Genomic DNA, 112,615 nt, shown 5'->3' with positions numbered 1-112,615 from the left:
CGTTCGGCCTGGTCGAGGATGCACTCGAGCCCGAAGTCGAAGTTGTTCTCATCCGCTGTGCCGAGGTGGTGGCCCTCCTGGACTGCCCTGGCGAGCAGTGGTGTGGTCGCGGCGTCGATGGTCATGGCGTCTTGGATATCGCCCGGCCCTTCGCCGTCGGCCTGGTTCTTGTCCCGAAGGCGTTGCAGCACAGCTGAACCACGGACGTGAACCGACACTGCCGAATAGATGTCGAATGCGTGCTCCGGCGACAGCCCGGCTTCCACCAGGCTCGCGATCGCCTTCTCGACGGCCTGTACGCCCAACCGGGCGGCCCGCGGGCTCAGTGCGGACCGGATGAGAATCAGGTCGCACAGAATCGGGTTGCCCACGAAAGTTTCACGCATCGTGCGGGCGTGGTTGCGCAGCGTCGAACGCCAATCTTTGGCTTCGACATACGGCGTGGCGAACACGTACTCGCGCAGCGCGCGGTCGGTCATCGCATTGAGCAGGTCGTCCTTCTTGCGGAAGTACCAGTAGATGCTCGTGACGCCGACGCCGAGGTGTTTGCCCAGCAGCGGCATGCTGAGGTTGTCGATCGAAACCTGTTCTGCGAGTTCGAATGCCCCGTTGATGATGTCGTCGGGATTGATCGAACCCCGCTCACGCCGCTGGCGCTTTTCGGCGGTTGCCACCTTTGCCACTGTGGGCACCTCCATCACGATCGATGCTGCGCAACTGTTGAATCTACCGTGTGCTGCCCTCTCGACTGGCACGTCCGTCTACTGTAAGACATATAGTAAGTGTTTCTGTGGCCTATGGAGGGCAAGCGGTGGCAGACGAAGTTCTCGTCGAGCGGCGGGGTCGCATTCTCGTCATCACGATCAATCGTCCGGATTCGCGTAACGCGGTGAACCGCGCGGTGAGTCAGGGCCTTGCCGACGCAGTCGACGAACTCGACTCCGACGCAAGCCTGTCGGTCGCCGTGATCACCGGAGCTGGTGGAAACTTCTGCGCCGGAATGGATCTGAAGGCGTTTGCGGCTGGTGAGCGCGTCGACATCCCGGGTCGCGGAATCGGCTTCACCGAACGCCCGCCGCGCAAGCCCCTGATCTCCGCGGTCGAGGGATATGCCCTGGCGGGTGGCACCGAGGTCGTGCTGGCCACCGACCTCGTAGTCGCCTCGCGCACTGCGAAGTTCGGTATCCCGGAGGTGAAACGTGGTCTGATCGCTGCCGGCGGCGGCTTGTTGCGACTGCCGCGCCGCATCCCGTTCCAGAAGGCGCTCGAGTTGGCCCTCACTGGCGACAGCTTCACCGCCGAGCAGGGGGAAGCGTGGGGTTTCGTCAACGTGCTGGCCGAACCGGGTGAGGCGCTGGCCGAGGCGATCAAGCTCGCGGAACGGATCACCGCCAACGGGCCACTGGCCGTCGCGGCGACCAAGGAGGTTCTGGTCAAGGGCGCCAACTGGACCGACGATGAAATGTGGTCCAAGCAGCTCGAACTCATCATCCCGGTGTTCACGTCCAACGACGCCAAAGAGGGGTCCATCGCGTTCGCCGAGAAGCGCGCCCCTAATTGGACCGGCACGTAGCGACTGATGGATCTGGGCGTTCGCGACGCGACCGCGGTGATCGTCGGTGGCGGCCGCGGCATGGGATTGGCCACCGCCCGGTGTCTGGCCGACGATGGCGCGCGCGTCGCCGTGGTCGGCCGTACTCGTGAGGTGCTCGACGCGGCCACGGCCGAACTCACCGGTCGGGGCAGTCCGGACGCGGTCGGATTGGTTGCGGACATGTGTGACGCAGCTCAGGTCGATGGCCTCTTCGCGCAGCTGAGCGAGCGGTGGGGCGGCGAGTTGAACATGCTCGTCAGCGCCGCCGGACCGACCACGGTGGGGAGCTTCGAGGACCTCACCGACGATCAGTGGCGCACCGCCGTCGATGACGGCGCGATGGGCATGGTGCGGTGTGTCCGAGCGGCACTTCCGTTGCTGCGCAAGGCATCGTGGGCCCGCATCGTCAACTTCTCGGCGCACTCGACGCAGCGGCAGAGTGTCATCCTGCCCGCCTACACCGCGGCCAAGGCGATGGTCACCAGCATCTCGAAAAACCTGTCACTACTGCTGGCCCCCGACGAAATCCTGGTCAACGTGGTCTCGCCCGGAAGCATCGCCTCCGACGCACTCATCGGCTGGGCCGAATCGGTCGGCGTCGACGGCGCCGATCCCTACGCGCTGATGGCTGCGGTCGGCGAGCATTTCGGGCATCCCGCGCATCTACCGCGCGCGGGACTTCCCGACGAAATAGGCGCTGTTGCTGCATTTTTGGTGTCACGACGCAATTCGTACATGACCGGAGCCAACATCAACGTCGACGGTGGCAGCGACTTCATCTGAGCCGTATCGCCGAGATACTGATAGGTGTACAGTATGGCCATACAAACGCCCGAGAGACGACGCCGAGGAGGCCCATCCGGTGACGGTTCCTGACCGCGTGGACACCGACATCCAGAGTGCCGTGGTGCTCTACGAGGTTCGGGATACCGGCGTTGCGGTGGTGACCCTGAACCGGCCCGAGCGGATGAATGCCTGGGGTGACGGCCTCGCTGCCGCCTTCTACGCCGCTCTCGACTCGGCCGAGGCCGACCCGGCGGTACGGGCGGTCGTGCTGACCGGCAGCGGGCGCGCGTTCTGCGCCGGTGCGGACATGGGTGATTTGTCGTCGATCAGCGGTACCGCCATCGGCGGCGACACGGATGTCGACAAGCTGGTGGGGGAGCGCCATCCGCTTTTTGTCACCACGTTGCGCAAGCCCGTCATCGCCGCCATCAACGGTGCGTGCGCGGGCATCGGAATGACTCAGGCGCTGATGTGCGACGTCCGATTCGTCGCCCGGAGCGCCAAGTTCACCACTGCGTTCGCGCGTCGGGGACTGATCGCCGAGTACGGCATCTCCTGGATCCTGCCGCGGCTGATCGGTGTCAGCGCCGCCCTGGATCTGCTGCTGAGCGGGCGGAAGGTGGGCGCCGAGGAAGCGGTCGAGCTCGGGTTGGCGAAAGAGGTTGTCGCCGACGACGACTTACTGCAGCGCGCGATCGCTTACGCCGAAGACATTGCGGCACAATGCTCGCCGAGCTCGCTGGCGGTGATCAAGCAGCAGGTCTATTCCGACATCATGCGCGACGTCGTCAGTGCCAGCGCTCGCGCGGAGACGCTCATGCACGAGTCACTGCAGCGTCCCGACGTGATCGAAGGAATCACCAGTTTCTTCGAGAAGCGTCCTCCCCAGTTTCCGCCGTTGAAGGGGCAGTGCTGATGGTTTTGGAGCGAGCAGCGGAGCGGATCGCGCATCCGACGTTGGACTACCAGGCGATTGACGTCGACAACCACTACTACGAACCCGTGGATTCCTGCACCCGCCATCTGCCGAAGGAGTTCAAGCGGCGCGGCGTCCAGATGGTGCAGGACGGGAAACGCACCTGGGCCGTGATGGGGGAGAAGGTCAATCACTTCATCCCGAATCCCACCTTCGACCCGATCATCGAACCAGGGTGCCTGGATCTGTTGTTCCGCGGTGAAATTCCGGAGGGTGTCGATCCCGCGTCGTTGATGAAGGTGGACCGGATGGCCAACCATCCCGAATACCAGAATCGCGATGCCCGGGTGCAGGTGCTCTACAAGCAGAACCTCGAAACCGTGTTCATGCTCCCCACATTCGCCTGCGGCGTCGAGGAGGCGCTCAAGGGCGACATCGAGGCGACGATGGCGACGGTGCACGCATTCAACCTCTGGCTCGACGAGGACTGGGGTTTCAATCGCCCCGACGGCCGGATCATCTCTGCGCCGATCATCTCGCTGGCGGATCCGGCTGCGGCGGTCGACGAGGTCGAGTTCGTGCTGAGCCGCGGCGCCAAGCTGGTGCTGGTGCGTCCGGCCCCGGTGCCCGGCGTCGCCAAGCCACGGTCCCTGGGCGACCCCCTGCACGACCCGGTGTGGGCCCGACTGGCCGAAGCCGGCGTACCCGTCGGATTCCACTTGAGCGACAGCGGCTACCTCGCCATCGCTGCCCTGTGGGGCGGCAAGGCGACATTCGAAGGATTCGGCAAGAAGGACCCGCTGGATCAGGTTCTGCTCGACGACCGTGCCATCCACGATTCGATGGCGTCGATGATCGTCCACCAGGTCTTCACCCGGCATCCGACGCTGAAGGTGGCCAGCATCGAAAACGGCTCGTATTTCGTCTACCGCCTGATGAAGCGGCTGAAGAAGGCCGCCAACAACGCGCCGTATCACTTCAGGGAGGACCCGGTCGAACAGCTGCGCAACAACGTCTGGATCGCCCCGTACTACGAGGACGACGTGAAGTTGCTCGCCGAAACCATCGGCGTCGACAAGATTCTGTTCGGCTCCGACTGGCCGCACGGTGAAGGGCTCGCCGACCCGATGTCGTTCACTGCCGACATTCCGCAGTTTCCCGAGTTCAGCGCCGAGGACACCCGGAAGGTGATGCGCGACAACGCCTTGGACCTGCTCGGCGTCAGTGTGGAGGCGACGGCCTAGCCGTCACCGCTGTGAGCGAATGGACCCTCGGCGCCGTACTCGACGCCATCGCGGACGCGGTACCGGATCGTCTGATGACGGTCTGCGGTGAGCGCCGCAGCACCTATGCGCAGGTTGCCGACCGCACCCGGCTGCTGGCGAACTTCCTGGCCGGCAAGGGTTTCGGGGTTCACCGAGAACGAGAGAGCCTGCAGCGCTGGGAGTGTGGCCAAGATCGAGTCGCGCTGATCATGCACAACGATCTGTACCCCGACATGCTGCTCGGCTGTCTGAAGGCGCGGGTTGTCCCGGTCAATGTCAATCACCAGTACACGCCCACAGAAGTCGACGAGCTGCTCGACTACCTGAAGCCACGCGGGGTCATCTATCACCGGTCATTGGGCGCCAAGTTCGCCGACGTCCTGCCCGCTGTCGGTGCGGATCTGCTGATCTCGGTCGACGACGGCAGCTCGGCGCCCGAACTGCCTGGCGCCATGACCTTGAATGACGCACTCGTGCAAGGGGTCCCGGATGCCGGCATCGAACCGAGTCCCGACGACGTACTGATGATCTGCACCGGCGGTACCACTGGACGCCCGAAAGGGGTGATGTGGCGGCAGGGCGACACGTACGTCGTGTCGATGAACGGCGCCGACCATTCGTTCGCCGCGGAGATCCACGAGAAGGTGCGCCACCGAGGTCCGCCGTGGTTCGCCGTGTCACCCCTGATGCACGCGGCGGGACTCTGGACCACACTTGCGGCGGTGCTCAGCGGCCAGACCGTGGTGCTCTACGACAATCGAGCCGCGTTCGACGCGCGCACCGTCTTGGAGACCGCCGAGCGGGAGCAGGTGGGCTTGATGACGATGGTCGGCGACGCGTACGCGGGACCCTTGGTAGCGGAGCTGCGACGGCGCCCCTACGACCTGTCGTCGCTGTCCGCGGTCGCGAGCGGCGGTGCGGCGACGAATCCGAAACACCAACGGGCGCTGCTGGAACTGCTGCCGAACATCACCATGGTCAATGGGTACGGATCGTCAGAGACGGGAAACGTCGGATTCGGCCGCAACCGGCACGGCGACCGCAAGGACACCTTCGAACTGCGAGCCGGCGCCTCGGTGGTGTCGGCCGACCTGCGCCGCTTCCTGCGCCCCGGTGACCCGGAGATCGGCTGGGTGGCCCGTGAGGGCCGCATCCCGCTCGGATACTTCGACGACCCGGAGGCCACCGGTAAGACCTTCCCCGAGATCGACGGTCGCCGCGTGGTGATCTCCGGCGACCGCGGCCGGCTCGCCGCCGATGGCACGCTCGAACTGTTCGGCCGGGATTCGTTGGTGGTCAACACCGGCGGGGAGAAGGTGTTCGTCGAAGAGGTCGAGGAGGTCCTGCGGGCGCACCCAGGCGTCGCCGACGCCCTGGTCGTCGGCAGGCCGAGCGAGCGGTGGGGCGAGGAAGTCGTCGCTCTGGTCGCCGTCCACGACCAGGCCGACGTGACCCGCGAGGAGTTGCACGCGTCCTGCGCGGCGCGCCTCGCCGGATTCAAAGTCCCGAAAGAGTTCCTCTTCATCGACCAGATACGCCGGCTGGGGAACGGCAAAGCCGACTACCGCTGGGCCAAAAGTGTTTCCGACGGGCGGGTGATGACATGACAAGAGCAATCGACTGCCTGGTCAACGTGCACTTCGGGGAGACCGAACGGCAGCCGTCGTGGATGGTCAAAGTGCGGGACGACTATTTCAAGGGCCCCGACTCGATGTTCGCGCCCGTCGAGCTGTCGGGGCTGCTCGACGAGATGGACGCTCAGGGGGTCTCCAAGGCCATCCTGATGGACAACCTGGCAAGTCCGTCGGTGACCGCACGCAAATTCGTTGAGGCACGGCCGGATCGGTTCGCCCTGGCGCTGGGTGGGGTCAACCTGCTGCGTCCGATCCCGTCATTGCGCGAACTGGCCGCAGCTGCGGCGAACCTCCCGGTCGCGTATGCGGTTGTCGGGCCCAGCTTTTGGGGTGACGGGCAGTACCCGCCGAGTGACGCCGTGTACTACCCGCTCTACACCAAGTGCGCCGAACTGGAGCTCCCGCTCTGCGTCAACACCGGCCTCCCCGGCCCGCCGATCCCCGGCGAGGTACAGAACCCCATCCATCTGGATCGGGTATGTGTGCGCTTCCCCGAACTGAAGTTGTGCATGATCCACGGTGCGGATCCATGGTGGGACATCGCGATTCGGCTGCTCATCAAATACGACAACCTCCGGCTGATGACGTCGGCCTGGTCACCGAAGCGCCTGCCCGACAGCTTGCTGCACTACATGCGCACCCGCGGCCGCGGCAAGGTGATCTACGCATCGGACTGGCCGGTGCTGAAGATGAGTCGTGTCGTCCCCGAGGCGCTGGCGCTCGACCTGCCGCCGGACGTGCTGGAGAACTACCTCTACGCCAACGCGAACGACTTCTTCTTCGGAACCCGGGAGAACTGAGGCCATGGACCGCTACGAGCTGCGCCGGCTGGACTACAGCCTGTCATCGGATCACCAAGCGCTGCAGGCGGCGTACCGCGAGTTTTTCACGGCACACTGCCCCATCGAGGTGGTGCGTGCTGCCGAAGAGTCGGGGTTCGACAAGAGTCTGTGGGAACGGCTGTGCGGCATGGGTGCGACGACCATGGCTTTGCCTGAGTCAGTGGGCGGCGACGGAGCGACCCTCGTCGACTTGACGCTGGTGGCCGAGGAGATCGGCCGGGTACTGGCGCCGGTGCCCTGGATCGATCATGTCTGCGCGGCGCGGCTGCTCGGGCGATTCGGCGCATTGGAAGCCGACATCGTCAGCGGCAGACAATTGGTCGGGTTCGACTCGGTGCAGGAAAACCTGCCTGGCTCACGGCTGATTCCGGCCGGTTCGGTCGCCGACCACATTCTGCTGCGGGACGGTGAGGACGTCGTGCGGCTCACCTACGCGATCCGGCCGGCGAGGGTCGACAACATCGGTCGGCTGCCCATGGCCTGGATCGACCCAGACGCCGCCGACGCCAGGACTGTGGTGGCGAGTGGCCCGGCTGCCTGCGCGGAATATCAACGGGCGCTCGATGAATGGCGGCTGCTGACCGCTGCGGCGCTCGTGGGACTGGTCGAGGCGACCATGACCATCGCGGCGGAGTTCGCGAAGACCCGCTTCACCTTGGGGGTGCCGATCGGTTCGTTGCAAGCGATTTCGCATCCATTGGCCAACATGGCAATCGTTGTGCAGAGTGGCCGGAACCTGGCGCGGCGGGCGGCGTGGTTCCTCGACAACGAACCGGACGCGAGGCCGGAGCTGGCACCGGCGGCGTTCGTGTTCATGGCCGATGAGGCGCCCCGCGCGGCGACGATGGCCGTGCACGTGCAAGGCGGGCTCGGGGTGTCCGAAGAAGCCGCTGCCACTGCCTATCTCGTGCGAGCGCGCGGGTGGGCGCTGGCAGCAGGCGATCCCGGGGCTACCGCAAAACGCATCGGCGCGATTCTCGCGGAACGCGAAGGGGTGAGCTGACGTGGATTTTTCGACGGTCGAATTGTCGGATGAGGAACGGGCGTTCCGCGACGAGGTTCGAAAGCTGTTGCGCACCATCGTCACGGACGAGGTGATCCGCCGCGACCGGGAAACCGGTGACAACTTCGATGAGGGCGTGCATCTCGCGTTGGGCGCCGCCGGATACCTCGAGGCCGAATGGAAGTCGGAGGCCGACGGCGGTTTCAGCCGGGTACGCCGGCGGATCTGGCAGCTGGAGAAGCGCCGTTTTCACGTGCCCTGGGTGACGTGGGGGACCACGGCCATGGTCGCCCATTCGGTGGCGACGTTCGGATCGCCCGAGCTGCGCGACGAGGTGCTGCCCGGGGTGTTCAGCGGTCAGGTCCGGCTTTGCTTGGGTTACACCGAGCCCGAAGGTGGCTCTGACGTGGCGACATGTAAGACCCGTGCCGTGCGCGATGGCGCTGGGTGGATCATCAATGGGTCCAAGATGTTCACCACCGGTGCGCACAACTGCCGCTACGTCTTCCTCATCACCAACACCGATCCGGACGCGCCGAAACACAAGAGCCTGACCATGTTTCTGGTGCCGCTCGATACGCCGGGTATCGAGATCCAGGGCATCCGGACCGTCGACGGTGACCGCACCAACATCGTGTACTACAGCGACGTACGCGTCGACGACCGCTACCGGCTCGGCGAGGTGAACGGTGGCTGGACGGTGCTGCGGGAACCGCTCAACACCGAGCACGGTGCCGTGGCAGCGGATCCCGACGGCCTGCAGGACGTGTCGATCATGATGCACCAGGCCGGTTTCATGGCCACCGCTGTCGACAAGGTCGCCGCTCGGACCGCGGCGGTGGGCGCCGACGGACATCGGCTCATCGATGACGCCTCGGTGGCATATCGGCTGGGCCGCAGCGCCGCTCGTATGGAGGCAGCGCTGAGTGCCCCGAGCATCTTCGGTCGGGTGGCGCTCGCGCAGACGATGCGGGACGTCTCCCCGGAGCTGATGGACATCCTCGGAGCGGCGGCGGCGTTGCCCGTCGGGACCGAGGGAGCAGCCGACGACGGAGCGGCTGAATACGTGTACCGGTTCGCACCGCTGGTCGGCATCTACGGCGGCACCCTCGAGGTGTTCCGCAACATGATCGCCCAGCACGTGCTCGGGCTCGGAAAACCCGCGTACGCACCACTGGGTGCACAGAAAGGATGATGTGAGCGACCAGATTGCCGATGTCGTACTGATCACCGGCGCCTTCGGGCAAGTCGGAAAGCGGTGTGCCGAGATCTTGCTCAGGCGAGGACGCACCGTCATCGCGATGGACCTGCAGAACGACAAGACCGCCGTCGTCGCAGACGAGCTCGCGACCAGAACAGACGGTGGAACGCTCATGGTCGCGTACGCCGATCTGCTCGACGCCGAAACCATCGCCGAGTGCGTGAGCCGGCACAAGCCGGCAGCCATCGTGCACCTGGCAGCGATGCTGGCCCCCGCGTCCTACCGAAACCCGTTGCTGGCACGCAAGATCAACGTGGACGGGACCCACAACCTGGTGGCAGCCGCGCGGTCCCTTCCCGAGCCTCCACTGTTCGTAGACGCGTCGAGCGCGTCGGTCTACGGATCCCGCAACCGGCACACCCATCCTGAACGCATCACCGCGCAGACGCCGGTGAACCCGATCGATCAATACGGCGAGGACAAGGTGCTCGCCGAAGAGGTGGTGCGGGCCAGTGGGCTGCCGTACGCGGTGTTGCGCCTGGGTGGAGTGATTTCGACCGATGTCTCGGCCAACTTCAACGCCGACTATCTGGTTCTGATGCGCGCGACACCGCGAGACAACCAACTGCACACGGTCGACGCCCGTGATGTCGCCCTCGCCTTCGCCAACGCCGTCGACCGTCGTGATGCGGTGAACGGCAAGACGTTGCTCATCGGCGGCGACGACACCCACATGCATGCATTCCGAGATGTCGAGGACGACATGATGGAGGCGGTCGGTGTCGGGCGGCTCGGTCCGTCGGCGAGCCTGCCCGGTGACCCGGACGACGAGCGGGGCTGGGGCTTCACCGGCTTCTTCGACACCACCGAAGCACAAGAGCTGCTGGAGTTCCAGGAACATTCGTGGTCCGCGACGCTGGGCTGGGTGGCAGATTCCCTGGGACGACTCCGCCCGGTCCTGCGCCTGCTGGGCCCGGTGATCCGCCCGGTGATCCGGACTGTGCTCGCGATCCAGCGAAAGGCCGAGCGCCGCGGCCGCTACGCCGACCCGTGGGCGCTGATCGAGAAGAACTATGGCCCAGGGGCGTTGGCCGGCGGACAGGCCAGATCAGGAGCCGGCGAACGTCGCTAGCTTCGGTGGCCGCACTGCCGCGGGATCGGGGTTGGCGATCGGCAGCCCCATGAACCGGCGGGCGTTGTCACCCATGAAGTCGTAGGTGCGCCGCTCGTCCATGCCTTCGGCGTAGTGCCAGTAGCCTTTTGGTTCGGCGAGGCCTTCGGGGTGCGGGTAGTCCGACCCGAACATCACCCGGTCCCATCCGACGGTGTTTACGACGTCCGCGACGCAGCCCTCCCAGAACGGGCTCACCCAGATGTTGCGCCGGAACACGTCGTGTGGATGTTCCGGAAAGTTCTGCGGCATCTTCTTGTACAAGTCGGCGAAATCGTGGAACAGCGGGTAAATCCACGAGCTGCCGTTCTCGACGCTGGCGACGCGCAGTTTCGGGAACCGGGTCAGTGTGCCGTGACAGATCAAGCTGGTGATCATGTCCGCGATCTCGCGGTGGCCCAAGACCATCCACCGAAAGGCGCTCTGCGCCATGAAGCTCTGGGTGTGCGGCGGTTCCCACTGGTTGACGTACGAATCCAGCGGCGGATAGCTCGCGTGCAGCACGACCGGCAGGCCCGCGGCCTCCAGGTCGCGCCAGAACGGGTCGAACTCCGGTAGGGCGGGGGAGCGCCAACCGCGAATCCCGTTGACCGGTCCCGGTTTGATGAGGGCGACCCGTACGCCATTGTCCAAGAGATACTCGAGTTCGCGCTGTGCACCGTCGACCTCGGACAGGTTGATGATCGGCGTCGAGTACACCCGCTCCTCGTAGTTGAACGTCCAGTGTTCGAGCATCCACTGGTTCAGCGCGTGGATCACCGCCAGCGACAGTTCGGGATCGTCGGCGGTGGCGTGCTCGATGAGGCTGGCCAGCGTCGGGTAGTTCAGGGCCTCGACCACACCCTGGCGGTCCAATTCCTTGACCCGGTCGGCGGGATTGCGGGTGGCCGCGGGAGCTTCGATTGCGGGGCCCTGCATTTCGCGCAGGGTCAGACCGTCGGTGTTCTCGCCGGCGAAGAACTTCTCGTGGGCGCCGGGTGCGGCCACGCGCTCGAACGTCGGGTTGGGGATGAAGTCGTTGACCCGGCCGTTGATCACGATGCGGGTCTGGTTCCCGAACTTCGCGAATTGCACTGCCCGTGAGAACTTTTCGGGCAGATGTTTGGTCAGTGCCTCGGCCGTCTCGTACATGTGCTGGTCGGCGTCGAAGACCGGCGCTGAACGGAATTGCGTCATGGCAGGGCCGCCGTTCCCTTGGCTGCGCCTCGGGCGATCACCTTCGGCATCGACGTCGACGAACTGGTGTTCAGGATGGTGTGCACCACGTTGACCAGATCTTCGACGGGCATCAATTTGCCGGGCAGACAGCCGCCGGACATCCACAGTGGCAACGCTTTTGCAGCGAGTTCCATGTCCCAGCCGGCGTTCATGCCGGTCTGGCCCTCGCCGGTGCCGCCACCGCATTCGCCGACGATCAGACACGTGAACCCGATGTCGGGATGTTCGGCCCGCCAGGCGTCGACGAGCCGCTCGAGTGCCGCCTTGCTCACCCCGTAGGCGCCGAGCCCTGGCCACGGCGGCCCGAAAGTGCCCGCGTCAGAGGACAGATACACGGCCTTACCCGCTGACGCCGTGAGGTAGGGGATGGCCGCGGCCGTCGCGAGCGATGCGCCGATCACGTTGGTATCGAAGATGCGCCGCCAAAGGTCGGCATCGGTGTCGACGAGTCGAATCACGGGGCCGATGGCGGGGGTGTAGATGAGGTTGTCGATGCCGCCCAGGGTGTCGGCGGCGGCGTCGATGGCCGATGTCACCGACGCTTCGTCCGTGACATCACATTCGAGCGCGACGGCCTGCGGCCCAGCTTCTTTCGCGGCATTCTCCAGCCGCGTCAGGCGCCGCGCCAGCAGCGCGACCTGCGCGCCGCGCTGGGCCAGGCCGACGCCGATGCAGCGGCCGAGGCCGCTCGAGGCCCCGATCACTACCGTTCTCGACATCGTTGTCACCTCGTGAGAATCGTGGCCGCGGCGGTGCCGGGTGCACCGTACAACTGCGCGAAGCCGACTTTCGGCTCGCCGGGCACCTGGTGGTCCCCGGCCTGCCCCCGCAGCTGTCGGACCAATTCGTGGATTTGCCGCAGGCCCGATGCGCCGATTGGTTCGCCGTTGGCGATGAGCCCGCCGTCGGTGTTGACCGGCATACTGCCGCCTATTTCGGTGGCGCCGTCGGCGAGGAGCTTCTCCTGGTCTCCGTGTCCGCAGAATCCGCACTCGGCCATGTGAATGATCTCCGCGCCGGCGTCGGTGTCCTGCAGCTGGATCACGTCGACGTCTTCCGGTGCGACATCTGCCTTTTCGAAGGCAGCCCGCGCCGCGTACACGGTCGGGGACACGTCTTCCTCGACGGGCGCGAAGGTGGTGTTCACCTCGTAGGCGCCGTACGACCGGGTGCGGATTTCGACGGCGCGCAGATAGACGGGCTTATCGGTGTACCGGTGGGCGATCTCGGCGCGGCACATCACCACCGCGGCGGCGCCCTCATCGGGTGCGCAGAACATGTACTGCGTCAGCGGGTAGTTCAGCATCGCCGAGCCCAGGATGTCTTCCTCCGAAATCGGCTTACGCCGGAAGGCATTCGGATTCAGCGCGCCGTTGCGGAAGTTCTTGGCCGCGGCCCTGGCCAGCGTCTGCTGCGAGATCCCGTGGTCGTACAGATACCGGTTGGCCTTCATACCGAAGAACTGGGTGGTGAGGTACTGCCCGTTCTCGGCGTACCAGCTGGGCATACCGACCAGGGCGGGGTCTTCGGTGAAGGCGCCGCGCGGATGCTTGTCCAATCCGACTGCGACGCCGATCTCGTAGTCGCCCAGACGGATTCCATCGGCACATGTCTTGACCGCGCTGGCCGCGGTAGCGCACGCGTTGAACACGTTGGTGAACGGAATGCCGCTCAAGCCCACCATGCCCACGATGGCATCGGGATTCGCGACGGTCCAGCTGCCGCCGGTCGCGGCGCCGATATCACTCCACTCGACGCCGGCGTCGGCAACAGCGGCGAAGATCGCGTCGACGCCCATCTGCATCGCCGACTTGCCCTCGAACCGCCCGAACGGGTGCAGGCCGACACCGATGATCGCTACGTCGTGCATCAGGCGATGGCTCCTGCCTTCTTGAGGGCTTCGATACGGTCCCAGTCGATCCCGAGTTCGGACAGGACGAGCTCGGTGTGCTCGGAGGCCTGCGGGGCGCGGGTCGTTTCCAGTGGCTCGTGGTTGAACTGCACCGGCCCGCGGACCACCCGGAACGGCTGCTCGCCAATCCCGGCCTCGACGTCGACGATCATGTCGTTGGCGATGGCCTGTTCGTCGGTGGCGAGGTCGAGGAAGCTCTGGAACGGCGCCCATTGACCTTTCATGGTCTTCAGGTGCGCTCGCCAGTAGTCGAACGGCTTGCCGCCGATCGCCGCACTGATGAGAGCTGCAGCCGCCGAAGCATTTTCGATCAGCGGTAGCACGTCGCTGAAGCGCGGGTCGTCGGCCAGCTCGGCGAGACCGAGGTGCTCGAAGGCATCGCGGATGTAGCCGGTCGGGCTGACGATGCACAGGTTGATCGTGCCGCCATCCGACGTCAGATAGTTGGCCATGAAGGGGTTGACGCTCGGACCCGTGTCATCCGGCAGGAGCGACCGCATCGTCTCGCCCGTCTCCATGCCCTGCGTCATGCTCGCACCGGCTGCCCACCACGCGGTGCTCAGCAGTGAGACGTCCAGCTCGACCGCTTCGCCGGTGCGCTCGCGGTGGAACAGCGCCGCCGAGATGCCGCCGGCGATGTTCGCCCCGCCGATCGAATCGCCGAACGCCGGAATGCCTTGCGACAACGCGCCACCCAGCCCTTCGGGCGTCAGTGAATGCCCAACCCCGCTGCGGGTCCAGAACGCGGTGCCGTCGAAGCCGCCGACATCGCGTTCAGGACCTTTATCGCCGTACGCGCTGCCGCGGGCGTAGATGATGTTGGGGTTCACCGCGCGGATGTGCTCGATGTCGAATTTGTGCTTCTGGCGGGCCGCGGGCAGGTAGTTGGTGAGGAAGACGTCGGCTGTCTTGGCGATCTCGTAGAGGACCTCCTGGCCGCCGGGGGTGGACACGTCGATGCCGACGCTGCGCTTGCCGCGGTTCGGGTGCTCGATGAGTGGGTGGCGGTCGGGGTCGAGCTGAAATCCGCCCACGTTGATGAAGCCGCGCTGGGTGTCGCCGCGCACGGGGTGCTCCACCTTGATGACGTCGGCGCCCCAGTCGGCAAGGAGGGCGCCGGCTGCCGGCACGAACGTGAATTGCGCGACCTCGAGGACGCGAACGCCTTGCATCACCTTGACCATGCCGTCACTCCGCCGCGCTGAACTTGACCGGCAGTGCCGTTGGTGAACGGAACGGCTGACCGTAGATGTGGGGGTCGTCGTCGGTGACGAGCTCGATGTCGGTCAGGCGCGTCAGCAGGCACTCGAGCGCCACCCGGGTTTCCATGCGTGCCAGGTGCAGGCCCATGCACGTGTGCTCGCCGGCGGCAAAGGAGATGTGCGGTAGATGCTTCCGGAAGATGTCGAATTCCTCTGCGCGGTCCCATCGGTGTTCGTCGCGGTTCGCCGAGCCGATGCACACGTCGATCACAGCGCCCGCCGGGATCTCGACACCCTCGAGTTCGGTGTCCTCGGTCGCGTACCGCTGCACCGTGGTCAGTGGTGTCTCATACCGCAGGCCCTCTTCGATGGCGTCGCCGATGAGCGCGGGATCGTCCCGAATCGCCTGGAACTGTTCTCGATGAGTCAGCAACAGGTACAACAGATTTCCCGACGAGCGGTAGGTGGTCTCGAGACCAGCGGGCAGTAGGAGTCGCAGGAACGAGTAGATCGCCTCGTCCGTGAGTTTTTCACCGTCGATCTCGGCGGCGACCAGGTCGCCGATGATGTCTTCGGTGGGATTGCTGCGCCGCTGCTCGATCTGCTGCAGGAAGTAGTCCTTGAGTGCGGCCGAGGCTTCGAACGCGCGCCGGTATTTGATGGCGTAGCTGATGAGTTCGACCGCGCGCTGCCGGAACCAGGGGAGGTCTTCCTCGGGCAATCCCAACAGCTTCGAGATGACGCGGGTCGGGAATTCCATCGTGAAGTCGGTGACCAGATCGGCGGTGCCGGCATCGATGAATTCGTCGACGAGTTCATTGACGACGGGGCGGACGATCTCGGGTTCCCACCGCGCCAGTGACTTCGACTTGAACGCCGCGGACACCAGATTGCGGTGCTGCCAGTGTGGCTTGCCCTCCATCGCCAGGATGGTGGGTCCGATGAACAGCCCGATGGTGCTGTCGTAGATGTGCGAATTGAAGACCCGGCCGTCGCGGAAGACCCGGTTGACCGCGTCGAACGACACGGCGGCGTACATGTGTGCGGGCTTGAACTCCTCGGGCGTGTTCGACCAGTCCATGACGCTGCCCCGAAAAGCGCCGCCTTCCTTGCGCTTCTGGGCGAATACGACGTACGGGTCACGGAGGAGGTCGACACCCTCGTCGACGTCGGCGTCCTGAACGAGACTCACCACCTCAAACTGACGGGCATCCGGCTATTGCTACCGTAAACCTTACAGTAGATACCGTTGCGACGTCAGGTGGTTTCCTGAAGTGCTACTGTCCGCCAATGGGTGACGGTGCGGAACCTGAGGAGTTGCGGGCGATTCTCGACCGGCAGCGGCAGGCCTTTCTGGCCGACGGATTCCCGGGAGTCGCAGTGCGGCGCAACCGCATCGACCGACTGGTCGCCCTCGTGCTGGACAACGCCGAAGCCTTCGCCGAGGCGATGGCGGCGGACTACGGCACCAGGGCCAAGGCCGGGTCGTTGTTCACCGAGGTTCTCGGCATGATGTCGGTGATCGAGCACACCAGATCGCATGTGCCGCAATGGATGCAATCGACGAAGCCGATCCGGGCCGCTCGGATGCTGGGCCTGCGCGCGGAGGTACTGCCCTGCCCGCTGGGGGTGGTCGGCGTCATCGGACCGTGGAACTTCCCGCTCAATCTGGTGGTGTTGCCCGCTGTGGCGGCGTTCGCCGCCGGCAATCGGGTGATGATCAAGATGTCGGAGATCACGGCGCAGACCGCGGCATTGATGACGACGCTCGTGCCGAGGTATTTCGACCAGGCGGAGCTCGCCGTCGTGACAGGCGGACCCGAGGTGGCGGCCGCCTTTTCCGAGTTGCCCTTCGACCACCTCTTTTTCACCGGTTCACCCGCGGTGGGAGCCAAGGTGGCGGAGGCCGCCGGACGCAGCCTGGTGCCCGTGACGCTCGAACTCGGGGGCAAGAACCCCGTGGTGGTGTCGCGGGCCGCCAATCTCACCCGTGCGGCGACCAGGATCGCGCAGGGCCGAATGATCAACGGGGGACAGGTATGTGTCAGCCCCGATCATGTCTTCGTGCCCGACGACCGGCTCGATGCCTTCGTCGATGCGGCGCGAAACACGTTGCGGTCCATGTTCGGATCGATCGTCGGCAACAGCGACTACTGCTCCTCGGTCAATGAGGCGAACTTCGACCGGGTGCTCGCGTTGATCGACGACGCACGAGAGAAGGGCGCCGTGGTCGAGGCCATCGCTCCGCCCGGCGAGGTGCTACCGAACCGGCGCACCCGCAAGATTGCTCCGACCATCGTCCGCGACGTCGACGACCGGATGCGCATCACCGCCGAGGAGGTCTTCGGTCCGGTGCTGGTGGTGCGGGCGTACTCGACTGTCAGCGACGTGGCCGACTACCTCAACGGGAAGCCCGCCCCGCTCGTTGCCTATTGGTTCGGGCCGGACGACGAGGAGTTCCGGGCCTTCGTGCGCGACACCCGAAGCGGCGGGGTGGCGCGCAATGACTTTGCGGCTCAGATGATCCCGTCGGCGGTGCCGTTCGGCGGCGTCGGCACCAGCGGCACAGGCGCGTACCACGGGAAGGCCGGCTTCGACACGTTCAGCCACTACCGGTCTGTGGTCGGCACCGATCTGCCGTTCAGCATCACCGGCCGCGCGGCGCCGCCGTTCACGAAGTCGATGCGGTCGAGTACCGAGCTGGCCCTCTGGCTGGCGCGCCGCAGGAACCGGCGCCGGCTCCGGCCGGGTCAGGCCGGCGCCTCGTAGAACTGCGTCGCCCACTTACGCATTGCCATATAGGGTTTCGCGTCTGCCTTCGACAGCGCTGGGTGCTCGATGTACTCCTGGTGGCGCCAGATGTCGAGGTCCTCCCACACCGTCTGCAGGAATCGCTTTTCGACGTGTTCGCGCACCTCGTCAGGTGGCACGTCGGACATGTCACCAGGGCGGCGCGGCCACCAGATCGAATAGAACATGTCCGAGTAACCGTCCTCGACCGGCGTGCAGGCGAAGATCAGCCGGTGGTTCGACGAGCCCTCGAACGCGCTGACCGCGAAGCCGAGGCCCGAGAAATGGCTGTGGATATACAGCGCCATCTTGTCCGGGTCGTCGCTGCGCGCGTCCGGCCACCCGGTGAGGAAGCGCCACTCTTCGTCGACGGCTTCCCAGTTCAGGCACACCGGCGTGACGGTGGCGCCGTGGACGTAGTGGAAGTGCGCGCTGTCCGGACCGTTCTCGGCGACGACCTGCGGGTGCACGGGCTCGCGTTCGGCGCGACGCGAAAACTCCGGATATGGACGGTAATACGCGTCGCGGTCGGTGGGGAACTGCGGGAATTTGCCGAACAGGTCGGGCAATTCCCATTGGGGTTCCGAGCCGGCGGGCTGATACCAGGCGAACACACATCCGTACTGTTCCCGAACCGGAAACACGCGGAGCCGCAGCGCTTTGTTCGGCCGGTCCGGCTGATAGGGGATGTAGCGGTTGGTGCCGTCCGGGCCCCACCGCCAGCCGTGGAACGGGCACTCAACACAGTCGCCAACGACCTTGCCGCCGTGGCCGATGTGCGCACCGAGATGCCTGCAGTGGGCCGAAAGCAGGTGCAGCTCACCCGACTCGTCGCGGTAGGCGACCAGGTCTTCACCGAAGTATCGCAGGGGACGTACCTCTCCCACGGCGAACTCCTGCGACCAGCCGATCATGAACCAGCCGGTGACCTTCCAGGTGAACGGGACTTTCACGGTGCCTCCGTCTGAAATCGTGGCTGCGCAATGATGGTTTCGCCGAATGCCTTGATGTAGTCGACCGCAGCGTCGAGGCTCGACCCGTCGGCGTGGACGACAGCCCAGGTGGCGCCGTAGCCGGCCAATTCGTCGAGCATGTCGCGGGTGCGCCGAACCGCGGGTTCGTCGTCGAGATCGACTTCGGGGCACAAGATCTGGATGTCCAGTTTGTTCGGGTCGCGTCCAGCAGCATCGAGTCGGCCGCGCAACGTGTCCACCGCTGAACCGAATTGGCGCGCGTCCGAAATAGCAACCGTTCGCATGCTCGCCGCGTATTCCGGCGGGGAGATCACGGGCATCCAGCCGGTCCCGTATTCGACGACGCGGCGTATCGCAGCGCGGCCATTGCCGCCGATCCACAGTGGCGGGTGTGGCCGTTGCACGGGGCGCTGCAGCCAGAGTTCATCGACGGCGCCGAACGCCCTGCCGGACACCGGAATTTCGGGATCCATCCAGATCGACCACAACGCGGCGAGGGCTTCGTCGAGAAGTTCGGCGCGCCGATCGAAATCCACCCCGAGCGCGGCGAATTCGGAGCGGAGGTACCCGGCCCCGACACCGGCGATGAGCCGGCCGCCCGAGACGAGGTCCAGCGAGGACAGTGCTTTGGCCGATAGGTATGGGTTGCGAAACGGCAGCACATACAAGTTGGTCAGCAGCCTGATCGTCGACGTCACACCCGCCATGAACCCGAGAGCCGCGATCGGGTCGAGGGTGTCGTGCCCACCGCGGCGGCGCCACTTCGCCGACGGCGCCGGGTGCTCGCTGAGGGCCAGGGCGGAGAACCACGATGCCTCGGCCTGCTGGCACACCTGGCGGATGGCCTCAGGGTGCAGGAAACCGTCTGCGGCGGTGGGTGATTCGACGGGATATTCGAGGGTGAACTTCACTGACGCCAGCTCCTGAAAGGTCCGTTACGGCATGATCGTGGTGCGCGAGACCGGCTCGGGCGCGGCCTGCCGAGCGCGCAACCCGCGCTCGAGCGAGTACAGGAGGGCGTCGCGTGTCTCTACCGGCGAGATGAGTTCGTCGAAGCCGAGGTGGCCCGCCGATCGGAACGACGCTTCCAGTTCCATCCGGCGCAGCTTGGCCTCGACGTCCTCGTCGGCGTGCGATGCCCGGCTCAGGGCGGCCGCGCTCATCGCGCCCATGGTCGCGCCGGGGTACGCGAACGTCGCGCCCTGATTGTCGAAACCCAACAGCGACATGACCATCGAGCCGAAGCCGTAGGCCTTGCGCAAGGTGACGTGCAGCTTCAACGTCGTCGCCGCGGTCTGTGCGGCGAACATCCGGGCGCCGCTGCGCAGTACCCCGGTGCGCTCGGAGCGGCTGCCGGGCAGCATTCCGGGATTGTCGGCCAGGAAGATGATCGGCAGGTGGAACGAGTCCGCCACTGTGATGAAATGCGCTGCCTTGTCGGCGGCGTCGGCGTCGATGGCACCGGCCAGCACGTTCGGCTGATTGGCCACGACGGCCACCGGATGGCCGCCGAGGTGGGCCAGTGCGCAGATGATGGCCGGCCCGAACTTGGGCTGCACCTCGAACCAGTCCGGGGTGTCGAAGACGACGTCGAGGACGCCGCGCATGTTGTAGGCGCGGCGGTTGTCGCGCGGCACGACGTCGAGCAGCTCGGGTGTCGGCCGTGGGGCACTCGCGTCGTTCGTCGTCACGGCGGCCGGATATGACCAGGCGCTGGGCGGAAAGTACGACAGGTAGCGGCGGATATCGAACAGGGTCGAGGCGTCATCCAGTGCGCCGTTGTGGATGACGCCACTGGCCAGCGCGACGCCGGGGCCGCCGAGGTCCTCTTTCGAAATCTCTTCGCCCGTGGACTCTTTCACGACGGGTGGGCCGGCGGTGAAGATGGCGCCCTGCTGACTCATGATGGTCCAGTCGCAGACCGGGGCGACGAGTGCGCCGTGCCCGGCGGACGGCCCCAGCACCGCCGCGACCGTCGGTACCCGGCCCGAGCAGCGTGCCTGCGCGATCAGGTCAGTGGGCGTGCGGCCGTAATGTTCGCCGCTTGGCCGGAATCCGGCCCCCTCCAACAGCATCACCAGCGGAATCCGGTCGTGCAGGGCAAGTTCGGCGAGCCGGTATCGCTTCGCATTGCCGCCCGGCCCGATGCTGCCGGCCAACGTGGTGAAGTCCTCCGCGCCCACCATGACCGGTGCGCCGTTGATGAGGCCCGATCCGGTGACGATCCCGTCGGCGGCGATGTCGCCTCCCGCCAGGGTGCCGAATTCACGGAAAGTCCCGGGGTCCAGCAGGTGGTTCAGTCGTCCCCGCGCATCGAGCTTGCCCTTGCTGTGGTGCTTGGCCAACCGCTCTGGCCCACCCATCGCGCGGGTACGTTCCCGCAGGCCCTCGAGGTCCTCGAGAGTCTGCTTCCAGTCGGGCCGATCCGTCATCGCAGTTCCTCACTGATGGCTTGTCACGTTGACCATACTGAATTGCTTACTGTAGCGTCCACCACATGGTTGGCGACCGCGTTGGCCTGGCGGTCGACGGGGGCGTGAACTGCGCTCTCGCCGAGGTGCCGGGTGCGGCAAGAGCATTGGAGCGGCGGGGGTACGGCGGCTGCTGGACCGCGGAGGTGAACCACGATCCGTTCCTGCCGCTGGCACTCGCCGCCGAACACACCTCCAGTATCGAACTCGGCACCGGTATCGCCGTTGCTTTCGCCCGGTCGCCGATGACAGTCGCCAACGTGGGTTGGGATTTGCAGGGTTATTCGCAGGGCCGGCTCCTCCTCGGTCTCGGGTCGCAGATCCAGCCGCACATCGAGAACCGCTTCAGCATGCCGTGGAGCCATCCGATACCCCGCATGCGGGAGTTCATCGCTGCGCTGCAAGCGATTTGGACATGCTGGCGCGACGGCGGCACCCTGCGGTTCGAGGGTGATTTCTACACGCACAAGCTGATGACCCCGATGTTCGTCCCGGAGCCGCACGAGTACGGATTTCCGAAGGTGTTCGTGGCTGCGGTCGGCGACGCGATGACGGAGCTGTCTGCCGAGGTGGCTGCGGGTCTGGTTGGTCATGCGTTCACCACCCGGCGGTACCTCGAGGAAGCGACCGAACCGGCGGTGCGGCGCGGGCTGGAGCGAGCGGGTCGTGACCGCCGCGACTTCGAGATGGCCTTCCCGGTCATGGTCGTCACCGGTACCGATGACGACGAAATGGCCGTCGCCGCGCGACGGGTCCGCAAGCAGATCGCCTTCTACGCGTCGACGCCCGCCTACCGCAGAGTCCTCGAACTGCACGGCTGGGGCGACCTGCAGCCCGAGCTTCGCCGGCTGTCTCTGCGCGGTGAATGGGATGCGATGGCTCAGCTCGTCGACGACACGATGCTCGCCGAGATTGCCGTCGTCGCCCCGGTCGGCGCGCTGGCCGCCGCGATCCGGGAACGCTGTGCCGGCGTCATCGACCGGGTCACCGTCGGTCTGCCGCCGCAATTGCCGGAGGAAGTCGTCAAAGCCGTACTCGCAGAATTGCATCAGTGAGGAGCTGCCCATGAGTGCCCCGATCACCGCCGACGCTGCCGGTGTGTTCGCCGACCCGTCCGCCTACGCCGATGAGCCGAAACTCCATACGGCACTGTCCTTCTTGCGTGCCAACGCGCCGGTGTCAAAGGCCGACGTCCCCGGCTACAAGCCGTTCTGGGCCATCACCAAGCACCATGACGTCATGGCGATCGAGCGGGCCAACACGCTGTTCACCAACTCGCCGCGCCCGGTACTGATGACCGCCGAGGCCGACGCGCATCAGGCCGCGCTGGGCATCAGCACGCTGATTCACATGGACGATCCGCAGCACCGGTTGGTGCGGGCGATCGGCGCGGACTGGTTTCGGCCGAAGGCCATGCGGGACTTGCGTGTTCGCGTCGATGAACTGGCCAAACGCTACGTCGACCGGATGATGGAGTTGGGTACCGAATGCGACTTCGTCCAAGAGGTCGCGGTGAATTACCCGCTGTACGTGATCATGTCGCTGCTCGGGCTGCCCGAATCCGACTTTCCCCGGATGCTGGCGTACACCCAGGAACTGTTCGGCGCCGATGACTCGGAGTTCTCCCGGGGCGTCACGCCCGAGGAGAAGGGCACCGCGCTGTTCGAGATGTTCACCTATTTCACCGCGTTGACCGCCGCGCGCCGGGAGAACCCCACCGACGATCTGGCGTCGGCCATCGCCAATGCCCGGCTCGACGGAGAACCGTTGGGTGACATCGACACCGTCTCGTACTACGTGATCATCGCGACCGCGGGTCATGACACCACCAGTGCGGTGGTCTCCGGTGGACTGCATGCGCTGATCGAGAATCCGGATCAGCTGGCGCGACTGCGGGAGAACCCCGACCTGATGCCGCTCGCGACCGAAGAGATGATCCGCTGGGTGACACCCGTGAAGGAGTTCATGCGCACCGCACGCGAGGACACCACTGTCCGGGGCGTGCCGATCGCGGCGGGGGAGTCCGTACTGCTGTCGTATGTGTCGGCCAACCGTGACGAGGACGTCTTCGATGACCCGTTCCGGTTCGACGTCGGCCGTGATCCCAACAAGCACGTGGCGTTCGGCTACGGCATCCACTTCTGTCTGGGCGCGGCGCTCGCGCGCATGGAGATCACCAGTTTCTTCTCGGAGCTGATCCCGAGGCTCCGATCGATCGAGCTGGCGGGCACCCCGCAGCACACTGCGACCATCTTCGTCGGCGGCCTCAAACACCTGCCTATCCGCTACTCGCTCACTTCTGGAAAGTGACGTTCTCCTATCTGATAATGTGCTTCTCATGGTCAAGACAGGTAGCCGCCTGCGAAGTCAGGTGTGTGACACCCAGGTGATCGTCGTCCGGACTGGTGACAGCCTGGATGACCTGCGATGCGGTGGCGCCCCGATGGTGGCGCTCGATGCCAGTTCCGATGCTCAGGCCGGCGGCGCATTGGCTCTCGACCCGGAGCTGTCCGGCGGCACCGTGATGGGTAAGCGGTACGTCGACGACGCCGCGGCAGAGGTGCTGGTCACCAAGGCCGGCGCGGGCACGCTGAGCGTCGGGACGGCGCCGCTCGCACTCAAGGAAGCCAAACCCCTCCCCGCGAGCGATTAGGAGTCACGATGCAGAAGGCGCTTGCCCCCGAAATCTCCACCTGGCCGGAACCGGATCCGCAGCTGATCGGCAGCCGGTGCGGTGCCTGCTCGGCGACGACGTTCCCGCGCCAGGACCGGTGCCCGAAATGCAGCAGGGCCGAGATGTCCGAGGTGCTGCTACCGCGCCATGGCACGGTGATCGCCTGGACCACACAGGGATTCCCGCCCGGAGCGCCGTACGCCGGTCCCACCGGCAAGGACTTCGTGCCGTTCGGAGTCGGCCTGGTGCAACTCGGCGACGTGATTCGCGTCGAGGGGCGGCTCACCGAAAGCGATCCGGCCAAGCTGGAGTTCGGCATGGAGGTCGAGCTCACCATGGCTCCCTTCGCTACCGATGCGGATGGCAATGAGCTGGTCACGTTCTGGTTCGAGCCGGTGTCGCGATGAGTAACGACGTAGCGATCATCGGTGTCGGTATCCATCCGTTCGGCCGGTTCGACAAGACCGCGATGGAGATGGGCGCCGAAGCGATACAGAGTGCGCTGACCGATGCCAAGCTGGAGTGGAAAGACATCCAGTTCGGGTTCGGGGGCAGCTACGAGGTGTCCAACCCCGATGCGGTCACCCGCCTGGTAGGTCTGACGGGCATCACCTTCACCAACGTGTTCAATGCCTGCGCCACCGCGGCCAGTGCGATCCAGCAGACCGCCGACACCATCCGGCTGGGTAAGTACGACATCGGGATCGCCATCGGCCTGGACAAGCACCCACGTGGCGCCTTCACCGACGACCCGGCCAAACTCGCCTTGCCGCAGTGGTACGCCAACAATGGCCAGTTCGTCACCACGAAGTTCTTCGGGATGAAGGCCAACCACTACATCAACAAGCACGGCATCTCCGAGGAGACGCTGGCGCGGGTCGCCAACAAGAACTTCCGCAACGGCATCTTGAACCCGAACGCGTTCCGGCGCAAGGAGATCACCGTCGAGGAGATCATGGCCTCGCCGGTGCTCAACTATCCGTTGCGCCAGTACATGTTCTGCGCACCCGACGAGGGTGCCGCCGCGGTCATCATGTGCCGGGCCGACATCGCCCACCGCTACACCGACAAGCCGGTGTACGTCCGGGCCAGTGAGATTCGCACCCGCACCTACGGAGCCTACGAAGTGCACGCCACCTCCGCGCCGCTCGACGAGGACGTGTCGCCCACCGTGTACGCGGCCAAGGCTGCCTATGAAGCCGCCGGCATCGGGCCCGAGGACGTCGACATCGCGCAGCTGCAGGACACGGACGCGGGTGCCGAGGTCATCCACATGGCCGAGACTGGGCTCTGTGCTGACGGCGAGCAGGAGAAGCTGCTGGCCGACGGCGCCACCGAGATCCACGGGTCGTTGCCGATCAACACCGACGGTGGACTGATCGCCAACGGCGAACCGATCGGCGCGTCCGGGCTGCGCCAGATGCACGAGCTGGTCCGCCAGTTGCGCGGTGAAGCGGGGGAGCGGCAGGTGCCGGGCAACCCACGCGTCGGGCTGGCGCAGGTGTACGGCGCCCCGGGTACCGCCTCCGCGACCATCCTGTCGCTCTAGATCTCTCGCGAGCAGACACAAAACTGTCCAAAATTGCGGATTTACGACAGTTTTACGTCTGCTCGCGGAGTAACGAAAGGTGCCCTCATGGCTACGGACAACACCGCTGACTACAAGTACGTCACGTACGAAACCCTCGACGAGGGCACCATCGCCCGAATCATGTTGAACCGCCCGGATACTCGCAATGCGCAGAGTCGCGGCATGCTCACCGAACTGCACGAGGCGTTCCTGCAAGCTGAGGCCGACGACACCGTACGGGTCGTCATCCTCGGCGGGCTGGGGCCGATGTTCTCCTCTGGCCACGACCTTGGTTCGGCACAGTCCCGCGCGGAACGCACGCCCGGACCCGACCAGCACCCGAGCTTCCGGATCAACGGTGCCACCCGGCAGGGCGCCGAGATGCTGATGCTGCAGGAATGGCACTACTACTTCGAGAACACCCGCCGCTGGCGCAACCTCCGCAAGATCACCGTCGCCCAGGTGCACGGTGACGTCTATGCGGCCTCGCTCATGCTGATGTGGGCCTGCGACCTGATCGTAGCGGCCGACAACACCACATTCGCGGACGTGGTGGGTACCCGGCTCGGGATGTGCGGCGTCGAATACTTCGCGCACCCATGGGAATTCGGTGCCCGCAAGACGAAAGAGCTGATGCTCACGGGCGACAGCCTGTCGGTGGACGAAGCCCACCGCATGGGCATGGTGAGCAAGGTGTTCCCGGCCGACGAGCTTGCCGACCGCACGCTGGAATTCGCCCGGCGCATTGCCGCCGTGCCGACGATGGCCGCCCTGCTGATCAAGGAATCGGTGAACCAGACGCAGGACAACATGGGGTTCTACAACTCCCTCAATGCCTGCTTCACCCTGCACGAGCTCAATCACAGTCACTGGGCGCAGGTGCACGACAACGGATTTCCGGTCGGGCTGGAAGAGGACGGCCTGCCGAACTGGCGCACGGCGCCGCCCGTGGTGCCGGCGGTCAAGGACCAGGTGCGCGGCGGGGACTAGTCGGAGAGTGATATTTCCGAAAATGGAGAACGGATCAGGGTACGCTCGGCCAATGCGGCGATTTTGGTCTGCGTTGGGTGCCCTGGCGCTCGTGGGATTGCATTGGCCGGCGGCATCGTCGGCTGAGCCCGTTCGGTGTGACGATCCGTCGTGCGTGCCGGGAATCAACCGCGTGGTCGCGTTGGGTGCCGACTGTGACAACGTCACCTACTTCGTGTTCGCCACGACCGACTGGGGCCGGGTCGTGTTCTGCGACTCGACGCGTGGGTTGTCTCCGCGCTACTTCCGAGCGATGCCGGTGGCCGGTATCCGTGACTTCGACACGCCCTGCGACCAACCGTTCAATCAGATGGCCCAGGCGCCCGACGGGCTGTTCCTGTTCTGTGGGCCCAAGCTGGATCGCAACGGCGCCGGCGAGAGCCGCTGGATCCGAGGCGATCACTACGACAACCCCAACTCGAACTTCTAGCCCAGGAACAGATCCGGGATCGGGTTGGCCCCGCCGCCGTAGGGGGCCAGGCTCCGGCCGGCCGCGGTGAGTACGTCGGCGTCGATGAAGCAGCCCGCGGTGCACTCGGTGGCCTGGCGGGTGAGGATCGCGACTGCCGCGTCACCCATGATCGCCGGACTGCGGGACGAGTCCAGCAGCGTGGCGCCGTCGGCCATGTTGGCCACCGCAGAAGTGGCGATATAGGTCTGCGGCCACAGGCAGTTGAACGCGATGCCGGCCTCGGCGTATTCGGCTGCCCAGCCCAGCGACAACAGCGTCATCCCGTATTTCGACAGCGTGTAGGACGGGTGTGCGCCCAGCCAGCGCGGGCTCAGATTCAGGGGTGGTGCGATGGTCAGTACATGGGGGTTGTCCGACTTGTGCAGGTGCGGCAGGGCGGCCTTTGTCAGTAGGAAACTGCCCCGGAGGTTCACCTGCTGCATCAGGTCGAACTTCTTGGCGGACAACGCCTCTGTCGGCTCCACGCCGATGGCGCTCGCGTTGTTGACGCAGATGTCGACGCCGCCGAAGCGTTCGACGGCCACGTCGACGGCCCGGTTGACGTCGTCCTCGGAGCGGATGTCACCGACCACGGCGGCGGCCTTACCGCCCGCGGCCTCGATGTCTTCGGCGGCCGTGTAGACGGTGCCGGGCAGTCGCGGGTGGGGCTCTGCGGTCTTCGCGAGGAGCACGACATTGGCGCCCTGCTGGGCGGCGGCGATGGCTATCGCCAGTCCGATACCCCTACTTGCCCCGGAGATCACCATTGTCTTGTCGGCGAGTGCGCGGTCCGTCATCGTCCTCCTATGTGGCTGTTACCGGGAATGGTATTGGCATTCTCTTTTTTTGCAAGTACGTTATCCATCGATGGATAACGATGGCCAGACTCCGTCCGGAATACCGCTGAAACCGGTCTACGGACCCGCGGATCGACAAGTGGATCCGCCGCAGCCGGGTGACTTCCCCTTCACCCGGGGCAATTTCACGTCCGGGTACCGCGGCAAGCTGTGGACCTTCCGCCAGTACTCGGGTTTCGGTACTGCTGAGGAGTCGAATCAGCGCTACCGCTACCTGCTGGGCCAAGGTGGGACGGGGCTCTCGGTTGCCCTCGACCTACCGACCCAGTGCGGTTATGACTCCGATGACGAGGAGTACGGCGAGGAGGTCGGCCGCGTCGGTGTCGCTGTCGACACCCTGGCCGATGCCGAGGTGCTGTTCGACGGGATCCCGTTGGACAAGATCAGCACCAGCTTCACGATCAACGGCACCGCAGCCATCCTGCTGGCCTTCTACGTCGCGGCCGCGGAGAAGAAGGGCGTGCCGCGCGAGAAGCTCACCGGCACAATCCAGAACGACATCCTCAAGGAGTACGCCTCGCGCGGCACCTGGATCTGGCCGCCCGAGCCGTCGCTGCGCCTCATCGCCGACACCATCGAGTTCTGTGCGGCCGAGGTGCCGCGATTCAACGCGATCTCGGTGGCGGGTGCGCACTTCCGCGACGCCGGCGCCAACGCCGTGCAGGAGATGGCATTCACGCTCGCCGACGGAGTCACCTACTGCGACACGGTTGTCGAGCGCGGCCGGATGACCATCGACAAGTTCGCGCCGCAGATCTCGTTCTTCTTCTACACCCACGGCGACTTCTTCGAGGAGATCGCCAAATACCGTGCGGGACGGCGCCGTTGGGCCACCATCGTGCGCGAGCGGTACGGCGCCACCACCGACAAGGCGTCGATGTTCCGGTTCGGCTGCGTCTCCGGCGGTGCGTCCCTCTATGCACCGCAGGCGCAGAACAATCTGGTGCGGGTTGCCTACGAGGCGCTGGCGTCGGTGCTCGGCGGCGTGCAGTCCATGTTCACCGCGGCCTGGGACGAGCCGTTCGCGCTGCCCAGTGAGGAGTCCGCGACGCTCGCGCTGCGGACTCAGCAGATTCTGGCCTACGAAACCGGCGTCGCCAAGGTGGCCGACCCGTTGGGCGGCTCCTATTTCGTCGAAGCGCTCACCGATGCCACCGAGGGGAAGATCATCGAGATCATGCGCGATCTCGAGTCACACGGCGGCATGGTGCGCTGTATCGAGGACGGCTATCTGCAGGGCCTGATCGCCGACGAGGCGTTCAAGATTCACCAGGAAACCGAGTCAGGGGAGCGGCCCGTGGTCGGCGTGAACAAGTTCGTCGTCGAGGAACCGGCGCCGGACCTGGCCACCTATGAACTCGACGCCGAAGGTCGCGACAAGCAGCTCAAACGACTGGCCAAGGTGAAGGCTGAGCGTGACGATGTCGCGGTGAAGGAAACCCTTGCGGCGCTGGCTCGTTCGGCCGAAGGCGATGACAACTTGATGCACCGCCTCATCGACTGCGCGAACGCTTACTGCACGGTGGGAGAGATGGTGTCGACGTTGAAATCGGTATGGGGCGAGTTCCAGCAGCCGGTGGTGTTCTGATGGCGATCCGAGTATTGGTGGCCAAGCCGGGCCTGGACGGTCATGACCGCGGCGCCAAGATCGTGGCCCGGAGCCTGCGGGACGCGGGCTTCGAGGTGATCTACACCGGCATCCGGCAGCGGATCGAGGACATTGTGTCGATCGCCCTGCAGGAGGACGTCGCCCTCGTCGGGCTGTCGATCCTGTCGGGCGCGCACCTGGCGCTGACGGCCCGGACCGTCGAGGCGTTGCGCGCCGCCGACGCCGGTGACATCGCCGTGGTCGTGGGCGGCACGATCCCGTTGGGTGATGTGCAGAAACTGCTCGACGTCGGTGCGGCGGCGGTGTTTCCGACCGGAACCGGTCTGGACACCCTCGTGGCGGAAGTGCGCAAGTTGACGTCGGAAAGCGCGGTGGGCTGAGATGCGCCTTGGTGTGATGATCGGGGCCGAGCGCGGCGACATGGCACGCAAGGTGTCCAAGCTGGTTTCCGATATCCAGTGGGCCGAGAGTGCGGGGCTCGACAGCGCATGGATGCCGCAGGTCCCCAACGACTTCGACTGCCTGACGATGGTCGCCCTGATGGCGGCGAACACATCGCGCATCGAGCTCGGCACGGCAGTGGTGCCGCTGCAGGCGCAGCATCCGATCGGCCTGGCCCGCCAGGCGCTTTCGGTTCATGCCATGTCGGGCGGCCGACTGGCGCTCGGTGTCGGGCCGTCGCATCACTGGATCGTGCGCGACATGCTGGGGCTGCCCTATGACAAGCCCGCCGCGTACACGCGCGATTACCTGCAGGTGCTGAACACCGCCATCGCCGGACCGGGACCCGTTGACGTGGAGAATGATTCGTTCGCCGTGCACAACCCGACGGTGCTCGCCGCCGACACCCCGATGCCGGTGCTGGTGTCGGCGCTCGGGCCGGTGATGCTGCAGATCGCCGGTGAGCTGGCGGATGGCACGTCGCTGTGGATGGCCGACGAGAAGGCGATCGGTGAGCACATCGCGCCCAAGATCAACAAGGCCGCCGCGGAAGCCGGTAGGCCGGCACCGCGCATCGTCGCCGGTATTCCGGTCTGTCTGTGTGCGAACTCGGAGATCGATGCCGCGAAGGACCGGGCGAACCGGATCCTCGCCGAGGCCGAGACGTCGCCGAACTACCAGAAGCTGCTGGACCGCGGAGACGCCCGGAGCGTTGGCGACCTGTGCGCGGCGGGTGACGAGGAGTCAATTCTCCAGCGGTTCAAGCAGTTCGCCGACGCGGGCGTGACGGATCTGTCGGTACGGCTGCTGCCCATCGGGGATAACCGCGACGAACTGATCGCATCGAAGAATCGCACGCGCGAGGTGATCGCCGAGCTTGCCAGGGCTGTCTCTTGATACGTCGAGATGACGCTTTTTCGCGACTTTTCGGCGAAAACACATCACAAACCGTAGTCTCGGCGCCGAAATGAATGGTCCACTCGCGGGCATCCGCATTCTCGAGGTCGGCGTCATGCTGGCCGGTCCGTACGCGACGATGCTGCTCGCGGATCTGGGTGCCGAGGTGATCAAGATCGAGCCGCCGGGCGGCGAGATCTCCCGGCAGGTCGGAGACAGCTACTTCGCGAGCCTCAACCGCAACAAGACCAGCATCTGCCTGGACCTCACGTCGGAGGCCGGCAAGGCGCGACTCGGTGAGTTGGTCGCCGAATCCCATGCGCTGCTGGTGAATATGAAGCCGTCGGTGATCCGCCGGCTGGGCCTGACCTATGAGTCACTGTCACGCTTCAACGAGAAGATCGTCTGTGTGGCGATGACGGGCTTCGGGCTCGACGGCGGCGACGACCCCGCGTTCGACTACGTCATCCAGGCGGCGACCGGGGTGGCGGCCATGACCGGCGACCCGGACGGACCGCCGACGCTGCCGGGCTATTCGTCGGCCGACAACTCCACCGGGATGGCGGCGGCACTGGGCCTGCTCGCGCAGATTGTGTCCGGGCGCGGCGGTCAGGTCGAGGTCTGCCTGCGCGATGTGATGCTGTCGCAGCTGAACTACCGTGCCGCGGCGTATCTGAACGACGGCATCCATCCGCGCCGGCACCCGAACGGTGCGCACTCGTACTACGTTCCCGCGCAACTCTTCGAGACCGCGGACGGGTATCTGGCGCTGTTCATCACGCACGACGGGTTCTGGAAATCGTTTGTGGGGGAATCGGGTATCGGCCGCGACGGTCAGATTCCGTTCGCCACCATGGCTGAACGCGCCGCCAGTCGGGACGAGGTGCTCGCGGTGGTCGAGGAGGTGCTGTCGACCGATACCGCCGCCGGATGGGAGAAGCGGCTACGTGCTCTCGGAATTCCCACCGCGGCCGTCCGCTCGTTGCCCGAAGCCTTGGAGGCGACGCCGGAAGTGACCGTCACCGCAGGCGATTTCCGCTTGATCGGCAGTCCGATCAGGGTCGCGGGGTACGAGCCGCAATACCGGCCACCGCCGGCCGTTCAGTCGTCGTAGCGCACCGTCACCGACGCGGTATCCGGAATCGCTTGGCAGGTCAGCACGTAGCCCTCGGCGACTTCGTCATCGTCGAGGGCTTCGTTGTTGCGCATGGTCGCCGTGCCCTCGGTCAGTCTGGCGATGCAGGTGCCGCAGTTGCCGGCCTCGCAGGAGAACGGCGGCGCCAGGCCGGCCCGTCGTGCGCTGTCGAGCAGGGTCTCGTCGCCGACGCGGGGGACCGACACCCGCTGCCGGTCGAGGTGGATGGTGATCGTCCCCATGCCCGTCTCCGTGCCGGTCTGAGCCGTTGTGGTGGCTGGTCCCATTGGCGTCCCGTCGTCGCGTATTGTCGTTCTAACTATAGGAGAATATGATTCTCGGTATCAACCGGAAATCTTCTCACTCTCCAGGAAGGGGCGGGCGCGACGTGGCTGACGGTGCGGTGCTCGCCTTCGCGGAGCGGGAGTACAGCTGGGCGGAGCTCGACGCCCTCGCCGGCGGGATGGCCGCGGCGTTGGCGGCTCGGGGCGCCCGCAGCGGCGCCCGGGTCGCCGTGATGTCCTCGACCCGCCCGGAGTTCGTGATTGCGCTGCATGCGATCTGGCGCCTCGGCGCCGCCGCCGTGCTGCTCAGCCCGTCGTGGCGACGTGCCGAGGTGCAGCACGCGCTGGCGCTCACCGCACCGTCGTACGCGGTCGGCGACAGTCCCGTCCTGGCTGAGCTGATGCCGATGCTGCATCTCGACGAGCCCATCACGCCCGCGGACTCACCCATCGATGCGCCGGCTCCGGATTCCGATGCGGTGCTGGCCTTCAGCTCCGGTACCACCGGCCTGCCAAAAGCGGTCCGCCACACCCACCGTGGGCTGGCCGCGGCAGTGCGGCAGTGGCGCGCCGCGCTCGGTCTGTCGCAGGCGGACCGCCTGCAGGTGATGACCCCGCCGTCGCACATCCTGGGCCTGCTCAACATCATGACCGCCCTGGACGCCGGTGCGTGGATTCGGCTGCACCCGCGGTTCGACGTCGAAGCGATGCTGCGCCACATCGAATTCGATCGAATCACCATCGAAATGACCGTGGCGCCAATCGCATTGGCCCTTGCCGCCCACCCACGGCTGGAGACCTACGACCTCTCGTCGCTGCGGTACCTCATGTGGTGCGCGACGCCGGTGACCGCGACGGTGGCCGAGGAGATCACGCGCCGTACCGGCGTGGGCTGGGTAACCGCATACGGGGCAACCGAATTGGTCGTCATCACGTGCGATGACCTCAGCGGTGGACGGCTGGACACTGTCGGCAGGCCGGTACCCGGCGTCGATGTGCGCATCGGGGAGTCGGGCGAGATCGAGGTTCGGTCGGAGGCGATGATGGCCGGCTACCTGCCGGCCGAGGAAACGTCGACGGTCATCGTCGACGGTTGGTTCCACACCGGAGATATCGGACATCTCGATGACTCCGGGCGGCTACGGATCACCGACCGGCGCAAGGAAATGATCAAGGTCCGGGGCTTCCAGGTGGCACCCGCGGAGATCGAGGCGGTCCTGCACTCGCACCCGGCAGTGGCCGACTGCGCGGTGTTCGGACTGCCCGACCCCCAAGACGGCGAGACCGTGGTGGCCGCGGTGGCTACGAACGCCGCGGTCTCCGATATCGAACTGATGGACTTGGTCAGCGAGCGGCTGGCCTCCTACAAGCGGCCGAGCCGCGTTGTGTTCGTACCCGAAATCCCGCGGCTGCCTTCAGGGAAGGTGTTGCGCCGAGTGCTCAAGGAGCGCCTGTGGACGTCCGTTTGACCGCCGAACAGCGGCAACTCGCCGAATCGGCAGCAGAATTGGCCGCCGACTTCGGCCTGCACTCGGTTGCCGATCTCGATGATGCGAATCGTCGTGCGCAACTGGAGAAGGCCGTCGACAGCACCGGTTTCCGGACCCTGCGATCCGACGGGGCCTCGGGTGTCGAGGTGGCCATCGTCGCCGAGGAGTTCGCCCGCGGACTGGTGGACGTGCCGTTCCTCGGTCCTGTGCTCGCCGACGACCTCCGGCGGGTGCTCGGTCGCGAGCCCGCAGTTGCCGGGGCACAACCGGATTCGGTCGACCTGTTGGGTGGCATTTCCGGTGTGGTCGAGTCGCCACCGGAGCTGGGTGAGTTGTCTGTCGAGGACGCCGGTCGCTGGCGTGCGCTGGCGCTGACCGTCACCTGTGCTGATCTCGTCGGCGCGGCGCGCGGGGCGCAGGCGTTGGCCGTCGATTACGCCAAGGTGCGCGAACAGTACGGCGCGGCTATCGGCTCATATCAGGCCGTCGCACATCTGCTGGCTGAAAGCCTCGCGCTCATCGAAGGATCGATCAGCGTGCTGCGGCATGCCGCCTGGGCAGTCGATGCATTGCCCGCCACAGAGGCCATCGAGGCGGCGCGAATTGCCAAAATCTACTGTGCGCGTGCGGCGTTGACTGTCTGCGAGACATCGATTCAGGTGCACGGCGGCATCGGCAACACCTGGGAATGTCTTGCCCACGTGTACCTGCGCCGCGTTCTGACGGCCACCGAATTGTGGCCCGCCAAGTTGGAGGAGCTGACCATTGGACTTTCGTGATTCGCCGGAGGAAGCCGCTTTCCGGGACCGGCTGCGCACGTGGCTGACCGAGCAGAAGGGCAAGTTCCCGACCTCGGGTGACGAATACTGGGCAGCTCAAGGTGATTGGCATCGCGCGCTCTACGGCGCGGGTTTCTTCGGCACCTCGTGGCCGAAGGAATTCGGCGGTCAGGAACTGCCGCCGGTGTACGACGTGATCGTCGACGAGGAGATCGCCAAGGCAGGTGCGCCCGCGCGGCCGAGTCTCGGCTACCTCGTGGTGGGGCTGGGTCATCACGGCAGCAAGGAACTGCAGCAACGGTTCCTGCCCGGGATGATCAACGGCACCGAGCGCTGGTGCCAGGGCTTCTCCGAGCCCGGCGCCGGATCGGACCTCGCGTCGCTGACCACGACGGCGACCCGTGACGGCGACGAGTACGTCATCCACGGCCACAAGGTCTGGACGAGCTATTCGGATGTGGCTGACTGGTGTCTGGTGCTGGCGCGCACCGACAAGGAAGTCGCCAAGCACAAGGGGATCTCCGCCTTCATCGTGTCGATGCACCGGCCCGGCATCGAGCAGCGGCCGTTGAAGATGATCAGCGGTGTCACCAAGGAATTCGGCCAGGTGCTGTTCGACGGCGCGCGCGTGCCGGTGGAGAACATGGTCGGCGCGCCGGGGGAGGGCTGGAAGCTGGCGATGACGGTGGTCAGCCACGAGCGTGAGCCCTCGACCCTGGGGTTCTCGGCGCGGTACGGAAAACTGGTGCGGCAGTTGTCCTCCCGGGTCGACGGCCCGCCGCCGGAAGCGCTGTCCTGGGCGTGGGTGCAGACCGAGATGCTGCGTCTGCACGTACGCAGGCGGCTTTCTGAGCAGCTCGACGGGATCACCCACGGGCCGCAGGGCTCCCTCGACAAGCTGCTGATGACGTGGACCGAGCAGGCCGTCGGCCATGCAGCCTTGGCGACGGTGGGTACCAGTGATCCAGAGCTGTTCGGCGCCTACATGTACAGCCGCGCACAGAGCGTCATGGGGGGCACCTCACAGATTCAGAAAAACATCATTGCGCAACGAATTCTCGGATTAGGAGTCTGACTTGTACGGCATGCCAACGGAAATCGAGGTCCGCGCCGATGGCCCGTTGCGGATCATCACGCTGAACCGCCCGGAGGAGCTCAATGCGGTCAACGACCCGCTGCACTGTGGGTTGGCGAGGATCTGGGAAGCGCTCAACGAGGATGCCGATGCGCGCGCCGCGGTGATCACCGGGGCCGGCCGGGCCTTCTCGGCGGGCGGCGACTTCAACTACCTCAACGAGCTACGTAACGATGAAGCCCTGCGGCAGAAGACCATCAAACACGGCCGCGACCTCGTCATCGGTATGGTTCGCTGCCGCATCCCGGTGATCGCCGCGGTGAACGGGCCGGCCGTCGGCCTCGGGTGCAGCCTGGCCGCGCTGTCGGACATCGTCTACCTGGCGGAGAACGCGTTCTTCGCCGACCCGCACGTGCAGATCGGGCTGGTCGCCGCCGATGGCGGCCCGCTGGTGTGGGGCTCGCAGATAAGCCTGTTGCAGGCCAAGGAGTTTGCGCTGACGGGTGTGCGGATCAAGGCGGCGCGCGCGCTCGAGCTCGGCTTGGCCAATCACGTCGTCGCCGACCCGCTGGCCGAGGCCATCGCCTGCGCCAAGCAGATCGCCGAGTTGCCCAAGCAGGCCGTCGAGGCCACCAAGCGTCTGATGAACATCCAGTTGGAGCGCTCGGTGATGGCGTCACTCGACTACGCGAATCTCGCTGAATACGTGTCGTTCGGCACCGCCGACTTCAACAAGATCGTGGACGGATTGATCGCCAAGGGATAGGCCGCCCGGCACGGCAGGTGGGGTTCACGCCGCGGGCGTGAACCCCACCTGCCGTCGGGTCACCGTGGCGGGAAGCGCAGCGCGCCGTCGAGACGGATGACTTCGCCGTTGAGGTAGTCGTTTTCGATGATGCTCTGGGCCAGCTGCGCGTACTCCGACGAGCGGCCCATGCGCTTCGGGAACGGGATCTGCGGGGCCCAGTACTTCTCGAGCTGGTCGGCTGACTGGCCGTAGGCGGGGGTGTTGATGGTGCCCGGTGCGATGCTGACGACCCGGATGCCCAGCGGAGACAGGTCGCGCGCGGCGACCAGCGTCATGCCGAGCACGCCGCCCTTGGCGGCGGAGTAGGGCAGCTGGCCGATCTGGCCTTCCATGCCGGCGATCGACGCGGTGTTGATGATGACGCCGCGCGCACCTTCCTCGAGCGGGTCGGTCTTGGCGATGGCCGCGGCGGCCAGGCGCATCACGTTGAACACCGCGGTCAGGTAGAACTTGATGGTCGTCTCGAAGCCGTCCAGCCCGAGCGGTGAACCATCCTTGCCGATCAGTCGTCCGCCGGCAGCGGGGCCACCGTGGGTGTCCACCGAAATCCTCAGCGGGCCAAGCGATTCAGCCTCCGCAATGGCGGCCTGCACCGATTCCTCGGAGGTGGCGTCGGTGTGGACGTAGCGGACGCCGAGCTCGTCCTGCAGCGCCTTGCCCTTGTCGTCGGCGACATCGGCGACGACGACCTTTGCGCCCGCGGTGACGAGGCGCCGCACTGTCGCCTCGCCGAGTCCGCCGGTGCCCCCGACGACGATGGCCGAGCTTCCACTGATCTCCATACCGCCTACCCTTCATGCAAGGAATGCTCTCTCTATCGGAGAATAACATTCTCAATCAAGAGGGTGGGTCGGATAGAGTTCGGACGATGACGATCGATGAGCTCATTGCGGCGGCCCGCGGTGGTTCCCTCCGCGCGGCCGGCCGGCTGCTGAGCCTGGTCGAGAGTCCGCGTCGGACTGAGGTTCTCGACGCCCTGGGCCCCCTCGGCGGCTTGGCGCCGCCGCGGGTGCTGGGCATCACCGGGCCGCCCGGCGCGGGGAAGTCGACGACCGTCGGCGCGCTGGTCGGGGCGTACCGCGAGCGCGGGATGCGGGTGGCGGTGCTGGCCGTCGACCCGTCGTCGCCGTACAGCGGCGGTGCGCTGCTGGGCGACCGGATCCGGATGGCCGCGCACATCAACGATCCCGACGTGTTGATCCGATCGGTCGCCACGCGCGGCCACCTCGGCGGCCTGGCGGCCGCGGTGCCGGCCGCCATCCGGGTGCTCGCCGCGCTGGCCTATGACCTGATCGTGCTCGAAACCGTCGGCGTGGGGCAGTCGGAGGTCGAAGTCGCCGCGATCGCGGATCCGACGATCGTGATTCTCAATCCCGGCGCCGGCGACGCGGTACAAGCCGCGAAGGCCGGCCTGCTCGAAGTCGCCGACATCGTCGTCGTGAACAAGGCAGACCGGGACGGCGCCGATCAGACGGTCCGCGATCTACGTGCCGAAAGCGCGGTGCCGATCCTCAAACTCATTGCCGCACAAGGTGAAGGATTGCCCGAGCTGGTCGATGCGATCGACGCGCATCACCGGGCCGACAGCCCGGAACGCCGAACTGCCCGCGCCCGCGCACAGATCCTGTCTCTGGCGCTCACCCGTCTGCGGGACCACCCCGACCTCGGTCGGCTCGCCGAAGCGGTCGCCAGCGGCAACGACGACCCCTATTCGGCCGCGGAAAGGCTGTTCGCCGGCGAACCCTAGAGGCCGAGCATTCGTCGAGTCATCTCCAGGAGCTGCGCGCGCAGGGTTTCGTCGTCGATGTCGGCGACCAATGGGTGCATCACGGCCACGCTGATCGCACTGGACAGCATCGCCGCGTGCAGCCTGGCGGCGACACCGTCGTCAGTGCCCAGCAGTGCGCCGTACAACCGCTCGACAAACCGCTGAAACGGCTCGTGCTCAGCTTGGAGCCGGATGATGACGGGATCGAACTGCAGCACGTTCACCGCGCCGCGGCGGTCGATGGCCAGATCGATCACCCTGTCCAGCAATACTTGTCGGGCCTGTGCTGCGTGGCCGGTGGCCTCGGCGGCGTCCAGCGCGTCCTCCAGCTTGCCGAGTTCGCGCTCGGTGATGGCGACGACGATCTCTTCTTTTGTCTTGAACTGTTTGTAGACGGCGGCCTTTGTCACGCCCATGGTGTCGGCGATCATCTGCAGCGAGGTGCCACTGACACCGTGCTCGGCGATCAGGGTCAGCGCGGCGTCGAGCACCCGGGTCTGTGCGGCGCTGCGCGTGATGTCGCTGAATTTCCCCACACGCCAAAGGGTAGCCGAGCATTGACCGCCAGGTTGCCGATCGGCTACCGTTCGGAGGTAGCCGATCGGCAACCGGTTCGGCGGACGGAGGGAGTCCTCCTGTGGACTTGCGACCCCAATGGATAAGCCTTTGGCTGGTGCCGATTTTCGGTGCCATCATGGCCGTGGCATTCGTGGCCTTCCCAGGTTTCTGGCCGCCCATGGCACCCAGCATGACCGCTGCGCAGGTCGCCGATTTCTACGCGCAGCACACGGCGTCGATCCGGTTCTCGATGGTCACATTCAACCTGTGCGCGATCATGCTGGTCCCGTTCTTCATGACGATCGCCGTGCAGATGAAGCGAATGTCGTTGCCCAGCCACGTATTGGCCTACAGCTATGTCGGCGCCGCCGCGACGGGCGCGACGCTGTTCGCCATCGCCGACATCTTCTGGCTGATCGCGGCCTACCGGCCGGGGCGGGACCCTCAGCTGATCCTGCTGCTCAACGACATGGCCTGGCTCGTGTTCACCGCGCCGGTGGGGGCGGTTGTCGTGATGAATCTCGCTCTGGCTCTGGCGGTCTACCTCGACCGCCGGCCGAGACCGATTTTCCCGCGCTGGGTCGCCGGATTCAACGTGCTCACCGCGGCGGCGATGACCCCTGCGGTGGGTGCGGTGATCTTCCAGGATGGGCCGCTGGCCTGGAACGGCGTCGTGTCGTTCTGGCTGCGACTCGGCGCCTTCGCCCTGTACCTCGTCGTCATGTTCGTGGTGGTGCGGTCGGCGATCAGTGCCCAGGCGAGGGAGCCATGACACTGGCCCCCGCCGCGACTCCGGCCTGGACGCAGAAGCCCAAGATCGATCAGTGGATCGCGTGGTGGACCATCCCGGTCTTCTACAACATCTTCGGGCTCATCTTCGTGGTGCTGACGCGGGTGATGCCGCCGCCGCGCCCCGACATCACGCCGGCCCAGATCGTGCAGTTCTTCGTCGACCACTCGCTGACCATCCGGATCGGCTTCGCGCTGCTGATGTTCTTCATCGGCTTCGCCAGCGTCGCCAACGGGCTCATCGCGCTGCAGATCAAGCGGATGTCCGTCAGCCCCGTCTTCGCGTATGCGTACATCGGCGCCCTGGTCGTCGGCGGCCTGCCGGGCTGCCTGATTCCCGCCTTCGCATTCGTGGCGGCCGCGCTACGTCCGGACCGCGACCCGCAGATCATGGTGATGCTGTACGACTGGTGCCTGCTGTCGTTCGTCGGCTCGCTGGGGTGCTTCTGCACGCAGAACTTGGTGTTGGCACTGGCGATCTTCCTCGACCGCAATGACGTCCTGCCGAAATGGCTTGCCTACATGTCGATCTGGATGATCGTCACCGAACTGCTCGCCGCCCCGGTGTTCGTCTTTCGGTCCGGGCCGCTGGCCTGGAACGGGTCCATCAGCTTCTATCTCGGCACGGTGATCTTCGTGGTGTGGGAATTCTGCATGATCCGGCTGGTCTATATAGCGATCCGGAACCAGCAGCCGAGCGAACAGATCCAGGACTGAAGCGATGGCGAATACCTCCACGGCGCACCTGCCGGCCAGCAAGGACCTCTGGGTCTTCGTCTTGGGCGACTTCGTGATCTTCGGCAGCTACTTCGTCATCTTCATGATCTCCCGCCGCCAGGAGCGGGACCTGTTCATCGAGTCGCAGCGGCATCTGAGCCTGAACATCGGCGTGGTCAACACATTGGTGCTGCTGGCCAGTTCGTGGTTCGTGGCGCGCGCCGTGCAGTTGGCCCGCAGCGGCGAGTTCGGGCGGGCCCGGAAACTGACCATCGGCGCCGGGCTGTGCGGGGTGGTCTTCATGCTCGTCAAGGCCATCGAGTGGTCATCGAAAATCGCTCAGGGACACACCTTTCCGAGCAACAACTTCTTCATGTACTACTACATGCTGACCGGCGTGCACCTGTTCCACGTCGCGATCGGCCTGGTGTTCCTCGGCGTCGTCTACGCCGAACTGCGCAAGCGCACACCGCTCGCACTGGTCGAGACCGGAGCGACGTACTGGCACATGGTCGACCTGCTGTGGGTCGTGATCTTCGCCCTGCTCTACGTGATGAGGTGAAACCGGGATGACCCCTGCCGCACGGACCACCGCTGTCTGGGCCGGACTGTCGGCGATCACGGTGGTGTCCTGGTTCCTGGCGCCCGCCCACCATGCCGAGCCCGTCACCGCGAGTACAGCGATAACCATCGCGGTACTGACACTGGCGCTCATCAAGACCCGCCTGATCATCGGCGAATTCATGGAGGTACGGACTGCACCGGTCTGGCTGAAGCTGGCCACCGACGGGTGGCTGGTGGTGCTGTTCGGCGCGATCGTGGCGATCTATCTTTGGTGAATTCAGTTGCACGGAAACGACGTTGAGTAGCTTGGGGAGATGAACGTGAATCCGGCCGATCCACAGGTTTGGGCTGACGTCGAGGCCATCAAACAGCTCAAAGCCCGCTACTGCCGGTTGCTGGACACCAAGGACTGGGCGGCGTGGCGGGACCTCTTCACCGACGACTTCGTCAGTGACACCAGCCAAGTGGGCGGCAAGATGGTCCGTGGCGCCGACGAATTCGTGGCCTTCCTCCAGCGGACGCTGGGCAAGCCATCGCAACCGACCGTGCATCAGGTACACGCACCCGAGATCGAGCTGACGTCACCGTCGACGGCCACCGGTGTGTGGGCGCTGAACGATGTGGTCCGGTTGGCGCCGGGGGTGAACCTGCAGGGCTACGGGCACTACCACGAAACCTATGAGAAGACCGACGGCCAGTGGCGGATCAAGACATCCACGCTGACGCGGCTGCGCGAAGATCTGTTCAATCCCTTTTTCTCGGTGCGGATCTCGCCTCGCCTCCGCGATGCCGCGCGGCGCTGGTCCCGGGGTCGCTAACTGTCGACCAGCGGTTCGCCCCATCTGGCCCTGATGGCGCCCCACGGGTCGGTGTATCGGCCAGGCTGGCCGCGAAACGCATCGTTGCGCTTCATGAAGACCGCGGCAAGCGGTGCCACCAAGCGCAGGGGATAGCGGGCCCAGCCGACCTCCCGGCGGAAGTCGGCAATCATCTGATCCCACGAAATATGCTGGAATGCAAGCGCTTCCTGCGCTCTGGTGGTGTCCATCCAGTCTGCGGCCGGGTACCAGTCGTCGTCGCTGTCGGGGTTCCCGGGTCGTGCGGGTGGCGGTGTGTCTCCCAACCCGGCCGCCTGCATCATCGCTGCGCTCACTTGCCAATTCGCGATCTTGTGGGACTCATCGCCGGCGATCAACAGGATTTCACCGACGACGTCGGCCGTGGTGGCCGCGGCGAGCGCCCATGCCGCGTCACGTGCATCTACGGTGTGCAACCGGCTGTCGGCGGGCAAAAGGCTGGAAAAGTAGGCGTTGTCGGCTCCCATGGCCATGGCCCCCGGCTCATGGCTCAACACCCCGCCGAGTCGCAGCACAGTCCAATCCAGCTCCGAAGACCGCACGATCAGTTCGGCTGCGGCCTTCTGCCGCCCGTAGGCGTCGAATGGGCGCAGGGGAGTGTCGGCGTACAGCAACTCACGACAGCGGTGCGGATTTCGTGGGCCGTACACACCCATGCTCGACGCGTGTACGAACCGTGGCCGTCGCGGCAACGCCTCCGCGGCGCGGACGATGGTCTCGGTGGCCTCGACGTTGACTCGTCGGGCAAGCCGGGGGTTCCGGTAGATGTCGGGTGGGATGACCGCTGCCAGATGGATGATCGCGGCAGGTGACACGGCCGCGATCAGCTTCCGGGTGCCGTCGGTGTCGGTCAGGTCGGCCCACTGGACCGTCACATTCTCCGGAAAACGCTGCGCCGCTTTGCGATTCGCCTTCGAATCGCGGCTGGTCGCCACCACGGGACGGCCCGATGCCGCCGCCCGCTCAACGGTCTGGCGGCCCACCAGGCCGAAGGCGCCGGTGACCAGTACGACATCGGACGTCATTGTCCGGACCCTGCTGGCGGCCTGCTACTTCAGGCAGCTACCGGCGTCGATCGGCAGGGTGACACCGGTGACGTAGCGCGCATCGTCGGATGTCAGGAAGAGTGCCGCGTTGGCGATGTCCTCGGCGTAGACCCACGGAATCGGCAGGGTGTGGAACATCTGGCAGATGGGAGCCATGTCGTCGGCGGTCGGGTTCTCCAGATCGGGCCGGAACATCTTGAACGTGCCCTCGTTGTGCAGCATGTCGGTCGCGACGTGGGTGGGGTGCACCGAGTTGACGCGGATATTGTGGAATCCCAGTTCGACTGCGAATCCCCGCATCAGACCGACGACCCCGTGTTTGGCTGCGACGTAGTTACCGCACATCGGGTACGCCTTCAGTCCGCCGACCGAACTGGTCAGCACGATGGAGCCGCCGCGACCGCCGGCGATGACATGTGGGACAGCCGCTTTCACGGTCTTCCAGACGCCCGAGAGGTTGGTGTCGATCATCTCGTTCCAGTCCAGCATGCTGGTTTCGTGCAGCAGGTTGCCGCCGTTGCCGATGCCGGCGTTGGCGATGATGGTGTCGAGACGGCCCAGTTCCTCGACGCCCGCATCCACCGCGGATTTCAGTGCGTCGAAGTCGCGCACGTCGACCTGAGCGGTGAAAATCCGGCGGCCGAGACCCTTGACCAGACTGGCGGTCTCGGCGAGATCCTCTGGGGTGGACGCCGGGATGGCGGACTCTTCACCAGGTCTGATCGGCCCGCAGATGTCGACCGCGATGATGTCAGCGCCTTCGGTGGCTTGCAGTACCGCGTGGGCCCGGCCCTGGCCACGGGCCGCCCCGGTGATGAACGCGACCTTACCTTCGACTCTTCCGGCCATGTGATGCCTCAATTCCTCACTAGCAGTGGATATTTACCGTTTGTTGGGACCGGCGCTACAGCCGGAGGAGGGCTTCCTGCGCATAGGAGGCGACCAGTGCGCCCTCGGCGGTCAGGATGTCGCCGCGGCCGAAGCACCGACTGTGTGCCGCCAGCGGGCTGTGCTGGCGCAGCAGCAGCCAGTCATCGGTGCGGAACGGGCGATGGAACCACAGCGTGTGGGAGGTCACCGCGGAGGTGAAGGCGGTGCCGTTGCCGCGCTGGCTCAAACCGTCGAGCGGACGGATCGCGGTGCCGATCAACGTCAGGTCGGTGGCGTATGCGGCGAGCGCGGGCGCGAGCTCCGCGTCGACGGCGGGAGTCCGCATCCAGAGCGCGTATTCGGCCGGGCCGACTGCGGTTGTGTCGAGGCTGTCGAGGGAGCGGGTCTCCCAGGGGATCAGATCGATCTTCGCTTCGTGCTCGGGACCGAGAACGGTTGGGACGGAGTCGACGAACTGCTGATCGTGGCCGTCGTCGACGGCGTGCATCGAGATCGACGCGGTCGCGACCGCGCCCTTGCTCTGGGAGGCGACGATCGACAGCGTCGCGAAAGAGCGGCCCTCGTGGTGGCGCATCACCTCGTAGGTGATCGGCTCGTCGGCGCGGCCCTCACGCGGAAACACCGCGTGGATGGATTTGATCGCCTTGTCGGGCGTGGACAGGCAGGCGGCGCGGACGAACTGTCCGAGTAGTTGTCCGCCGAAAACCCGGTGATACTCCAGGGTCTGGTTACGTCCCGTGAAGCGGCCGGCGTCGTCAGACGACTGCGGAGCGAGATTCAGGCAATCGAGAAGATCGGTCCACAGGTCGGGCACCTACGCAGTGTAAGTCAAATTCTTGAATGTGAGAACCCAATTCTCACTTTTGTGCGGCAAAGCCATTCGCGACGAAGTCCCAGACTTCGTCGCTGGTGATGGGGTGGACGGTTGCCTCGTCTTCGCCGCCGCTGGATTGGGCAATGAACATCACTGTCTGCATGGCCATCGCTGCCATCCGTCGGGGGTTGACCGTCGAGCGCAGTTCGCCTGCGGCACTGGCACTTTCCATCAACTCGGCGAGTAGTGCCACCAGCGGAGCGTGGGCAATCTTCACCTCCGCCGGGTGAGTCACCAGGAGGCGGGGGGCGAAGTCGGTGAACAGGGGGCGCTTGGCCGCTGGGTCGGGGCGGCACAGTTCGTAGAGCAGCTCGATGGCGATCTTCAGGCGCTGCAGGGGGTCGGTCTCGCTGTCGGCGGCGGCCCGGATTTGGTCGGCCGCGCGGCTCATCGCATCTTCGAATAGCGCCAAGAGGAGTTCATGCTTGCCGTCGAACTGCAGGTAGAAGCTTCGCAGCGACTGGCGGGAGCGGTCGACGACCTCTTGGACGGTGAAGTCCGTGCTGCCCTTTTCGATGATGATCGACTGGGCCGCGTCCAGGAATCGCTGGACTCGTTGGGCTGCCCGGAGTTTCGCCGTCTTGATGGAGCGTTCGACAGCGCGCTGCTTCCAGGCCGGATCTTCCGTAGGGCTGGTCACAGTACACCCATGTCATCAGCGGAGAACATGCATGAACTGTACCTGAGAAGGGCCTGGTAACCGTTCGGCACGGGCCTTCTCATGTCCGGTGTCGGAGATCGTAACTGTCTCATGAGGAGAATGGTATTCTCAAGTACTGATCTCGGGAAGGGTTTGCTGATATGCAGCTGACGTTCGACGAGGACGTCGAGGCGTTCCGGGCAGAGTTCATCGACTTTCTCGAAACGCATCTGCCGTCGGAGGCAGCGTCGGTCGAGCGGCCCCGATCGACCGCACACATCCCGGACTGGGCGCGCCGCTGGCAGTGTCTGCTGTTCGACAACGGCTGGCTGCTGCCTGGAAATGCGCCCGAGTTCGGCGGACGCAACGCCACCCTGCTGCAGCAGTACGTGCATCAGGAGGAGATGTCCAAGCGCCGGATTCACCACAGCTTCAACCCGCAGGGTGTCGGCATCATCGCGGCATCGCTGCTGACCTTCGGTACGCCCGAACAGAAACAACGTTGGGCCGTACCGATTCTGCGTGCCGAGAAGACGGCAGCGCTGGGCATGAGCGAGCCCGGTGCGGGATCGGATCTCGCATCACTGTCGACGCGTGCGGTCCGTGACGGGGACCATTTCGTGCTGAACGGGCAGAAGGTGTGGACCTCCGGAGCGCACGATGCGGACGTCATCCTGACGTTCGTCCGTACCGATCCCGACGCGCCCAAACACCAGGGCATCAGCGTGCTGTTGGTACCGACGGACACCGCGGGCGTTGTGCGGCGGCCGTTCGCCTCCGCTTGTGACGCCGACGATCTCGACTTCAACGAAGTGTTCTTCACCGACGCCCGGGTTCCCGTCGAGAATCTCGTCGGGCCGCTGAACGAGGGCTGGCGGGTCGCCAACGGGTCGCTGGGCCACGAGCGCACGATGCTGTGGATGGGGTTCGCCGACCGACTGCAGGACTTCGTCGAGGACATCACGCCGACGACAGCGCGGGACCGCGATCGGTTCGCCACGTTGGTCATGGACAACCAGTCGTTGCGCCTGCTCGGGTCGGCGGCGCTGGCCCGAGCTGCACGCGGCCAGGAAGACGTGGCGCGGATGTCGGTGCTGAAATTCCTTGGCTCAGAAGCGGTGCAGTCCGCATCCGAACTCGCGATGGATGTCGCGGGCTCCGATGCCCTCATCCACCCGGCCATGACGTCACCGCATGTGCCGCTGAACCTCGACCCGCATGCCGGGAGTTGGTTCGATCGTTACGTCCGCAGCTTCGCAGGCACCATCGCAGGTGGTACGTCGGAAATCCAGCGCAACATCATCGCCCAGCGGGTGCTCGGCCTGCCGAGGTGATGCCGCCGTTGACCCTGCGGCTGCGGCGCAAAAGGTCGAGGCGGATGGCCCTGGATGCAGGATCAGCTGGAGGTGACCGCTACAGGTGAGCGAGCCGCGGCGCTGAACCCCGGGCCCGCAGGCCGCCGCCGGCCTTCTTGGTGAGTTCCCTTGAGCTGCCCAGCAATCCGTCGAGTACCAGTACCCGCTTCACATGGTGGTGCAGATCGTGCTCTGCGGTGAACCCGATGCCGGCGAGCACCTGCTGGCAGTTCTTCGCCGCGGTCAGCGCTGCCTTGCCTGCCGCGGCTTTGGCGAGCAGCGCGATCAGATCAGGGCTGTCCACCATTGGCACGGTCAGGGTCGCTTCGGCGCCCTCGATGGCGACGAGTGTTTCTGCCAGCCGGTGCCGGATCGCCTGGAAACCGGCGATGGGCCGACCGAACTGCACCCGGTCCAGCGCGTGTTGACGAGCCAGCGACAGCATCGCCCGGGCCGAGCCGACCAGCCACCAGCCCACGGCAATACGGGCCTCGGCCACGCGAATGGGATACCCCTCGTCCTCGCGTCGCAGCGGCAAACCGCCGAGTGTCGAGTCCACCCCGGCAGCGCCGCGGTCCCACACCACCCACGTGTTGCCTGTGTACGGCAGCGGCAGTTCGACGGTGTCACCGATGGTGTTGCCGGTGGCATGCAGCACCACATCCATGAGAACCGAAGCGTGTGAACCGGTTTCGCCGAGCAGTCGAAACACCAGTGGCACCGCCACGTCGGCCATGTCGGAGAGCATCTCGGCCCAGCCGAGCTCGGTGAGTGCGGTGTCCAGCTCGGGGCCGGACAACGTCAGCATCGTCTTGCGCAGAGTGTCTTCCAGCAGCGCGAGTGACTCGGCGTCGAGGTGTGCGGGCATGTCACTCCTTCCCGAGATCGAGCAGCCGGCGGGCGATGATGTTGCGCTGCACCTCGGCGGTTCCGCCGTAGATGGTGGCGGCTCGCGAGTACAGGTATTCGGTGCGCCAAGGGGTTTCGTCGAGTTCGACGACACCGGGCAGCAGATCGCGCGCGGCATCGTAGAGCCGTTGTTCGGCACCGGCCAGTAGCACTTTGTCGATCGAGGTGTCTGGGCCCAGCTTGTGCCCCTCGGCCAACCGGTGCTGGGTGGCCCGGGAGCGGCAGCGCAATGTATGTAGAGCCAGAAATACCTCGCCCAGATCGGAATCCACGGGCTGCCCCTGGTTCTTGACGTCGTGGATCAGGGCGTCGAACCGCGAGTACAGGTAGGCGATGCGCTGCCAGAAGCAGGTCGAGCGCTCGTAGGGGAGCAGGTCCATCGCGAGTTGCCAACCGTCGCCGGGCTTTCCGAGCATCCGGCTCGGGTCTACCTCGACGTCGTCGAAGTAGACCTCGCAGAACTCGTCGACGTCGTGCATGGTGCGCAGCGGCCGCACGGTGATCCCGGGGGAGTCCATGTCGACGAAGAACGCGGTGATGCCTTGGTGGTTCGGGGTGTCCGCGTCGCCGGTGCGGGTCAGCAGGATGCACCGGTGCGAGAACTGCGCGAAGCTGGTCCACACCTTCTGGCCGTTGATGATCCACTTGTCACCGCGCTGCACGGCGCGGGTGGTTAGGGAGGCCAGGTCACTGCCCGAGCCGGGTTCGGAAAACCCTTGGCACCATTGTTCTTCGCCGCTGAGCAGCTTCGGCACCATCTTGGCGGCCAACTCGGGCGATGCGTAGTCGATCATCGTCGGTGCCAGCACCTCGAGCATCGAGTACGGGCCGGGCTCGGCGAGCCGCCGGCCGACCACCTCTTCGCCGACGACGGCGCGCAGCATGGCGGGGCCGCCGAGCCCGCCGGCGTGTTCGGGCCAGCCGTAGCGGCTCCACCCGGCGTCGTACAGCGCCTTCTGCACTCGCGCGAACTGGCGGATGTGCCCTTCGAGCGAGTGGTCGGGCCCCGGGGTGAGATCGTGCTCGTCGAGCCAGGCGGACAGGTTGGCGCGAAACTCGGCTGTCTCGGTCACGGGCGGGGGCGGCCTACCGCGTGCGGCTTGCCGGAGTCGTGTTCGCCACTGCGCCGGATGAAAGTCATTGCCCTGGTGCGCAATCGCCAGCCGTCGTCGGTGCGGACGTAGGTATCGCGGTAGTAGCCGATCCTCATGTCGTGGCTGGAGTGCTCGACGAAGCACAGGGGCTGGGTTCCGGTCGCGGTGTCGCCGTCGAGGTCGACCAGTGCGGTCCCGGTCATGAACAGGCCTTTGGGCGCCGCGTCGACCAATTCGGGAAACCGGTCCAGTGGGTACGTATCGCCGAACGCGCTGTAGGTGCCGTCGGGAGTGAACACCGACACCAGACCGTCGATGTCGCCCTGGGTGATGGTGACCGCGTACTTGGCGAGGAGCTGCTGGATCGCGACGATCTCGTCAGTTGTCGACATAGACCTTTCCCCCTTTCATCACGAAGCTGACGTGTTGCGTAACGCTGATGTCGGACAACGGATCTGACGGCACGGCGATGATGTCGGCGAGCAGGCCTTCGGCGATTCGGCCGCGGTCGGTGACATTGAGCAGGTCGGCCGCGATGGTGGTGGCGCCCCGGAGCACCGCCAGCGGCGGCAGGCCCAACTCGACGAGAGTGACGAGTTCGTCGGCGTTCTTGCCGTGCGGGATGGCCGGTGCGTCGGTGCCGACTGCGACCTTCACCCCGGCTTCGTATGCGGCCAGGATCGACTTGCGTGCGATGGGAAACATCTCGGCTGCCTTGGCCTGCAGTTCGGGTGGGGCGTGCGAGACGTCCATGGCGTCGGCCAGCCGCCGGGTGCTCACCAGGAAGGTGCCGTGCTGGACCATCGAGGCGATGGCCTCGTCATCGATCAGGAAGCCGTGTTCGATGCAGTCGATGCCGGCGTCGACGGCATGCATGACCGCTTCGGCGCCGTGTGTATGTGCGGCGACGCGCAGGCCACGCCGATGTGCCTCGTCGACGATCGCGCACAGTTCCTCGTCCGAATAGTGCTGTGCGCCAGGCGGTCCGGTCATCGACATGACGCCGCCCGAACAGCAGACCTTGATCAGCTGGGCGCCGTGCTTGATCTGGTAGCGGACCGCCTTGCGGATCTCGTCGACGCCGTTGGCGATGCCTTCTTCGATGGTGAGTTCGAGCGTGTTGGGGGCGAACGCGGCGAACATCGTGGGGTCCAGGTGGCCGCCGGTCGGGGTGATGGCGTGGCCGGCCGGCACGATGCGTGGTCCGTCGATCCAGCCGGCGTCGATCGCCTTGCCCAGCGCGACGTCGAGCAGATATCCACCGGTCTTGACGAACAGGCCGAGGTTTCGCACCGTGGTGAACCCCGCGCGGAGGGTCCGGCGCGCATTGCCGACCGCGCGCAGCACCCGGGTCGGCGGATCGTCCTGAACCTGGGACAAGCCGGGGTTTTCGCCTCGGCCGCCCATCAGGAGGTTGACCTCCATGTCCATCAGGCCCGGCAGCAGGATCGCGTCGCCGAGGTCGATCACCTCACCTGCGACCGGACCTCCCACTCCCACGATCCGGTCACCGTCGACGCGCACGATGCCCGGGCGAACGATCTCCCCGGCGTCGACGTCAAGCAGCCCAGCGGCTTTGAGAGTGAGCACGGTCTAGACCACCGGCTCCTTGATGAGCTCGACCCACGCAGCACCGCTGTCGAGGACGCGCGGCTGCTTCCACACCTCGACCGGGAAGGACACCATGACGACCGACTGCATCAGGTGCATCAACCGCTTGGCGTCATCTGGCATGTCGTGCAAGGGGAATCGGGCGTCCAGGTAGACCATGACCTCTTCCAGCCGGGCCAGGCCGACGTCGTAGAGGTCCTGCATCTCGGCCATGCTGGATGCCAGCCGCTTGGCGTAGCGCTCGGGCTCCGTCGCCAGAATCCAGTCGGAGAACCGCTCGAGGTCGGCGAATTCTGCTGGCAGCAAAGCTGTCTCAGACATGTGCAACTCTCCCATTCGTCGTCACGGACTGCTCAGACTTGTAGCCGTCGACATACTTGTGCGCGGTGTGGTGCAGGTGGCGCAGCAGAATCTCCTGATCGCACAACGGGAATTCGGTGACCGCTCGGGTGCCGATCTGAGTCTGGGTGGCCTCCAAAGTGTTGGCGTCCTGCAGGGCGTACTCCTTGAAGGTCACCGCCGCCAGTTCCTGCGAGAGTCGTTGCCGGGTGTTCTTCGGAGGGACGAAGTAGAGGTTCGCCTCGAAGATGTGGCTGTCCACGCCTGTGGGCCAGTAGTTGTAGGTGAGGTACCAACCGGGAACCCACAGCAACAGCGTGAAGTTGGGGAAGAACTCGAAAGAGTCCTGGCCCCAGGTCTTCTGCCGCGCCGGGTTGACGGCCGGCGGAAGCTCGTCGGGCAGGATGCCCTTGATGTCGGGCCGGTCCCACGGACCAAACAGGCCGCTGTGCAGAATCCGTTCGATCGGCTTGACCATGCTGAGGTCCTTGGGCGGGCTCATGCCGCCCCAGGACGAGATCATCGAATGATCGCCCTTGATGTCGTAGTGCAGCGCCTCGAAGCCAACCTTGGCGAGCTTGTCGGCTTCCTCCTTGGTCGCCTGCTTCATGTGCAGGATCGGTGCGTGATAGAACTCGACGAAGGCGTCGATGAACAGCTTCCAGTTCGCCTTGATGTCCGAGCGATAGCTGTAGACCTCGGTCATCTCGTGGAAGGGGTAGCCCTCCAGACCTTTTGCGAAATCGCCGAGGTACTCGGCCAGCGGCGCGGCCTCGTCGTCGAAGTTGACGAAGACGAACCCTTCCCACACCTCGCAGCGCACCGGCTTGAGCGGGTAGTCGGCCTTGTCGATGTCGAAGAACTCCTGCTCCTGCTGGATGAACGTCAGGTCGCCGTTGAGCGCGTAACGCCAGGCGTGGTACTTGCAGGTGAACTGCCGGCAGGAGCCGGATACCTCCTCGCCCGGATAGTCGTTCCACACCAGCTTGTTGCCGCGGTGCCGGCACAGGTTGTAGAACGCCCGCACCGTCTCGTCTTTGTCCTTGACGATGATGATGGACGTCCCGGCACCGACCGACGGCATCTCGCGGGTGAAGTAGCTACCTACCTTGGGCAGCCGCTCGACGCGGCCCACGTGCAGCCAGGTCTTACGGAAGATCGCCTGCTGCTCCAGCTTCCACTGCTCCGGGTCAATGGAGTCGGTGTAGTCGACCGGTGCTGTGCCCAGTTCGGGCCAGTTCTCGGTCCAGCTGCCTGCAGCGGGTTTGGGGAAGTGGGCCATATGTTTACGTCTCCTTGTCCAGCTCTAAGCCAAATGTGTTGAAAGCCATTGCCAGCGCTGCATATGTACCGATGGTGAACATCAGGTCCATCAGCTGACGCTCTTCGAGCCGCTCGCTCAGCGCTGACCAAGTGGCATCGGAAAGGTTGAACTTGTCGAGCAGTTCGTCGGCCGCGATCAGCACCGCTCGCTCGAAGTCGTCGCCGGCTTCTCCACGGGTGACGGCATCGATCTCATCGTCGGACAGTCCCACCTCACGCCCGATCTTGACGTGCTGGAACCATTCGTACTCGCTGCCCGTCCGGTGCGCGACGCGCAGAATGGCGAGCTCGCGGACCCGGTCCGGCAGTGTCGACGAGTACAGGAGATAGAAGCTGTACCGAAGGTAAGGCCTGGCCAGCTTCGGGTGGCGGGCAAGCGTGCCGATCAGATTGCTCACTTTTTCTGGATCGCGCTGCTCGTCCGATACGAGGCCTGCCAGAGCCGTGTCGACCTCGTCGTCCCAGCGATCCGCGGGAAGCGGGGGAAGCCGCATCAGGCCTGTTCCTCTCGTCGATGAGAATGGGATTCTCATTTCTGACTAATACATTTGCACGTTTCGTCGCCGCGGTCAACGCCGGGTCTTGTTTGGCGTGGCGTGTTGCCTGGTTGCGCAGCGTATCGCGCCCTAGACATTGATTCTCTTTACAAGAGAAGCTAGTTTCCATTCATAGAGAACTGAGCGGGAGGAAGGGCTGTAATGAACAAGGACGACATGATCCTGATCAGCGTGGACGACCATCTGGTCGAACCGCCGGACATGTTCCAGAACCACCTCCCCGCGAAGTACCTCGACGACGCGCCCCGCCTGGTGCACAACGCCGACGGCAGCGACATGTGGAAGTTCCGCGACGTCGTCATTCCGAACGTCGCGCTGAACGCGGTAGCCGGCCGCCCCAAGGAGGAGTACGGGCTGGAACCGCAGGGTCTCGATGAGATCCGGCCTGGCTGCTACAACGTCGACGAGCGGGTCAAGGACATGAACGCCGGCGGCATCCTGGGCTCCATCTGTTTCCCGTCGTTCCCCGGCTTCGCGGGCCGGTTGTTCGCCACCGAGGACGAGGACTTCTCGCTCGCGCTGGTGCAGGCCTACAACGACTGGCACATCGACGAGTGGTGTGGTGCCTACCCCGCCCGTTTCATTCCGATGGCCATCCCGGTGATCTGGAATGCCGAGAAATGCGCGCAGGAGGTGCGGCGCGTCGCCAAGAAGGGCGTGCATGCGCTGACCTTCACGGAGAACCCGGCGGCCATGGGATACCCCAGCTTCCACGATCCGTACTGGAAACCGCTGTGGGAAGCGCTGTGCGACACCGGAATGGTGATGAACATCCACATCGGGTCGTCGGGAAAGCTGGTCATGACCGCGCCCGACGCCCCGTTGGACGTCATGATCACCCTGCAGCCCATGAACATCGTGCAGGCTGCCGCCGATCTGCTGTGGTCGCGGCCCATCAAGGAATATCCGGACCTCAAGATCGCGCTGTCCGAGGGTGGCACCGGGTGGATTCCGTACTTCCTCGAGCGCGCGGACCGCACTTACGAGATGCACTCGACCTGGACCAAGCAGGACTTCAAGGGCAAGATTCCCAGTGAGGTGTTCCGTGAGCACTTCCTGACGTGCTTCATCAGCGACTCCGTGGGTGTCACGCTGCGCAACAACATCGGCATCGACAACATCTGTTGGGAAGCCGACTACCCGCACAGCGACTCGATGTGGCCGGGTGCGCCTGAGGAACTGTGGGATGTGTTGTCCGCCAACAGTGTCCCGGACGACGAGATCAACAAGATCACGCACGAGAACGCGATGCGTTGGTACAACTTCGATCCGTTCCAGCACATCTCGCGTGAGCAGGCCACCGTGGGCGCGCTGCGTAAGGCGGCCGAGGGTCACGACGTGTCGATTCAGGCGCTCAGCCATCATGACCAGGGCGCTCGGGGTGAGGCGCTGCACGCTGCGGCGGAGGCCAACAGTTGACCTCATCGGGCATGAACTTCGCGCTGTCCGAAGATCAGGAACTCATCCGGTCATCGGTAGCGGAGTTGGCGGCCAAGTTCGACGACCACTACTGGATGGAGAAGGACCAGGCACACGAATTCCCCCAGGAGTTCTACGACGCCATCGCCAAGGGCGGCTGGCTCGGCATGACGATCCCGGAGGAGTACGGCGGGCACGGTCTCGGCATCACCGAGGCGACCCTGCTGCTCGAGGAAGTGGCCCGGTCCGGGGCTGCGATGAACGGCGCCAGTGCCATTCACCTGTCGATCTTCGGTATGCAACCGGTCGTCAAACACGGCTCGGAGGAGATGAAGAAGGAGACGCTGCCGCGCATCGTCAACGGCGACCTGCACGTGTGCTTCGGTGTCACCGAGCCCGGCGCCGGACTGGACACCTCGCGCATCACGACGTTCGCCAAGCGCGAAGGTGACAAGTACCGCATCAACGGCCGAAAAGTCTGGATTTCCAAGGCAATCGAGTCGGAGAAGATCCTGTTGCTGACCCGTACCACGCCGTACGACCAGGTCACCAAGAAGACCGACGGCATGACGCTGTTCTTGACCGACCTCGACCGCGACCACGTGGACATCCGGCCGATCCGCAAGATGGGCCGCAACGCCGTCAGCTCCAATGAGGTTTTCATCGACGACCTCATGGTGCCGGTGGCCCACCGGGTCGGTGAGGAAGGCCAAGGGTTCAAGTACATCCTCGACGGGCTCAACCCGGAGCGAATGCTCATCGCTGCCGAAGCTTTGGGCATCGGCCGGGTCGCGCTGGAGAAGGCCGTCAAGTACGGCAACGAGCGCCACGTGTTCAACCGCCCGATCGGCATGAACCAAGGCCTGCAGTTCCCGCTGGCCGACTCGCTGGCCCGCCTCGATGCGGCCGAGCTGATCCTGCGCAAGGCGACGTGGCTCTACGACAACGGGAAACCTTGTGGGCGCGAGGCGAATACCGCGAAATACCTGTGTGCCGACGCGGGATTCGCCGCGGCCGACCGCGCCCTGCAATTGCACGGCGGCATGGGATATTCCGAGGAGTACCACGTGTCGCGGTACTTCCGGGAATCCCGTCTGATGAAGATCGCACCCGTGAGCCAGGAGATGATCCTGAACTTCCTCGGCGAACATGTGCTCGGACTGCCGAGGAGCTACTGATGAGGACGTACTTCGACCTGACCGGGCGCTCGGCGCTGGTCACGGGTGCCGCCGGGGGCATCGGCTCGGCGGTGGCGGGCGCCCTGGCGGCCGCGGGGGCGGCCGTGCTCGTCACCGATCTCGACAAGGACGCGGCTGCCGCTGTGGCCGAACGTATTTCGCAGGAGGGTGGCCGGGCTGAATCCGCCGCACTCGACGTCTCGGACCGCGATTCGGCAGACGCTGCCGTCGCGCAAGCGGCGCTACTGGGTGACGGGGCGCTGCACATCCTGATCAACAACGCCGGCGTCACCAAGCCCGCGATGTTCGAGAAGACGACGCAGGATGCGTTCCGGCTGCTGTTCGACATCCATGTGATGGGCGCGTTCAACGTCACGCAGGCCGCACTGTCGTACCTCCCGACGGACGGTACCGGGCGCATCGTCAACGTCACGTCGGCCGCCGGGCTGACCGGGACCCTCGGGCAGGTCAACTATTCGGCTGCCAAGGCCGGCATCATCGGGTTCACGAAATCGCTTGCACGCGAGCTTGCGTCGAAGAGCATCACGGTCAACGCATTGGCCCCGCTGGCGGCCACGCCGATGACCGAGACCATCCGTACCAACGAGAAGTTTGCGGCGAACATGATGAACCGCATCCCGATGAGGCGCTGGGCCGACCCTGACGAGGTCGCCGGCGCATTCGTCTTCATGGCTTCCGATGCCGCGTCGTACATCACCGGCCAGGTGTTGCCGGTGGACGGCGGGATGGTGATGTGACCCTCGGGGGTAGGAGCGTAGCGACCGGAGGGACTGATTCAGCACCACTTTCGGGCGTGACGGTGATCGCCCTCGAACAGGCCGTATCGGCGCCGATGTGTACCCGCACCCTGGCCGACTTCGGCGCCCGGGTCATCAAGGTGGAGAACCCGAAGGGCGGGGACTTCGCCCGTGACTACGACGACGTCGTGATCGGCCAGGCGGCGCACTTCGTCTGGGCGAACCGCGGCAAGGAATCGGTGACCCTCGATCTGAAGACGGAAGACGGTCTGGCCATTCTGCATCGACTACTGGACCGCGCGGATGTCCTGGTGTCGAACCTGGCGCCGGGCGCTACTGCGCGACTGGGCATCTCGCCCGTCGACTTGGCCGACTCGCATCCCGGCGTGATCGCCGTCGAGATCGACGGCTACGGCGCCGGTGGACCGCTGTCGCACAAGCGGGCGTATGACCTGCTGGTGCAGGCCGAGTCGGGGACGTGTGCCATCACCGGGCAAGCCGGCGCACCGGCCAAGCCCGGCCCGCCGGTAGCCGACATCTCGTCGGGGCTGTACTCGGCGATTTCGATTCTGGCCCTGCTGTTTTCCCGTGACTCGCGATCTCGCCGTGGCGGCGGGGTGAACGTCAGTCTGTTCGACACGATGACAGAACTGATGGGGTATCCGCTGACCTACACCCAGCACTCCGGCATCGACCAGCAGCCCCTCGGCATGAGCTCGCCGGCGGTGTCACCGTACGGAGCCTTCGAAACCGCTGACGGCCAGACCGTAGTGCTGGGCACCACCAATGACCGCGAATGGCAGCGCCTGGCGCGCGACATCATCGGCCGTCCCGACCTCGCCGACGATGCCAGGTTCGCGACCAACTCCAGCCGGTGCGAACACCGCGATGTGCTGAACGAAGCGATCGGGTCATGGTGCGCCACCAACGATCTGGCTGATATTCAGAAGGTCGCCGATGAAGCCGGCATCGGCAACTCCCGCTACAACCTGCCCAGCGAGGTGCTGGTGCACCCGCAACTGTCCGAGCGTGACCGCTGGCGCAGGGTCGACACGCCTGCCGGTCCGATCGACGCCATCCTGCCGCCGCCCATCATCGACGGCTTCGAGTTTCCGATGGGTGCGGTGCCCGGTCTCGGCCAGCACACCGATGCCATCCTGGCCGAATTCGGCTTCACCGGTGAGGAGATTGCCGGGCTGCGCCGACGCGGTGCCATCGGATGAGTGTGCTGCTGTGCGAGGACCGTGACGGTGTCCGCACTTTGACGCTGAACCGCCCGGAACGAAAGAACGCCATCAACCCCGAACTGTGGGTGCGGCTGGCCGAGGAGTTGCACGCCGCGGACCGCGATCCCGGCTTACGCGCGGTGGTGCTCACCGGCGCCGGGGGCGCGTTCTGCTCGGGGGCGGATATCTCGGAGCCGGAGGACATCCACCCACTGCGCAAACTGCAGAAGCTCACCGACGTCGCCGTCGCGTTGCATGAGCTGTCGTTGCCCACCATCGCCAAGGTGACCGGGGTCGCCGTCGGCGCGGGCTGGAACCTGGCGCTCGGTTGTGACTTCGTGGTCGCCACCCCGGAATCGCGGTTCTCCCAGATCTTTTCGAAGCGCGGGCTCTCACTAGATCTCGGTGGATCCTGGTTGCTGCCCAAAATCGTCGGCCTACAACAGGCCAAAAGGCTTGCGCTGCTGGCCGATACGATCGACGCCGACGAGGCGCGGGCGCTGAACCTGGTGACGTGGGTGGTGTCCGGCGCAGAGATCGACGGGTTCGTCGACGAGCTGGCGGCGCGGCTGGCGGCCGGGCCGCCGGTCGCGCTCGGCCAGGCGAAGGCGTTGCTGAACCAGGGTGCCGACGCCACGATGCGCGAAGCGCTGGCCAACGAATCCCGCGCGCAAGCAGTCAATTTCGCCACCGCGGACGCCGCCGAGGCATACGCGGCGTTCGCCGCCAAGCGGGAACCGACATTCACCGGCCGATGGGCAGTGCCCAGATTGGAGTCTTGATGCGCCGCGACCTGTTCACCGAGGACCACGAAGCCTTTCGCAAGCTGGTCCGCGACTTCGTCGCCAAAGAGGTCGAACCGTTCTTCGCCGACTGGGAGAAAGCCGGCCAGATGCCCCGCGCGATCTTCGAGCAGATGGGCTCACTGGGCATGCTGGGGATGGCCATCCCCGAGGAGCACGGCGGATCGGGCTTGCCTGACTACCGCTACAACGTCGTGCTGCAGGAGGAGGCGGCCCGTGCGCTGGTGACGTTGTCGACGGTCCGCACGCAACTCGACGTGATCCTGCCGTACTTCCTGCACTACGCCAACGCCGAACAGCGTGCCCGCTGGTTTCCGGGCCTGGCCGCCGGCACCCTGTTGACCGCCATCGCCATGACCGAGCCCGGTACGGGATCCGACCTTGCCGGAGTGCGCACCACCGCGGTCCGCGACGGCGACACCTATGTGCTCAACGGCGCGAAGACTTTCATCACCGGCGGACTGCTGGCCGACCTGGTCATCGTGGTGGCCCGCACGTCGACCGATCCGGAGAACCGCCGGCGAGGGTTGTCGTTGATCGTCGTCGAGGACGGTATGCCGGGCTTCGAGAAGGGCCGGGTGCTGGACAAGATGGGCTGCAAGGAGCAGGACACCGTCGAACTCGCCTTCACCGACGTGCGGGTACCCGCAGCCAACCTGCTGGGGGAGGAAGGCGAGGCGTTCGGCTACCTCGGCCACAACCTGCCACAGGAGCGGATGACGGTTGCTGTCGGGTCTGTCTGCCAGGCGCGCGCCGCGGTGACCACAACCATCGAATATGTCAAGGAACGCAAGGCATTCGGCACCCCGGTGGCGTCGTTCCAGAACACCAAGTTCGAACTCGCCGCGATGTCGGCCGAGATCGAGGCGGCCCAGACCATGGTCGACAAGGCCGTCTGCGAACTGAATGCGGGGGAGTTGTCCGGCGCCGATGCCGCGCGGGTGAAGCTGTTCTGCACCGAGGTGCAGGCCCGCGTGGTCGACCGCTGCGTCCAGTTGTTCGGCGGCTACGGCTACATGCTGGAGTACCCGATCACGCGGCTCTACATGAACGCCCGCGTGGCCCGCATCTACGCAGGTACGAGCGAGGTGATGAAACTGATCATCGCCAAATCGCTGGGTCTGTAGGCAACCGGCGAACCAATCTCGCTGAGACCCTTGTCACACCGGCGAAACCAACCTACTGTGTGTTCACTAGGTTGGTTTGGCCGAAGGGAGCGGGTGTGACGGAGCCTCGCCCCTACGCCGCGCTCTTCGCCAAGGGTGACGACCGTAAGGCGCGGATCCTGGAGGTCGCGCAACGACTGCTTGCCCGAAATGGTTGGCGCAGTACCTCATTGGCGCAGATCGCCCGCGAAGCGGGGGTGACGCCGGCCGGTCTGCTGCACCACTTCGAATCCAAGGAGCAGCTGCTGCACGCAGTGCTCGACGCCCGCGATGCCGACGACGACGCCCACGCCGATCGCAGTGGCGACCTGATCGAAGAGCTGATGCGGGTACCCGAGCGGTTCGAGCGATCACCCGAACTCGTGGGCACGTTCGCCGTGCTGTTGATCGAAAACATCCTGCCAGACGCCCCGCTGCACGACCGCATGCTGCTGCGCTACCAGGCCGCCCTCAGAATCCTCAGCGACGGCATCCGGGAAGCCCAAGAAGCGGGCCGCTATCGCAGTGACATGGACCCCGCCGTCAAGGCGGTGCAAATTTTGGCCTTTGTCAACGGAATGGAGACATTATGGTTACTCGATCCTTCGGTGCCGGTGACCGACGTGTTCAAGGACTACGTGGAGTCGTTACGCCGGGATCTCGCTCCGACGGCCCGCTGATGAGGTACCGCCTCGATGTCGTAGCCGCTACGGTCGCGGAGGCCGTCGAAAATGCCGGCGGCTGGTTGTTCGACCGGGTGACGGCCGGCTGGGATGTCACCGTGCTGATCGCTGATTGCGACGAGGATGACCGGCCGCTGCAGATTCTGGGCGTCCACGCCGAGGACCTCGAGGCCGCGTTGGTCGAGGGCAGGGCCCGCCCGCACCCGCAGACGGTGGCCGTCGCCGCGCACCTGTTCGACGCCGACGCCCGGGTACGCGGGGGAGTTCTGGCAGCGTTGGCCGCCGGCCAGACCGAGGTGACGTTGTGGGGCGAGACGTGTCCCGCCGAGTTGCACGGCATCGGTGCCGTGCATCATGAATTGAGCGCCGCGGCACGGGCATTCAAGTCCCAGGCGCTGGCCGCATGTGGAATTCGGCGGGCGGTGAGCTCTGTCGAGACGTTCCGCATCGGCATGATGGCCTCGGTCGCCGCCGACCTCGTCCCCGCGAGCTAACCCGCAGCTACCTCGATGAGGACCTTGCCGATGGCCTTGCCGTCGGCAACGAGGCGAAGGGCCTGCGCGGCGTCGTCGAGTGGGAAGACGGCGCCGACGTGGGGCACGACCTGCCCGCCGGCCAGTAGGTCGGCGAGTTCGCTTCGGTTGCGGCGGAATTCGTCGGGTGGGATGTCGCGGAGCTGGAATCCGATGATGTGGGCACCCTTGATGAGCACCAGGTTCAAGGGGATTCGGGGGATGACGCCCGACGCGAAGCCGACAGTGACGAAGCGGCCGCCGGGCCGCAGCGATCGCAGCGCCGGTTCGGCCACGTCGCCTCCCACCGGGTCGATGACCGCGTGTGCGCCGTCGGGAATTGCCTGGCGCAAGGCGCTGCGCAGATCGGCGGAGCCATGCTGCACCAGATGCGTGGCCCCGTATGACACTGCCGCCGCGAGCTTTTCATCCGACGACGCTACTGCCGTGACCGTCGCGCCGAGCAGGACACCCAGCTGTACGGACGCCAGTCCGACGCCGCCGCCGGCGCCGAGCACCACCAATTCCTGGCCGGGGCCGACTTGGGCCGCCGACCGCAGCGCGTGATAGGCGGTGCCGTGCGCGACGCCGTATGCAGCGGCCGTACGGTAGTCGACTCCGTCGGGGATTCGGGTCAGTCCGTGGGCAGGTGCCACCACCTCTTCGGCGAACGCGCCGTGCAGCGCTGCGCCGGACACCCGGTCACCGGCCGCGAAATCACCTGTGGGGTCGGCGACTTCGGTGACGATGCCGGCGAACTCGCTGCCGGGTACGAACGGTGCCGGGACAGTGACCTGGTACTGGTTCGCGATGAACAGCACGTCGGGAAAGTTCACCGCCGCGACGTGGACACGGACCCTGACCTGGCCGGCGGACAGGGTGGGCGATGGGACGTCGTCGACCCGGACCACTTCTGGCGGGCCGTAGCCAGGACAGACGGCGGCTTTCACCGGTAGTCGCTGGACTCGGCGAGCTCGGCTGCTTCACGCATCAGTGCCGTGATGACAGGTCCGTACGCCAGCAGCTTCTCGTTGTCGCCGGCACGCTGGAAGCCCTGCTCCAGCACGATCGCCAGCTTCCATTTGGCCAGTACCAGGTAGTAGTCCAGGTCATCGACCTGGCGCCCGGAAACCGTGGCGTAGTGGTCGACCACCGCTGTGCGCGAAGGCATCCCGCGCATATCGACATAGTTCATCGCTGACGGCACGCTCGTATCCTCCGGCCAGCTCTGCACCATCCAACCGAGATCGAGCTTGGGATCGCCGACCGTACCCATCTCCCAGTCGACGATGGCGGCCATGGTCGCCGGCGCGCCGTGCCGGTACATCACGTTGGCGAATTGGTAGTCACCGTGCATCAATCCGGGGATGAAGTCGAGGGGCCGGTGATTGCGCAGCCACGCGGTGGTGACGTCCAGGCCGTCGATTTCACGGCTCTTGATGCGCTCGAAGAAGGCGATCCAGCGATCGACCTGGCGCTCGTGGAAGCCGTCGGGACGGCCGAGATCGTGTAAGCCCTTGGCTTTCCAGTCGATCTTGGACAGCAGCGCGATGCCCTCGGCCAATTGGTACGAGAGTCCGGCACGTGCTGCGGCGTCTCCGGCGAACGGGTCGGGCCAGACGCCGTGCTGGTCCATCGGTGACCAGCCGTCGACGTGACCCATCAGGTAGAACGGCCGGCCGAGTACCGTCGCGTCCTCGCACACGCCGACTGCTGCGGTGTGCGGCACGTCAGTGCCGTCGAGCGCTTCGATGATGCGCCATTCGCGCAGGATGCCCTTGTCGCGGTCTGGCGGTGCCTCCGGCGGCGGCATGCGGAGAACGCAGGTGTGGTCGCCGCGACCGAGTTTGTAGATGACGTTCTGCGTGCCGCCGGACAGGTACGTGGCTTCGAGTGGTTCGCCCACGCCGGGAAGCCCCGCCGTGTCCATCCAATCGGCAAGGCGCGCAACGTCGATCACAAGTACCCCACTCATTCGCGCTGATGACGAGAAAGCTGTCCATTCAGTCATATCGCACAGCGGGACAAATGTTAAGTACTTGAGACCACGGTCTAACTGCCCGTCGGCTTCGGTGCCGCCAGTTCCCGCAGGGAGGACAGGAACAACTCATCCATTCGCGGGCTCAACTCGGCCAGAGTGCCGGCACTGGCATAGCTGGCGGAGCCGAAGACGCGCTCGAGCGCCTCGGTCTCGCTCGCACCGCCGATCGAAAGACACAGGCAGGCAACGCCGTCCATCCGCAACTCTTCGAGCGCCTTGTGGGCATCGGCTTCTGCGTAGCGACCCTCGTAACCGTCGTCGTAGGGGAATCCGTCCGACAAAACGAGGAGCAGCCGATTGGGCGTACCAGCTTGATCTTTGAGGATGTCGCCGGCGCCTCGGATGGCGGCGCCGAGCCGGGTATAGCCAGACGGTTCAAGCTGATTCAGCCGAGCCCGCCCCACCGCGCCGAACCGCTGCCCGAACGGCTTGATCGCGGGCAGGTGCACGGCATGCCGGCCTTGCGACCGGAAACCGTAGACGGCCACGCGGTCCCCGAGCTCCTCGAGTACAGCGGCCATCGTCGCGGCCGCTCGGCGCTGGTGCTCATGGACCGACAGACCGTCGGCGTCGGTTTCGGTCGCCGAACCCGAAGCATCGACCAAGATGAGCACTCCCAGATTGCGGGAGAGCTTGCGTTGCTCCAGATAGACGTGTTCGGGCGGTGAGAAGCCGGAGCGCAGGTCGACGAACAGGTCGATCAGCGCTTCGATGTCCAATTCGTCGCCATCGGCCCGGCCACGAAGAACCTTGGGACCGAGTCCGATTCGCGACAAACGTCGCCGCAGAACATCGTCGTGCGGCACCCCGGCCGCGGAAACATCGGCGGCGGCGGTGAGCGGAAAATCGATGACCCGGCACCAGTCCTCTTTGTACCGGCCCGCGAAGACGTCCCACTCCGGGTGCAGGGCGCCACCGACGCCAAGGGTGGCGCCGGGCCGGCCGTCGTCCGTGAACCGGATCTGCGTCGGCAGTGGCCGCGCGTTCGGGCCGGCCGCACCGACCCGCCGCACGCTGCCGATCTGCATCTCGGCGCCGGCAGCGTCGTCACCCTTCGACTTCGAACTGCCGAACAGCTTGGACAGGAAGTCGGACACCGTCCGGGAGCCGACCATCGGAGCTTCGAAGAGCTTGAGGATCTTGCTGTCCTCGGATTCCCCGGCGTCGTCGTCCTCGTCCAGTTCCTCTTGGATATCCGGCACCTCGAACTTCAGCTGGAGGTCCTTGTCGGTCGGCCGCGAGCCCGGACCCACCGGTGAAGCCAGTAGCCGAGCAGGCTTGATGGCGCCGAACCAGTCGGGCGCGGCGTCGACGGGCGTGCGGCCCTTTGCGATTCGCACCGACTCGTCGGCATTCGCGGTGCGCGGCTCCCCGGCGTCGAGTTGGGCGGCGAGCGGAAGCTCACGCGCCAACTCGGCGACGACCCGGCGACCTTCCAGCGCCAGATAGCGGCGCGCCACCGCGGGGCGGCCGCGGAGAATCTTCAGCAACGGTGCGTCAAAGCTGCCCGCGCCGAGCAGCGCGCTCTGCACCAGGACCTCGCTGCGCTGTTGTGCCACGGGGGCCGCGGAGACGTAGATGACCTGACCGTCGGTCCAGGCGGCGTCGCCGGCCCGTGCCTCGGCGATGTCCACCGGGCGGCCGGCGACATGGGTGGCGAGGAGCCGAAACTGCTCAGGGCCGGCGGAGTTCGTCACGACCGGGGGAGGACGGCGTCCGCGAGCTCGCCCAGCGCGCGGACGATGTCGTGATCGTCGGAGAGCACCTTGACGACGGCCGACTGCACGGCGCTACGCAGGCTGAGCCCTTCCGCGGCGAGTTCGCCGGCCAGGATCAGCATGCGGGTGGACGCCACTTCGCGAAGCGGTGAGCCGTCGAGGTTGCGGATGGCGTTGCCGAATTTGACCAAGCTGCGGGCAGTTTCGGCATCGATGCCGGCCTCGTGCATCACGATTTCCGTCTCGGCCGCGGCCGGCGGGAAGTCGAGTTCGATGGCGACAAACCGCTGCCGGGTCGATTCCTTGATGTTCTTCAGGACGCTCTGATAGCCGGGGTTGTACGAGATGACGAGCTGAAATCCCGGCGCTGCGGGCAGCGTGACGCCGAGCCGGTCGACCGGCAGCTCGCGGCGGTGGTCGGCCAACGGATGGATGACGACGGTGGTGTCCTGGCGCGCCTCCACGATCTCGTCGAGATAGCAGATGGCACCCTCGCGAACGGCCCGTGTCAGAGGTCCGTCCACCCAGACGGTTTCACCGCCTTTGAGCAGGAACCGGCCGACGAGGTCTGCCGACGTCATGTCCTCATGGCCGGCGACGGTGATCAGATCCCGCCCGAGTTCGTGCGCCATCGCCTCGACGAAGCGCGTCTTTCCGCATCCCGTCGGGCCTTTCAAGAGCACCGGCAGACCACGGCGGGCCGCCGCGTGGAAGACCTCCACCTCGTCGCCGACGGCTCGGTAGAACGGTGCGCTCGGCACGGGTCTGACAACTGCGGATGTGTTGTTCATCAAGTCATTTGCCCTTCTCGACAGGAACGAGTTTCGGCAGCGTGACGCCGTCGGGCGTCACCAACTGGCCATGGATGTTGACGTAGCTCGAGTTCTGCAACGGAATCGGGATCGAGGGATCGGGACAGGCGCGATCGGTGCCGTCGCCGCAGACGCCCATCAGGAAGTACGAGCGCTTCAACAGGTCTTCCGGCCAGGGATCCTGGTGCATGGCGAACCACTGGGCGGGCAGGTTGTACATGACGAAGAAGAACGCGCTGCAGGCGGCGAAGATCGCCAGGAAGCGCGTGATCTGCTGTGTCACAAAGCCACCGCGGACAGTGTCCAGCCCGCGTTCGACGAAGGTGCGGCCGCGATCGTCGGTGAAGTACCGCAGGCAGCACAGGCCCGCCTGCACACCGCCCCACATGAGCCCCTCGTAGATCGGCCACTGGTAGTAGGTCCCGGGATTGACCGACAAGGCCCGGATGGCACCGGGGTAGGTGAACAGTCCCATCGGCATGAGGAACAGTCCTTCGATGACGAAATCGAAGAAGAAGGTCCACACGATCACCACGCCGATGAGCCCGAGCGTATTGATGTTGGGCCACTTGGACTTTGCCTTCCGCATCACCCAGCAGCCGAGCATGGTGCACAGCAGGACGAAGCAGTAACCCGGTGCGTTCATCAGGAAGGGTTCGGCCATCATGCGGCCGGGTTCGCCGAAGGACATCCAGCCGGGGATGTCCTGTACCCAGGAGCCGCGGTTCCACATCCAGGTGTTGTAGGTGCTCCAGGTGTTGACGTAGTTCAGCAATGGGTCCTGGAAGAACAGCAGGCCGCACGCGATCAACAACATGCCGTCGAGCGTGATACGCCGCTCGCGCCGCCAGGGCCGGATGATGAACCACCACACCGCAACCGGCAGCCCGACGATGATCACTCCGGTCCAGGTGAACAGGATCGCCTTCATGTACATCGGCGGCTCGCTCGGACCGGCCGGGACGCGCTCGAAGTTCGGGCCCGTCACCCACCGGGTCCAGACGTACAGCTGGAACGCCAGGATCGCGCCGCCGACGGCAGCCCAGATCCGCACGGGCGTGATCTTGGCGGGCGTGCCGACGGTCGTTCCGCTGAACGATTCGGTGACAACCGCTCTCTTCTGCGACAGATCACTCATGCGACGTCACTTCCCGATCTGCACGGGCGCGTCCTTGGGCATCTCTTTCCCCGGCGGGAGGACGAGCTTGCCGTCGACGTTGATGTAGCCGGAGCGTTTTGTCGGAATGGGCAGCACCGGGTTCGGGCAGGGCGTGTGCTCGTCGCAGACGCTCTGGCTGAAGTACGAACGCTTCTGGACGTCCTCGGGCCACGGGTCGGCGTGCAGGCCGAACCACTGGGCGGGCACGTTGTAGAAGAAGAAGAACGCACCACTGCAGGCGGCGAAGATGGCGAGGAACCGGACCAGTTGCTGTCGGAACACCCCGCCGCGGACGTGTTCGAGCCCGCGCTCGACCACTGTGCGACCGCGGTCATCGGTGAAGAACCGCAGACAGCACAGGGCGGTCATGACGGCGCCCCACATGATCCCTTCGTAGACGGGCCACTGGTAGTAGGTGCCGGCGTTGAACGACACGGATCGAATCGCGCCGGGGTACACGAAGAGGCCGATCGGCAGAAGGATCAGCGCCTCCATGACGAAGTCGAAGAAGAAGCAGAAAACGTATGTCGCAAGGATCAATCGGAAGTTGCTGATGTTCGGCCGGCGCGACTTGATCTTCTTCATCGCGAAGCAACCGACCATCACCGTCACCAGTACCATGCCGTAGCCGGGCATGTTGATGGGGAGCGGTTCTCCGACTTGATGTCCCGGCGATTCCGGGGAGATCCAGCTGGGGATGTTCGACGTCCAGGAGCCCCGGTTCCAGAGCCACATGTTGTACGTGCACCAGGTGTTGGAGTAGTTCAGCAGGGGATCCTGGAAGAAGAACAGGGCGCACGATACGAAGAGCATCCCGTCGAGCGTGATGCGCCGCTCGCGCAGCCATGGCCTGATGAGGAACCACCACACGGCGGCCGGGAAGCCCACCACCATGAAGGCGCAGTTCACCATGAGCATGACCTTCATGAACGTGGGCGGGTCCGTCGGCCCGGCGGGCACCCGGACGAAATAGGGCCCGGTGACCCAGCGCGTCCAGACGTAGATCTGGAAGAGGAGTAGGGCGCCGCCGAAGAACGCCCAGATCTGCACGGGTTTCGACGGGGCTTGGCTGCCACCGAGATTCGCGGTTCCGCTCAGCGATTCGGTAACGGTGGATTTATTGCTCAGGGTCTCGCTCACGAGGCCTCCTCGAGTTCGTGTTGTCTCGAAGATACCCATGGGTATCTGAGTTTCCAATAGGAATCCAAGAATCTGTGGCAGAATTTTTCCATGGTGGAGCGTTGGACGCGGGAACGGCGACTGGAACACACACGTTCGCTGCTGCTGGATGCAGCTGAGGACGTCTTCGCTGAAAAGGGTTTCGCGCCAGCGACTCTCGATGAGATTGCCTCGGCCGCCGGCTATACCAAGGGGGCGATCTACAAGCACTTCGCCACCAAGGAGGACCTGTTCCTGGCGGTCAACGACCGCTATTGGCGCCAGTATTTCGACCAGTTCGCCGAGGTGATGTCGCGGTCGGAGCACGTCGGGGCACACGAACGCGACGAGATCGCGGAGCGCTGGCTCGAGCTGAGTCGTGGCCGCGGCGCCGAGCATGCTGCCTTGGGCTACGAGTTCACGCTGTACCTGCTGCGCAACCCCGAAGTGCGAGATCGTGTGGCGGCCAGGCGATCCGAGGTGGTCGAGGCGCTGGCCGGCTTCATCGTCGAGGGCGTCGACCGCCTGGGTGGCACGCTGCTGATTCCCGCCTCGACATTCGCCCAGATTCTGCTGTCCACCAGTGATGCCATCGTGTTGAGCAACGAGCTCGACGGTGTCGACCTGTTCCGGCCGGTGGTCGACATGTACGTCTCGGCGATCAAGTTCCCCTGACGACGCTGAATATCAACTACTTGTCATTGGGGCATTCGGCAGATACCGTCGGCTGTGTCGTCACGTCGAGGAGGAGTGCGCCATGGCTCGGTTCCCCAAGCCCCCCGAGGGCAGCTGGACTGAACACTATCCGCGACTGGGAACCGCTCCGGTGTCATACGAGGACTCCATCAGTCCCGAGCAGTACGAGATCGAGCGCAAGGCGGTGTTCAAGCGTGCCTGGCTGAATGTCGGTCGTGTTGAACAACTTTCACGCAAGGGCAGCTACTTCACCAAAGAGCTCAAGGTCGCGGGTACCTCGATCATCGTGGTGCGCAACAACGCCGGTGAGGTGAAGGCCTTTCACAACATCTGCCGGCACCGTGGCAACAAACTGGTGTGGAACGACATGCCACTGGAGGAGACCAAGGGTTTCTGCAAGCAGTTCACCTGCAAGTACCACGCCTGGCGGTACGACCTCGACGGCAACCTGACGTTCGTACAGCAGGAGGGCGAGTTCTTCGACCTGGACAAGGATCGGTACGGCCTGGTGCCCGTGCACTGCGATGTGTGGGAAGGCTTCATCTTCGTCAACTTCGCCGCCGAACCGGAGCAGTCGCTGCGCGATTTTCTCGGTCCGATGATCCTGGGTCTGGAGGGTTATCCGTTCGAGAAGCTGACCTCGAAGTTCACGTATCGCTCTGAGGTCAAAGCGAATTGGAAGCTCTACATGGACGCGTTCCAGGAGTTCTACCACGCACCGGTACTGCACGCGAACCAGTCGCCGACCAACTACTCGAAGGCCGCGGCCCAGGCCGGTTTCGAGGCACCGCACTACCGCATCGATGGCCCGCACCGGCTCGTGAGCACGTCCGGGGTGCGGGTGTGGGAGATGGGCGCCGAAATGCGCAAGCCCATGGAGGACATCTGCCAGAGCGGCCTGTTCGGGCCGTGGGACTCACCCGATATGGGGGAGATGCCCGCCGGCCTCAATCCGGCGAAATGCGACCCGTGGGGCCTGGATTCGTTCCAGTTGTTCCCGAACTTCGTCGTGCTGTTCTGGGGTCAGGGCTGGTATCTGACCTATCACTACTGGCCGACGTCGTTCAACACCCACACCTTCGAGTGCACGCTGTACTTCCCGCAGCCACGCAGTCCCCGTGAACGCATCGGGCAGGAGCTCGCGGCAGTGACCTTCAAGGAGTACGGCCTGCAGGACGCCAACACATTGGAGGCCACCCAGTCCATGATCGAGTCCCGCTCCGTCAACGAGTTCCTGCTGTGCGACCAGGAGGTGCTGATCCGTCACCTGCACCACGAAACCGCGGCCTGGATCGAGGATTACCAGCGCAAGACCGCGGGGGTGTGATCATGACCGCGAAGCTGCCGGCTGAATTCGCCGACCTGGAGCCATTTTCCGAGTGGTGTCTGCCTGCCGAGGCTCAGCGTTACGCCAAGCGGCTCGACAGCTCCATGGCGCAGATGCAGGCGTTCTACGACGCGATCACCCCACGAGCCGAGGACGCGATTGCGTTCTGCGACAAGTTCGGTCTCGACGACATGCCCGAGGACGTGCTGAACCTCATGCACCTGCTGTACTCCATGATCATGGTGTCGTTCCCCGTCGAGTGCTGGAAGCAGCCACGCGTTCCCGACTCCGGCGCCACCAAGCTCGACTGCGTCTACGAACCGGTCCCATGACGGCTCCCAATGCGCCAGTGACTGTTCTCCGGGCCGCGCGCTGGGCCGATGTCGACACCGGCGAAGTGCGGTCGCCGGCCGTGATCGTGGTCGAGGGCAATCGGATCAAGGCCGTCAATCCTGCTGAGCCAGTGCCGGATTCGGCCGTCATCGTCGACCTCGGCGACGTGACACTGCTGCCGGGCCTGATGGACATGGAGCTCAACCTGCTCATCGGCGGACCCGGTGGACCGGAAGGGCTGCCGAGTCCGATGCACGGCGTGCAGGACGACCCGGCGTACCGGACGCTGCGCGGCGCCGTCAACGCCCGCACGACGCTGGAAGCCGGGTTCACCACCGTCCGCAACCTGGGGCTGATGGTCAAGACCGGCGGCTACCTGCTGGACGTCGCTCTCATGCGGGCCATCGAGCAGGGCTGGCACGTCGGGCCCCGGATCTACCCGGCCGGCCACGCTGTCACGCCCTACGGCGGTCACCTCGACCCGACGGTGTTCCAGCGCCTGGCGCCGGGCATCATGCCGCTGTCCGTCGGTGAGGGCATCGCCAACGGCGTCGACGAGGTCCGGGCCTGCGTGCGGTACCAGGTCCGTCATGGCGCCAAGCTGATCAAGGTTTCGGCCTCCGGCGGGGTGATGTCGCACAGCACAGCGCCCGGTGCGCAGCAATACTCCGATGACGAATTCGCCGCGATCGCCGACGAAGCGCACCGCGCGGGGGTGCGGGTGGCCGCACACGCGGTGGGGGACAGTGCGATTCGGGCCTGTATCCGAGCAGGTATCGACTGCATCGAGCATGGTTTCCTCGCCACCGACGAAACCATCGCGCTGATGGCCGACACCGGCACGTTCCTGGTGTCGACCACCTATCTCACCGAGGCGATGGCCATCGACCGCATCGCGCCCGAGCTGCGCAAGAAAGCCGAGGTGGTGTTTCCGCAGGCGCAGGCGATGCTGCCGAAAGCCATTGCGGCGGGGGTGCGCATCGCCTGCGGAACCGACGCCCCGGCGGTTCCGCACGGGCAGAACGCCAAGGAATTGTGCGCGCTCGTCGACCGCGGCATGACGCCGATGCAGGCCATCCGCGCCGCGACCGTCACCAGCGCCGAACTCATCGACGCCGATGACGAACTCGGCCGCCTGGCCCCGGGCTATCTCGCAGATATCGTGGCCGTCCCCGGGGACGTGTCCCGCAATATCGCCAGTACGCTCGACGTACGCTTCGTGATGAAGGCGGGGCAGATCTACAAGCAGGTCGATGGAGGTGCGTAGTGGACTTGAACGAAAACCTCCTGTGGCACCTCAAGCAGGCGTTCTACTTCTCGCTGACCTCGGTGAACGAAGCCGTCAGTAGTCACGGCGTCAGTACCGCGCAGATCGGTGTGCTGCGCCAACTCACCAACGAACCCGGCCTGTCCGGCGCGGAATTGGCGCGCCGATTGCTCATCACCCCGCAGGGCGTGCAACTGGCGCTGAAGTCGCTCGAAGACCGTGGGCTGGTGGAACGCAAGCCGGACCCCCAACATGCGCGCATCCTGCAGGCCTTCCTGACCGAGCAGGGCCGCGCTACCGCCGGCGCCGTCGTCAGCGATGCGGTGGACGCGCACGAAGCGGTGTTCGGCGTCCTCACTGCAGACGAGCAGGAGACCCTGAAGCGACTGCTGACGCGCGTCGTCGAACAGGGCACCGGTAACAAGCTCATCGATGACCACGTCGGGGAGTGAGCGGTACCGGTGCTCCTGTTGGGGCCGGTCGGCCTGGATCAGTGGGTTGACCGTGCATCCACGCAGATTCCACTCGAAAATTCTCGGCGCCAGCGCACAGTCAACGGACACAAGGCATTTGCTAGTCACGCGCCCAGCAGGCGAACGCCACTTGCGCCACAGGCACACCGGTCTCAGTTGGTCGACATGGGTTCGGAACGTGATATCGCCGGTGATACTGAGTTCGGGCACCACATGACCGTAGGTGCCCGGCGGCTGGTGTGACGGATGTGAATATCCGTCCCATTATCAACCACTTGATATCAATAACAAGTACTTGATACTGTCGAGGGGATGGCTGATCTAGCAGACGATTTCGCGTCACTGCGTATCAAGCGGGTGGTGCGGGAAACCGGCGACGCGGTGTCGTTGGTTCTCGACATCCCCGAAGATTGCGCGCCCCGATTCCGTTACCAGGCAGGGCAATTCCTGACCCTGCGGGTGCAGGTGGCCGGGGACCAGCACCGGCGGTGCTACTCGATGTCGTCGTCGCCCCACAATGGAGACGACCTGCAGATCACTGTCAAGCGTGACGGGGGCGGGCTCGTCTCGAACTGGCTGAACGACACGGCCACGGCCGGCGATCACATCGAGGCCGCACCGCCGGAAGGGCGATTCGTCCTGAGTGCGGCGGACCGCGACATCGTGGCCTTCGCGGGTGGCAGCGGGATCACGCCGATCCACTCATTGATCGGCGCCGCGCTGGCCGGGACTTCCCGCCGCATCCGGCTGTTCTACGCCAACCGCAGTCGCGACTCGGTGATCTTCGCCGATTCCCTTGGCGCTCTGGCGAAATCGCATCCGGACCGACTCGCCGTGCGGCACCACCTCGACGACGTCGACGGCGTCGTGCAGCCTGAGGCCATCGCGTCCTTCATCGCCGATGCCGGTGATGCCGAGTACTACATCTGCGGGCCGGGGCCGTTCATGGACGCCGTGGAATCCGCCGTCATGCAGACCGGAACGCCCCGGACCCGGATTCACCTGGAGCGCTTCCAGGTCGCCGCGGTATCGGCTGCCGACGCGGCGGCATCGGTCACCGAGGAAGTCACCATCGAACTCGACCGCCGCAAGACGACCGTGGAATACCGGTCCGGCAACACCCTGCTGCAGACAGCCCGCATCGCGGGCCTGCGGGCGCCGTCGTCGTGCGAAACCGGTTCCTGCGGAACGTGTATGGCCCGCATCGTCGAAGGCAGCGCGCACATGATCAACAACGATGCTCTCGACGACGACGAGGTCGCCGACGGCTGGGTGCTGACCTGTCAGTCCATGCCGACCAGCAGAACCGTTCGAGTGGTTTACGAGTAGGAGTGCACATGACACGCGTGGCTGTGGTGACCGGCGGGGCCTCGGGAATGGGCGAGGCGACCTGCCATGAGCTGGGCCGGCGGGGACACCGGGTGGCTGTCCTTGATGTGAACAGTGAAGCGGCACAAAGGGTTGCCGAGGATCTGCGCGCCGACGGGGTGGCGGCGATCGGGATCGCCGTCGACGTCAGTGACCGCACATCCGTGGAGGATGCCTTCGCGAAGGTGCGCAGCGAGTTCGGGCCCGTGCACATTCTGGTCACCAGCGCCGGTGTGGTGGACTTCGCGCCGTTCACCGATATCACCGTCCAGGCCTGGCAGCGGTTGATCGACGTGAATCTCACCGGCACGTTCCATTGTTGTCAGGTCGCGGTGCCCGACATGCTGGCGGCGGGATGGGGCCGCATCGTGATGATCTCGTCGTCGAGCGCACAGCGCGGATCACCGGGCATGGCGCACTACGCAGCTTCCAAGGGTGCGCTGTTGTCGCTGACGAAATCGCTTGCGCGCGAATATGGCCCGTCCGGGATCACCGTGAACAACGTACCGCCGTCGGGCATCGAGACACCGATGCAGCACCAGTCGCAGGCGACGGGCAACCTGCCGCCCAACGAACAGATGGCGGCCAGCATCCCGGTCGGACATCTCGGTACCGGTGACGACATCGCCGCGGCGGTGGGGTTCCTGTGCTCGCCGGAGGCGGGCTTCATCACCGGACAGACCCTGGGCGTCAACGGTGGGGCAGTGATGTGAGGCAACAACTTCGAGGAGGAGTTCATGGCTAAGTGGCCGAAACCGGCTGAAGGCAGTTGGACCGAGCATTATCCCGAACTCGGCACCGGGCCGATTTCGTTTCGCGACTCGATCTCGCCGGAGTTCTACGAACTCGAGCGCGAAGCGGTCTTCAAACGCGCCTGGCTCAACGTCGGCCGGATCGAGGAAGTGCCGCGAGCCGGCAGCTATTTCACCAAAGAGATCGATGCGGCCCGGACGTCGGTGATCGTGGTGAAGGGCCGGGACGACGAGATTCGCGCCTTCTACAACATCTGCCGGCATCGTGGAAACAAGTTGGTATGGAACGACTTTCCGGGCGAGGAGACCAGAGGCGGCTGCCGCCAGTTCACCTGCAAGTATCACGGCTGGCGTTACGACCTCAAAGGCGAGTTGACCTTCGTCCAGCAGGAGGGGGAGTTCTTCGGGCTGGACAGCTCGCAGTATGGGCTCAAGCCCGTGCACTGCGAGGTGTGGAACGGTTTCATCTTCATCAACTTCGATCCCGAGCCCCAGTGGAGTCTGCGGGAGTTCCTCGGCCCGATGATCACGGCGCTCGACGACTACCCGTTCGGGTTGATGACCGAGCGCTATGACTTTGCGGCGGAGAACAACAGCAACTGGAAAATCTTCGCCGATGCGTTCCAGGAGTACTACCACGTGCCCTCGCTGCACTCGCAGCAGGTGCCCAGCGCGGTGCGCCAACCCAACGCCAGTTTCGAGTGCGGGCACTTTCAGATCGACGGTCCGCACCGGCTCGTGTCGACCGCGGGTACCCGGCGCTGGAAGCTCGATCCCGACTACATGTATCCGGTCGAACGGGTCACGCGCAGCGGTCTGGTGGGGCCGTGGCGTACCCCGGACACCCATTTCTCGGCCGGACTGAACCCCGGCGGCATCGAACCGTGGGGCATCACCAACTTCCAGATTTTCCCGAATCTGGAGATCCTGATCTACCACGGCTGGTATCTGCTGTACCGCTACTGGCCGACCTCGCACAACACCCATAAGTTCGAGGCGTACAACGCATTTCACCCAGCGCGCTCCGTCCGTGAACGCATCGAGCACGAGGTCGCCTCGGTGGTGCTCAAGGAATTCGCGCTTCAGGACGCCGGCATGCTCGGCGGCACCCAGGCGGCGCTGGAATACGACGTCGTCGACGACTATCCGCTGTCCGATCAGGAGATCCTGGTTCGTCATCTGCACAAGGTGTCTGTCGACTGGGTCGAGCAGTACCAGGCTCAGCGTGCGCCGGTGGGAGTGTGATCATGGCGGAAGCACGACTGCCCAGCGCGTTCGCCGAGTTCGAGCCGTTCGCGGAGAAGTGTTGCCTAGCAACAGAACCCGAACGCTGGGACATGCGCCTGAGCACCCCGATGGTCGAGATTCGAGAGTTCTACGACGCGTTCACCCCGCGCTTCGAAGAGGCCATCGACTATTGCGACAAGTTCGGGCTCGACGACCTGCCGGACGACGCGCTCAACCTGCTGCACCTCATCTACTCGATGATCATGGTCTCGATGGCCGTCGAGATCTTCGGCACGCAGAAGCCGGCCGACTCCGCCGATGCCGTCATGAATCGCGTCGGGGCGCCAGTGCCATGAGCCTGCTGACCATCAACAAGCTCACGTCGTCGGTCGGGGCGGAAGTGCTCGGCATCGATGCCGGGCGATTGGCCGCCGACGATGTGCTGGCGGCAGCGGTGCTGGATGCCTTGGAGGACAACGGCGTACTGGTCTTTCCGGGTCTGCAGCTCGGTCCGGACGAGCAGGTCGCGTTCTGCCGCAGGCTTGGACATGTCGATCACTCTTCGGACGGCCATCATCCGGTCGCGGGCATCTACCCGATCACCCTCGACACGTCCAAGAACGCCTCGGCGGCCTATCTGCGGGCGACGTTCGACTGGCACATCGACGGCTGCACGCCTATCGACGACACCTGCCCACAGCAGGCGACGGTGCTCTCGGCCGTCGCGGTGGCGGCCAGCGGCGGTGAGACCGAGTTCGCCAATTCCTATGGTGCATATGACGAATTGAACGCCGACGAACAGGATCATTGCGGGCGGTTGCGGGTGGTCCATTCGCTGGAGGCTTCGCAACGCCGCGTCACTCCGGACCTGTCACCGGAGATGCTGGCGGCGTGGCGGTCGCGGCGCACACACGAGCATCCGCTGGTCTGGACGCACCGCAGCGGCCGTAGGTCGCTGGTACTCGGTGCGTCGGCGGACTACATCGTCGGCATGGACCTGGCTGAGGGACGCGCGCTGCTCGCCGAACTGCTCGAGCGCGCAACGGTTCCCGAGAAGGTGTACAGCCACACGTGGTCGGTGGGGGACACCGTCATCTGGGACAACCGTGGCGTGCTGCACCGGGCTGCGCCCTACGACCCTGGCTCGCCGCGCGAGATGTTGCGCACCACAGTGCTCGGTGACGAACCGATCCAGTGATCAGCCGCATTGACGTCGGCGAACTGCTGTGGAAATCTAATCATCAAGAATGAGAATGATATTCTCATCTGAATTGGTTTGGAATGGAGGACGCGTGTCGGAAGACCTCACCGCGGTCGATTTCTTCCGGGATGGTCGGTTGACCGATGACCCGTACCCGTTTTACGAGGCCCTGCGGAACAAGTGTCCGGTGGCTCGCGAGGAGCATTACGGCGTCACGATGGTCACCGGCTGGCAGGAGGCGGTCGACGTCTACAACGACGCCGACACCTTCTCGTCGTGCATCTCGGTCACCGGCCCGTTCCCGGGGTTCCCGGTGCCGCTCGAGGGTGATGATGTCAGCGACCTCATCGTCAAGCACCGCGACGAGATCCCGTACAGCGATCAGCTGCCCACGCTGGACCCGCCCACGCACACCAATCACCGCGCACTGCTGATGCGGCTGATCACCCCAAAGCGCCTCAAGGAGAACGAGGACGCGATGTGGCGGATCGCCGACGACATGCTGGGCGACTTCCTGGCGCCCGGCGAAGGTGAGTTCATCAAGGGGTTCGCCGGGCCGTTCACGCTGCGCGTCATCGCGGACCTGCTCGGTGTTCCCGACGAGGACTGCCCCGAGCTGCTCGAGCGCCTCGCGAAGGGGACCCATGGCGGCGGGCTGGGCAGCACCGACGACAAGACGCTCTCCAAGACGCCGTTCGAGTATCTCTACGAGGCTTTCGCGGTCTACGTCGAGGATCGCCGCCGCGAACCGCGCGACGACGTGCTCACCGGCCTGGCCACCGCGACGTTCCCCGACGGCACCATGCCGACGGTGGACGACGTGGTGCGCGTGGCCACGAACGTGTTCTCGGCCGGACAGGAGACCACGGTCCGGCTGCTCAGTACCGCGCTGAAGGTCATCGGCGAGCAACCCGACATTCAGGCCAAGCTGCGGGCAGACCGCAGCCTGCTGCCGAACTTCATCGAAGAGTGCCTGCGCATCGAGAGTCCGGTGAAGGGCGACTTCCGGCTCTCGCGCGTGCCGACCACCATCGGCGACGAGGCGATCGGAGCGGGCTGCACGCTGATGGTGATCAACGGTGCGGCCAACCGGGATCCGCGACGGTTCGAGGATCCCGACACCTTCGATGCCGAGCGTAAGAACGCCCGCCAGCACCTGGCGTTCGGGCGCGGTATCCACAGCTGCCCGGGTGCGCCGCTGGCACGGGCCGAGACGCGCGTGGCCCTGGAGCGGTTACTGGACCGAACATCGGACATCCGAATTTCTGATGCGCACCACGGGCCGGCGGGAAGCCGTCAGTACCAGTACATCCCGACCTACATCCTGCGTGGCATCATCGATCTCCACCTCGAATTCGATCCGGTCGGGAGCGCGTCATGAAGGTTGTTGTCGATGAAGACCGGTGTCGCGGGCACGGCATGTGCCTGACGTTGTGCCCTGATGTCTTCAGCATGACCGACGACGGTTATGCCGTCGCCGATCCGGCCGAGGTGACCGGCGATCTCGAAGTTGCGGTTCGCGATGCCATGGTGAATTGCCCTGAACAAGCAATCGTCGAAAATAACGACTAGTCAAGGAGATTCGAGTGGCCAAGGGATATGTGATCCTCACCGAGGACGTCAAGGACCCCGCCGGTATGGCCGAGTACGCCAAGCTGGCCGGCAAGGCGATGTCGTCCGCCACGATCGTATCGGTGGACCAGAACCCGCAGGTGCTCGAGGGCAGCTGGCACGGCAACCAGACCGTCGTGCTGGAGTTCGAGTCGGTGGATGCCGCACGCGCCTGGTACGAATCCGACGCGTACCAGGCGGCGGCGAAAATCCGCCAGTCTGCCGCGGACTGTAATGCGGTGATCCTGGCGGGCTTCGGGGCCTGACAGCGGCCTGATGGTGGGCAGGCGTCAGCCTGCCGACCACCCGCCGTCGGCTGCCACGATCGCACCGTTGACGAATGCCGCGGCGTCGGAGGCGAGGAAGACGATCACGTCGGCCATCTGCTCGGGCAGGGCGATGTTCGGGGCCGCCGAGATGATGGGCGTCAGGCGGGCCTGACCCGTCTCGTTGAATCCGCTGATGCTGCTGGTGATTCCGGTGAGTGTGGGGCCTGGCAGGATCGCGTTGCACCGAATGCCATCCGTGGCGTACGACCAGGCGATGTTACGGGTCAGGCCTATCACGCCATGCTTGGATGCGGTGTATGCGGCGCCCGCCGAGCCGCCACGAACCCCGGCGGCCGAGCCGGTGTTGATGATGACGCCACGCTGTTGGCCGAGCATGTGGGGCAGCACCGCGTGGGTGACGATGAAGGTGCCGGTCAGGTTGATCCGGATGACCCGGTCCCATTCGGCGAGCGTGGTGTCGGCGGGCAGCGCCATGGTGTCGATGACGCCGGCGTTGTTGGACAGCACGTCGATGTGGCCGTAGGTATCGAGGGCCGCAGCCACCGCGCGTGCCACGGATTCCTCGTCGGAGATGTCAGCGCCGACGGCAATGGCAGCATCGCCGATCAACTCCGCGGTTTCCCGCGCCGCCTCGCCGTTGATATCGGTGGCGACGACGCGGGCGCCCGCCTTGGCGAATGCCAGGGCAGTGGCGCGCCCGATGCCCGAGCCCGCTCCGGTGATCAGGGCGACCCGGCCCTCGAATCCTTCTTTCATGCAAGGCCTTTCATGCGCGGTAGGGTCAGCGGTAGGTCGTTGTAGGTGGCGATGCCAGGCGCGGCCGTGACGACGGCCGGGATGGCGTTGATGGCGGGCATCGCGGTCATGATGTGGCCGAGGGTCATGAACTCAGCCATGGTGGTCGCCTGAAAGTCCGGTGGCGGCAGGAAGCCGACCTTCATGGTGACGGTCGGGCGGCCGTCGATGGTGATGGTCCACGCGTCGGCGTCGAGGTGCCAATCGGGATCGAGTGACTGGCCCTTTCGCCAGCGCACCTTGAGTTCGACGACGGTCTTGCCGGCGATCACACCTTGCCAGCTCGCGGCGACGCCCGCCACGCAACCCTTCTCGATGGTCCACGACCCGAGATCCAGATCCGTTGTGGTCTGCGCGTATTCGGCTTCGCACCGGACCTCGTCGAGTTCGACGCCCAACGAGTCGGCGAGCAGCCGCACCGCCTCACCGAAGATCGCGGTGCCCGCGGCGGCCATCGGCGGCAGGTCGGGCGAATCGATCGGCATGCCGAAGCCGCAGGGGATTTCGGTGGCGGGCGAATCGTAGAAGGTGGTGTCGGCGCACTCTGCGATGGTCACCTTGTCGACCCGGTCGCACGCCATCGCGCCGACGATTGCCAGCAGCTCGGCGAATCCGGGGCTGACGCCGGAGCCGAACATCGTCGAGCCCCCGACGCGGCAGGCCTCGATGATGCGCTCCCGGTCGCGGCCCAAGTTGTGTCCGGTGATGAAAGATGCCGTCGCAACGACATTGACGCCGGCTTCGAGGATGCGCACGACTTCGTCGACGTCGACCCACATCGGGTTGTACACCACGCAGTCCGGCTTCTGCGCCAGCAGCGCCGCAACATCATTGGTGGCGGCCACCCCGACGGGGTCGATCCCGCACAGCTCGCCGACATCGAGGCCGACCTTGTCCGGTGACCAGGCGTAGCAGCCCACGAGTTCCAGGTCTGGATGTGCGGCAACGGCTTTGACCGAGCTCTTGCCGACATTGCCGGTCGTCCATTGCACGACACGATAGGGCTTCATGCGGGATTCTCCGTGATCGATATGGCCTGACGGGGACATTGGCGGACGGCGTCGACGATCCGGTCGCGGTTTTCCGGTGTCACCTCGTCCTGCAGGACGTGCAGATAGTCCTGGTCGTCGAGGTGGAACACCTCGGGGATGATTCCCTCGCAGACCCCGTTGCTCTCGCACAGCCCGAAGTCGACGCTCACCCTGCTCATCGCAGTACCCGTACGGGGACGTTCTGCCAGCCCATGACGTTCTGCATGTGGACGCGTTTGCAACCGTCCCAATCGATTTCGTAGCGCGGCATGAAATCCAGCAGGGCCTCCAGCGCCACGGCGCTCTCCATGCGCGCCAGCGCCGCGCCCAGACAGCTGTGGATGCCGTACCCGAAACCGAGATTCTGGGCCTCGGTGTGACTGCGGTCGATGTCGAAGGTGTCGGCGTCGGTCCACACGTCGGGATCGCGGTTGGCGGAGCCGCCGAGCAGGAACACCGGAGCGCCCTCGGGAATCGTCGTGCCGTGCAGGTGAACGTCTTTCATGCTGCGACGCACGTTGTACTGCGAGGGCGCCTCGTAGCGCAGCAGCTCCTCGATCGCCGCCGGAATCTTGCTCCGATCGTCCAACAGCTTCTGCCACTGCTCCGGATGGCGGGCGAACAGGTACACCGCGTTGCCGACCAGTTTGGTCACCGTCTCGGCGCCGGCGCCGCCCAACAGCGAAGCGAAGCCGGCGATCTCGTAGTCCTCGAGCTTGGTGACGGTCCCGTCTTCGCGTTCGGTCTCGGCGGCGAGCAGCCGGCTGATCAGGTCGTCACCGGGTGCGTCCTTGCGTTGCCGAGCCAGGTCGAAATAGAAAGCCGCACTGTCGAGGTAGGCCTGGATGCCCTGCTCGGAGGTTTCGACCTGGCCGATTTCACGGTGCAACGACTCATCGATCCAGTACCGGACCTGTTGGGCGTCCTCCTCGGGTACGCCCATCATGTCGGTGATCACCTCGACCGGGAAGGGGCCGGTGAAGTCCTGCACCGCGTCGAATCCGTTGGGGTCGAGCCGGTTCAGGTACTTGTCGATCTTCGTCCGCACCATGTCGCGCTGGGACTGGATGGCGCGTGGCGTGAACACCTTGTTGAGCAGGCTGCGGATGTGCCGGTGCTCGGGCGGGTCCATGAAGATGATCATCCGCATGTTGCCCGGCATTTCGACGCCCGTGCGCACCTGCGCCAGGTCAGCACCGAACGCCGACGAATAGGTCTCGAAGTCGCGGTACGCGGGTGCCACGTCGTCGTGGCGCGACAGCGCGTAGAAGTCGTGTTCCTCGCTGTAGTACACCGGAGCTTCCGCGCGCATTCGCCGGTAGGTCTCCCACGGCCCGTTGAAGAAGTCCTCGGAGAACGGGTCGAAGACGAGTTTCGTTGCGGTCATGCTGACTTGGTCCCTCCCGTCGGCGCCAGGCCGGTGTCGATGATGGTGTCGAGAACGCCCAGGCCGGCGCCCAACTCGGCTGCGGTGGCGCGGACCGTTGCGACGTCCTTGCTCAGGAACTCGCCGATGGCCGCGCGGAACGACGCCGCAGAACCCGCCCGCGAAATGCTGTCCAGCGCACGGCTACCGGCGCTCGCGTGCGGCAGAGCGGCCAGCAGCGTCGACTCGGGAACGCCGAGCCGCTCACCGAATTCGACGGCGGCGCTGATCAACCCGATCTGGGCGGCGAACAACGCATTGTTGATCAGCTTGACCCGCTGGCCGGCGCCCGGCGGCCCGACGGGAATGATCGGGTCGCCATAACTGACCAGCACCGGCCGGACCCGCTCGACCGCAGCGGCGGAGCCGCCGACGAACAACGTCAACCGGCCCGCCGCGATGTCGTGCGGGCCGCCGCTGACTGCCGCGTCGACGACGTCCACCCCGCGGGCGGCGATGGCCTCGGTGGTGTGCGGGCTACCGGTGGTGTGGATGACCACGACGGTGTGCGAGTCCAGGTCTGCGATCAGGGCTTCGGCGACGTCGCGGACCTGCTCATCGGTGAAGACACAGATGACGACCACATCGGCGCCTGCGCAGACGCCGGCCAGATCACCGACCGGCGTCGCGCCCAGCTCGGTGATGGCAGCGCCCTTCTCTGGTGAGCGCGCCAGGACGTTCACGTGGTGGCCGGCCGCGACGACGCGGCGAACCATGGCAGCACCCATGCGCCCCGCGCCGACGAAGCCGACCGTGTTCACCGCGTCCGGCCCATCAGACCCAATGCCGCGTCCGCGGATTCGAGCACCGCGCCCGGTTCGGCGCCGGCGGCCTCGGCAAGGTTCGCGATCAGCGTCACGTCTTTCCGCAGCAGATCGGCTGCCACCGATTTGAGGACATCGAGGCTGCCGCCGAACTGCGCGATGCGGCCGAGCGCGAAACTGTTCGCCGACCCCTGGGTGATCACCTCGGAGAGGCTGTCTACCGAGACGCCCAGCGCCGCACCGAGGTCCAGCGTCGACTTCGCTGTCGCGATGTTGGCAGTGAACAGCAGGTTGTTCAGCAGCTTGGTCACCTGACCGGATCCGATATCGCCCAGGTGGACGATCGGTTCGGCGTAGGTGGCGAACACCGGACGGCAGCGCTCCACGACCTTCTGATCGCCGCCGGCCATGACGAGGAGGCGGCCGGCAGCGGCAGCCGGACCACCGCCGCTGACCGGGGCATCGATCACCGAAATTCCCTTGGCTGCGGCAGTTTCGGCGAGTTCGCGGCAGGTGTCGGGGTGCACGGTGCTGTGGATGGCGACGGTGCCACCCGGTGCCAGTCCGGCGAAGACGCCGTGTTCGCCGTCCAGCACCTGCCGGACGTCGTCGTCTCCGACCACGCACACGCAGACCAAGTCGCTGACGGCAGCCAACTCGGTAGGTGTACCGACGACCTTGGCCGCGGTGTCGGCGAACGGTTCGACGGAGGCCGGCCGCCTGGCCCACAACGTCAGCGGATATCCGGCTGCCACGATGCGGCGCGCCATCGGCGCGCCCTGGCTGCCGAGACCGATGAACCCGACTCGCACTAACCGACCTCCAATGTGACTGTGGTGCTGCGCTGGGTGGCCAGACATTCCTCGATGAACGACAGGACCGTGAGGTGGTAGGCCGCAGCCCCCACCGAGACGCTGATGTTGTGGCCCGCTCCGACCTGGCGGTGGGCCGTCAAACGAGGTGCGGCGGTGAATAATTCGCTGATGGCTGCAACGGCTCCCGGATCCGATTCCCAGACCCGTTCGTGCTCGGCGACAGTGAAGTGCACAGGCACTTGGACTTCGGCGGCCAGCGCCGGGAAATCACTGCGGGGCCAGTCTTGGACCATCGCGGCCTCGTACCGGGCACCGCTGCGCGCATTGGGGGAGTTCGTCAGCGGCGGATAGAGCTCCGCCGGTTGCCACAGCAATTCGCGCAGCCCGGGCGGGCGGTGGGTGGCCGACGCCGACTTGAGCATCTCCAGGGCGGCGGCCTGGTAGCGCAGCCCCGTACCGGCCAGCGCGATACCGAAAACACCTGTCAGACCTGGGCGTTCGTCGACAGCCATACGCAACGCCAGCTCGCACCCGTTGGAGTGCCCGAGCAGGAACAGGCCGGCCCCGCGATCACGTGAGCCCAGCATTGCGTCCACGGCGCCGTAGGCCAGGGCGACCCGCTGGTCCGGTCGCACAATCGCGTCCTGGTAGGCGTCCGATGCCCCGTACCCGGGGCGGTCCAGCGCGACGACGGTGTAGCCGAGCGCCGCCGCGGTGCGCATCAGCGACAGTCGTGGGTGTCCGGGGCAATCGAAATACGCTGCGCTGCTGCCACCGCCGTGCACCGCGACGATGACGGCGCGCGGAGCGTCGGCTTCGGCAATCAGTCCTGACATCATGACGTCGCCGACGCGGACCATCCGGGGCGTGACGGTCATGAGTCGGTCCGCAGGAGAAGCACCCCGCTGGGGGTGAGGCCGCCGCTGCTGACCACCGCCACGCGGGCATCGGTGACCTGCCGCTCGCCGGCCTCGCCGCGCAACTGGGTGATGGCTTCGTGGACCAGACCCATACCGTGGGTGCGGCCATGGGACAGCTGACCGCCGTGGGTGTTCAGGGGCAGCACGCCGTCGCGGGCGATGTTGGTGCCGCCGTCGAGGAAGTCCTTGGCTTCGCCGATACCGCAGAAGCCGAGTGCTTCGATCCAGGACAGGCAGTTGAACGTGAACCCGTCGTAGAGTTCGGCGACATCAACATCCTTGGGCGTCAAGTTGGTTCGCGTCCACAGGTGGGCGGCCTGGCCGAGCACCTGCGGCTCGTGGGTGAGCGTGCTCTGGTCCCACTCGATCGGTTCGAGGATCTGCGTGCCGACCGCTTCGACCCGGATCGGCGGCTTGGCGAGGTCGCGGGCCACGTCGACGGCTGACACGATGACCGCGATCGACGCGTCGCACGGCACGTCGCAGTCGTAGAGCCCGAACGGGGTGGTGATCGGCCGGGCATTCAGGTAGTCGTCCATCGTCATCGGATCGCGGTAGATGGCCGTCGGGTTCAGCGCGGCATTGGCGCGCTGGTTCAACGCAATCCAGCCGAGCGTCTCCCGCGGCGTGCCGTAGCGGTGCATGTGACGCTGTGCGTTCTGCGCCAAGGTATGTGCGGCGGACGTCGCCCCGAACGGCATCTGCCAACTGGTGGTCCGGGTGCCGCCCATCGGAGCGGCCTTGCCCTGCTTCATGAGTTCGTCATAGGTGGCCTGCCACAGGGTGCGGAAGCACAACACATGGCGAGCCAACCCGCCGGCGACGGCCAGCATGGCAGCGACGACCGAGCCGCCTGGACCGAACGTTTCCGGGCCGCCGTTGTACCAGGTCGGTTTGATGCCAAGGGCGGTTTCCAGCGCAGTCACGCCGCCCTCACCGAATGGTCCGGGGAGACCCGCGCCGGGCCACGTCGACAGCCCGTCGATGTCATCGAGGGTCAGCCCGGCATCGGCGATGGCGTTCTCGCACGCGTCGATGGTCAACGCCAGCGGGTCCAGCATCAGCCTGCGCCCCATCTGGGAGGCGCCGATGCCGGTGATGGCCACCTTGTCTTCGAACTTCTCGGTGGTGATCATCGGCCGCACGTGTTTGGCGAAATCCTGCGGTTCGATCGCATCGGTCGGCAGCGGAGCCAGCGCCGGCTGGTCGGCGACCGGACGGAACAGCGGCAGCCAGACGTCCTCGTGCTGCTCGAAGACGACTTCCACCTGCTGGCCGAGTGCCAACTGCTCGGGATCGCAGTCGATGATGTTGGTGGTCAGGCGAACTCGCGGATCTTCGACCAGTGCCACCTGGGCGACCACATAGGGGGCCGGCAGCCCGGGAATGCTGAATCGCTCGTTGAGCGTGAAGCCGATCAACGTCGCGCGACCGGACACCGTGCGGATGCCCATCTTTCGCTCGCGGCAGTAGCGGCAGGCCGGTGCCGGGGGATGGATCAGGGCGTTGCAGTTGTCGCATTCGGTGATGCGCAACGTGCCGTCCGCCCCTGCGGTCCAATAGAACTCGTTCTCGGGCGTCACCTGTGGCAGCGGTATGCGAGTCAACGGACGATTCCCCATTCTGTTTCGTGGGTGTCGGTGTCGGTGTCGGTGTCGGGCTGTGGTGCGGAGGTCTGGTCGGTCAGTTCCACGATGGCGTGCACCGGGCAGTCCAAAAGTGCGCGCGTGACGGCGGGCCGGTCTTCCTCAGGCACGTCGCCGGTGCCGACGAGTGTCGCGTATCCCCAGTCGTCGAGGGAGAAGTACGACGCCGCATGTTTGGCGCAGACACCGAACCCGTCGCACATCGTCCGGTCAAGGCGGATTCTCATGCCATCATCACCTCCTCCACCTCGTAGGGCCGCAAGGTGATGAAATCGCCGGATTGACATGCTGGGCAACCATTTTCCAGATGACGTGTCACTTCCGCGGGAAATTGGTCCAGCAGGCTGGCCGCGATGTTCGCAGCACCATCCAGCGTCGCGCACGCACCACGCCCGCGCAGCTCCCGTGACCACCGGCGCAGCCGTGTGAGGTCGTCACCCGTCGCGACGCCGTCGCGCAGGCCCCCGGCGGCAGCGGCCATCGCGGCGGTGCCGTTGAAGCACGACCCGCACTGCCCGGCGTTCTCCCGGTCGAAATACGCCAGCACCGCTGCGGCAACAGCCACCGGGCAGTCTCCGTTCAGGATCGAGATGGCGCCGCAGCCCAGACCGCTGCCCAACCTGCGCAGAGCCTCGTGGTCCAGCGTCGCATCCAACACACTGGGGCCCAGCAGGCCGGCGAAGTATCCGCCCATCAAGGCACCCGTTGCCATTTGGGCCGGCACCCCATGCAGTTCGAGGACGTCGGCGAATCTGACGCCGTGCGGCAGCTCATAGAGGGCAGGTGCTCGTCCGGCGCCGGTGACGGTCGCGAGGAATGTGCCCGGCGAGTCCGCGGTGCCGATGGACCTGAACTCCTGGCCACCGTGCGCGTGCAGGTAGGGGAGATTCGCCAGGGTCTCCACATTGCTGACGAGCGTGGGCAGCGTGGCGACACCCTGCTCGAACGGGCGCGGTGGTTTGTCGGTCGGCTTGGCAGGGCCACCGTTGATCGCGCGGACGGCGGCGGTCTCCTCGCCGGCGACATACCCTGGCGCGACAGTCACCACCTCGACGGACGGCACCGCATTCCGTTGCGCAACAGCCGATTCCATGCTGGCGGCCGCGGCAGGGTCCGAGACATAGACGTACGTCCGCTGGGCGCCGACGATCGTCGCCGCCAGCCGCAACCCGTCCAGCACCAGGTGGGGCCGGTTGCGCAGCAGCCAGCGGTCCTTGATGGACGCCGGCTCACCCTCTTCGCCGTTGGCGACGACGACCGCGCCGCCCCGGCCACGGCTGTTGTTGCGGACCGTGCGCAGTTTGACCGCCATGGGGAAGGCCGCGCCGCCGCGTCCGCGCAGCCCGGATCGTTCTACCTCGTCGAGTAGGCCATCGGGGTCATGGAGATCGCGATAGCCCCCGGTGGCAACGTAGTCGTCGTAAGTCTCGCTGCCGACGCGCAGCAGTCGCGGGGTCAGCCCCGGCCACGCTGCCACCGTTAGGCTGAGCGGCATGCGCACTGCGGTGGTGCGGGTCGATGTCGACCCGGTGGGTGAACTCACGCCTGAGCGGTTAGCGGACGGCATGACGGCCCTCAAGGAACTCGCTACCGCGGCGGGCGTGGAAGTACTCGATGTGGATCTGGCGGCGATGCCGCCCCGGCGCCGCCAGGTGCAGCTGCTGATCGATGGAAGCGGGCCGGATGCCGGTGTCGCACTGTGCGCCAAGGCGTTCGGTACCGCACCGCAGCTCGGCGTCGTCACCTACGTCAGCCGCGGTACCGATGACGACGCGCACGGCGTGCTGTCGCGGTTCGGGATCACCGGTGACGTGGCACGCGAACCCGGCACCGAAGGCTTCGACATCGTCACCGTGACCCTGTCCAAAGTCGACCTGGAACGGATTCCGGAGAGCCGCATCCAAACGGCGCTCGAAGCGTCGCTGAACTGTGAGGTGCACATCCGCACGGTGTGAACTCATCGGCGGAGGAACTCCAGGATCGGCGGCGCGGCCTGCACCCAGGTGTCGAACATGTTGAAGTGCTTGACCTTTCCGGCCGCCCGCGCCTCGTTCGCCCGCTCCCAGGCATCTTCGGGCCACGGCGGGTCGATCAGCTGCGAACCCTTGATGAGGCAGCTGACTTCCAGCGACGTCCGTTTCGGATGGTCGAGGTCGTTCTCACCGCCCCGGATGATCAGGGTCGGCACCGTGATGTTCTCGAACATCTCATCCTCGACCCCCGGGATCGTCTGGCCGGGTTTGGGCACGAACGCGTTCAGCCACCGGAGCATGAGCTTGAGGAACTCGTCGCCGTCGTAGGACTGCAGCCGGGAGGCGTTCGCCGGGTTGTCCGCAATGCGGTCGCGCCACTCGTCCACTTGGGCAACGCCTTTCATCCCTGCTCCGCGGACTGCCAGGATGCTCGGCACGATGTAGTACGAGCCGAGCACGAAGGAGCCGTACACGCCGCCGACGATGTTCCACACCACCAGCTTGGTGACGATTTCGGGGTAGAGCATCGCGGTGAGCATCGAGTCCCGGGCGCCACCCGACCCGCCGGCCAGGATGCAGGGGCCGATCCCCAACTTGGAGATCAGGGTGTACAGCGTTTCGGCGCGCATGTGGGATTCGCTCTGGCCGTAGAACTGCACATCGGACCTGCCGCAGTTGGGCCGGTCCCACAGCAGCACCCGGTAGCCGCCCTTGGCCAATGCCTGCGCGAGCGGCCGGAGCCCTGGAATGTCCTTGCTGAACCGGCCCCCGGGCGTCAATGCGATGAAATCACCGGTCTTGCCGAGGATTTCATACACGACGTTGCCGCCGTTGATCTCGATGACCTGCTCGCCGCGCTGCAGTCGCGTTGTCTGCGTCGTCATGCCTGCACCAACACGTCGTTGCCGATGACCCGCACCGGGTACGTCCGGATGCTCCACTCGGGCTTGACTGCTGTTGTCCCGGTGGCCAATTCGAAGCCCCACTGATGCCACGGACAGTAGATGAATTCCAGGTCGCGAACCATCACGGCGTCGCCCGGCACGCTGTCGTCGACGATGGTCCGGCCGCGCGGACGGCCCGAACACAGCGGGCCGCCTTCGTGCGGGCAGTAGTTCGCGATGGCGTAGAACGCGCCGTTGACGTTGTACACGCCGACGCCGTGCCGTCCGATGGGCACCAATTTGTGGGTGCCCGGCGGGATTTCGTCGACGGTGGCGACGACGTGCTCGCGCCCCTGCGCCAGCCGGGGCTCTTTCGGTTCGCTCAATTCAGAACACCCGGACCTGTCCCTCAAGCGCCGGCACCGTGGTGGGGAGCCGGTACGTCTCGATGCCGTTGCGGAACATCACGGCTTCCCGCGCGTGCTCGGGCAGGTGCTTGACGAGCCAGCGGGGGTCGTCGAACGTCCAGTGCGGGTAGTCGGAGCTGAACAGCAGGATCTTCTCGCACTCCATCCACTCGAAGGCCCGGGTGAGTTCGGTCTTGTCCTCCGGATAGTCCAGCGGCTGGGTGGTGAACTTGATGTGGTCCTTGACGTAGTCGCTGGGCTTGCGCTTGATGTCGAGCCACGGCTTGCGGGCCTCGTAGATCTTGTCCATGCGCCACATGAGCGGAAGGATCCAGGTGAACGCGTGCTCGACGAAAACGATTCGCAGCGTGGGGAATCGGTCGAACAGCCCGTCGAAGATCATGCTCATCACCTGGTTCGCCGCGAGCAGCGAGTAGGTGACCATGAAATCGTGGTTGTAGCTGGGCATGCCGACGGGCGGCATGGGGAGTTCCTCGTGGTGACTGCGGGACAGGTGGCAGCTCACCGGCATGTCGGCTTTGGTGGCCGCGGCCCAGATCGGGTCGTACTTCGGATCACCCCATGCCGGACGCGGTTCGGCCTTGATCAGTAGCTGGCCAAGGAAGGGGTGGCCGGCCAGGCGTTCGATCTCGGCGGCGGCGGCGTGCGGTTCTTCGATCGCCACGCAGATCGAGCCACGCCAGCGTTCGTGCCAGTTGTTGTGGCTGTCGAGCCAGTGGTTCAGCTGCCACTCGTTCAGCGCCACATTGAGGGCATGATTGGCGCCGCCGATGCGCGCCGGGTACGCCGCGGGTTCCAGGATCGCGATATCGGCGCCCGCCTGCATGATCAGCTGCTGGAAGGCGAGATCGGGATCGCTGCAGGCGAACTCACCGTCCGGTGGGAAGGCGTCGACGCGCATCGCGAACGTGTGCGCGTAGTCGGGGGCGTCGTAGTAGATCTGTTCGCCGACGTTACGGCTGAGGAAGTACTTGGTGCGCCAGGGTTCCGGGATGTACTGGATCAGCTCGCCCCGGCGGGGGGCCGGATGCACATCGGAATCGACACACCGGACAGCGATGCGCTCGGCCGCGGGCTTGCGCTGCGTGACAGTCACACTCATAGCGATCGTTCCTTCCTCATACGCCGACCGGCACCGCGATGCCATACAGCTCGGCGGCATTTCGCCAGTACAACTTGTCGCGCTGTTCGGCGGTGTACGAGCTGGGCAGCGAGAGATCGTTGAGCTGCCAGTGCGGGTAGCTCGAGCCGTACAGCACCATGTCGTCCTTGCCGGTGAAACCCAGCCATTCGCCGGCGAATTCGGTGTCGCCGGGTCCGTCCAGCGCTCCCTGGACGAAATACACGTGTCCGGGCAGATAGTCGCTGGGCATCTTCGGTGCCCACGGCGTCTGCTCGAGGTGTGGCCTGCCAAAACAGTCCATGCGCCACATGAATGGGGTCAGCAGGTCGGCGGCGCCGTCGGCCCAGACGAACTTGAGCTCCGGCATCCGCTCGAACACGCCCTCGGCGATCATGTTCATCAGGTGGTAGAGGTAGTTCAGCGCCATGAAGCCGGCGTACTGCTCGTAGGTGTTCGGGACGCCCGACGGTGTCGGGGCGGAGGCGATGCCCGCCCCTACCTCGATGTGGGCGGCCACCGGCAGCTGCGCTTCGATCGCGGCTTCCCACAGCGGCCAGAACTGCGGCTTGCCGAACAGTTCCCGCGACTGCAGCGGGATGCCGAGCTGTACCACCCGCGGGTGGTCCTTGTACTTGTCGATCTCGCGCAGCGCGCCGGGGATGTCGTCGGGGTTGATGCGAATGGTGCCGCGGAATCGTTCGCCGAATTCGGGATGCTCCAGCCAACGCGACACCAGCATCTCGTTGTGTGCGGCGGCCAGGGCGCTGCCGAGGTGCCGGTCGGGCATGATGCCGCGTGACATCGGGTGCAGCACAGCGATATCGACACCGCGGTGCTCGAAGAGGTGGCGGCCGACGACGTCCGGATCCGAGCCGGGGTACTGGCCGTCGGGTCCCTCGGTGCCCGGGGCGTACTCGCCTCCGGGTGCGCCGTACCAATCCATTTCGTAGTCGGGGAAGCCCCGGCTCTTGAAGGGTTCACGGAGCACGTCGCGCAGATCCCGGTTTGATCCGAAGAAGATGTGCACGCTGGCATCGATGACGGGGGTGCGGGTCCCGTCGTCGTGTTCGATCACAAGGGCGTCCTTCCGAGCTCTCGACCCAGTGTAAATCTTAATTACCTCAAAAGAGAATGCTATTCTCACTTTCGCGACCGAAATTAGCCGTAGGAGGCGCTGCATGCTTTTGGAGTTCGACGCTGATCAGCGGTTATGGCAGGAGACGGTCCGAGACGCCGTCACCAAACAGTGCCCACCGACCTTGGTCCGGGACATCGCCGAGAACGATGCCGACCCGACCCCGCTCTGGCAGACGTGGCTCGAGGCGGGTTGGACCGAAATGGCCGAGCCCGAGAACGCTGTCGAGTTGGCCATCGTGCTCGAGGAGCTCGGGCGCGCCACCGACCCGACACCATTCCTGGCCACGATGAGCCAGTTCGCGCCGCTGGCCGGCGATCGGTTCGACCCGCAACACGCCGGTGCTGCCGTCTACCAAGGGGTTTCGGCACGACGCGACGGTAGTGGTTGGGCACTGGACGGCACCGCCCGCTATGTGCTCGACGGTGATCGTGCCGAGCGGCTCGCCGTGGTGACCGCCGCCGGCGTCTTCCTCGTCGACGCGTCGGCGGTGGACGTGCGGCGGGACCTGGTGTTCGACCCGGTGTTGCACGTCGCGGACCTGTCGTTCGCCGGAGTGCGGATAGCCGATTCCGAACGCCTCGGGACCGATGCCGAGCGCGCCCGTCATGTTGCGCTGACCGGCATGGCGATCACCATGGTGGGCGCGTGCCAGCGCATCCTCGATCTGGTGCTGGAGTACGTCAAGGAACGTCATCAGTTCGGCGTCCCGATCGGCTCGTTCCAGGCGATCCAGCACAAGGCCGCGGACATGCACGTCGCCATCGAGCGGGCCCGGGCGCTGTCCTACTTCGCCGCGCTGACGATCAGTGTCGACGATCCGCGCCGGCGCCTGGCTTCGGCGATGGCCAAGGCATCGGCGGGGGAGTGTCAGGCCCTGGTGTTCCGGCAGGGTCTGCAGTCTTTCGGCGCCATGGGATTCACCTGGGAGAACGACCTGCAGTTCGCGCTCAAGCGCGCCAAGGCCGGCGAGCTGATGCTCGGCGGCGCCGCAGAACACCGCGCAATGATCGCAGAGGAGTACCGTGCAACTCTCGTATGACGCTGACGTCGAGGCCTTCCGCGCGGAGTTCGCGGCGTTCCTCGACGAGCATCTGCCCACGGAGACAGAGACTTTGGAGCGGCCCCGGTCGGTCTCGCACATGCCGCAGTGGGCTCGTGACTGGCAGCGGCTACTGTTCGACAACGGCTGGCTGCTGCCGGCCCAGCCGCCCGAGTTCGGTGGCCGCAACGCGACGGTGGTGCAGCAGTTCGTCCATCTCGATGAGCTGTGCCGCCGCCGGATTTACCACAGCTTCAACCCGCAGGGCGTGAATATCATTGCGGCGTCGCTGCTTACGTTCGGCAGCGAGGAGCAGAAACATCGCTGGGCGGTGCCGGTGCTCCGGGGCGAGAAGACCGCGTCGCTCGGCATGAGTGAGCCGAGCGCCGGTTCCGATCTGGCTTCGTTGCGCACCCGAGCGGTCCTCGATGGCGATCACTTCGTCGTCAACGGCCAGAAGGTGTGGACGTCGGGCGCACACGACGCGGACTTCCTGCTGACGTTCGTTCGTACCGACCCCGATGCCCCGAAGCACAAGGGCATCAGCGTGCTCATCATCCCGACCGATACCCCCGGCGTGGTGTGCCGGCCGTTCGCGGACCTGTGCAGCGAAGAGAACCTGGACTTCAACGAGGTCTTCTTCACGGACGCAAGGGTTCCGGCGGAGAACCTCGTCGGTCCGCTGAACGGCGGCTGGGGGGTGGCCAACGGTTCGCTCGGGCATGAGCGGACGATGATGTGGCTGGGTTTCGCCGATCGCATCGCGAACATGATCGCCGACTTCCGGCCTCGTACGGCGCTCGAGCGGGACCAGTACGCCACGACCATCATGGACTACCACGCACTGCGTGCCATGGGGTCGGCGGCGCTGGCCCGAGCGTCGCGCGGCGAGATGAACACCCAATCGGTGTCGGTGCTCAAGCTCCTCGGGTCCGAGGCGGAGCGCACCGCGCTGGAGAATGCATTGTCAGCAGCGGGAATTGAGGGTCTCAACCACCCCGCGACGTCGGGGCGGTACGAGCACATGAACCTCGACCACTACTTCGTCAGCTGGTTCGAGCGCTATGCCCGCAGCTTCGGCGGCACCATCGCCGGCGGTACCTCCGAAATCCAGCGCAACATCATCGCCCAGCACGTGCTGGGTCTGCCGCGGGCACGCTGACTCCGGCGCGGAGCCGAACCGGTCAGTGGCCGGTTCGGTCCGCGTTCGCGTGGATGGCGTCACGGCAGTAGGCCGCGAGACCCGGTAGCCCGAATGATTCGTCGTAGGTGGTGACGTACCTCGGGTCGCTGACGTACATGTCGCCCAGGCACCGGTGGAAGTCCGGCGGGCAGTCGTAGAACCAGCGACTCACGTGGAGCCGGTGCTGTTCCGCCGCGTTCATCGCCTCGTCGGAATCGGCCGGGAGCCCGCCGCGGAAGGCGTCCGACAACGCCTTCTCCACCGCTTCGCCCTCGGACTTGATCTGCACCCAGTCCTCTTTGGTGTAGGACTTGGCCCGGCGCTGCGATTCCTGCCACGCGGCGGTGTCGCCCCACTTCTGCTCGGCCTCTGCCTGGTAGTCGTCGAAGCCTTCGCCGAAGAGCTCGCGCATGTCGTCGTCGGTCATGGGGGTGTTCGTCATCGCCTTCTCCAAAGCCTGATCGATGGCCTCGACGAGCGCCTTCAGCTCATCGAGTTGGGACATGACGCGTTCGCGCTGGCGAATCAGGTGGCTGACCTCGTTGCCCTCATCGAGCAGGCTCGCGATCTCGTCAAGAGGAAACTCGAGCCGGCGGTAGACGATGATCTGGGACAAGCGCGTCAGGTCCGCCGACGTGTACACCCGGTACCCCGAGGCGGCACGCCGGCTCGGGGTCAACAACCCGATGTCGTCATAGTGGTGAAGCGTGCGAACCGTGATGCCGAAGCGCTGCGCGACTTCGCCCACGGTGAGTTCGTTCACCGGCATCTCCTGCGTCACATCGATCAGGTTGGTGCCTCACGTCGCGTGAGGGTCAAGTCCAAACCTAGATGACGGACCTAGATGACGGCCGCTTCCTTGCGCTCGGTGATGGGCCGGGCCAGCTCCTGCTCGTTACAGATGCGCTGCAACTTCTCCAGTGTCTCGTCGAGCCCGGGGCCCAGGCGCTTGCCCGGGGTGAACGAGGCGGGCAGATTCCGCATCCCCTGGATGACGCCGATGCTGTCGTAATGCACGGTGCCCTCGGGCTCGCAGCGATAGTCCGGCATGCGGTCCAGCACTGCGGTCAGCATCGACTTGAACACCGTGCGGGCCACATTGGATCCGACGCAGCGGTGTACACCGATACCAAAGCTGAAGTGCCGGTTGCCCTTCCGGTCCATGATCAGTTCGTTCGGCTGATCGAACACCGCCGGGTCGCGATTCGCCATCGCCCACGACAACCAGAGCCGCTCGTACCGCTTGAACTGCTGGCCCTCGACCTCGACGTCCTCGGAGAACGTGCGCCCGTCGCCCGGGGCGGGGGTGAAGAAGCGGAGGAACTCCTCGGTGGCCGGGTTGAGCAGGTTGGCTCGGTCGCTGCTGAGCCGCGCGCGCTCGTCGGGGTGTTCCCCGAGCCACTCGAGGGCGTGCGCGGTGAGTGCCGTCGTGGTGTCGAATCCGCCGCCGATGATCAGCCCCAGGTTGCCGAGGATTTCCAGATCGGGTGCCGGTTCGCCGTCGATCCGCAACTGCAGCATCGCGTTGACCAGGCCGGGCCGGGGATTCTGGCGGATCTCCATCATGTTGTTGATGATGTCGATGCCCATCTCACGGTGCTGCTCGTTGATCTTCTCGCGTTCGGGCGCATGTTCGGGCGTGTAGACCGAGGCGTGCGTGGGCTCGCTGTAGACGTTCCACTTCTTGAGCTCGATACCCATCATCGCCAGGGTGAACACGGCGGGGACCACGTTGGCGAGATGCTCGACGAAGTCGATCCGGCCCGACTCGACGTGTTCGTCCAGTGCGGCGCGGGTGATCTCGTCGACGAACGGTTCCCAGCGCTTGATCGCGGCGGGGGAGAGATATGGGTTCAGCGCGCCGCGGTAGGTGCTGTGCTCGGGTTCGTCCATCTCGAGAATGCCACCCCGAACGACGCTGGCGCGGCTGGCTTTTGGAATCGTGATGCCCTGGAACGGCGTCTCGCCGCTGACGTCGTGATGATTGGACACCACGGGGCAGCGCGCCAACTCGAAGACGTGTTTGCTGTCGGCCGCCACCCAGTGACCGTTGTAGGTGTCGGTCCAGGCCACCGGGCACCGGGCCTGCATCTGCTCGGTGATCTGCTCGAACTGCAGCCGGTATTCCGGGGTGTGCCGGTCGAAGTGGTAGGTGTCCTTCTTGCGCTCGTCCTGGACGCTCAAAGTTCCTGTCTCCCTGCTGGTCTCATACGCGATCGGCCTTCGCTTCTCGCTACTCTTCGATCGTGATGGCCTGTTCGGGGCAGGAGTGGGCCGCCTCGCGGACCGCGTCTTCGAGTCCCGCCGCCACGACTTCGTCAACCGGTGACGACGTGCCGTCGATGTCGTTGAGCACGAACGCATCCGGCGCGATCATCGCGCACAGCGTGTGGCCCTGGCAGCGCTGCCCGTCAACCCAAACCTTCACTGTCACTCCCGATCAGACGTGGTAGTCGTACCACTTGAGGTAGCCACCGGCGTCGACCCGCAACTGGGTGCCGGTGATGTAGCGGGCCTCGTCGGAGACCAGCCACAGGATGGCGTTGCTGATGTCCTCCGGTTCCACGAAGTTGACCTTCATGGCCTGCTGGATTCCGAAGGCCGGCTCGGCGTCTTCGCGCGTCGGGTTCGGCAGGTCCGGCCGGAACGATTTGTACATCGGCGGGCTCTGCAACATGGCGGTGTTGACGTTGGTCGGGTGCACCACGTTCAGCCGGATGCCACGCGGCGACAGTTCGGTCGCGAGGTCGTGGGCGTATTGGGAGAGCAGGCGTTTGGACGTCATGTAGGCGAAGCCGCCGATGTCGTTGCCGGGGTTCATCTTCAGATGGGCGTCCATCAGCGCGGCGGTGGAGCCGGTGGCGACGATGGCGGCGCCCTCTTTGAGGTGCGGGAGGCACACCTGGATGGCGTTGATGGTGCCGATCAGGTTGGTGTTGATGGTGTCGATCCAGGCCTGCAGTGGGACATCGCTTTTCATGCCGGCGATGCCGGCTTGCGCGAGCACGATGTCGACCTTGCCGAACTCGGACAGGCCGGCGTCGAGGGCCGTCCGCAGTTGCGTGACCTCGCGGACGTCGGCGTGCGCGGTGACGCAACGCTGGCCCGTCTTCTCCACCAGGTTCCTGGTCTCGTCGAGATCCTCGGGCGAGGCCATCGGGTATCCGATGGACTCGATGTCCGCGCACAGGTCGACGGCGATGATGTCGGCGCCTTCTTCGGCCAGCCGGACCGCGTGGCTGCGGCCCTGACCGCGTGCCGCGCCGGTGATGAAGGCGACCTTGCCTGCTACCCGTCCCACTGAAGTCATTGAAAAGCCTTCCTTCGCTAGGTGTTTCGTCCGCCATTGACGCCGAGAATCTGTCCGGTGATGTAGCCGGCCTCTTCGGAGATCAAGAATGCGCAGGCTGCGGCGATGTCCTCGGGCCGGCCGATGCGCCGCACGGGTGTCGCCTCGATGCTCTGCTGGACCTTCAGGTATCCGCGTTCCTCGGACTTGCGCAGCATGGGGGTGTCGATGAAGCCGGGCGGCACGGCGTTGACGGTGATGCCCGCAGGCCCGTACTCCAACGCCAGTGACTTGGTCAGGCCGTTGACGGCCGACTTGGCGGCCACGTAGGGCGACATGTAGGGCTGTCCCGAGTGGGTGCTCGACGACGAGATGTTGACGATCCGTCCCCAGCCCGCTTCCAGCATGTCGGGCAGCACCGCCTGGATGCAGTGGAAGACGCCGTTGAGGTTGACGTCGATCACTCGCTGCCAGTCCTCGAATTCCAGGTCGGTGAACCGCTTGAATTTCTCCAGGCCGGCGGAATTCACCAGCACGGAGACGGGTCCGAACTTCTTGCGGACGCCGTCGAGCGCGGCGTCGACCTGAGCGCGATCGGTGACGTCGGCGGTGAAGCCGAACTCGTCGTCTGCTGGATTGAGGTCGAGGGTCGCGACGTTCAGGCCGTCGGCCCGCAGGCGTTCCACGATGGCGCGACCAATGCCGGAGCCGCCCCCGGTAACGACGGCGTTCTTCACGACAGGGTACCGATGTAGATCACTGAGAGAAATCTCCCTTCCGATTTTGAGAACGATACTCTCCTACTTTGGTGTCCCGCAACAGAACCGCCGATAACGAGGTCTGCCTGCATCGACGGTCCAGCCGCATGGTGCAGGTCGGCTTCCGGCCATGGGTTGTGTACCCGATTGCCTGTCGGAAAATGCACTCTGTGCGAGTAGGATTACCGAAATTGAAGAATTGTGTTTCCCAATAGAGGAGGTCGGATGGGGCCCTTGGATGGTGTCCGAGTCCTGGAAGTCGCGATGTACGGCTTCGTGCCGTCGGGCGGCGCGGTGCTCGGCGAGTGGGGTGCCGACGTGATCAAGGTCGAGCATGCAGTGACCGGTGATCCCCAGCGTGGTCTCCGGCAGACCGGCATGCTGCGCGTCGAGGGCGACCCGAACCCCAACATCGAGCACGCCAACCGCGGCAAGCGGAGCATCGGTCTCGACATGGCTGTCCCTGAGGGCCGCGAGGTGCTGCTGGAACTGGCGCGCCGCGCCGATGTCTTCCTGACCAGCTTCCTGCCCGGTCACCGCAAGAAGTTCGCCATCGACGTCGACGACATTCGGGCCGTCAACCCCGCGATCATCTATGCGCGCGGCAGTGCGCTGGGCCCGCGCGGTGCGGAGTCCGAAAAGGGTGGCTACGACATGACGGCATTCTGGTGCCGGGCCGGTACCGCCGCGACCATCACACCGCCCGGCATGCCCGGCATGATCGCGCCGCCGGGGCCGGCCTACGGCGACACCATTTCCGGGACCAACCTGGCCGGCGGCATCGCGGCGGCGTTGTTCAAGCGGGAGCGCACCGGTGTGCCGTCGGTCGTCGACGTCTCGCTGCTGGGCAGCGGGCTGTGGTCGATGGGTCATACCGTCGCGCTGACATCGCACCTCGGTCAGCTGATGGAGGCGCCGGCCCCGGGCGTGCACGGTTCGCCCGTCAATCCTCTTGTGGGCCTTTATGAAACGTCCGACGGACGGATCATCTCGCTGGTCATGATGCAGCCGACCAAGTTCTGGGCCGACGTATGCCGGCACATGGAACTCGACGAGTACATCGATGATCCGCGATTCGCGACGGCGCAGGATGTCGCGGCCAATACCGCAGCGGCCGTGGAGATTCTGGGCAAGGCGATGGCAACCAAGACGCTGGCGGAGTGGAGTGAGCGGTTCGCCACCCTCTCTGGCCCGTGGGCGCCGGTCCAGGACACGTTGCAGGCTGCCAAAGACGCGCAAATCCGGGCCAACGACTACCTGGTGCAGGCCGGCGAGCTCGAATTGGTCGCGAACCCAGTGCAATTCGACGTGGCCCCGCCGCAGACCGGCCCGGCGCCCGGCTTCGCCGAGCAGACCGAGGAGATCCTGTTGGAGCTCGGGATGGACTGGGACCGCATCATCGAACTCAAGTCGGCCGGCGCGGTGACCTAGCGACCACCACGAGGCGCAAATGTCCCCCAAAACAACGGTTTTGGGGGACATCTGCTTTTCTCGCAGGCTCAGGCCTTGGCGGCCAACGGTGTGAAGTTGATGCTCAGGTCGGTGACGCCGCGCAGGACGAAGGTCGGCTCGTAGTTGTAACGCCGATTGCCGTCCGTGCCGTGTGCGGCTTCGTCCAGTTGGATGTCGCCCAGGCGGTCCAGGATCCGCTCCAGCGACACCCGGCCTTCGACGCGGGCCAGTGGTGCCCCCGGGCAGGAGTGCACACCCCGGCTGAAGGCCAGGTGCTCGCGAACGTTCTTGCGGTCCAATTGGAATTCGTGGGGCTGGTCGAACCGCCGCGGATCCCGGTTGACCGCGCCGGGGCTGATCATGACGACGGTGCCGGCCGGGGCGTCCACGTCGCCGACCTTGGTGGACTTGCGCGCCAACCTGTGCAGCGTCTTGACCGGACTCTCCATCCGCAGGCATTCCTCGACGAAGTTCGGGATGCGGCTGCGGTCCTCGCGCAGCCGCTTCTGCAGGTCGGGTTGCTCGCCGAGGAAGCGCATCGCGGCGGTGAGCAGCTTCGCGGTCGTCTCCTGTCCGGCGCCGAAGAGGAACGTCGCGGTCTTGACGACGTCGCTGATCTCGGGTGTGGACCCGTCCTCGTACTTGGCCGTGGCGAGCGAGGTCAGCACGTCGTCGCGGGGGTGGCTGCGGCGGTCCTCGAGGTACTGGCCGACTTTCTCGTCGGCCCATTCCAGTGGGTTGGACGCGAGCGGTTCGTGGTCGAGTGCGCCGACGCGAGAGCCGGGGCGCTCGGCGCCGAACGCCTGCCGGAACTCCTCGTGGTCCTCCTCGGGGACACCGAGCAGGTCGGCGACGACGAGCAAGGAGAACGGCCGGGCGTAGGAGGCCAGGAACTCGCACTTGCCGTCAGCGATGAACTCATCGATGTGGCGGTCGGCGAGCCGCCACATGAAGTCCTCGTTCTCCTTGAGGCGCTTGGGCGTCAGCAGCCGGGACAGCAGCGAGCGGGCGCGGGTGTGCTCGGGCGGATCCATGGTGATCATGTGCTCGTACATGGGGATTGCGGTGCGGTGCTCGGCGAGTTGGTCGCAGATGTCGTCGCCCTCGGGGGTGAAGGGCAGTGGGGTGAACGGCCCGGTCACCGCTACACATGCGGAGAACGAATCGGCATCCTTGTAGACCGCATTGGCCTCTTCCCAGCCGGTCACGGCCACGACGCCGTAGTGCTGCTCGCGCGTCACCGGACACTTGCTGCGCAGGTGGTCGAAGTACGGGTGCGGATCGGCTACGAGTGACTGGTCGGTGTAGTAGTCGACCTCGTCGAAGTTCGTCATATGTGGGCTGGCCTCCAGGCATCGAATTGCAACCAAAGTGCTGGGCACTTGCTTAGCATCTGAGTTGTGGCGTGGTCAAGGTCACACGGCGCGATTCGGACAATTACGATCGGCGCGGCAGCGATCGAGAACGGACAGTGACGGCATGGCATCGGAGCGAAGGATCGGCGGACCCGAGGCGAAGAACCGCGGGGCCTTACTCGACGCCGCCGAGGCGTTGATGCTCGACGAGGGCTACGCCGCGGTGACGTCGCGGAAGGTCGCTGAACGGGCCGGACTCAAACCGCAACTCGTCCACTACTACTTCCGAACCATGGACGATCTGTTCCTGGCCGCATTCCGGCGCCGGACCGATCAGGGGTTGGCGGCGCAGTCGATGATCCTGCTGGCGCCGAACCCGCTACGGGCGTTGTGGACGTTCCTCATCGAGAACCGCGACACCGCGTTGATCATGGAATATGCGGCGCTGGCCAACCATCGCAAAGAGCTCGGGACCGAGATCGCCGGTGCTGCGCAGCAGTTCCTGGAAGGGCAGGCGGAGCTGGTCGGCTCCGTTCTGGCGCAACACGGCATCGATGCCGACGAACTGCCGCCGATCGTCGCGATCTCCCTGATCGTGGGGATGTCGCAGCTGTTGACCATGGAGGCCGCGCTCGGGGTCTCCGTCGGTCACGACGAGATCCTGGCGTACTTCGACCGGTACCTCCGCAAGCTCGACCCGGCCGCCGACAACTAGGCCGCAGACCGGCAACCACGCTGAAGCGATTGCGTGTTCGCGCCATATGAGAATAAGATTCTCATGAATCGCGAAGGAGAATTTCATGGGACAACTGTCGCATCGGGTCGACATTCCGTTTCCGCTGTTCGACGCGGACAACCACCTCTACGAGCCGCCGGAGGCGCTGACCAAGTACCTGCCCAAGGAGTACCAGGACGTCGTCCAGTACGTCGAGGTCAACGGCCGGACCAAGATTGCGATCCGTGGCCAGATCAGCAACTACATCCCGAACCCCACGTTCTCGGTGGTGGCCAGGCCGGGTGCCTGGGAGGAGTACTTCAAGTACGGCAACCCCGAGGGCAAGACTCGGCGCGAGCTCTTCGGTGAGCCGATGAAGGCCATCCCGGCGTTCTTCGAGCCCGCTCCGCGGCTCGAGCTCATGGACCAGCTGGGTCTCGATCGCACGTTGATGTTCCCGACGCTGGCCAGCCTGATTGAGGAACGGCTGCGCGACGATCCGGTCGCCATCCATGTCCTCATCCACTCGCTGAACCAGTGGCTGGACGAGGTGTGGGGCTTCAACTACAAGAACCGCATCTTCACCACCCCGGTGATCACCCTGCCAATCGTCGAGAAGGCCATCGAAGAGCTGGAATGGTGTGTCAAGCGCGGTGCGCGTGCCATTCTGGTCCGCCCGGCGCCGGTGCCCGGATTCCGCGGCCCGCGTTCGTTCGCGCTTCCTGAGTTCGATCCGTTCTGGCAGAAGTGCGTCGAGTACGACGTCTTCGTCGGTATGCACTCGTCGGACAGCGGCTACTCCCGGTACACCTCCGAATGGGACGGCGGCGCGCAGGAGATGCTGCCGTTCCAGACCAATGCGATGTCGATCCTCAACGAATGGCGTCCGATCCAGGATGCCGTGGCCTCGTGGGTGATCCACGGCGCGCTGTTCCGTCATCCCAAACTGAAGGTCGGCATCGTCGAGGCGGGGTCGAAATGGATGTTCCCGTTGCTCGATCAGATGGCCGAGGTCTACAAGAAGGCGCCCGAGGCCTTCCTCGGTAATCCGATGGAGGAGATCAAGAACCGTATCCACGTCAGCCCGTTCTATGAAGAGGGCATCGACGACCTGATCAACCTGGTCGGTGTCGACCAGGTGCTCTACGGCTCCGACTGGCCGCACCCCGAGGGTCTGGCCGAGCCGACGCACTACGTGACCGCGCTGCAGCACCTGCCGGTCGACGATCAGGCAAAGATCATGGGCGGCAACCTCGCCCGGCTCGTCACGGTCTGATCCGACGTCACCCGCGAGATGGCGCCGCCGGCAGTATTGCCGGCGGCGCCATCTTCGTCTTTGGGTGTGGTCAGTTCCGCGGCAGCGGATCCGGCGGCCAGGCGCGCTTCGGCTGCACGATCAGTTCCTGATCGGCCGGCGGCACCTTCTCCAGGAAGAACCCGGGGCACAACGATCGCGTGGACAGCGCGATGAAGAACCGCGCGTTGCGCTGTGACCACCAGCCGGGCGGGCCGATGCGTCCGGCGACTTCGTCGGCGTAGGGCACCCCGGCGGCCCAGTCGCCGCAGATGTCGTAGCCGATACCCAGGATGTCGGGTTCGCCGCCGGGTGCCATCCATTTCAGATTCGTTTTCCGCAGCTCTTGGAGGAGGTAGTCCTCGCCTTGGTCTGCGGTGGCCGGCGGCGCCGTCATCGCTGCTGCGGTGAGGCAAAGCGCGAACGCGAGTCCGTGGAGGTGGAGGGCGGTCACCGGCAGCTCCGTCGGTTGGTGGGCCAACCTGCGCTCGGCTGGCTCTCAAATTGCGAGAATAACATTCTCGCTCGGCTGACGAGCCGGATGGCCGGCCTCATGGGGCGGTGAGAGCGGCGACCCGGGCGGTCAGCGCATCTTCGGTCATCGGCGAGGTGATGTCGTTGATCAGGTAGCCGTCACCGTCGGGGCGGATGAACGCCCACGCCGGTGGCCACGGTACGAAGAAGGACTGCCACAGCTGGCCGTTGGCGTCCGTCAGGTTCGGGAACCTGAGGTTGTTGTCGGCGACGACGCTTTGCATGCTCCCGACCGCCCCGCGGCCGGCGATCCCCAGGAAGCTGACCTGCGGATTGGCGGCCGCCACGCGGCTGATGACGGGCGCTTCGGCCAGGCAGATGCCGCAGAACGACGGCGGCGACCAGAACCAGATCACCGCCGGTTTTCCGAGCAGCGTGCGGCCGTCGAACAGGGCGCCGTTCAGTTCGGTGCCGTAGAACCGCAGGCGCTGGCTGTTGTCGCCCAGCGGCTTCTCGTCGGCGGCGGCGGGCGGTGCGACGGAGAGGGGCACCATACCGGCCAGGACGACGGCCGCGGCGAGAACGGCAAACTTCTTCGGGACGGTCCGGGCGCGCAGCGTCATGCCCCTACGGTAGAGCCTCAGTGGTAAATCTGTCGGCACAATCTCGTTCACATTCTCGGTAATTGAATGTAATGTTTGCGAAGAATGAGAATGGCATTCCCGCAAGCGAGGAGGATGGATGCCGCAGGACACCGCTGAGGCAGTCGGCCGACGGCTACTCATCGACGGCCGGCTCCAGAACGCAGAGCGCACGTTTCCGTCCCGGAATCCGGCAACCGGGGAAGTGCTGGGTCATGCGCCCGATGCCACGGTGGCCGACGCCGTGGCGGCGGTGGCCGCCGCCCGCCGGGCCTTCGACACCACCGACTGGTCGACGAACTCCGCCTTCCGGGTGCACTGCCTGGAACAGCTCCATCGCGCTCTGCTGGACCACCGCGACGAACTTGCCGCGCTCACGACCGCGGAGGTCGGTGCCACCGCAGCGCTGTGCGCCGGCGCTCAACTCGACCAGCCCATCGACATCGTGCGCTACTACGCCGAACTGCTGAAGACCTTTTCGATGACCGAAGACCTCGGCAATGTCGAGATCCGCGGTATGCAGCACCACCGCTGGGTGGAAAAGGAAGCCGGCGGGGTGGTGGCCGCGATCATCGCGTACAACTACCCGAACCAGCTGGCGCTGGCGAAGCTGGCGCCCGCCCTGGCCGCCGGCTGCACCGTCATCTTGAAGGGCGCGCCGGACACCCCATTGGTCACGCTGGCGCTGGGGGAGCTGATCGCCAACCACACCGACATCCCGGCCGGCGTGGTCAACGTGCTCAGCGGCGCCGATCCCGCTGTCGGTGCGGCGCTGACCAGCAGCGCGGACGTCGACATGGTGACGTTCACGGGATCCACGCCGACGGGCCGGCGCATCATGGCGGCCGCCAGCGACACCCTCAAGCGGGTGTTCCTGGAACTGGGCGGCAAGTCCGCCGCGATCGTGCTCGACGACGCCGACTTCAACACGGCGGCCCTGTTCACCGCGTTCAGCATGGTCACGCATGCCGGACAGGGCTGCGCCCTGACGTCGCGACTGTTGGTGCCGCGCGCCCACCAGGACGAGATCGTCGAGCTGGTGAAGAACAACTTCGCCATGGTGCGGTACGGCGATCCGGCCGACCCCAAGACGTACATGGGCCCACTGATCAGTGAGAAGCAGCGGGACAAGGTCGACGGCATGGTCAAGCGCGCCGTCGAGGCCGGCGCGACGCTGGTGACCGGTGGCGAGAAGGTCGACCCCGGCTACTTCTATACCCCGACCCTGCTGACCAACGTCGACCCCGACAGCGAGATCGCGCAGGAAGAGGTCTTCGGCCCGGTGCTCGCGGTGATCGCGTACGACGATGACGACGACGCGGTGCGGATCGCCAACAACTCCATCTACGGCCTGTCCGGGGCGGTGTTCGGCAGCCAGGACCGCGCGCTGAGCGTGGCGCGCCGGATCCGGACCGGAACGTTCTCCATCAACGGCGGCAACTACTTCAGCCCCGACAGCCCGTTCGGCGGCTACAAGCAGTCGGGTATCGGCCGGGAGATGGGGACCGCCGGACTCGAGGAGTTCCTCGAGTCGAAGACCTTCGCCACGGTGGTCTCGTGATGCGCGGCGTCGATGCCTAACGTCGCATCGGTCGGAACGTATCTGCCGTGCTGGGGTACCCGGAACGGTCGGATGGTCGCCGACGACGAGGACGCCATCACGCTGGCTGTCGAGGCCGGCCGCGCCGCGCTGACCGGGAGCACCGCGGTGGAAAAAGTAGTGCTGGTCAGCCGTGACCTGCCCATGCTGGACAGCAGTAACGGGGCGGTTCTGCTGGCCGGTCTCGGGCTCGACCCCGAGCTCGAGGTCGACGAGCGGCTGGGCGGCGCTCCGGCCGCCCTCGACGCGCTGAGCTCCGCCCGGTCCCGCACCTTGGTGATCGGCGTGGACCTGCAGCCCGCCGGCGCGGCCGCGGCGCTGCTGGCCGACACGGGGCTGTCCGTGCGGACGGCCGCGCGGGTGACCCGCAGTCTGCCGGTGCGCACCCGCAACGCCGACGGCGGCGTCCACGACTACGGCGACCCCCACCTGCTGCACGAACGCGGACTCGTCGCGAGCCTGCAGGCGGCCTGGCTGGACACGCCCGCTGCCCTGGCCGGGGTGGACCATGCCACCGCGCGCGAGCTGTGTATCGGAGAACCCGCCGAGCTGCCGACGATCGGTGCGAGCGCGGGTTTGTTCGCACTGGCAGCGATGGCCGAGGCTGCGATCTCCGGGCCGTTGGTGGCTGTCGAGCAGGCGAGCCTGTCCGGGTTGACCGTGAGTTCCGGTGTCGCGCAGGTGTTCCGGCGTGAACCACCGGTGCAGGAGTTGCCGGTCACCACGCTGTCCGAAGGCGCCGAGCTGCCCATCTCGCTGGCGGCTTACGAGCGCGCCTTCGAGGCCAAGGTGCGCTGGGAAGCCGGCCGCTGCCCCGTGACCGGCCAACTGGACTTTCCGCCGCGCTATCGGGTCGGGGCCGACGGATCGCTCGACACCGCATACGAATTGGTGCCACTGCCGCGCACGGGCCGCGTCTACACCGAGACGACCGTGCACATCCCCGTTCCCGGCCTGCGCTCGCCGTATTCGTTGGTGATCGTCGAATTGGACGGAGTAGGCATTCGTGCGCTCGTGAAAGTGGCCGGCGCCGCGGCGGGCACCGTTCACATCGGCGATCAGGGCAGCCTGGTGCTGCGGCGCGTCGCCGTCAGGTCCGGAGTCCCCGATTACGGATATGCATTTGTGCCCGAACGGGTGGCCGCGTGAGGAATACTCGCTCCACATCGGGGGTCCCAGTGTTGCCGACAGGTGAGGGGGACGCGTGAGAAACGTCGCCATCGTCGGCGCGGGCATGACCTTTTTCGGTGAGCATTTCGCGTTGGGCATCAAGGATCTGCTGCCCATGGCGTTCGCCGAGTGCGCCGCCAGCGTCGACAAGGGGCTGGCGAAGACCGACGTGCAGGCGGCGTGGTTCGGCTCGATGGGAACCTCGGACGGATTCCCGTCAGGCATCCTCGCCGACACGCTCGGGCTGCCCGAACTGCCGGTGACGCGGGTTGAGAACTCCTGTGCGACGGGCAATGACGCCGTTCGCAACGCCATGTTCGGCATTGCCTCCGGCGCGTTCGACGTCGCACTCGTGATGGGTGCGGACAAGCTGCGCGAGACCTCCACCAAGCACATGCTGTGGGAGTGGGAAGCCATGGCCCGCGACATGGCATGGGACTACCCGCTGGGCCTGGTGGCGCCGGCCGGATTCGCGCTGCACGTGGCCCGCTATCTGCACGAGTCGCCGGCCACCCGGGAGCACCTGGCGATGGTCGCGGTCAAGAATCATCGACACGGCATGACCAACCCCAAGGCGCGGTTGCGCTTCGAGATCACGCTGGAGGAGGCGCTGACCGCGCCGACGGTCGTCACGCCGTTCGGCGCGTACGACTGTGCACCCCAAAGTGATGGCGCCGCAGCACTTTTACTGGCGTCCGAAGACGTCGTCGACCGTTTCACCAACCGGCCGGTGTGGATTCGCGGTACCGGGCTCGGGCTGGACTCGGTGATGCATCAGCACAAGCTGGACATGACCTGCTTCCCGGCGACCACGCGCGCCGCCAAGCAGGCCTTCGCGATGGCAGGCCTGGCCCCGGCGGACATCGACGTGGCCGAAGTACACGACTTCTTCACCGGCATCGAGTTGATGAGTTACGAGGACCTCGGTTTCGCCGACCGCTTCGAGGCCTACAAGCTCGTCGAGGCCGACGTCACCACCGTCACCGGCGCATTGCCGGTCAACCCGAGCGGCGGGCTCAAATGCAAGGGCCACCCGCCGGGCGCCACCGGCGTCGCCCAATGCGTCGAGCTGTTCGCCCAACTCCGGGGCGAAGCGCACAACCAGGTCGACGGTGCGCGAATCGGGTTGGCCCACAACCTCGGTGGCCCGACCGCAGTGTCCGCGGTGACCATTCTGGAAGGGCCCGCCGATGGCCGCGCATAAAGGACAGGACCACTGGTCGTCCGGGTTGCCGGCGCTGGGCCGTGGTTTCGGCAAGCCGATGCAGGCCGTCGGCGGCCTGTTCTCGATGGGCGCCGACGCCTTCGGGTTCATCTTCCAGCGCCCGTTTCACGTCCAGGAGTTCCTGAACCAATCCTGGTTCATCGCAAGGGTTTCGCTGGTTCCGACGCTGTTGGTGGCGGTCCCGTTCACCGTGCTGGTGAGCTTCACCCTCAACATCCTGCTGCGGGAGCTCGGAGCTGCGGACCTGTCCGGGGCCGGCGCGGCTTTCGGCGCGGTGACCCAGGTCGGTCCGATGGTGACGGTGCTCATCGTCGCGGGCGCGGGCGCCACCGCGATCTGCGCCGATCTCGGCTCCCGCACCATCCGCGAAGAGATTCAGGCGATGGAAGTGCTGGGCATCAACCCTGTCCAGCGGTTGGTGACGCCGCGGATGCTGGCCTCCGGGATCGTGGCACTGCTGCTGAACAGTCTGGTCTGCATCATCGGAATCCTTGGCGGCTATGTGTTCTCGGTATTCGTCCAGGACGTGAACCCCGGTGCGTTCGGGGCCGGTATCACGCTGCTGACGGGAGTGCCCGAGCTGATCATCTCGTGTGTCAAGGCGGCGCTGTTCGGGCTGATCGCCGGCCTGATCGCGTGTTACCGGGGACTGGCGATCTCCGGAGGTGGCGCCAAAGCCGTGGGCAACGCGGTCAACGAGACCGTGGTGTACGCCTTCATGGCGCTGTTCGTCGTCAACGTGGTGGTCACTGCCATCGGTATCCGGATGACGGTGAAATGAGGCTGTCATGTCGACAGAAGTGATTCTGCGCCACCGGTTCCCGAGATTCGTGCGGATGCTGCGCAAGCCCGCCGACGTCTTGGGCGGTATCGGCGACCACGGCATGTTCTACTGGATGGCGTTGGTGGGCGCACCGTTAGCCGCGTTGCGCTACCGCCGCGAGACCATCCGCCTGGTCGCTGAGATCAGCATGGGTGCAGGCACATTGGCACTCATCGGCGGCACGGTCGTCATCGTGGGCTTCCTGACCCTGGCGGCCGGTGGCACGCTGGCGGTGCAGGGGTACAGCTCCCTGGGCAACATCGGCATCGAGGCGCTGACGGGGTTCCTCGCGGCGTTCATCAACGTGCGCATCTCTGCTCCCGTGATCGCCGGCATCGGCCTGGCGGCGACCTTCGGCGCGGGCGCGACCGCGCAGCTCGGCGCGATGCGGATCAACGAGGAGATCGACGCGCTCGAATCCATGGCTATTCCGCCGGTGGCCTATCTGGTCGGGACGCGCATCGTCGCGGGCATGGTCGCGATCGTGCCGTTGTACGCGATCGCGGTGATCCTGTCGTTCCTGGCCAGCCGGTTCGTGACGGTGTACCTGTTCCGGCAGTCCGCGGGCCTGTATGACCATTACTTCGCGACGTTCCTCAACCCCGTCGATCTGCTCTGGTCGTTCCTGCAAGCGATTCTGATGGCGCTGGTCATCCTGCTGATCCACACCTACTACGGATTCTTCGCCTCCGGCGGGCCGTCCGGCGTGGGTGTGGCGGTCGGCAACGCGGTGCGCACGTCACTGATCGCGACCGTCTCGGTCACGCTGTTGGTCTCCCTGGCGATCTACGGCACCAACGGCAACTTCAACCTGTCCGGATGATCGGGATGACGAAAAACACGACGCGGCTGCTGGCCGGCGCGGGAGTCGTCACGGTGATCGCGGCCCTGGTCGCCTTCGCGTTGGCGCGGTTCAGCGGAGAGTTCACCGGCTCGGTGCCGGTGACGGTGCTCGCCGAGCGAGCAGGTCTGGTGATGAACCCGGACGCGAAGGTGAAGATGCGCGGCGTGGAGGTCGGCCGGGTCGCCTCGATCGACGAACGGCCAGACGGCAAGGCCGAGTTGCACCTCGAGATGAACCCCGGCCAACTCGAACTCATCCCGGCCAACGCAACGGTCGACATTGCCTCGTCTACCGCGTTCGGCGCGAAATTCGTCGAGTTCAACGCTCCCGACAACCCATCGCCCAAACCGCTGGCGGCTGGGGCGGTGGTGCCGGCCGACCACGTCACCGTGGAGATCAACACCGTGTTCGAACAATTGACCTCGGTCCTGGCCGAAGTCGAACCCACGAAGCTGAACGAGACGTTGGGCGCGCTGTCGCGCGGGATGTCGGGCCGTGGCAACGCATTCGGGCAGACGCTGGTGAACGTGGACAACCTGCTCGCCACGATCGAGCCGGCCCTGCCGACCATGCAGCGGGAGATGTCCACGGCGCCAACGGTGCTCGACTCCTACAACAATGCCGCGAACGACCTGGTGCAGATCACCCGCAACGCGACCAAGATCAGTAAATCCATCGTCGACAAGCAGCAGAACCTCGACGCCACGCTGAAGAGCATGAGCACCTTTGCCGATACCGGCAACGCGTTCGTCGCCGCGAACCACCAGGCGCTGGCCAACGTGATGCGCCTCTTCCTGCCGACGACCGGGCTGTTCGACCGGTACAACCCGGCTCTCACCTGTTCACTGAAGGGCTTGGCGGACTTCGGATCTCAGCCTCAGGACCCAGCGCCGGGCGGGCTGCCGCTGTCGGCGAGCTTCCTGTGGGGCCATGAGCGCTACCGCTACCCGGGCGATCTGCCGAAGGTGGCGGCCAAGGGTGGTCCACGCTGCGAGGTGCTGCCCGTGGCTTTCGAACAGCATCCGAACTACGTGGTGACCGACACCGGCACCAACCCGTTCAAGTACGGCAACCAGAACATCATCCTCAACAGCGACGGGCTCAAGCAGCTGCTGTACGGACCCATCGACGGCCCGCCGCGCAACACCGCGCAGATCGGACAGCCCGGACGATGAACGCACGCGGAGCGGCAGTGAAGTTCGCGATCTTCGCCGTCGTCATGATGATCGCATCAGGCTTCCTGTTCATGGTCCTCGGCGAGACCCGAACCGGATCCACCAAGGACTACAAGGCGGTGTTCGCCGACGCGTCGAGTCTGCGGGCCGGGAACTCCGTGCGGGTCGCAGGCATCCGCGTCGGCACTGTCACCGGACTCGAGCTCGGCGACGACCGCAAGGTCACGGTGACGTTCAACGCCGACAACGCCATCCCGGTCACGGCCGGTACGCGTGCGGAGGTCCGCTATCTGAACCTCGTCGGTGATCGCTACCTCGACCTCGTCGACGCACCCGGGCCCACCCAGGTGCTGCCGGCCGGGTCCACCATCCCGCTGGAGCGGACGGCACCCGCCCTGGACCTGGATCTACTGCTGGGTGGGCTCAAACCTGTTGTGCAGGGGCTCAATCCCCAGGACGTCAATGCCCTGACCTCGTCGCTGTTGCAGGTCTTCCAGGGACAGTCCGATGGGATCAATTCGCTGATGTCGCATACGTCCTCGTTCAGTGGCTCGTTGGCGGACAACAACGAAGTGATCAAGCAGCTGATCGACAACCTGAAGCTGCTCATCGGCACCATGGCGCGCGACGGTGACAAGTTCTCGACGTCTGTCGACCGGCTGGAGCGCCTGGTGAGCGGTTTGTCGGCAGACCGTGACCCGATCGGCGCCGCCATAGAATCCCTCGACAAGGGCACGGCTTCCATCTCCGATCTGCTCAGCCAGACCCGGAAACCGTTGGCCGGCACCGTGAACCAGTTGCTGCGGCTCGGGAACAACCTGGATCAGGACAAGCAGACTTTGGACACCGCACTGCAACGCGCACCGGAGAACTACCGCAAGGAGGCGCGAACCGGCGCATACGGCAGTTGGATCCAGTACTACATCTGCGATCTCACCATCCGGGTCAACGACCGCGAAGGCCGGGTGGTCGTCATGCCGTGGATCAGGTCCAACGCGGGGAGGTGCCAGTAGATGCTGAAATATGGCAACCCGCGCCTGATCCGCGTCGGCATCATCGGCGTCGTGACCGTGATCCTGGTGATCCTGGTCGGCCTGTCGCCGGACAAGTTCCGGGACTGGGCGATGTCGGTGCGGTACTCGGCCGTCTTCGCCGAAGCCGGCGGACTGGGGGTCGGCAACAACGTCATGGTGTCGGGCATGAAGGTCGGCACGGTGTCGAAGGTGTCACTGAAAAACGGTGATGCCGTAGTCGATTTCACGGTGGACGGCCGGGTATCCCTGGGTTCGGACACCTCCGCCCACATCAGGACCGGAACGCTGTTGGGCGCGCGCACGCTCGCCCTGGTGTCAGCGGGGGACAAGCCGCTCAAACCGCGGTCGGTGATCCCGATTTCCCGTACCTCGTCACCGTATTCACTGACGGACGCGGTCAATGAGCTGACGAAGAACACGGCCGGGACCGACACCAACCAGCTGAGCCAGTCGCTTGATCTGCTGTCGCAGACCCTCGACCAGATCGCGCCCCAACTTGGCCCTACCTTCGATGGGGTGTCCAGACTGTCGCGGACGCTCAACGATCGCAACCGGTCGCTGTCGGAGCTGCTGAAGAGCGCGTCGGACGTCACAAACGTGCTGTCGCAGCGTAGCGACCAGCTCAACACCCTTATCCTGAACGCGAATTCGCTGCTCGGCATGCTGGTGGAGCGGCGCGACGCCATCGTGACCTTGCTGGCCAATACCTCCGCGGTGGCCAAGCAGTTGTCGGCCGTGGTGCACGACAATGAAGCCCAATTGGCGCCGGCACTGGATCGCCTCAACTCGGTGGTGGCCGTGCTGGAAAAGAACAAGGACAACATTGCGAAGGCGATCCCGGGCCTGAAGAAGGTCGTGATGACGCAGGGCGAGGCGGTCAACAACGGCGGGTACTACAACGCGTTCGTGGCCAATCTGATTGACGGACACGAGATGCAACCGTTCATCGACGCCGCGCTCGGAGTACAGCCCCGGACGCTCTTCCCGTGGCCGAACTGCGGTGGTGAGCGCAACGGGTTCAAGCCGCCATACAGCTTCGACCATTGCTACAACCGCGAAGAGACCGAGGGACCGACCGTGGGGCAGGTGCCGCACTGATGACGCGTCGTATGCTGATTCGAATCCTGGCCGTGGCGCTGGTGGGTGCCGCGCTCGCCGCCGGCATCTACGTCGGCTACCGAAACATGTTGGGCCCCAGGACCTTCGGTGCCATCTTCACCCGCGTGACCGGTCTGTACTCGGGTGACGAAGTCAGGGTGTCCGGCGTCAAGGTCGGCACCGTGTCGGATGTCCAGCCGCAAGGCCAGACGGTGAAGCTGACGCTCAACGTGGATCGGGACGTACCGATCCCGGCCGATGTCAAAGCGGTGATCGTCCAGCAGAACCTGGTGGCTGCTCGCTACGTCCAGCTGACACCGGCATACCGCACGACGGGTCCCACGCTGAGGGAAGGCTCGGTCATCCCCGTCTCGCGCACCGCCGTCCCCGTCGAGTGGGACGAAGTCAAAGAGCAGCTGACGCGGATGGTCACCGAGCTCGGGCCGACCAAGCCCGGCGACACGTCCGTCGCGGGCCGCTTCGTCGACAGCGCGGCAAATGCCATGGCCGGCAACGGTGATCGGCTGCGGGATACCCTCGCGCAATTGTCGGGAGTGAGCCGGGTGCTGGCCGACGGCAACGGGAACATCGTCGACACCATCAAGAACCTGCAGGTCTTCGTCACGGCATTGCGGGGCAGCAATACTCAGATCGTGCAGTTCGAGGACCGACTGGCGACGCTGTCGAGTGTCCTCGATTCAAGCCGCACGGATCTCGACGCGGCGCTGACGGACCTGTCGGTTGCGGTCGGGGACATCCAGCGCTTCATGTCGAGCGTCAACAACCGCACGGCCGAGTCGGTGACCCGCCTGACCGATGTCACGCAGACCCTGGTCGGGAACAAGAAGGAACTCGAAGAGCTCCTGCACGTGTTCCCGACGGTGATGTCGAACTTCTACAACATCTACGACCCGGTGTCCGGGACGGCCAACGGTATGTTCGCGGTCAACGGGTTCTCCAATCCGGCCCAGTTCGTCTGCGGCGCAATCGCAGGCATCCAGGGCGGTGATCCGGCGGAGGGCGCGAAGAAGTGCGCCGAGTATCTCGGCCCGGCGCTGCGGCTGTTGAATTTCAACTACCTGCCGATTCCGGTCAACCCGTTCCTGGGACCCACGCCACGCCCCGATCAGCTGATCTACAGCGAAGCGAAACTGATGCCCGGCTACACCGGCCCGGAACCACCGCCGCCGGCCACTCTGCCGGGGATGCTGCTGCCAGCCGAAGGGCCTGCCTCATGACGCGTGCGAAGATCTGGCGGCCGCTCGCCGTGGCGCTGTGTGCGATGGCCCCGCTCAGTGGGTGCGCGTGGCAGGGCGTGAACTCGCTGCCGTTGCCCGGCGCTCCGGGCCGCGTGTCGGGTGCGACGGTATTTCACG

At 65.6% G+C, this 112,615-nt stretch carries 120 protein-coding genes (1 of these 120 cut by a window edge); 68 read left to right on the top strand and 52 right to left on the bottom strand.

Annotated elements, in window-relative coordinates:
* On the bottom strand, positions 1-683 hold the 5' portion of the coding sequence (locus TL10_RS09375; protein WP_043395279.1) for a TetR/AcrR family transcriptional regulator C-terminal domain-containing protein. It extends 58 nt beyond the left edge of the window; 683 of the gene's 741 nt are visible here — the first part of the coding sequence; its start codon is at positions 681-683; its stop codon lies beyond the left edge, outside the window.
* 128 nt (positions 684-811) lie between these two features.
* On the opposite strand from TL10_RS09375, the gene TL10_RS09370 reads away from it, so the two are divergent.
* From TL10_RS09370 to TL10_RS09330, 9 genes are all read left to right on the top strand, one after another.
* Positions 812-1,573 (top strand): crotonase/enoyl-CoA hydratase family protein, encoded by a 762-nt coding sequence (locus tag TL10_RS09370; protein ID WP_043394785.1) that lies wholly within the window; start codon positions 812-814, stop codon positions 1,571-1,573.
* 6 nt (positions 1,574-1,579) lie between these two features.
* Complete coding sequence (locus TL10_RS09365) at positions 1,580-2,377, top strand: SDR family NAD(P)-dependent oxidoreductase (protein WP_043394788.1); 798 nt, start codon at positions 1,580-1,582, stop codon at positions 2,375-2,377.
* A 79-nt stretch (positions 2,378-2,456) separates the two neighbouring features.
* Positions 2,457-3,296, top strand: a complete 840-nt coding sequence (locus tag TL10_RS09360; protein WP_043394790.1) for an enoyl-CoA hydratase — start codon at positions 2,457-2,459, stop codon at positions 3,294-3,296.
* On the top strand, positions 3,296-4,540 hold the full coding sequence (locus tag TL10_RS09355) for an amidohydrolase family protein (protein ID WP_043985464.1): 1,245 nt from the start codon (positions 3,296-3,298) through the stop codon (positions 4,538-4,540). Before TL10_RS09360 ends, TL10_RS09355 begins: the two co-directional genes overlap by 1 nt.
* Positions 4,541-4,551: 11 nt before the next feature.
* A complete protein-coding gene (locus TL10_RS09350; protein ID WP_043394791.1) occupies positions 4,552-6,168 on the top strand; it encodes an acyl-CoA synthetase in 1,617 nt (538 codons plus the stop codon).
* Entirely contained in the window at positions 6,165-6,995 is an 831-nt protein-coding gene (locus tag TL10_RS09345; RefSeq protein ID WP_043394793.1) for an amidohydrolase family protein, read from the top strand. The genes TL10_RS09350 and TL10_RS09345 overlap by 4 nt, the downstream gene beginning before the upstream one ends.
* 4 nt (positions 6,996-6,999) lie before the next feature.
* Complete coding sequence (locus tag TL10_RS09340; protein ID WP_043394795.1) at positions 7,000-8,040, top strand: acyl-CoA dehydrogenase family protein; 1,041 nt, start codon at positions 7,000-7,002, stop codon at positions 8,038-8,040.
* Between the two features lies 1 nt (position 8,041).
* Positions 8,042-9,235: an acyl-CoA dehydrogenase family protein gene (locus TL10_RS09335; protein WP_043394797.1), complete on the top strand. Its 1,194-nt coding sequence runs from the start codon at positions 8,042-8,044 to the stop codon at positions 9,233-9,235.
* 1 nt (position 9,236) lies between these two features.
* Complete coding sequence (locus TL10_RS09330) at positions 9,237-10,373, top strand: NAD-dependent epimerase/dehydratase family protein (RefSeq protein WP_043394799.1); 1,137 nt, start codon at positions 9,237-9,239, stop codon at positions 10,371-10,373.
* On the opposite strand, the gene TL10_RS09325 is transcribed toward TL10_RS09330, so the two are convergent.
* From TL10_RS09325 to TL10_RS09305, 5 genes are read right to left on the bottom strand one after another with little or no spacing between them, the layout of a single operon-like run.
* Positions 10,350-11,588 carry an amidohydrolase family protein gene (locus TL10_RS09325; RefSeq protein WP_043394801.1) on the bottom strand — a complete coding sequence of 413 codons (1,239 nt, stop codon included), beginning with the start codon at positions 11,586-11,588 and terminating at the stop codon, positions 10,350-10,352. The two genes, TL10_RS09330 and TL10_RS09325, sit on opposite strands and share 24 nt — an antisense overlap.
* On the bottom strand, positions 11,585-12,349 hold the full coding sequence (locus TL10_RS09320; RefSeq protein WP_043394803.1) for an SDR family oxidoreductase: 765 nt from the start codon (positions 12,347-12,349) through the stop codon (positions 11,585-11,587). The genes TL10_RS09325 and TL10_RS09320 overlap by 4 nt, the downstream gene beginning before the upstream one ends.
* 5 nt (positions 12,350-12,354) lie before the next feature.
* Positions 12,355-13,500: a thiolase family protein gene (locus TL10_RS09315; protein WP_043394805.1), complete on the bottom strand. Its 1,146-nt coding sequence runs from the start codon at positions 13,498-13,500 to the stop codon at positions 12,355-12,357.
* A complete protein-coding gene (locus TL10_RS09310; RefSeq protein WP_110789015.1) occupies positions 13,500-14,726 on the bottom strand; it encodes a CaiB/BaiF CoA transferase family protein in 1,227 nt (408 codons plus the stop codon). Before TL10_RS09310 ends, TL10_RS09315 begins: the two co-directional genes overlap by 1 nt.
* A 4-nt stretch (positions 14,727-14,730) precedes the next feature.
* The gene (locus TL10_RS09305; RefSeq protein ID WP_043985436.1) at positions 14,731-15,939 is read right to left on the bottom strand and encodes a cytochrome P450; all 1,209 of its coding nucleotides are present in this window, start codon (positions 15,937-15,939) and stop codon (positions 14,731-14,733) included.
* A gap of 95 nt (positions 15,940-16,034) precedes the next feature.
* Here TL10_RS09305 and TL10_RS09300 point away from each other — a divergent pair, with 95 nt between their 5' ends.
* The gene (locus tag TL10_RS09300; protein WP_043985435.1) at positions 16,035-17,513 is read left to right on the top strand and encodes an aldehyde dehydrogenase family protein; all 1,479 of its coding nucleotides are present in this window, start codon (positions 16,035-16,037) and stop codon (positions 17,511-17,513) included.
* On the opposite strand, the gene TL10_RS09295 is transcribed toward TL10_RS09300, so the two are convergent.
* The 3 genes from TL10_RS09295 to TL10_RS09285 are packed head-to-tail and all read right to left on the bottom strand — an operon-like array spanning position 17,495 to position 20,940.
* Positions 17,495-18,487, bottom strand: coding sequence for an aromatic ring-hydroxylating oxygenase subunit alpha (locus TL10_RS09295; RefSeq protein ID WP_043985434.1), 993 nt, complete (start codon positions 18,485-18,487; stop codon positions 17,495-17,497). The two genes, TL10_RS09300 and TL10_RS09295, sit on opposite strands and share 19 nt — an antisense overlap.
* A complete protein-coding gene (locus TL10_RS09290; RefSeq protein WP_043985433.1) occupies positions 18,484-19,419 on the bottom strand; it encodes a TIGR03619 family F420-dependent LLM class oxidoreductase in 936 nt (311 codons plus the stop codon). Before TL10_RS09290 ends, TL10_RS09295 begins: the two co-directional genes overlap by 4 nt.
* Positions 19,420-19,443: 24 nt before the next feature.
* Entirely contained in the window at positions 19,444-20,940 is a 1,497-nt protein-coding gene (locus TL10_RS09285) for an acyl-CoA carboxylase subunit beta (protein ID WP_043985432.1), read from the bottom strand.
* A gap of 65 nt (positions 20,941-21,005) precedes the next feature.
* Between TL10_RS09285 and TL10_RS09280 the strand changes: the two genes are divergently transcribed.
* The 7 genes from TL10_RS09280 to TL10_RS09250 all read left to right on the top strand — a co-directional run bounded on the left by TL10_RS09280 (position 21,006) and on the right by TL10_RS09250 (position 26,682).
* A complete protein-coding gene (locus TL10_RS09280) occupies positions 21,006-22,034 on the top strand; it encodes an LLM class F420-dependent oxidoreductase (protein ID WP_043985431.1) in 1,029 nt (342 codons plus the stop codon).
* A 10-nt stretch (positions 22,035-22,044) separates the two neighbouring features.
* Positions 22,045-23,289, top strand: a complete 1,245-nt coding sequence (locus TL10_RS09275) for a cytochrome P450 (protein ID WP_043985430.1) — start codon at positions 22,045-22,047, stop codon at positions 23,287-23,289.
* Between the two features lie 28 nt (positions 23,290-23,317).
* Positions 23,318-23,632, top strand: coding sequence for a hypothetical protein (locus tag TL10_RS09270; protein WP_043985429.1), 315 nt, complete (start codon positions 23,318-23,320; stop codon positions 23,630-23,632).
* Positions 23,633-23,640: 8 nt separating this feature from the next.
* Positions 23,641-24,060, top strand: coding sequence for a Zn-ribbon domain-containing OB-fold protein (locus TL10_RS09265; protein WP_043985428.1), 420 nt, complete (start codon positions 23,641-23,643; stop codon positions 24,058-24,060).
* Positions 24,057-25,202, top strand: a complete 1,146-nt coding sequence (locus tag TL10_RS09260; RefSeq protein ID WP_043985427.1) for a thiolase family protein — start codon at positions 24,057-24,059, stop codon at positions 25,200-25,202. Before TL10_RS09265 ends, TL10_RS09260 begins: the two co-directional genes overlap by 4 nt.
* 87 nt (positions 25,203-25,289) lie before the next feature.
* The gene (locus TL10_RS09255) at positions 25,290-26,213 is read left to right on the top strand and encodes an enoyl-CoA hydratase (protein ID WP_043394823.1); all 924 of its coding nucleotides are present in this window, start codon (positions 25,290-25,292) and stop codon (positions 26,211-26,213) included.
* Between the two features lie 52 nt (positions 26,214-26,265).
* Entirely contained in the window at positions 26,266-26,682 is a 417-nt protein-coding gene (locus TL10_RS09250) for a hypothetical protein (protein WP_043394825.1), read from the top strand.
* Here TL10_RS09250 and TL10_RS09245 read toward each other — a convergent pair.
* Entirely contained in the window at positions 26,679-27,500 is an 822-nt protein-coding gene (locus tag TL10_RS09245; protein WP_043985425.1) for an SDR family oxidoreductase, read from the bottom strand. The two genes, TL10_RS09250 and TL10_RS09245, sit on opposite strands and share 4 nt — an antisense overlap.
* A gap of 70 nt (positions 27,501-27,570) precedes the next feature.
* Between TL10_RS09245 and TL10_RS09240 the strand changes: the two genes are divergently transcribed.
* From TL10_RS09240 to TL10_RS09225, 4 genes are all read left to right on the top strand, one after another.
* Positions 27,571-29,148: a methylmalonyl-CoA mutase family protein gene (locus TL10_RS09240; protein ID WP_043394828.1), complete on the top strand. Its 1,578-nt coding sequence runs from the start codon at positions 27,571-27,573 to the stop codon at positions 29,146-29,148.
* Positions 29,148-29,549, top strand: a complete 402-nt coding sequence (locus tag TL10_RS09235) for a cobalamin B12-binding domain-containing protein (protein WP_043985424.1) — start codon at positions 29,148-29,150, stop codon at positions 29,547-29,549. The genes TL10_RS09240 and TL10_RS09235 overlap by 1 nt, the downstream gene beginning before the upstream one ends.
* Position 29,550: 1 nt before the next feature.
* On the top strand, positions 29,551-30,507 hold the full coding sequence (locus tag TL10_RS09230; RefSeq protein ID WP_043394833.1) for an LLM class F420-dependent oxidoreductase: 957 nt from the start codon (positions 29,551-29,553) through the stop codon (positions 30,505-30,507).
* Positions 30,508-30,577: 70 nt separating this feature from the next.
* A complete protein-coding gene (locus TL10_RS09225; RefSeq protein WP_043985423.1) occupies positions 30,578-31,621 on the top strand; it encodes a CaiB/BaiF CoA transferase family protein in 1,044 nt (347 codons plus the stop codon).
* Here TL10_RS09225 and TL10_RS09220 read toward each other — a convergent pair.
* Complete coding sequence (locus TL10_RS09220) at positions 31,609-31,929, bottom strand: 2Fe-2S iron-sulfur cluster-binding protein (protein WP_043985422.1); 321 nt, start codon at positions 31,927-31,929, stop codon at positions 31,609-31,611. The two genes, TL10_RS09225 and TL10_RS09220, sit on opposite strands and share 13 nt — an antisense overlap.
* A gap of 101 nt (positions 31,930-32,030) precedes the next feature.
* Here TL10_RS09220 and TL10_RS09215 point away from each other — a divergent pair, with 101 nt between their 5' ends.
* The 4 genes from TL10_RS09215 to TL10_RS09200 are packed head-to-tail and all read left to right on the top strand — an operon-like array spanning position 32,031 to position 36,036.
* Entirely contained in the window at positions 32,031-33,395 is a 1,365-nt protein-coding gene (locus TL10_RS09215) for a class I adenylate-forming enzyme family protein (RefSeq protein WP_110789014.1), read from the top strand.
* The gene (locus TL10_RS09210) at positions 33,380-34,195 is read left to right on the top strand and encodes an acyl-CoA dehydrogenase family protein (protein ID WP_043394841.1); all 816 of its coding nucleotides are present in this window, start codon (positions 33,380-33,382) and stop codon (positions 34,193-34,195) included. Before TL10_RS09215 ends, TL10_RS09210 begins: the two co-directional genes overlap by 16 nt.
* Complete coding sequence (locus TL10_RS09205; protein ID WP_043985420.1) at positions 34,182-35,270, top strand: acyl-CoA dehydrogenase family protein; 1,089 nt, start codon at positions 34,182-34,184, stop codon at positions 35,268-35,270. The genes TL10_RS09210 and TL10_RS09205 overlap by 14 nt, the downstream gene beginning before the upstream one ends.
* A gap of 1 nt (position 35,271) precedes the next feature.
* On the top strand, positions 35,272-36,036 hold the full coding sequence (locus TL10_RS09200; protein WP_043394844.1) for an enoyl-CoA hydratase/isomerase family protein: 765 nt from the start codon (positions 35,272-35,274) through the stop codon (positions 36,034-36,036).
* A 59-nt stretch (positions 36,037-36,095) separates the two neighbouring features.
* On the opposite strand, the gene TL10_RS09195 is transcribed toward TL10_RS09200, so the two are convergent.
* The gene (locus tag TL10_RS09195) at positions 36,096-36,860 is read right to left on the bottom strand and encodes an SDR family NAD(P)-dependent oxidoreductase (RefSeq protein ID WP_043985419.1); all 765 of its coding nucleotides are present in this window, start codon (positions 36,858-36,860) and stop codon (positions 36,096-36,098) included.
* A gap of 86 nt (positions 36,861-36,946) precedes the next feature.
* On the opposite strand from TL10_RS09195, the gene meaB reads away from it, so the two are divergent.
* Positions 36,947-37,825: a methylmalonyl Co-A mutase-associated GTPase MeaB gene (gene meaB / locus TL10_RS09190; protein WP_043985418.1), complete on the top strand. Its 879-nt coding sequence runs from the start codon at positions 36,947-36,949 to the stop codon at positions 37,823-37,825.
* On the opposite strand, the gene TL10_RS09185 is transcribed toward meaB, so the two are convergent.
* Complete coding sequence (locus tag TL10_RS09185) at positions 37,822-38,382, bottom strand: TetR/AcrR family transcriptional regulator (RefSeq protein WP_043985417.1); 561 nt, start codon at positions 38,380-38,382, stop codon at positions 37,822-37,824. The genes meaB and TL10_RS09185 overlap by 4 nt on opposite strands.
* 158 nt (positions 38,383-38,540) lie before the next feature.
* Here TL10_RS09185 and TL10_RS09180 point away from each other — a divergent pair, with 158 nt between their 5' ends.
* The 5 genes from TL10_RS09180 to TL10_RS09160 are packed head-to-tail and all read left to right on the top strand — an operon-like array spanning position 38,541 to position 41,292.
* Entirely contained in the window at positions 38,541-39,176 is a 636-nt protein-coding gene (locus TL10_RS09180) for a hypothetical protein (RefSeq protein ID WP_234711415.1), read from the top strand.
* Positions 39,173-39,910 carry a hypothetical protein gene (locus TL10_RS09175; protein WP_043985415.1) on the top strand — a complete coding sequence of 246 codons (738 nt, stop codon included), beginning with the start codon at positions 39,173-39,175 and terminating at the stop codon, positions 39,908-39,910. Before TL10_RS09180 ends, TL10_RS09175 begins: the two co-directional genes overlap by 4 nt.
* A 4-nt stretch (positions 39,911-39,914) precedes the next feature.
* Entirely contained in the window at positions 39,915-40,472 is a 558-nt protein-coding gene (locus TL10_RS09170; RefSeq protein ID WP_043985413.1) for a cytochrome c oxidase subunit 3, read from the top strand.
* A gap of 7 nt (positions 40,473-40,479) precedes the next feature.
* Positions 40,480-40,749 carry a cytochrome C oxidase subunit IV family protein gene (locus tag TL10_RS09165; RefSeq protein WP_043985412.1) on the top strand — a complete coding sequence of 90 codons (270 nt, stop codon included), beginning with the start codon at positions 40,480-40,482 and terminating at the stop codon, positions 40,747-40,749.
* Positions 40,750-40,788: 39 nt separating this feature from the next.
* Positions 40,789-41,292 carry a nuclear transport factor 2 family protein gene (locus tag TL10_RS09160; protein ID WP_043985411.1) on the top strand — a complete coding sequence of 168 codons (504 nt, stop codon included), beginning with the start codon at positions 40,789-40,791 and terminating at the stop codon, positions 41,290-41,292.
* On the opposite strand, the gene TL10_RS09155 is transcribed toward TL10_RS09160, so the two are convergent.
* The 4 genes from TL10_RS09155 to TL10_RS09140 are packed head-to-tail and all read right to left on the bottom strand — an operon-like array spanning position 41,289 to position 44,782.
* Positions 41,289-42,356 (bottom strand): NAD-dependent epimerase/dehydratase family protein, encoded by a 1,068-nt coding sequence (locus TL10_RS09155; RefSeq protein WP_043985410.1) that lies wholly within the window; start codon positions 42,354-42,356, stop codon positions 41,289-41,291. The genes TL10_RS09160 and TL10_RS09155 overlap by 4 nt on opposite strands.
* Positions 42,357-42,380: 24 nt before the next feature.
* The gene (locus tag TL10_RS09150; protein WP_043985409.1) at positions 42,381-43,226 is read right to left on the bottom strand and encodes a mycofactocin-coupled SDR family oxidoreductase; all 846 of its coding nucleotides are present in this window, start codon (positions 43,224-43,226) and stop codon (positions 42,381-42,383) included.
* A gap of 55 nt (positions 43,227-43,281) precedes the next feature.
* Positions 43,282-44,082, bottom strand: a complete 801-nt coding sequence (locus TL10_RS09145) for an acyl-CoA thioesterase (RefSeq protein ID WP_043985408.1) — start codon at positions 44,080-44,082, stop codon at positions 43,282-43,284.
* Positions 44,083-44,125: 43 nt separating this feature from the next.
* Positions 44,126-44,782, bottom strand: a complete 657-nt coding sequence (locus TL10_RS09140; RefSeq protein WP_043394863.1) for a TetR/AcrR family transcriptional regulator — start codon at positions 44,780-44,782, stop codon at positions 44,126-44,128.
* A gap of 161 nt (positions 44,783-44,943) precedes the next feature.
* Between TL10_RS09140 and TL10_RS09135 the strand changes: the two genes are divergently transcribed.
* Positions 44,944-46,116, top strand: a complete 1,173-nt coding sequence (locus TL10_RS09135) for an acyl-CoA dehydrogenase family protein (RefSeq protein ID WP_043985407.1) — start codon at positions 44,944-44,946, stop codon at positions 46,114-46,116.
* A 79-nt stretch (positions 46,117-46,195) separates the two neighbouring features.
* Here TL10_RS09135 and TL10_RS09130 read toward each other — a convergent pair whose 3' ends face one another.
* Genes TL10_RS09130 through TL10_RS09100 form a run of 7 tightly spaced genes read right to left on the bottom strand, consistent with a single transcriptional unit; the run spans position 46,196 to position 51,907 of the window.
* Positions 46,196-47,005: an acyl-CoA dehydrogenase family protein gene (locus TL10_RS09130; RefSeq protein WP_043985406.1), complete on the bottom strand. Its 810-nt coding sequence runs from the start codon at positions 47,003-47,005 to the stop codon at positions 46,196-46,198.
* Between the two features lies 1 nt (position 47,006).
* Entirely contained in the window at positions 47,007-48,119 is a 1,113-nt protein-coding gene (locus TL10_RS09125; RefSeq protein WP_043985405.1) for an acyl-CoA dehydrogenase family protein, read from the bottom strand.
* Positions 48,116-48,532: a nuclear transport factor 2 family protein gene (locus TL10_RS09120; RefSeq protein WP_043394871.1), complete on the bottom strand. Its 417-nt coding sequence runs from the start codon at positions 48,530-48,532 to the stop codon at positions 48,116-48,118. Before TL10_RS09120 ends, TL10_RS09125 begins: the two co-directional genes overlap by 4 nt.
* On the bottom strand, positions 48,519-49,730 hold the full coding sequence (locus tag TL10_RS09115; RefSeq protein ID WP_043985404.1) for a metal-dependent hydrolase family protein: 1,212 nt from the start codon (positions 49,728-49,730) through the stop codon (positions 48,519-48,521). Before TL10_RS09115 ends, TL10_RS09120 begins: the two co-directional genes overlap by 14 nt.
* A 3-nt stretch (positions 49,731-49,733) precedes the next feature.
* The gene (locus TL10_RS09110) at positions 49,734-50,072 is read right to left on the bottom strand and encodes a hypothetical protein (RefSeq protein ID WP_043395291.1); all 339 of its coding nucleotides are present in this window, start codon (positions 50,070-50,072) and stop codon (positions 49,734-49,736) included.
* Entirely contained in the window at positions 50,065-51,372 is a 1,308-nt protein-coding gene (locus TL10_RS09105) for an aromatic ring-hydroxylating oxygenase subunit alpha (RefSeq protein ID WP_043394875.1), read from the bottom strand. Before TL10_RS09105 ends, TL10_RS09110 begins: the two co-directional genes overlap by 8 nt.
* A gap of 4 nt (positions 51,373-51,376) precedes the next feature.
* Positions 51,377-51,907 carry a carboxymuconolactone decarboxylase family protein gene (locus TL10_RS09100; protein ID WP_043394877.1) on the bottom strand — a complete coding sequence of 177 codons (531 nt, stop codon included), beginning with the start codon at positions 51,905-51,907 and terminating at the stop codon, positions 51,377-51,379.
* 204 nt (positions 51,908-52,111) lie between these two features.
* On the opposite strand from TL10_RS09100, the gene TL10_RS09095 reads away from it, so the two are divergent.
* The 8 genes from TL10_RS09095 to TL10_RS31220 all read left to right on the top strand — a co-directional run bounded on the left by TL10_RS09095 (position 52,112) and on the right by TL10_RS31220 (position 59,676).
* Positions 52,112-53,389 (top strand): amidohydrolase family protein, encoded by a 1,278-nt coding sequence (locus TL10_RS09095; RefSeq protein WP_043394880.1) that lies wholly within the window; start codon positions 52,112-52,114, stop codon positions 53,387-53,389.
* A gap of 11 nt (positions 53,390-53,400) precedes the next feature.
* Complete coding sequence (locus tag TL10_RS09090) at positions 53,401-54,567, top strand: acyl-CoA dehydrogenase family protein (protein WP_043394882.1); 1,167 nt, start codon at positions 53,401-53,403, stop codon at positions 54,565-54,567.
* Positions 54,567-55,325, top strand: coding sequence for an SDR family NAD(P)-dependent oxidoreductase (locus tag TL10_RS09085; protein WP_043394884.1), 759 nt, complete (start codon positions 54,567-54,569; stop codon positions 55,323-55,325). The genes TL10_RS09090 and TL10_RS09085 overlap by 1 nt, the downstream gene beginning before the upstream one ends.
* A 56-nt stretch (positions 55,326-55,381) precedes the next feature.
* Entirely contained in the window at positions 55,382-56,548 is a 1,167-nt protein-coding gene (locus TL10_RS09080) for a CaiB/BaiF CoA transferase family protein (protein WP_192830203.1), read from the top strand.
* The gene (locus tag TL10_RS09075; protein ID WP_043985401.1) at positions 56,545-57,333 is read left to right on the top strand and encodes an enoyl-CoA hydratase/isomerase family protein; all 789 of its coding nucleotides are present in this window, start codon (positions 56,545-56,547) and stop codon (positions 57,331-57,333) included. Before TL10_RS09080 ends, TL10_RS09075 begins: the two co-directional genes overlap by 4 nt.
* Entirely contained in the window at positions 57,333-58,481 is a 1,149-nt protein-coding gene (locus TL10_RS09070; RefSeq protein ID WP_043985400.1) for an acyl-CoA dehydrogenase family protein, read from the top strand. Before TL10_RS09075 ends, TL10_RS09070 begins: the two co-directional genes overlap by 1 nt.
* Positions 58,482-58,576: 95 nt before the next feature.
* Positions 58,577-59,179 carry a TetR/AcrR family transcriptional regulator gene (locus TL10_RS09065; RefSeq protein WP_043394892.1) on the top strand — a complete coding sequence of 201 codons (603 nt, stop codon included), beginning with the start codon at positions 58,577-58,579 and terminating at the stop codon, positions 59,177-59,179.
* Positions 59,179-59,676, top strand: coding sequence for a hypothetical protein (locus TL10_RS31220; protein ID WP_043985398.1), 498 nt, complete (start codon positions 59,179-59,181; stop codon positions 59,674-59,676). Before TL10_RS09065 ends, TL10_RS31220 begins: the two co-directional genes overlap by 1 nt.
* On the opposite strand, the gene TL10_RS09055 is transcribed toward TL10_RS31220, so the two are convergent.
* The 6 genes from TL10_RS09055 to TL10_RS09030 all read right to left on the bottom strand — a co-directional run bounded on the left by TL10_RS09055 (position 59,673) and on the right by TL10_RS09030 (position 66,564).
* The gene (locus tag TL10_RS09055) at positions 59,673-60,644 is read right to left on the bottom strand and encodes an NADPH:quinone oxidoreductase family protein (RefSeq protein ID WP_043985397.1); all 972 of its coding nucleotides are present in this window, start codon (positions 60,642-60,644) and stop codon (positions 59,673-59,675) included. The two genes, TL10_RS31220 and TL10_RS09055, sit on opposite strands and share 4 nt — an antisense overlap.
* Positions 60,641-61,669 (bottom strand): phosphotransferase family protein, encoded by a 1,029-nt coding sequence (locus tag TL10_RS09050; RefSeq protein WP_043985396.1) that lies wholly within the window; start codon positions 61,667-61,669, stop codon positions 60,641-60,643. The genes TL10_RS09055 and TL10_RS09050 overlap by 4 nt, the downstream gene beginning before the upstream one ends.
* A 77-nt stretch (positions 61,670-61,746) precedes the next feature.
* Positions 61,747-63,432 (bottom strand): nitric oxide reductase activation protein NorD, encoded by a 1,686-nt coding sequence (locus tag TL10_RS09045; RefSeq protein ID WP_043985395.1) that lies wholly within the window; start codon positions 63,430-63,432, stop codon positions 61,747-61,749.
* On the bottom strand, positions 63,429-64,244 hold the full coding sequence (locus TL10_RS09040) for a CbbQ/NirQ/NorQ/GpvN family protein (protein ID WP_110789013.1): 816 nt from the start codon (positions 64,242-64,244) through the stop codon (positions 63,429-63,431). The genes TL10_RS09045 and TL10_RS09040 overlap by 4 nt, the downstream gene beginning before the upstream one ends.
* A gap of 4 nt (positions 64,245-64,248) precedes the next feature.
* On the bottom strand, positions 64,249-65,403 hold the full coding sequence (locus TL10_RS09035) for a spirocyclase AveC family protein (RefSeq protein ID WP_043394904.1): 1,155 nt from the start codon (positions 65,401-65,403) through the stop codon (positions 64,249-64,251).
* Positions 65,404-65,409: 6 nt separating this feature from the next.
* Entirely contained in the window at positions 65,410-66,564 is a 1,155-nt protein-coding gene (locus tag TL10_RS09030) for a spirocyclase AveC family protein (protein WP_157850364.1), read from the bottom strand.
* 90 nt (positions 66,565-66,654) lie between these two features.
* On the opposite strand from TL10_RS09030, the gene TL10_RS09025 reads away from it, so the two are divergent.
* From TL10_RS09025 to TL10_RS08965, 13 genes are all read left to right on the top strand, one after another.
* A complete protein-coding gene (locus TL10_RS09025) occupies positions 66,655-67,257 on the top strand; it encodes a TetR/AcrR family transcriptional regulator (protein WP_043985394.1) in 603 nt (200 codons plus the stop codon).
* 82 nt (positions 67,258-67,339) lie between these two features.
* Positions 67,340-68,605: an aromatic ring-hydroxylating oxygenase subunit alpha gene (locus TL10_RS09020; RefSeq protein ID WP_043985393.1), complete on the top strand. Its 1,266-nt coding sequence runs from the start codon at positions 67,340-67,342 to the stop codon at positions 68,603-68,605.
* Positions 68,606-68,607: 2 nt separating this feature from the next.
* Positions 68,608-68,937, top strand: a complete 330-nt coding sequence (locus TL10_RS09015) for a hypothetical protein (protein ID WP_043985460.1) — start codon at positions 68,608-68,610, stop codon at positions 68,935-68,937.
* Positions 68,934-70,205, top strand: coding sequence for a metal-dependent hydrolase family protein (locus TL10_RS09010; protein WP_043985392.1), 1,272 nt, complete (start codon positions 68,934-68,936; stop codon positions 70,203-70,205). Before TL10_RS09015 ends, TL10_RS09010 begins: the two co-directional genes overlap by 4 nt.
* Entirely contained in the window at positions 70,205-70,657 is a 453-nt protein-coding gene (locus TL10_RS09005; protein WP_043985391.1) for a MarR family winged helix-turn-helix transcriptional regulator, read from the top strand. Before TL10_RS09010 ends, TL10_RS09005 begins: the two co-directional genes overlap by 1 nt.
* A 333-nt stretch (positions 70,658-70,990) precedes the next feature.
* Entirely contained in the window at positions 70,991-72,007 is a 1,017-nt protein-coding gene (locus tag TL10_RS09000; protein ID WP_043985390.1) for a ferredoxin--NADP reductase, read from the top strand.
* A gap of 8 nt (positions 72,008-72,015) precedes the next feature.
* Entirely contained in the window at positions 72,016-72,759 is a 744-nt protein-coding gene (locus TL10_RS08995; RefSeq protein ID WP_043395295.1) for an SDR family NAD(P)-dependent oxidoreductase, read from the top strand.
* A gap of 24 nt (positions 72,760-72,783) precedes the next feature.
* Positions 72,784-74,043, top strand: coding sequence for an aromatic ring-hydroxylating oxygenase subunit alpha (locus TL10_RS08990; protein ID WP_043985389.1), 1,260 nt, complete (start codon positions 72,784-72,786; stop codon positions 74,041-74,043).
* 2 nt (positions 74,044-74,045) lie between these two features.
* Complete coding sequence (locus TL10_RS08985; protein WP_043985459.1) at positions 74,046-74,381, top strand: hypothetical protein; 336 nt, start codon at positions 74,046-74,048, stop codon at positions 74,379-74,381.
* Positions 74,378-75,223, top strand: coding sequence for a TauD/TfdA dioxygenase family protein (locus tag TL10_RS08980; RefSeq protein ID WP_043985388.1), 846 nt, complete (start codon positions 74,378-74,380; stop codon positions 75,221-75,223). The genes TL10_RS08985 and TL10_RS08980 overlap by 4 nt, the downstream gene beginning before the upstream one ends.
* A 94-nt stretch (positions 75,224-75,317) precedes the next feature.
* Positions 75,318-76,607: a cytochrome P450 gene (locus tag TL10_RS08975; protein WP_043394924.1), complete on the top strand. Its 1,290-nt coding sequence runs from the start codon at positions 75,318-75,320 to the stop codon at positions 76,605-76,607.
* Complete coding sequence (locus TL10_RS08970) at positions 76,604-76,798, top strand: ferredoxin (RefSeq protein WP_043394926.1); 195 nt, start codon at positions 76,604-76,606, stop codon at positions 76,796-76,798. Before TL10_RS08975 ends, TL10_RS08970 begins: the two co-directional genes overlap by 4 nt.
* Before the next feature lie 14 nt (positions 76,799-76,812).
* Positions 76,813-77,103 (top strand): DUF1330 domain-containing protein, encoded by a 291-nt coding sequence (locus TL10_RS08965; protein ID WP_043985387.1) that lies wholly within the window; start codon positions 76,813-76,815, stop codon positions 77,101-77,103.
* A gap of 24 nt (positions 77,104-77,127) precedes the next feature.
* Here the strand turns inward: TL10_RS08965 and TL10_RS08960 are convergent, their stop codons facing one another.
* Genes TL10_RS08960 through TL10_RS08915 form a run of 10 tightly spaced genes read right to left on the bottom strand, consistent with a single transcriptional unit; the run spans position 77,128 to position 86,019 of the window.
* Complete coding sequence (locus TL10_RS08960) at positions 77,128-77,883, bottom strand: SDR family NAD(P)-dependent oxidoreductase (protein ID WP_043985386.1); 756 nt, start codon at positions 77,881-77,883, stop codon at positions 77,128-77,130.
* Entirely contained in the window at positions 77,880-78,932 is a 1,053-nt protein-coding gene (locus TL10_RS08955) for an NAD(P)H-dependent amine dehydrogenase family protein (RefSeq protein ID WP_043985385.1), read from the bottom strand. The genes TL10_RS08960 and TL10_RS08955 overlap by 4 nt, the downstream gene beginning before the upstream one ends.
* A complete protein-coding gene (locus TL10_RS08950; RefSeq protein WP_043985384.1) occupies positions 78,929-79,132 on the bottom strand; it encodes a ferredoxin in 204 nt (67 codons plus the stop codon). Before TL10_RS08950 ends, TL10_RS08955 begins: the two co-directional genes overlap by 4 nt.
* Positions 79,129-80,340, bottom strand: a complete 1,212-nt coding sequence (locus tag TL10_RS08945) for a cytochrome P450 (protein WP_043985383.1) — start codon at positions 80,338-80,340, stop codon at positions 79,129-79,131. The genes TL10_RS08950 and TL10_RS08945 overlap by 4 nt, the downstream gene beginning before the upstream one ends.
* Complete coding sequence (locus tag TL10_RS08940) at positions 80,337-81,140, bottom strand: NAD(P)-dependent oxidoreductase (RefSeq protein ID WP_082067898.1); 804 nt, start codon at positions 81,138-81,140, stop codon at positions 80,337-80,339. Before TL10_RS08940 ends, TL10_RS08945 begins: the two co-directional genes overlap by 4 nt.
* Positions 81,137-81,955, bottom strand: a complete 819-nt coding sequence (locus tag TL10_RS08935) for an NAD(P)-dependent oxidoreductase (RefSeq protein ID WP_043985382.1) — start codon at positions 81,953-81,955, stop codon at positions 81,137-81,139. The genes TL10_RS08940 and TL10_RS08935 overlap by 4 nt, the downstream gene beginning before the upstream one ends.
* The gene (locus TL10_RS08930) at positions 81,955-82,836 is read right to left on the bottom strand and encodes an alpha/beta hydrolase (protein ID WP_043985381.1); all 882 of its coding nucleotides are present in this window, start codon (positions 82,834-82,836) and stop codon (positions 81,955-81,957) included. Before TL10_RS08930 ends, TL10_RS08935 begins: the two co-directional genes overlap by 1 nt.
* Entirely contained in the window at positions 82,833-84,500 is a 1,668-nt protein-coding gene (locus tag TL10_RS08925; protein WP_043985379.1) for a thiolase C-terminal domain-containing protein, read from the bottom strand. The genes TL10_RS08930 and TL10_RS08925 overlap by 4 nt, the downstream gene beginning before the upstream one ends.
* A complete protein-coding gene (locus TL10_RS08920; protein ID WP_043985378.1) occupies positions 84,482-84,751 on the bottom strand; it encodes a ferredoxin in 270 nt (89 codons plus the stop codon). Before TL10_RS08920 ends, TL10_RS08925 begins: the two co-directional genes overlap by 19 nt.
* Positions 84,748-86,019 (bottom strand): NADH-ubiquinone oxidoreductase-F iron-sulfur binding region domain-containing protein, encoded by a 1,272-nt coding sequence (locus TL10_RS08915; RefSeq protein ID WP_043985457.1) that lies wholly within the window; start codon positions 86,017-86,019, stop codon positions 84,748-84,750. Before TL10_RS08915 ends, TL10_RS08920 begins: the two co-directional genes overlap by 4 nt.
* Between TL10_RS08915 and TL10_RS08910 the strand changes: the two genes are divergently transcribed.
* Positions 86,018-86,479 carry a hypothetical protein gene (locus tag TL10_RS08910; RefSeq protein ID WP_043985377.1) on the top strand — a complete coding sequence of 154 codons (462 nt, stop codon included), beginning with the start codon at positions 86,018-86,020 and terminating at the stop codon, positions 86,477-86,479. The genes TL10_RS08915 and TL10_RS08910 overlap by 2 nt on opposite strands.
* Before the next feature lie 2 nt (positions 86,480-86,481).
* On the opposite strand, the gene TL10_RS08905 is transcribed toward TL10_RS08910, so the two are convergent.
* The 4 genes from TL10_RS08905 to TL10_RS08890 are packed head-to-tail and all read right to left on the bottom strand — an operon-like array spanning position 86,482 to position 90,007.
* A complete protein-coding gene (locus TL10_RS08905; protein WP_043985376.1) occupies positions 86,482-87,381 on the bottom strand; it encodes an alpha/beta fold hydrolase in 900 nt (299 codons plus the stop codon).
* Positions 87,378-87,767 carry a Rieske (2Fe-2S) protein gene (locus tag TL10_RS08900; protein WP_043985375.1) on the bottom strand — a complete coding sequence of 130 codons (390 nt, stop codon included), beginning with the start codon at positions 87,765-87,767 and terminating at the stop codon, positions 87,378-87,380. The genes TL10_RS08905 and TL10_RS08900 overlap by 4 nt, the downstream gene beginning before the upstream one ends.
* Before the next feature lies 1 nt (position 87,768).
* Positions 87,769-88,911: an amidohydrolase family protein gene (locus tag TL10_RS08895; protein WP_043985374.1), complete on the bottom strand. Its 1,143-nt coding sequence runs from the start codon at positions 88,909-88,911 to the stop codon at positions 87,769-87,771.
* Between the two features lie 16 nt (positions 88,912-88,927).
* A complete protein-coding gene (locus tag TL10_RS08890) occupies positions 88,928-90,007 on the bottom strand; it encodes an amidohydrolase family protein (RefSeq protein ID WP_043985373.1) in 1,080 nt (359 codons plus the stop codon).
* Positions 90,008-90,110: 103 nt separating this feature from the next.
* On the opposite strand from TL10_RS08890, the gene TL10_RS08885 reads away from it, so the two are divergent.
* Both TL10_RS08885 and TL10_RS08880 read left to right on the top strand, forming a co-directional pair.
* Positions 90,111-91,109, top strand: a complete 999-nt coding sequence (locus tag TL10_RS08885; protein ID WP_043985372.1) for an acyl-CoA dehydrogenase family protein — start codon at positions 90,111-90,113, stop codon at positions 91,107-91,109.
* The gene (locus TL10_RS08880; RefSeq protein ID WP_043985371.1) at positions 91,093-92,271 is read left to right on the top strand and encodes an acyl-CoA dehydrogenase family protein; all 1,179 of its coding nucleotides are present in this window, start codon (positions 91,093-91,095) and stop codon (positions 92,269-92,271) included. The genes TL10_RS08885 and TL10_RS08880 overlap by 17 nt, the downstream gene beginning before the upstream one ends.
* Before the next feature lie 22 nt (positions 92,272-92,293).
* Here the strand turns inward: TL10_RS08880 and TL10_RS08875 are convergent, their stop codons facing one another.
* The 5 genes from TL10_RS08875 to TL10_RS08855 form a co-directional block, all read right to left on the bottom strand.
* Positions 92,294-93,055, bottom strand: coding sequence for a MerR family transcriptional regulator (locus tag TL10_RS08875; RefSeq protein WP_043985456.1), 762 nt, complete (start codon positions 93,053-93,055; stop codon positions 92,294-92,296).
* A gap of 77 nt (positions 93,056-93,132) precedes the next feature.
* Positions 93,133-94,476, bottom strand: a complete 1,344-nt coding sequence (locus TL10_RS08870; protein WP_043985370.1) for a cytochrome P450 — start codon at positions 94,474-94,476, stop codon at positions 93,133-93,135.
* A 49-nt stretch (positions 94,477-94,525) separates the two neighbouring features.
* Positions 94,526-94,720 (bottom strand): ferredoxin, encoded by a 195-nt coding sequence (locus tag TL10_RS08865; RefSeq protein ID WP_043394959.1) that lies wholly within the window; start codon positions 94,718-94,720, stop codon positions 94,526-94,528.
* 12 nt (positions 94,721-94,732) lie between these two features.
* Entirely contained in the window at positions 94,733-95,593 is an 861-nt protein-coding gene (locus TL10_RS08860) for a mycofactocin-coupled SDR family oxidoreductase (RefSeq protein ID WP_043985369.1), read from the bottom strand.
* Positions 95,594-95,619: 26 nt separating this feature from the next.
* Positions 95,620-96,318 carry an SDR family NAD(P)-dependent oxidoreductase gene (locus tag TL10_RS08855; RefSeq protein ID WP_043985368.1) on the bottom strand — a complete coding sequence of 233 codons (699 nt, stop codon included), beginning with the start codon at positions 96,316-96,318 and terminating at the stop codon, positions 95,620-95,622.
* 246 nt (positions 96,319-96,564) lie between these two features.
* Between TL10_RS08855 and TL10_RS08850 the strand changes: the two genes are divergently transcribed.
* Positions 96,565-97,770, top strand: a complete 1,206-nt coding sequence (locus tag TL10_RS08850) for a CaiB/BaiF CoA transferase family protein (RefSeq protein ID WP_043394965.1) — start codon at positions 96,565-96,567, stop codon at positions 97,768-97,770.
* A gap of 68 nt (positions 97,771-97,838) precedes the next feature.
* Here TL10_RS08850 and TL10_RS08845 read toward each other — a convergent pair whose 3' ends face one another.
* Entirely contained in the window at positions 97,839-99,125 is a 1,287-nt protein-coding gene (locus TL10_RS08845; protein WP_043394967.1) for a cytochrome P450, read from the bottom strand.
* A gap of 145 nt (positions 99,126-99,270) precedes the next feature.
* On the opposite strand from TL10_RS08845, the gene TL10_RS08840 reads away from it, so the two are divergent.
* The gene (locus TL10_RS08840) at positions 99,271-99,861 is read left to right on the top strand and encodes a TetR/AcrR family transcriptional regulator (RefSeq protein WP_043394970.1); all 591 of its coding nucleotides are present in this window, start codon (positions 99,271-99,273) and stop codon (positions 99,859-99,861) included.
* A gap of 85 nt (positions 99,862-99,946) precedes the next feature.
* Positions 99,947-101,137, top strand: coding sequence for an amidohydrolase family protein (locus tag TL10_RS08835; protein WP_043394972.1), 1,191 nt, complete (start codon positions 99,947-99,949; stop codon positions 101,135-101,137).
* Between the two features lie 70 nt (positions 101,138-101,207).
* On the opposite strand, the gene TL10_RS08830 is transcribed toward TL10_RS08835, so the two are convergent.
* Both TL10_RS08830 and TL10_RS08825 read right to left on the bottom strand, forming a co-directional pair.
* Positions 101,208-101,609 carry a DUF732 domain-containing protein gene (locus tag TL10_RS08830; protein ID WP_043394974.1) on the bottom strand — a complete coding sequence of 134 codons (402 nt, stop codon included), beginning with the start codon at positions 101,607-101,609 and terminating at the stop codon, positions 101,208-101,210.
* 97 nt (positions 101,610-101,706) lie between these two features.
* Positions 101,707-102,252: a thioredoxin domain-containing protein gene (locus TL10_RS08825; RefSeq protein ID WP_043985367.1), complete on the bottom strand. Its 546-nt coding sequence runs from the start codon at positions 102,250-102,252 to the stop codon at positions 101,707-101,709.
* A 118-nt stretch (positions 102,253-102,370) separates the two neighbouring features.
* Here TL10_RS08825 and TL10_RS08820 point away from each other — a divergent pair, with 118 nt between their 5' ends.
* The 9 genes from TL10_RS08820 to TL10_RS08780 are packed head-to-tail and all read left to right on the top strand — an operon-like array spanning position 102,371 to position 112,477.
* Positions 102,371-103,831, top strand: a complete 1,461-nt coding sequence (locus tag TL10_RS08820; protein ID WP_043985366.1) for an aldehyde dehydrogenase family protein — start codon at positions 102,371-102,373, stop codon at positions 103,829-103,831.
* 12 nt (positions 103,832-103,843) lie between these two features.
* A complete protein-coding gene (locus TL10_RS08815) occupies positions 103,844-105,019 on the top strand; it encodes a Zn-ribbon domain-containing OB-fold protein (protein WP_043985365.1) in 1,176 nt (391 codons plus the stop codon).
* A 55-nt stretch (positions 105,020-105,074) separates the two neighbouring features.
* The gene (locus tag TL10_RS08810; protein WP_043985364.1) at positions 105,075-106,244 is read left to right on the top strand and encodes a thiolase C-terminal domain-containing protein; all 1,170 of its coding nucleotides are present in this window, start codon (positions 105,075-105,077) and stop codon (positions 106,242-106,244) included.
* The gene (locus tag TL10_RS08805) at positions 106,231-107,046 is read left to right on the top strand and encodes an MlaE family ABC transporter permease (protein ID WP_043394984.1); all 816 of its coding nucleotides are present in this window, start codon (positions 106,231-106,233) and stop codon (positions 107,044-107,046) included. Before TL10_RS08810 ends, TL10_RS08805 begins: the two co-directional genes overlap by 14 nt.
* 7 nt (positions 107,047-107,053) lie before the next feature.
* Positions 107,054-107,911 (top strand): ABC transporter permease, encoded by an 858-nt coding sequence (locus tag TL10_RS08800; protein WP_043985363.1) that lies wholly within the window; start codon positions 107,054-107,056, stop codon positions 107,909-107,911.
* A 5-nt stretch (positions 107,912-107,916) separates the two neighbouring features.
* Entirely contained in the window at positions 107,917-109,107 is a 1,191-nt protein-coding gene (locus tag TL10_RS08795; protein WP_043985454.1) for an MCE family protein, read from the top strand.
* Entirely contained in the window at positions 109,104-110,120 is a 1,017-nt protein-coding gene (locus TL10_RS08790; protein WP_043985362.1) for an MCE family protein, read from the top strand. Before TL10_RS08795 ends, TL10_RS08790 begins: the two co-directional genes overlap by 4 nt.
* Positions 110,121-111,239 carry an MCE family protein gene (locus TL10_RS08785; RefSeq protein ID WP_082067897.1) on the top strand — a complete coding sequence of 373 codons (1,119 nt, stop codon included), beginning with the start codon at positions 110,121-110,123 and terminating at the stop codon, positions 111,237-111,239.
* Complete coding sequence (locus TL10_RS08780; RefSeq protein ID WP_043985361.1) at positions 111,239-112,477, top strand: MCE family protein; 1,239 nt, start codon at positions 111,239-111,241, stop codon at positions 112,475-112,477. Before TL10_RS08785 ends, TL10_RS08780 begins: the two co-directional genes overlap by 1 nt.
* Positions 112,478-112,615 lie beyond the last annotated feature (138 nt).

The sequence above is a fragment of the Mycolicibacterium llatzerense genome, assembly GCF_000878195.1.
Classification (GTDB): domain Bacteria; phylum Actinomycetota; class Actinomycetes; order Mycobacteriales; family Mycobacteriaceae; genus Mycobacterium; species Mycobacterium llatzerense.
The sequence above is the reverse complement of the archived record's forward strand: the minus strand, read 5'-3'. Positions and strand labels throughout refer to the sequence as shown.

Bases quoted from the DNA above. Each gene is read 5' to 3' on its own strand.
- TL10_RS09365 (WP_043394788.1), top strand. From the start codon at position 1,580: ATGGATCTGGGCGTTCGCGACGCGACCGCGGTGATCGTCGGTGGCGGC.
- TL10_RS09355 (WP_043985464.1), top strand. From the start codon at position 3,296: ATGGTTTTGGAGCGAGCAGCGGAGCGGATCGCGCATCCGACGTTGGAC.
- TL10_RS09345 (WP_043394793.1), top strand. From the start codon at position 6,165: ATGACAAGAGCAATCGACTGCCTGGTCAACGTGCACTTCGGGGAGACC.
- TL10_RS09340 (WP_043394795.1), top strand. From the start codon at position 7,000: ATGGACCGCTACGAGCTGCGCCGGCTGGACTACAGCCTGTCATCGGAT.
- TL10_RS09325 (WP_043394801.1), bottom strand. From the start codon at position 11,588: ATGACGCAATTCCGTTCAGCGCCGGTCTTCGACGCCGACCAGCACATG.
- TL10_RS09320 (WP_043394803.1), bottom strand. From the start codon at position 12,349: ATGTCGAGAACGGTAGTGATCGGGGCCTCGAGCGGCCTCGGCCGCTGC.
- TL10_RS09315 (WP_043394805.1), bottom strand. From the start codon at position 13,500: ATGCACGACGTAGCGATCATCGGTGTCGGCCTGCACCCGTTCGGGCGG.
- TL10_RS09310 (WP_110789015.1), bottom strand. From the start codon at position 14,726: ATGGTCAAGGTGATGCAAGGCGTTCGCGTCCTCGAGGTCGCGCAATTC.
- TL10_RS09300 (WP_043985435.1), top strand. From the start codon at position 16,035: ATGGGTGACGGTGCGGAACCTGAGGAGTTGCGGGCGATTCTCGACCGG.
- TL10_RS09285 (WP_043985432.1), bottom strand. From the start codon at position 20,940: ATGACGGATCGGCCCGACTGGAAGCAGACTCTCGAGGACCTCGAGGGC.
- TL10_RS09280 (WP_043985431.1), top strand. From the start codon at position 21,006: ATGGTTGGCGACCGCGTTGGCCTGGCGGTCGACGGGGGCGTGAACTGC.
- TL10_RS09275 (WP_043985430.1), top strand. From the start codon at position 22,045: ATGAGTGCCCCGATCACCGCCGACGCTGCCGGTGTGTTCGCCGACCCG.
- TL10_RS09270 (WP_043985429.1), top strand. From the start codon at position 23,318: ATGGTCAAGACAGGTAGCCGCCTGCGAAGTCAGGTGTGTGACACCCAG.
- TL10_RS09265 (WP_043985428.1), top strand. From the start codon at position 23,641: ATGCAGAAGGCGCTTGCCCCCGAAATCTCCACCTGGCCGGAACCGGAT.
- TL10_RS09260 (WP_043985427.1), top strand. From the start codon at position 24,057: ATGAGTAACGACGTAGCGATCATCGGTGTCGGTATCCATCCGTTCGGC.
- TL10_RS09255 (WP_043394823.1), top strand. From the start codon at position 25,290: ATGGCTACGGACAACACCGCTGACTACAAGTACGTCACGTACGAAACC.
- TL10_RS09250 (WP_043394825.1), top strand. From the start codon at position 26,266: ATGCGGCGATTTTGGTCTGCGTTGGGTGCCCTGGCGCTCGTGGGATTG.
- TL10_RS09245 (WP_043985425.1), bottom strand. From the start codon at position 27,500: ATGACGGACCGCGCACTCGCCGACAAGACAATGGTGATCTCCGGGGCA.
- TL10_RS09240 (WP_043394828.1), top strand. From the start codon at position 27,571: ATGGATAACGATGGCCAGACTCCGTCCGGAATACCGCTGAAACCGGTC.
- TL10_RS09235 (WP_043985424.1), top strand. From the start codon at position 29,148: ATGGCGATCCGAGTATTGGTGGCCAAGCCGGGCCTGGACGGTCATGAC.
- TL10_RS09230 (WP_043394833.1), top strand. From the start codon at position 29,551: ATGCGCCTTGGTGTGATGATCGGGGCCGAGCGCGGCGACATGGCACGC.
- TL10_RS09225 (WP_043985423.1), top strand. From the start codon at position 30,578: ATGAATGGTCCACTCGCGGGCATCCGCATTCTCGAGGTCGGCGTCATG.
- TL10_RS09220 (WP_043985422.1), bottom strand. From the start codon at position 31,929: ATGGGACCAGCCACCACAACGGCTCAGACCGGCACGGAGACGGGCATG.
- TL10_RS09195 (WP_043985419.1), bottom strand. From the start codon at position 36,860: ATGGAGATCAGTGGAAGCTCGGCCATCGTCGTCGGGGGCACCGGCGGA.
- meaB (WP_043985418.1), top strand. From the start codon at position 36,947: ATGACGATCGATGAGCTCATTGCGGCGGCCCGCGGTGGTTCCCTCCGC.
- TL10_RS09180 (WP_234711415.1), top strand. From the start codon at position 38,541: ATGGCCGTGGCATTCGTGGCCTTCCCAGGTTTCTGGCCGCCCATGGCA.
- TL10_RS09175 (WP_043985415.1), top strand. From the start codon at position 39,173: ATGACACTGGCCCCCGCCGCGACTCCGGCCTGGACGCAGAAGCCCAAG.
- TL10_RS09170 (WP_043985413.1), top strand. From the start codon at position 39,915: ATGGCGAATACCTCCACGGCGCACCTGCCGGCCAGCAAGGACCTCTGG.
- TL10_RS09165 (WP_043985412.1), top strand. From the start codon at position 40,480: ATGACCCCTGCCGCACGGACCACCGCTGTCTGGGCCGGACTGTCGGCG.
- TL10_RS09160 (WP_043985411.1), top strand. From the start codon at position 40,789: ATGAACGTGAATCCGGCCGATCCACAGGTTTGGGCTGACGTCGAGGCC.
- TL10_RS09155 (WP_043985410.1), bottom strand. From the start codon at position 42,356: ATGACGTCCGATGTCGTACTGGTCACCGGCGCCTTCGGCCTGGTGGGC.
- TL10_RS09150 (WP_043985409.1), bottom strand. From the start codon at position 43,226: ATGGCCGGAAGAGTCGAAGGTAAGGTCGCGTTCATCACCGGGGCGGCC.
- TL10_RS09135 (WP_043985407.1), top strand. From the start codon at position 44,944: ATGCAGCTGACGTTCGACGAGGACGTCGAGGCGTTCCGGGCAGAGTTC.
- TL10_RS09130 (WP_043985406.1), bottom strand. From the start codon at position 47,005: ATGCCCGCACACCTCGACGCCGAGTCACTCGCGCTGCTGGAAGACACT.
- TL10_RS09120 (WP_043394871.1), bottom strand. From the start codon at position 48,532: ATGTCGACAACTGACGAGATCGTCGCGATCCAGCAGCTCCTCGCCAAG.
- TL10_RS09110 (WP_043395291.1), bottom strand. From the start codon at position 50,072: ATGTCTGAGACAGCTTTGCTGCCAGCAGAATTCGCCGACCTCGAGCGG.
- TL10_RS09105 (WP_043394875.1), bottom strand. From the start codon at position 51,372: ATGGCCCACTTCCCCAAACCCGCTGCAGGCAGCTGGACCGAGAACTGG.
- TL10_RS09100 (WP_043394877.1), bottom strand. From the start codon at position 51,907: ATGCGGCTTCCCCCGCTTCCCGCGGATCGCTGGGACGACGAGGTCGAC.
- TL10_RS09095 (WP_043394880.1), top strand. From the start codon at position 52,112: ATGAACAAGGACGACATGATCCTGATCAGCGTGGACGACCATCTGGTC.
- TL10_RS09090 (WP_043394882.1), top strand. From the start codon at position 53,401: ATGAACTTCGCGCTGTCCGAAGATCAGGAACTCATCCGGTCATCGGTA.
- TL10_RS09085 (WP_043394884.1), top strand. From the start codon at position 54,567: ATGAGGACGTACTTCGACCTGACCGGGCGCTCGGCGCTGGTCACGGGT.
- TL10_RS09075 (WP_043985401.1), top strand. From the start codon at position 56,545: ATGAGTGTGCTGCTGTGCGAGGACCGTGACGGTGTCCGCACTTTGACG.
- TL10_RS09070 (WP_043985400.1), top strand. From the start codon at position 57,333: ATGCGCCGCGACCTGTTCACCGAGGACCACGAAGCCTTTCGCAAGCTG.
- TL10_RS31220 (WP_043985398.1), top strand. From the start codon at position 59,179: ATGAGGTACCGCCTCGATGTCGTAGCCGCTACGGTCGCGGAGGCCGTC.
- TL10_RS09050 (WP_043985396.1), bottom strand. From the start codon at position 61,669: ATGAGTGGGGTACTTGTGATCGACGTTGCGCGCCTTGCCGATTGGATG.
- TL10_RS09040 (WP_110789013.1), bottom strand. From the start codon at position 64,244: ATGAACAACACATCCGCAGTTGTCAGACCCGTGCCGAGCGCACCGTTC.
- TL10_RS09035 (WP_043394904.1), bottom strand. From the start codon at position 65,403: ATGAGTGATCTGTCGCAGAAGAGAGCGGTTGTCACCGAATCGTTCAGC.
- TL10_RS09025 (WP_043985394.1), top strand. From the start codon at position 66,655: ATGGTGGAGCGTTGGACGCGGGAACGGCGACTGGAACACACACGTTCG.
- TL10_RS09020 (WP_043985393.1), top strand. From the start codon at position 67,340: ATGGCTCGGTTCCCCAAGCCCCCCGAGGGCAGCTGGACTGAACACTAT.
- TL10_RS09015 (WP_043985460.1), top strand. From the start codon at position 68,608: ATGACCGCGAAGCTGCCGGCTGAATTCGCCGACCTGGAGCCATTTTCC.
- TL10_RS09010 (WP_043985392.1), top strand. From the start codon at position 68,934: ATGACGGCTCCCAATGCGCCAGTGACTGTTCTCCGGGCCGCGCGCTGG.
- TL10_RS09000 (WP_043985390.1), top strand. From the start codon at position 70,991: ATGGCTGATCTAGCAGACGATTTCGCGTCACTGCGTATCAAGCGGGTG.
- TL10_RS08995 (WP_043395295.1), top strand. From the start codon at position 72,016: ATGACACGCGTGGCTGTGGTGACCGGCGGGGCCTCGGGAATGGGCGAG.
- TL10_RS08990 (WP_043985389.1), top strand. From the start codon at position 72,784: ATGGCTAAGTGGCCGAAACCGGCTGAAGGCAGTTGGACCGAGCATTAT.
- TL10_RS08985 (WP_043985459.1), top strand. From the start codon at position 74,046: ATGGCGGAAGCACGACTGCCCAGCGCGTTCGCCGAGTTCGAGCCGTTC.
- TL10_RS08980 (WP_043985388.1), top strand. From the start codon at position 74,378: ATGAGCCTGCTGACCATCAACAAGCTCACGTCGTCGGTCGGGGCGGAA.
- TL10_RS08970 (WP_043394926.1), top strand. From the start codon at position 76,604: ATGAAGGTTGTTGTCGATGAAGACCGGTGTCGCGGGCACGGCATGTGC.
- TL10_RS08960 (WP_043985386.1), bottom strand. From the start codon at position 77,883: ATGAAAGAAGGATTCGAGGGCCGGGTCGCCCTGATCACCGGAGCGGGC.
- TL10_RS08955 (WP_043985385.1), bottom strand. From the start codon at position 78,932: ATGAAGCCCTATCGTGTCGTGCAATGGACGACCGGCAATGTCGGCAAG.
- TL10_RS08950 (WP_043985384.1), bottom strand. From the start codon at position 79,132: ATGAGCAGGGTGAGCGTCGACTTCGGGCTGTGCGAGAGCAACGGGGTC.
- TL10_RS08945 (WP_043985383.1), bottom strand. From the start codon at position 80,340: ATGACCGCAACGAAACTCGTCTTCGACCCGTTCTCCGAGGACTTCTTC.
- TL10_RS08930 (WP_043985381.1), bottom strand. From the start codon at position 82,836: ATGACCGTCACGCCCCGGATGGTCCGCGTCGGCGACGTCATGATGTCA.
- TL10_RS08925 (WP_043985379.1), bottom strand. From the start codon at position 84,500: ATGGGGAATCGTCCGTTGACTCGCATACCGCTGCCACAGGTGACGCCC.
- TL10_RS08920 (WP_043985378.1), bottom strand. From the start codon at position 84,751: ATGAGAATCCGCCTTGACCGGACGATGTGCGACGGGTTCGGTGTCTGC.
- TL10_RS08910 (WP_043985377.1), top strand. From the start codon at position 86,018: ATGCGCACTGCGGTGGTGCGGGTCGATGTCGACCCGGTGGGTGAACTC.
- TL10_RS08915 (WP_043985457.1), bottom strand. From the start codon at position 86,019: ATGCCGCTCAGCCTAACGGTGGCAGCGTGGCCGGGGCTGACCCCGCGA.
- TL10_RS08905 (WP_043985376.1), bottom strand. From the start codon at position 87,381: ATGACGACGCAGACAACGCGACTGCAGCGCGGCGAGCAGGTCATCGAG.
- TL10_RS08895 (WP_043985374.1), bottom strand. From the start codon at position 88,911: ATGAGTGTGACTGTCACGCAGCGCAAGCCCGCGGCCGAGCGCATCGCT.
- TL10_RS08885 (WP_043985372.1), top strand. From the start codon at position 90,111: ATGCTTTTGGAGTTCGACGCTGATCAGCGGTTATGGCAGGAGACGGTC.
- TL10_RS08850 (WP_043394965.1), top strand. From the start codon at position 96,565: ATGGGGCCCTTGGATGGTGTCCGAGTCCTGGAAGTCGCGATGTACGGC.
- TL10_RS08845 (WP_043394967.1), bottom strand. From the start codon at position 99,125: ATGACGAACTTCGACGAGGTCGACTACTACACCGACCAGTCACTCGTA.
- TL10_RS08840 (WP_043394970.1), top strand. From the start codon at position 99,271: ATGGCATCGGAGCGAAGGATCGGCGGACCCGAGGCGAAGAACCGCGGG.
- TL10_RS08835 (WP_043394972.1), top strand. From the start codon at position 99,947: ATGGGACAACTGTCGCATCGGGTCGACATTCCGTTTCCGCTGTTCGAC.
- TL10_RS08825 (WP_043985367.1), bottom strand. From the start codon at position 102,252: ATGACGCTGCGCGCCCGGACCGTCCCGAAGAAGTTTGCCGTTCTCGCC.
- TL10_RS08820 (WP_043985366.1), top strand. From the start codon at position 102,371: ATGCCGCAGGACACCGCTGAGGCAGTCGGCCGACGGCTACTCATCGAC.
- TL10_RS08815 (WP_043985365.1), top strand. From the start codon at position 103,844: ATGCCTAACGTCGCATCGGTCGGAACGTATCTGCCGTGCTGGGGTACC.
- TL10_RS08805 (WP_043394984.1), top strand. From the start codon at position 106,231: ATGGCCGCGCATAAAGGACAGGACCACTGGTCGTCCGGGTTGCCGGCG.
- TL10_RS08800 (WP_043985363.1), top strand. From the start codon at position 107,054: ATGTCGACAGAAGTGATTCTGCGCCACCGGTTCCCGAGATTCGTGCGG.
- TL10_RS08795 (WP_043985454.1), top strand. From the start codon at position 107,917: ATGACGAAAAACACGACGCGGCTGCTGGCCGGCGCGGGAGTCGTCACG.
- TL10_RS08790 (WP_043985362.1), top strand. From the start codon at position 109,104: ATGAACGCACGCGGAGCGGCAGTGAAGTTCGCGATCTTCGCCGTCGTC.
- TL10_RS08785 (WP_082067897.1), top strand. From the start codon at position 110,121: ATGCTGAAATATGGCAACCCGCGCCTGATCCGCGTCGGCATCATCGGC.
- TL10_RS08780 (WP_043985361.1), top strand. From the start codon at position 111,239: ATGACGCGTCGTATGCTGATTCGAATCCTGGCCGTGGCGCTGGTGGGT.